This window comes from Paraburkholderia atlantica (genome assembly GCF_009362785.1).
Classification (GTDB): Bacteria; Pseudomonadota; Gammaproteobacteria; order Burkholderiales; family Burkholderiaceae; genus Paraburkholderia; species Paraburkholderia atlantica.
Genome location: NZ_WHNQ01000006.1, coordinates 111,788 through 227,130, shown reverse-complemented (window position 1 = coordinate 227,130; position 115,343 = coordinate 111,788). Strand labels below are relative to the sequence as shown.

100 protein-coding genes, 3 tRNA genes, 1 other RNA gene and 1 pseudogene (2 of these 105 running past the window's edge) are annotated in these 115,343 nt (G+C 64.8%); 40 read left to right on the top strand and 65 right to left on the bottom strand.

Annotation, left to right across the window (positions count from 1 at the left end; all coding sequences use genetic code 11):
* Positions 1–31 carry the start of an endolytic transglycosylase MltG gene (gene mltG, locus GCT19_RS11730; protein ID WP_152852022.1) on the bottom strand. It extends 980 nt beyond the left edge of the window, so the window shows 31 of its 1,011 coding nt (coding positions 1–31); the start codon lies at positions 29–31; the stop codon falls past the left edge of the window.
* A gap of 78 nt (positions 32–109) precedes the next feature.
* Here mltG and ygfZ point away from each other — a divergent pair, with 78 nt between their 5' ends.
* Both ygfZ and GCT19_RS11720 read left to right on the top strand, forming a co-directional pair.
* A complete protein-coding gene (gene ygfZ / locus GCT19_RS11725) occupies positions 110–1,177 on the top strand; it encodes a CAF17-like 4Fe-4S cluster assembly/insertion protein YgfZ (protein ID WP_152852021.1) in 1,068 nt (355 codons plus the stop codon).
* A gap of 144 nt (positions 1,178–1,321) precedes the next feature.
* Positions 1,322–2,188 (top strand): NRDE family protein, encoded by an 867-nt coding sequence (locus GCT19_RS11720; RefSeq protein WP_018431996.1) that lies wholly within the window; start codon positions 1,322–1,324, stop codon positions 2,186–2,188.
* Positions 2,189–2,253: 65 nt separating this feature from the next.
* On the opposite strand, the gene GCT19_RS11715 is transcribed toward GCT19_RS11720, so the two are convergent.
* The 5 genes from GCT19_RS11715 to GCT19_RS11695 form a co-directional block, all read right to left on the bottom strand.
* A complete protein-coding gene (locus GCT19_RS11715; RefSeq protein WP_152852020.1) occupies positions 2,254–3,213 on the bottom strand; it encodes an alpha/beta hydrolase in 960 nt (319 codons plus the stop codon).
* 78 nt (positions 3,214–3,291) lie between these two features.
* On the bottom strand, positions 3,292–4,173 hold the full coding sequence (locus GCT19_RS11710; protein ID WP_152852019.1) for an SDR family oxidoreductase: 882 nt from the start codon (positions 4,171–4,173) through the stop codon (positions 3,292–3,294).
* A gap of 52 nt (positions 4,174–4,225) precedes the next feature.
* Entirely contained in the window at positions 4,226–5,224 is a 999-nt protein-coding gene (locus tag GCT19_RS11705) for an NADP-dependent oxidoreductase (protein WP_152852018.1), read from the bottom strand.
* A gap of 76 nt (positions 5,225–5,300) precedes the next feature.
* Positions 5,301–5,786, bottom strand: coding sequence for a PaaI family thioesterase (locus GCT19_RS11700; protein ID WP_152852017.1), 486 nt, complete (start codon positions 5,784–5,786; stop codon positions 5,301–5,303).
* Positions 5,787–5,887: 101 nt separating this feature from the next.
* Positions 5,888–7,399 carry an aminotransferase-like domain-containing protein gene (locus GCT19_RS11695; protein WP_152852016.1) on the bottom strand — a complete coding sequence of 504 codons (1,512 nt, stop codon included), beginning with the start codon at positions 7,397–7,399 and terminating at the stop codon, positions 5,888–5,890.
* A gap of 178 nt (positions 7,400–7,577) precedes the next feature.
* On the opposite strand from GCT19_RS11695, the gene GCT19_RS11690 reads away from it, so the two are divergent.
* Both GCT19_RS11690 and GCT19_RS11685 read left to right on the top strand, forming a co-directional pair.
* Positions 7,578–7,955, top strand: a complete 378-nt coding sequence (locus GCT19_RS11690; RefSeq protein ID WP_152852015.1) for a hypothetical protein — start codon at positions 7,578–7,580, stop codon at positions 7,953–7,955.
* A gap of 83 nt (positions 7,956–8,038) precedes the next feature.
* On the top strand, positions 8,039–8,545 hold the full coding sequence (locus tag GCT19_RS11685; protein ID WP_018432003.1) for an LEA type 2 family protein: 507 nt from the start codon (positions 8,039–8,041) through the stop codon (positions 8,543–8,545).
* 97 nt (positions 8,546–8,642) lie between these two features.
* Here GCT19_RS11685 and GCT19_RS11680 read toward each other — a convergent pair whose 3' ends face one another.
* The 3 genes from GCT19_RS11680 to GCT19_RS11670 all read right to left on the bottom strand — a co-directional run bounded on the left by GCT19_RS11680 (position 8,643) and on the right by GCT19_RS11670 (position 13,901).
* Complete coding sequence (locus GCT19_RS11680) at positions 8,643–9,821, bottom strand: acetyl-CoA C-acyltransferase (protein WP_152852014.1); 1,179 nt, start codon at positions 9,819–9,821, stop codon at positions 8,643–8,645.
* 146 nt (positions 9,822–9,967) lie between these two features.
* Positions 9,968–12,058, bottom strand: coding sequence for a 3-hydroxyacyl-CoA dehydrogenase NAD-binding domain-containing protein (locus tag GCT19_RS11675; RefSeq protein ID WP_152852013.1), 2,091 nt, complete (start codon positions 12,056–12,058; stop codon positions 9,968–9,970).
* Between the two features lie 154 nt (positions 12,059–12,212).
* Complete coding sequence (locus GCT19_RS11670; protein ID WP_152852012.1) at positions 12,213–13,901, bottom strand: 3-(methylthio)propionyl-CoA ligase; 1,689 nt, start codon at positions 13,899–13,901, stop codon at positions 12,213–12,215.
* A 209-nt stretch (positions 13,902–14,110) separates the two neighbouring features.
* Between GCT19_RS11670 and GCT19_RS11665 the strand changes: the two genes are divergently transcribed.
* From GCT19_RS11665 to GCT19_RS11645, 5 genes are all read left to right on the top strand, one after another.
* A complete protein-coding gene (locus GCT19_RS11665; RefSeq protein ID WP_152852011.1) occupies positions 14,111–15,667 on the top strand; it encodes a protein adenylyltransferase SelO in 1,557 nt (518 codons plus the stop codon).
* Between the two features lie 75 nt (positions 15,668–15,742).
* The gene (gene msrB, locus GCT19_RS11660; RefSeq protein WP_013089415.1) at positions 15,743–16,165 is read left to right on the top strand and encodes a peptide-methionine (R)-S-oxide reductase MsrB; all 423 of its coding nucleotides are present in this window, start codon (positions 15,743–15,745) and stop codon (positions 16,163–16,165) included.
* A gap of 176 nt (positions 16,166–16,341) precedes the next feature.
* Positions 16,342–16,872 (top strand): septation protein A, encoded by a 531-nt coding sequence (locus GCT19_RS11655; protein ID WP_013089414.1) that lies wholly within the window; start codon positions 16,342–16,344, stop codon positions 16,870–16,872.
* A gap of 1 nt (position 16,873) precedes the next feature.
* Positions 16,874–17,185, top strand: a complete 312-nt coding sequence (locus GCT19_RS11650) for a BolA family protein (RefSeq protein ID WP_013089413.1) — start codon at positions 16,874–16,876, stop codon at positions 17,183–17,185.
* 10 nt (positions 17,186–17,195) lie between these two features.
* Entirely contained in the window at positions 17,196–17,975 is a 780-nt protein-coding gene (locus tag GCT19_RS11645; RefSeq protein ID WP_018432009.1) for a peptidylprolyl isomerase, read from the top strand.
* A gap of 173 nt (positions 17,976–18,148) precedes the next feature.
* Here GCT19_RS11645 and purL read toward each other — a convergent pair whose 3' ends face one another.
* Positions 18,149–22,231 (bottom strand): phosphoribosylformylglycinamidine synthase, encoded by a 4,083-nt coding sequence (purL, locus tag GCT19_RS11640; RefSeq protein WP_152852010.1) that lies wholly within the window; start codon positions 22,229–22,231, stop codon positions 18,149–18,151.
* A 313-nt stretch (positions 22,232–22,544) separates the two neighbouring features.
* On the opposite strand from purL, the gene GCT19_RS11635 reads away from it, so the two are divergent.
* The 3 genes from GCT19_RS11635 (at position 22,545) to pgi (ending at position 27,636) form a co-directional block, all read left to right on the top strand.
* Positions 22,545–23,840, top strand: a complete 1,296-nt coding sequence (locus tag GCT19_RS11635) for an FAD-dependent oxidoreductase (protein WP_152852009.1) — start codon at positions 22,545–22,547, stop codon at positions 23,838–23,840.
* A gap of 178 nt (positions 23,841–24,018) precedes the next feature.
* Positions 24,019–25,674, top strand: a complete 1,656-nt coding sequence (locus GCT19_RS11630; RefSeq protein ID WP_152852008.1) for an NAD(P)H-hydrate dehydratase — start codon at positions 24,019–24,021, stop codon at positions 25,672–25,674.
* A gap of 339 nt (positions 25,675–26,013) precedes the next feature.
* Entirely contained in the window at positions 26,014–27,636 is a 1,623-nt protein-coding gene (gene pgi, locus GCT19_RS11625; RefSeq protein ID WP_152852007.1) for a glucose-6-phosphate isomerase, read from the top strand.
* Between the two features lie 106 nt (positions 27,637–27,742).
* Here pgi and GCT19_RS11620 read toward each other — a convergent pair whose 3' ends face one another.
* Entirely contained in the window at positions 27,743–28,429 is a 687-nt protein-coding gene (locus GCT19_RS11620; RefSeq protein ID WP_026228015.1) for an ABC transporter ATP-binding protein, read from the bottom strand.
* Here GCT19_RS11620 and GCT19_RS11615 point away from each other — a divergent pair.
* Positions 28,428–29,132: an arylesterase gene (locus tag GCT19_RS11615; protein ID WP_018432015.1), complete on the top strand. Its 705-nt coding sequence runs from the start codon at positions 28,428–28,430 to the stop codon at positions 29,130–29,132. The genes GCT19_RS11620 and GCT19_RS11615 overlap by 2 nt on opposite strands.
* A gap of 118 nt (positions 29,133–29,250) precedes the next feature.
* A complete protein-coding gene (locus GCT19_RS11610; RefSeq protein ID WP_026228016.1) occupies positions 29,251–29,598 on the top strand; it encodes a hypothetical protein in 348 nt (115 codons plus the stop codon).
* Between the two features lie 82 nt (positions 29,599–29,680).
* Here the strand turns inward: GCT19_RS11610 and GCT19_RS11605 are convergent, their stop codons facing one another.
* From GCT19_RS11605 to tig, 8 genes are all read right to left on the bottom strand, one after another.
* Complete coding sequence (locus tag GCT19_RS11605) at positions 29,681–31,615, bottom strand: SurA N-terminal domain-containing protein (protein ID WP_152852006.1); 1,935 nt, start codon at positions 31,613–31,615, stop codon at positions 29,681–29,683.
* 86 nt (positions 31,616–31,701) lie between these two features.
* Positions 31,702–31,778: transfer RNA gene (locus tag GCT19_RS11600), tRNA-Asp, on the bottom strand.
* Positions 31,779–31,826: 48 nt separating this feature from the next.
* Positions 31,827–31,902: transfer RNA gene (locus GCT19_RS11595), tRNA-Val, on the bottom strand.
* A gap of 103 nt (positions 31,903–32,005) precedes the next feature.
* On the bottom strand, positions 32,006–32,278 hold the full coding sequence (locus GCT19_RS11590) for an HU family DNA-binding protein (protein ID WP_008923411.1): 273 nt from the start codon (positions 32,276–32,278) through the stop codon (positions 32,006–32,008).
* Between the two features lie 323 nt (positions 32,279–32,601).
* Entirely contained in the window at positions 32,602–35,022 is a 2,421-nt protein-coding gene (lon, locus tag GCT19_RS11585) for an endopeptidase La (RefSeq protein ID WP_018432018.1), read from the bottom strand.
* A gap of 200 nt (positions 35,023–35,222) precedes the next feature.
* On the bottom strand, positions 35,223–36,494 hold the full coding sequence (gene clpX / locus GCT19_RS11580) for an ATP-dependent Clp protease ATP-binding subunit ClpX (RefSeq protein WP_013089402.1): 1,272 nt from the start codon (positions 36,492–36,494) through the stop codon (positions 35,223–35,225).
* Positions 36,495–36,690: 196 nt separating this feature from the next.
* Positions 36,691–37,344 (bottom strand): ATP-dependent Clp endopeptidase proteolytic subunit ClpP, encoded by a 654-nt coding sequence (gene clpP, locus GCT19_RS11575; RefSeq protein ID WP_013089401.1) that lies wholly within the window; start codon positions 37,342–37,344, stop codon positions 36,691–36,693.
* A 194-nt stretch (positions 37,345–37,538) separates the two neighbouring features.
* Positions 37,539–38,885, bottom strand: coding sequence for a trigger factor (tig, locus tag GCT19_RS11570; RefSeq protein ID WP_018432019.1), 1,347 nt, complete (start codon positions 38,883–38,885; stop codon positions 37,539–37,541).
* A 457-nt stretch (positions 38,886–39,342) separates the two neighbouring features.
* Between tig and GCT19_RS11565 the strand changes: the two genes are divergently transcribed.
* The 3 genes from GCT19_RS11565 (at position 39,343) to GCT19_RS11555 (ending at position 41,408) form a co-directional block, all read left to right on the top strand.
* A complete protein-coding gene (locus tag GCT19_RS11565; protein ID WP_152852005.1) occupies positions 39,343–40,488 on the top strand; it encodes a glycerate kinase in 1,146 nt (381 codons plus the stop codon).
* A gap of 63 nt (positions 40,489–40,551) precedes the next feature.
* The gene (locus tag GCT19_RS11560) at positions 40,552–41,001 is read left to right on the top strand and encodes a MarR family winged helix-turn-helix transcriptional regulator (RefSeq protein WP_152852004.1); all 450 of its coding nucleotides are present in this window, start codon (positions 40,552–40,554) and stop codon (positions 40,999–41,001) included.
* A gap of 119 nt (positions 41,002–41,120) precedes the next feature.
* Positions 41,121–41,408 carry a hypothetical protein gene (locus tag GCT19_RS11555; RefSeq protein ID WP_018432022.1) on the top strand — a complete coding sequence of 96 codons (288 nt, stop codon included), beginning with the start codon at positions 41,121–41,123 and terminating at the stop codon, positions 41,406–41,408.
* A gap of 120 nt (positions 41,409–41,528) precedes the next feature.
* On the opposite strand, the gene GCT19_RS11550 is transcribed toward GCT19_RS11555, so the two are convergent.
* Positions 41,529–41,615, bottom strand: a tRNA-Leu gene (locus GCT19_RS11550).
* A gap of 218 nt (positions 41,616–41,833) precedes the next feature.
* Here GCT19_RS11550 and GCT19_RS11545 point away from each other — a divergent pair.
* Positions 41,834–42,670 (top strand): squalene/phytoene synthase family protein, encoded by an 837-nt coding sequence (locus tag GCT19_RS11545; protein ID WP_018432023.1) that lies wholly within the window; start codon positions 41,834–41,836, stop codon positions 42,668–42,670.
* 36 nt (positions 42,671–42,706) lie between these two features.
* On the opposite strand, the gene GCT19_RS11540 is transcribed toward GCT19_RS11545, so the two are convergent.
* From GCT19_RS11540 to GCT19_RS11530, 4 genes are all read right to left on the bottom strand, one after another.
* Positions 42,707–43,882, bottom strand: coding sequence for a DUF1501 domain-containing protein (locus tag GCT19_RS11540; RefSeq protein WP_152852002.1), 1,176 nt, complete (start codon positions 43,880–43,882; stop codon positions 42,707–42,709).
* 155 nt (positions 43,883–44,037) lie between these two features.
* Positions 44,038–44,214, bottom strand: a complete 177-nt coding sequence (locus GCT19_RS42695) for a hypothetical protein (protein ID WP_193727396.1) — start codon at positions 44,212–44,214, stop codon at positions 44,038–44,040.
* Between the two features lie 2 nt (positions 44,215–44,216).
* Positions 44,217–44,510, bottom strand: a complete 294-nt coding sequence (locus GCT19_RS11535) for a hypothetical protein (protein ID WP_152852001.1) — start codon at positions 44,508–44,510, stop codon at positions 44,217–44,219.
* A 254-nt stretch (positions 44,511–44,764) separates the two neighbouring features.
* Positions 44,765–45,091, bottom strand: a complete 327-nt coding sequence (locus GCT19_RS11530) for a hypothetical protein (protein WP_026228017.1) — start codon at positions 45,089–45,091, stop codon at positions 44,765–44,767.
* Positions 45,092–45,318: 227 nt separating this feature from the next.
* On the opposite strand from GCT19_RS11530, the gene ompR reads away from it, so the two are divergent.
* From ompR to GCT19_RS11515, 3 genes are all read left to right on the top strand, one after another.
* The gene (ompR, locus tag GCT19_RS11525) at positions 45,319–46,053 is read left to right on the top strand and encodes an osmolarity response regulator transcription factor OmpR (RefSeq protein WP_006048917.1); all 735 of its coding nucleotides are present in this window, start codon (positions 45,319–45,321) and stop codon (positions 46,051–46,053) included.
* A gap of 145 nt (positions 46,054–46,198) precedes the next feature.
* Positions 46,199–47,548 (top strand): ATP-binding protein, encoded by a 1,350-nt coding sequence (locus GCT19_RS11520; protein ID WP_013089393.1) that lies wholly within the window; start codon positions 46,199–46,201, stop codon positions 47,546–47,548.
* A gap of 64 nt (positions 47,549–47,612) precedes the next feature.
* The gene (locus GCT19_RS11515) at positions 47,613–48,161 is read left to right on the top strand and encodes a peroxiredoxin (protein ID WP_018432028.1); all 549 of its coding nucleotides are present in this window, start codon (positions 47,613–47,615) and stop codon (positions 48,159–48,161) included.
* 33 nt (positions 48,162–48,194) lie between these two features.
* On the opposite strand, the gene ispF is transcribed toward GCT19_RS11515, so the two are convergent.
* Positions 48,195–48,674: a 2-C-methyl-D-erythritol 2,4-cyclodiphosphate synthase gene (gene ispF, locus GCT19_RS11510; protein WP_018432029.1), complete on the bottom strand. Its 480-nt coding sequence runs from the start codon at positions 48,672–48,674 to the stop codon at positions 48,195–48,197.
* 82 nt (positions 48,675–48,756) lie between these two features.
* Positions 48,757–49,470, bottom strand: a complete 714-nt coding sequence (gene ispD / locus GCT19_RS11505; RefSeq protein WP_321576787.1) for a 2-C-methyl-D-erythritol 4-phosphate cytidylyltransferase — start codon at positions 49,468–49,470, stop codon at positions 48,757–48,759.
* Between the two features lie 119 nt (positions 49,471–49,589).
* Here ispD and mfd point away from each other — a divergent pair, with 119 nt between their 5' ends.
* The 4 genes from mfd (at position 49,590) to mscL (ending at position 56,123) form a co-directional block, all read left to right on the top strand.
* Positions 49,590–53,069 carry a transcription-repair coupling factor gene (mfd, locus tag GCT19_RS11500; RefSeq protein ID WP_152851999.1) on the top strand — a complete coding sequence of 1,160 codons (3,480 nt, stop codon included), beginning with the start codon at positions 49,590–49,592 and terminating at the stop codon, positions 53,067–53,069.
* 148 nt (positions 53,070–53,217) lie between these two features.
* Positions 53,218–54,453 carry an acetylornithine deacetylase gene (gene argE, locus GCT19_RS11495; protein ID WP_152851998.1) on the top strand — a complete coding sequence of 412 codons (1,236 nt, stop codon included), beginning with the start codon at positions 53,218–53,220 and terminating at the stop codon, positions 54,451–54,453.
* Between the two features lie 89 nt (positions 54,454–54,542).
* Positions 54,543–55,577 (top strand): threonine ammonia-lyase, encoded by a 1,035-nt coding sequence (locus GCT19_RS11490; protein WP_152851997.1) that lies wholly within the window; start codon positions 54,543–54,545, stop codon positions 55,575–55,577.
* 99 nt (positions 55,578–55,676) lie between these two features.
* Complete coding sequence (gene mscL, locus GCT19_RS11485; protein ID WP_152851996.1) at positions 55,677–56,123, top strand: large conductance mechanosensitive channel protein MscL; 447 nt, start codon at positions 55,677–55,679, stop codon at positions 56,121–56,123.
* Between the two features lie 124 nt (positions 56,124–56,247).
* On the opposite strand, the gene GCT19_RS11480 is transcribed toward mscL, so the two are convergent.
* From GCT19_RS11480 to GCT19_RS11470, 3 genes are all read right to left on the bottom strand, one after another.
* Positions 56,248–58,221: a hybrid sensor histidine kinase/response regulator gene (locus GCT19_RS11480; RefSeq protein WP_152851994.1), complete on the bottom strand. Its 1,974-nt coding sequence runs from the start codon at positions 58,219–58,221 to the stop codon at positions 56,248–56,250.
* Between the two features lie 61 nt (positions 58,222–58,282).
* Positions 58,283–58,774: a response regulator gene (locus tag GCT19_RS11475; RefSeq protein ID WP_152851992.1), complete on the bottom strand. Its 492-nt coding sequence runs from the start codon at positions 58,772–58,774 to the stop codon at positions 58,283–58,285.
* 54 nt (positions 58,775–58,828) lie between these two features.
* Positions 58,829–60,439, bottom strand: coding sequence for a sensor histidine kinase (locus GCT19_RS11470; RefSeq protein ID WP_152851990.1), 1,611 nt, complete (start codon positions 60,437–60,439; stop codon positions 58,829–58,831).
* A gap of 113 nt (positions 60,440–60,552) precedes the next feature.
* Between GCT19_RS11470 and GCT19_RS42690 the strand changes: the two genes are divergently transcribed.
* A complete protein-coding gene (locus tag GCT19_RS42690; protein WP_193727397.1) occupies positions 60,553–60,888 on the top strand; it encodes a hypothetical protein in 336 nt (111 codons plus the stop codon).
* Positions 60,821–61,312 carry a hypothetical protein gene (locus GCT19_RS11465; protein ID WP_013089382.1) on the top strand — a complete coding sequence of 164 codons (492 nt, stop codon included), beginning with the start codon at positions 60,821–60,823 and terminating at the stop codon, positions 61,310–61,312. The genes GCT19_RS42690 and GCT19_RS11465 overlap by 68 nt, the downstream gene beginning before the upstream one ends.
* 191 nt (positions 61,313–61,503) lie before the next feature.
* On the opposite strand, the gene GCT19_RS44380 is transcribed toward GCT19_RS11465, so the two are convergent.
* Both GCT19_RS44380 and GCT19_RS11460 read right to left on the bottom strand, forming a co-directional pair.
* Positions 61,504–61,629: a hypothetical protein gene (locus GCT19_RS44380; RefSeq protein WP_013089381.1), complete on the bottom strand. Its 126-nt coding sequence runs from the start codon at positions 61,627–61,629 to the stop codon at positions 61,504–61,506.
* Positions 61,629–64,109 (bottom strand): AsmA family protein, encoded by a 2,481-nt coding sequence (locus GCT19_RS11460; RefSeq protein ID WP_152851988.1) that lies wholly within the window; start codon positions 64,107–64,109, stop codon positions 61,629–61,631. The genes GCT19_RS44380 and GCT19_RS11460 overlap by 1 nt, the downstream gene beginning before the upstream one ends.
* 186 nt (positions 64,110–64,295) lie before the next feature.
* On the opposite strand from GCT19_RS11460, the gene GCT19_RS11455 reads away from it, so the two are divergent.
* Both GCT19_RS11455 and GCT19_RS11450 read left to right on the top strand, forming a co-directional pair.
* On the top strand, positions 64,296–65,036 hold the full coding sequence (locus tag GCT19_RS11455; protein WP_152851987.1) for an ABC transporter ATP-binding protein: 741 nt from the start codon (positions 64,296–64,298) through the stop codon (positions 65,034–65,036).
* Complete coding sequence (locus tag GCT19_RS11450) at positions 65,033–65,836, top strand: ABC transporter permease (RefSeq protein ID WP_018432042.1); 804 nt, start codon at positions 65,033–65,035, stop codon at positions 65,834–65,836. Before GCT19_RS11455 ends, GCT19_RS11450 begins: the two co-directional genes overlap by 4 nt.
* Positions 65,837–65,911: 75 nt before the next feature.
* On the opposite strand, the gene GCT19_RS11445 is transcribed toward GCT19_RS11450, so the two are convergent.
* Positions 65,912–66,460, bottom strand: coding sequence for a DUF6013 family protein (locus GCT19_RS11445; RefSeq protein WP_013089377.1), 549 nt, complete (start codon positions 66,458–66,460; stop codon positions 65,912–65,914).
* A gap of 233 nt (positions 66,461–66,693) precedes the next feature.
* Positions 66,694–67,710, bottom strand: coding sequence for a zinc-binding alcohol dehydrogenase family protein (locus GCT19_RS11440; RefSeq protein ID WP_152851985.1), 1,017 nt, complete (start codon positions 67,708–67,710; stop codon positions 66,694–66,696).
* Between the two features lie 112 nt (positions 67,711–67,822).
* Between GCT19_RS11440 and GCT19_RS11435 the strand changes: the two genes are divergently transcribed.
* Positions 67,823–68,791 (top strand): LysR family transcriptional regulator, encoded by a 969-nt coding sequence (locus tag GCT19_RS11435; protein WP_152851983.1) that lies wholly within the window; start codon positions 67,823–67,825, stop codon positions 68,789–68,791.
* Positions 68,792–68,813: 22 nt separating this feature from the next.
* On the opposite strand, the gene GCT19_RS11430 is transcribed toward GCT19_RS11435, so the two are convergent.
* From GCT19_RS11430 to GCT19_RS11415, 4 genes are all read right to left on the bottom strand, one after another.
* Positions 68,814–69,116 carry a hypothetical protein gene (locus tag GCT19_RS11430; protein ID WP_152851981.1) on the bottom strand — a complete coding sequence of 101 codons (303 nt, stop codon included), beginning with the start codon at positions 69,114–69,116 and terminating at the stop codon, positions 68,814–68,816.
* Positions 69,117–69,203: 87 nt separating this feature from the next.
* Complete coding sequence (gene ligD, locus GCT19_RS11425; protein ID WP_152851980.1) at positions 69,204–72,017, bottom strand: DNA ligase D; 2,814 nt, start codon at positions 72,015–72,017, stop codon at positions 69,204–69,206.
* Between the two features lie 48 nt (positions 72,018–72,065).
* Entirely contained in the window at positions 72,066–73,070 is a 1,005-nt protein-coding gene (gene ku, locus GCT19_RS11420) for a non-homologous end joining protein Ku (protein ID WP_152851978.1), read from the bottom strand.
* Between the two features lie 200 nt (positions 73,071–73,270).
* Positions 73,271–74,506 carry a cytochrome P450 gene (locus tag GCT19_RS11415; RefSeq protein ID WP_152851976.1) on the bottom strand — a complete coding sequence of 412 codons (1,236 nt, stop codon included), beginning with the start codon at positions 74,504–74,506 and terminating at the stop codon, positions 73,271–73,273.
* A 235-nt stretch (positions 74,507–74,741) separates the two neighbouring features.
* Between GCT19_RS11415 and serB the strand changes: the two genes are divergently transcribed.
* Positions 74,742–75,581 carry a phosphoserine phosphatase SerB gene (gene serB, locus GCT19_RS11410; protein WP_018432049.1) on the top strand — a complete coding sequence of 280 codons (840 nt, stop codon included), beginning with the start codon at positions 74,742–74,744 and terminating at the stop codon, positions 75,579–75,581.
* Between the two features lie 74 nt (positions 75,582–75,655).
* On the opposite strand, the gene GCT19_RS44375 is transcribed toward serB, so the two are convergent.
* The 14 genes from GCT19_RS44375 to GCT19_RS11345 form a co-directional block, all read right to left on the bottom strand.
* Positions 75,656–75,787 (bottom strand): hypothetical protein, encoded by a 132-nt coding sequence (locus GCT19_RS44375; RefSeq protein WP_018432050.1) that lies wholly within the window; start codon positions 75,785–75,787, stop codon positions 75,656–75,658.
* Between the two features lie 51 nt (positions 75,788–75,838).
* Positions 75,839–76,288: a hypothetical protein gene (locus tag GCT19_RS43300; protein WP_227749234.1), complete on the bottom strand. Its 450-nt coding sequence runs from the start codon at positions 76,286–76,288 to the stop codon at positions 75,839–75,841.
* A gap of 179 nt (positions 76,289–76,467) precedes the next feature.
* Positions 76,468–77,652 (bottom strand): cystathionine beta-lyase, encoded by a 1,185-nt coding sequence (locus GCT19_RS11400; RefSeq protein WP_152851975.1) that lies wholly within the window; start codon positions 77,650–77,652, stop codon positions 76,468–76,470.
* An 80-nt stretch (positions 77,653–77,732) separates the two neighbouring features.
* Positions 77,733–78,404, bottom strand: coding sequence for a hypothetical protein (locus GCT19_RS11395; RefSeq protein WP_152851973.1), 672 nt, complete (start codon positions 78,402–78,404; stop codon positions 77,733–77,735).
* A 63-nt stretch (positions 78,405–78,467) separates the two neighbouring features.
* Positions 78,468–79,652 (bottom strand): beta-ketothiolase BktB, encoded by a 1,185-nt coding sequence (bktB, locus tag GCT19_RS11390; RefSeq protein WP_152851971.1) that lies wholly within the window; start codon positions 79,650–79,652, stop codon positions 78,468–78,470.
* 85 nt (positions 79,653–79,737) lie between these two features.
* On the bottom strand, positions 79,738–80,673 hold the full coding sequence (locus GCT19_RS11385; RefSeq protein ID WP_152851969.1) for a sugar kinase: 936 nt from the start codon (positions 80,671–80,673) through the stop codon (positions 79,738–79,740).
* A gap of 3 nt (positions 80,674–80,676) precedes the next feature.
* Positions 80,677–82,071 (bottom strand): 30S ribosomal protein S12 methylthiotransferase RimO, encoded by a 1,395-nt coding sequence (gene rimO / locus GCT19_RS11380; RefSeq protein ID WP_152851968.1) that lies wholly within the window; start codon positions 82,069–82,071, stop codon positions 80,677–80,679.
* Positions 82,072–82,152: 81 nt separating this feature from the next.
* Positions 82,153–83,196, bottom strand: coding sequence for a tRNA dihydrouridine synthase (locus tag GCT19_RS11375; RefSeq protein ID WP_152851966.1), 1,044 nt, complete (start codon positions 83,194–83,196; stop codon positions 82,153–82,155).
* Positions 83,197–83,626: 430 nt separating this feature from the next.
* Complete coding sequence (phaR, locus tag GCT19_RS11370) at positions 83,627–84,244, bottom strand: polyhydroxyalkanoate synthesis repressor PhaR (RefSeq protein WP_018432058.1); 618 nt, start codon at positions 84,242–84,244, stop codon at positions 83,627–83,629.
* 137 nt (positions 84,245–84,381) lie between these two features.
* Positions 84,382–85,122, bottom strand: a complete 741-nt coding sequence (locus GCT19_RS11365) for a 3-ketoacyl-ACP reductase (RefSeq protein WP_013089362.1) — start codon at positions 85,120–85,122, stop codon at positions 84,382–84,384.
* A gap of 227 nt (positions 85,123–85,349) precedes the next feature.
* Positions 85,350–86,531, bottom strand: a complete 1,182-nt coding sequence (locus GCT19_RS11360; RefSeq protein ID WP_018432060.1) for an acetyl-CoA C-acetyltransferase — start codon at positions 86,529–86,531, stop codon at positions 85,350–85,352.
* Between the two features lie 180 nt (positions 86,532–86,711).
* Positions 86,712–88,517 carry a class I poly(R)-hydroxyalkanoic acid synthase gene (gene phaC / locus GCT19_RS11355; protein ID WP_152852073.1) on the bottom strand — a complete coding sequence of 602 codons (1,806 nt, stop codon included), beginning with the start codon at positions 88,515–88,517 and terminating at the stop codon, positions 86,712–86,714.
* A 545-nt stretch (positions 88,518–89,062) separates the two neighbouring features.
* Positions 89,063–89,926 carry a peptidoglycan editing factor PgeF gene (pgeF, locus tag GCT19_RS11350; RefSeq protein WP_018432062.1) on the bottom strand — a complete coding sequence of 288 codons (864 nt, stop codon included), beginning with the start codon at positions 89,924–89,926 and terminating at the stop codon, positions 89,063–89,065.
* The gene (locus tag GCT19_RS11345; RefSeq protein WP_026228023.1) at positions 89,923–91,173 is read right to left on the bottom strand and encodes an RluA family pseudouridine synthase; all 1,251 of its coding nucleotides are present in this window, start codon (positions 91,171–91,173) and stop codon (positions 89,923–89,925) included. Before GCT19_RS11345 ends, pgeF begins: the two co-directional genes overlap by 4 nt.
* 38 nt (positions 91,174–91,211) lie before the next feature.
* Between GCT19_RS11345 and GCT19_RS11340 the strand changes: the two genes are divergently transcribed.
* Positions 91,212–92,072, top strand: a complete 861-nt coding sequence (locus tag GCT19_RS11340) for an outer membrane protein assembly factor BamD (RefSeq protein ID WP_013089357.1) — start codon at positions 91,212–91,214, stop codon at positions 92,070–92,072.
* A gap of 93 nt (positions 92,073–92,165) precedes the next feature.
* On the opposite strand, the gene rlmD is transcribed toward GCT19_RS11340, so the two are convergent.
* The 6 genes from rlmD to surE all read right to left on the bottom strand — a co-directional run bounded on the left by rlmD (position 92,166) and on the right by surE (position 98,561).
* A complete protein-coding gene (gene rlmD / locus GCT19_RS11335; protein WP_321576786.1) occupies positions 92,166–93,596 on the bottom strand; it encodes a 23S rRNA (uracil(1939)-C(5))-methyltransferase RlmD in 1,431 nt (476 codons plus the stop codon).
* A 155-nt stretch (positions 93,597–93,751) separates the two neighbouring features.
* A complete protein-coding gene (locus GCT19_RS11330) occupies positions 93,752–94,528 on the bottom strand; it encodes a 3'-5' exonuclease (protein ID WP_018432066.1) in 777 nt (258 codons plus the stop codon).
* A 4-nt stretch (positions 94,529–94,532) separates the two neighbouring features.
* On the bottom strand, positions 94,533–95,621 hold the full coding sequence (gene rpoS, locus GCT19_RS11325) for an RNA polymerase sigma factor RpoS (RefSeq protein WP_013089354.1): 1,089 nt from the start codon (positions 95,619–95,621) through the stop codon (positions 94,533–94,535).
* An 11-nt stretch (positions 95,622–95,632) separates the two neighbouring features.
* Positions 95,633–96,583, bottom strand: coding sequence for a peptidoglycan DD-metalloendopeptidase family protein (locus tag GCT19_RS11320; RefSeq protein ID WP_026228026.1), 951 nt, complete (start codon positions 96,581–96,583; stop codon positions 95,633–95,635).
* Between the two features lie 5 nt (positions 96,584–96,588).
* Positions 96,589–97,806, bottom strand: a complete 1,218-nt coding sequence (locus tag GCT19_RS11315) for a protein-L-isoaspartate(D-aspartate) O-methyltransferase (RefSeq protein WP_018432068.1) — start codon at positions 97,804–97,806, stop codon at positions 96,589–96,591.
* Complete coding sequence (surE, locus tag GCT19_RS11310) at positions 97,803–98,561, bottom strand: 5'/3'-nucleotidase SurE (protein ID WP_026228027.1); 759 nt, start codon at positions 98,559–98,561, stop codon at positions 97,803–97,805. Before surE ends, GCT19_RS11315 begins: the two co-directional genes overlap by 4 nt.
* Before the next feature lie 325 nt (positions 98,562–98,886).
* Here surE and GCT19_RS11305 point away from each other — a divergent pair, with 325 nt between their 5' ends.
* Positions 98,887–99,861: an NADPH:quinone oxidoreductase family protein gene (locus tag GCT19_RS11305; RefSeq protein WP_152851962.1), complete on the top strand. Its 975-nt coding sequence runs from the start codon at positions 98,887–98,889 to the stop codon at positions 99,859–99,861.
* Positions 99,862–99,939: 78 nt separating this feature from the next.
* Here GCT19_RS11305 and GCT19_RS11300 read toward each other — a convergent pair whose 3' ends face one another.
* The 8 genes from GCT19_RS11300 to ffs all read right to left on the bottom strand — a co-directional run bounded on the left by GCT19_RS11300 (position 99,940) and on the right by ffs (position 108,258).
* On the bottom strand, positions 99,940–100,764 hold the full coding sequence (locus GCT19_RS11300; protein WP_018432071.1) for an ABC transporter permease: 825 nt from the start codon (positions 100,762–100,764) through the stop codon (positions 99,940–99,942).
* A gap of 73 nt (positions 100,765–100,837) precedes the next feature.
* Positions 100,838–101,650, bottom strand: a complete 813-nt coding sequence (locus GCT19_RS11295) for an ABC transporter ATP-binding protein (RefSeq protein ID WP_018432072.1) — start codon at positions 101,648–101,650, stop codon at positions 100,838–100,840.
* A gap of 75 nt (positions 101,651–101,725) precedes the next feature.
* Entirely contained in the window at positions 101,726–102,763 is a 1,038-nt protein-coding gene (locus GCT19_RS11290) for an ABC transporter substrate-binding protein (protein ID WP_152851960.1), read from the bottom strand.
* A 162-nt stretch (positions 102,764–102,925) separates the two neighbouring features.
* Positions 102,926–104,167 (bottom strand): CaiB/BaiF CoA transferase family protein, encoded by a 1,242-nt coding sequence (locus GCT19_RS11285; RefSeq protein WP_152851959.1) that lies wholly within the window; start codon positions 104,165–104,167, stop codon positions 102,926–102,928.
* Positions 104,168–104,320: 153 nt separating this feature from the next.
* Entirely contained in the window at positions 104,321–104,917 is a 597-nt protein-coding gene (recR, locus tag GCT19_RS11280) for a recombination mediator RecR (RefSeq protein ID WP_013089345.1), read from the bottom strand.
* 141 nt (positions 104,918–105,058) lie between these two features.
* Positions 105,059–105,385, bottom strand: coding sequence for a YbaB/EbfC family nucleoid-associated protein (locus GCT19_RS11275; RefSeq protein ID WP_008923976.1), 327 nt, complete (start codon positions 105,383–105,385; stop codon positions 105,059–105,061).
* A 73-nt stretch (positions 105,386–105,458) separates the two neighbouring features.
* Positions 105,459–107,975 (bottom strand): DNA polymerase III subunit gamma/tau, encoded by a 2,517-nt coding sequence (locus tag GCT19_RS11270; protein ID WP_152851957.1) that lies wholly within the window; start codon positions 107,973–107,975, stop codon positions 105,459–105,461.
* A gap of 184 nt (positions 107,976–108,159) precedes the next feature.
* An RNA gene (gene ffs, locus GCT19_RS11265) (signal recognition particle sRNA small type) lies at positions 108,160–108,258 on the bottom strand.
* 509 nt (positions 108,259–108,767) lie between these two features.
* Between ffs and trxA the strand changes: the two genes are divergently transcribed.
* From trxA to GCT19_RS11230, 7 genes and pseudogenes are all read left to right on the top strand, one after another.
* A complete protein-coding gene (gene trxA, locus GCT19_RS11260; protein WP_013089343.1) occupies positions 108,768–109,094 on the top strand; it encodes a thioredoxin TrxA in 327 nt (108 codons plus the stop codon).
* Positions 109,095–109,378: 284 nt separating this feature from the next.
* Positions 109,379–110,647, top strand: coding sequence for a transcription termination factor Rho (gene rho, locus GCT19_RS11255; protein WP_008921615.1), 1,269 nt, complete (start codon positions 109,379–109,381; stop codon positions 110,645–110,647).
* A gap of 162 nt (positions 110,648–110,809) precedes the next feature.
* Positions 110,810–111,119: pseudogene (locus GCT19_RS11250) on the top strand (MFS transporter); the annotation flags it as partial.
* Positions 111,120–111,132: 13 nt separating this feature from the next.
* Positions 111,133–111,966 carry a M90 family metallopeptidase gene (locus tag GCT19_RS11245; RefSeq protein ID WP_018432077.1) on the top strand — a complete coding sequence of 278 codons (834 nt, stop codon included), beginning with the start codon at positions 111,133–111,135 and terminating at the stop codon, positions 111,964–111,966.
* A 178-nt stretch (positions 111,967–112,144) separates the two neighbouring features.
* A complete protein-coding gene (locus tag GCT19_RS11240; protein ID WP_012400355.1) occupies positions 112,145–112,408 on the top strand; it encodes a type B 50S ribosomal protein L31 in 264 nt (87 codons plus the stop codon).
* A gap of 305 nt (positions 112,409–112,713) precedes the next feature.
* Positions 112,714–114,471, top strand: coding sequence for an ArnT family glycosyltransferase (locus GCT19_RS11235; protein WP_184129998.1), 1,758 nt, complete (start codon positions 112,714–112,716; stop codon positions 114,469–114,471).
* A gap of 2 nt (positions 114,472–114,473) precedes the next feature.
* Positions 114,474–115,343, top strand: the 5' portion of a protein-coding gene (locus GCT19_RS11230; protein WP_152851953.1) for an MATE family efflux transporter. The gene runs 510 nt beyond the window's last position; 870 of the gene's 1,380 nt are visible here — the first part of the coding sequence; it begins with the start codon at positions 114,474–114,476; its stop codon lies beyond the right edge, outside the window.

Genomic DNA, 115,343 nt, shown 5'->3' with positions numbered 1-115,343 from the left:
CGGCTGCGAAACATTTCTTGAAAAGGGTCATGCGAAACGTGACTGGGTTGGACTGAATATAATAACTGTTTGCCTTAGCCAAAGTCAGAATTGACTGTTCCCGGAATCCATGAACACACCGCTCGTGAACACCCCAGGTAACGCTTCCGGTCTCGCTCCCACCGCGGCGGCGCCCGCCGCCCTGCCCATCTTGCCGCGCCCGTCGGCCGAAGAATTCGCCGCCGTGCTCGAACATGGCGCCTATATGCCGCTGTCGCAGTTCGGCGTGATCGACACGACCGGCGACGACGCGGCAAGCTTCCTGCACGCCCAGTTGACCAACGACGTCCAGCATCTCGACGCCGCGAACGCGCGCCTCGCCGGCTACTGCTCGGCCAAGGGCCGACTGCTCGCGTCGTTCCTCAGCTGGCGCAGCGGCGACACGATCCGCCTGCTGGTATCGAAAGATGTGCAGGCCGCGGTGCAAAAGCGCCTGTCGATGTTCGTGCTGCGCGCAAAAGCCAAGCTCGTGGACGCGAGCGGCGAGCTCGCGGTGGTCGGCCTCGCGGGCGACGTGCGCGGCGCGCTGTCCGGTGTATTCGACGCGCTGCCCGACGGTGTGCACGTGCAGGTCGACGGCACCGCGGGCACGCTGATCCGCGTGCCGGACGCGTTGGAGCGGCTGCGCTATCTGTGGATCGGCCCGAAGGCGCAGGTCGAAGCGCTGCTGCCGTCGCTCGACGGCAGGTTGAAGCGCGTGTCGCCGGCCGTGTGGGACTGGCTCGACATCCGCGCGGGCGAGCCGCGCATCACGCAGCCGGTCGTCGAGCAGTTCGTGCCGCAAATGGTCAACTTCGACGTGCTCGGCGCGGTCAACTTCCGCAAGGGCTGCTATCCGGGTCAGGAAGTGGTCGCGCGCAGCCAGTACCGCGGCACGATCAAGCGGCGCACGTCGCTCGCCAACGTCGCCGGCGAGCTGGACACGGTGCGCCCCGGCGGCGAACTGTTCCACTCGGACGATCCCGGCCAGCCGTGCGGGATGATCGTCAACGCGGCATCGGCACAAGGCGGCGGCGTCGATCTGCTGGTCGAGATCAAGCTCACGGCGCTCGACAGCGGCAGCGTGCATGTCGGCGCGGCCGACGGCCCCGCGCTGCGCTTCCTGACGCTGCCCTACGGGCTGCCAGCCGAGGTCTGATCGTTGGACAGGTAAAAAGCGGCGCAATCGGGCGCCGTTTTTTATTGGCTGCTTTATTCTCGTCCGATTTTTGTCGCTTTCTTTGCCGCCAGCCTTTGCGGCGTCAGGCGGCCGCCCCATGCTCTGTACGGGAGATGCTCCCCGATGTGCCTGATCGTATTCGACTGGCGACCTGATGCGGTCGATGGTCCGCTGTTCACGCTCGCCGCGAATCGCGACGAGTTCTTCCGCCGCACGGCCGAGCCGATCGGCTGGTGGCGCGACGCGCCGGACGTGCTGGCGGGCCGCGACCTCGTGGGCGGCGGCACGTGGCTCGGGCTATCGCGCGACGGCCGCTTCGCCGCGCTGACCAATTACCGCGCGCCGGGCGAAATGCGCGCCGATGCGCCGACCCGTGGCACGCTGGTCAGCAACTGGCTCACGAGCGCCGCGCGCGACCCCGACGGCCATCCGCACGAGACGCCGCTCGCCTATCTGCAGCACGTCGCGCAAAGCGGCGACATCTACAACGGCTTCAACCTGCTGGTCGGCGACTGGACGCGCCGTGAGCTCGCGTGGTACTGCAATCGCGGCGCCGTCGACGCAAGCAGTGGCCCCGCGCTGCTCGCGCCGGGCACGCACGGCATCTCGAATGCGGTGCTCGACACCGCGTGGCCGAAGCTGGTCAGAAAGCGCGGCGAGCTCGCCACGTTGCTCGCGCGCGATGCGATGCCGCCGCTCGAACGCCTGATCGATCTGATGCGCGATCCGCGGCTCGCGCGCGACGACGAATTGCCGTCGACCGGGATTCCGCTCGAACGCGAGCGCGTGCTGTCGGCGGCGTTCATCGAATCGCCGGAATACGGCACGCGCAGCACCACCGCGCTGCGCGTCGCCGCCTATGGCGAGGTGATCGGTGTCGCGGTCGCCGAGCGCAGCGACGACAACGGCTCGCACCGCATCGTGCGGCCCGGCGATTTCGAGCGCAGCTTCGCGTTCAATGTCGAGCGTGACCGGATGAGCGTGGCTTGACCGTTTGATCACCGCCTGGCCGGCGCATTCGCCGCCGGCCGCTCATCGCTTCGCGACAACCACCCTCACCCGATGCCGAATGCCGCGCGCAATGCCGCCGCGGCATCCGCATGCGCCTGTCCGACTTCGGGCACGAAGCCGCCCATCTTGAAGAACTCGTGGATCATGCCGGCGTAGCGCTTGAGCGTGACCGGATTGCCGAGCGCGCGTAGTTTTTCCGCATACGCATGGCCCTCGTCGCTGAGCGGATCGTATTCGGCGGTCGCGATCCACGCGGGCGCGACGCCACGAAAATCCGGCGCGCCGCGCTCGCCGTCGAGCGGCGCGAAACGCCAGTCGTCGCGATCGCCGCTATCGCGCAGGTAGTGTTCGAAGAACCACTGGATCGTGTCGCCCGACAGCAGGAAGCCGTCGGCGAGGCGCGAATGCGAGTCGGTCTGCTGATGGCCGGTGGTGCCCGGATAGATCAGCAACTGCAGCGCGAGCGAAATGCCGGCGTCGCGCGCGAGCACCGCGCAGACCGTCGCGAGCGTGCCGCCCGCGCTATCGCCGCCGAGCGCGAGCCGGGTGTCGTCGATGCCGAATTCGGCTGCGTGCGCGTGCAGCCAGCTAAGGGCATCGAAGGCATCATCGACCGCGGTCGGAAACTTGTGCTCGGGCGCGAGCCGGTAATCGACCGACAGCACCGCGCACTGGCCGTCGCGCGCGAACATCCGGCACAGCGCATCGTGCGTGTCGACGCTGCCGACCGTGAAGCCGCCGCCGTGGTAGTACACGAACGCCGGCAGCGGCTCGGCCCAGTTCGGCTCGACCGGGAAATAGAGGCGCGCGCGGATCGTCGCGCCGTCGCGCGTCGGTACCCGCAGGTCTTCGACGGAGAACATCGGCGCGCTCGGGATCTCGAGGATCGGCGCACTTTTCTCGTACGACGCGCGCGCCGCTTGCGCGCTCATCTGGTGATACTGCGGGCGTTTGGCCCGCGCGATCATGTCGAGCACCTGCTCGATCGTTGGATTCAGCGGCATGGTTTCAGCAACGTGATGCGCACAGCGCAGGACGCCAATTGTTGTCAGGAGCCGGCGCACCGGCTACGCAGCCGGCCGCTACTCCGCGTTCTTCACTTCGGGCTTCAGCGACATCGGATCGGACGGCTCGCGCAACTGCTCGATATCCTCGTGACGCAGCTTGACGGTCGCCATGATGCCCGGATGCGTGATGATATAGAAACGCCGCGCGGCGATCGCCTCGAACGCGATGTCGGCGACATCGTCGGCATTGAGCTTGCCGGACTGCACCGCGCGCTGCAACTGCTTGGCCGCAGCGATCTGCGAGCGCGTCGGCCGGCTCGCGTTGCGCAGTTCGTCGGGACGCGCGCGCTCGGCGTCGGCGATGCCGGTCGGCACGAAGGCAGGACACAGCAGCGAACAGCCGACCTCGCCGCCGGTGCCGGCCTGCGCGAGCTTCAGGTCGTGATATAGCGTCTCGGTCAGCGCCACCACCGCATGCTTGGACGCGTTGTAGATGCCCATCGCCGGCGGCGCCAGCAGCCCCGCGACCGACGCCGTATTGACGATATGCGCGGGCTCGTTCTGCGCGAGCATGATCGGCGCGAACACGCGCACGCCGTGCGCGACGCCCATCACGTTGACGCCGAACACCCACGACCAGTCGTTCGCCGAGCTTTCCCACAGGAAGCCGCCGGTGCCGACGCCAGCGTTGTTGAACAACAGATGGACCTTGCCGAATGCGGCGAGCGCCGCCTGCGCGAGCGCCTCGACCTGCGCGGCGCTCGATACGTCGGTCGGCATGCCGATCGCTTCGGCGCCGGCTTCGCGCAATGCGTCGACGGTCTGCGTGAGCTGTTCGGCGTTGACGTCGGCGAGCACGAGCTTCATGCCGAGCGCCGCGCCCTTGTGCGCGAACGCGCGGCCGAAGCCGCTGCCCGCGCCGGTGATCACCGCCACCTTGCCTGCGAATTCGAACATCCTGTGACTCCGTGATTGAGTGGCAGCTGGCCGTTGCATGATGACGTCGCGCTCAGATCAGCTTGACCAGTTGCTTGCCGAAGTTGCGGCCCTTCAGCAAACCGATGAACGCCTCGGGCGCGGCCTCGAGCCCTTGCGCGATCGTCTCGCGATAGTGCAGCTTGTTCTGCGCGACGAGCGTGCCGAGCTGCTTGAGCGCCTCGGGCCAGACGTCCATATGTTCGCTGACGATGAAGCCCTGCACGAGCAGCCGCTGCGTCAGCATCATCGATGGATTCTTCAACGGCAGCGGCTGGCCGTCGTATCCGGCGATGAAGCCGCACAACGCGATGCGCCCGAACGCATTCATGCGCGCGAGCGTCGCGTCGAGCCCCTCGCCGCCGACGTTCTCGAAGCAGCCGTCGACACCGTCGGGCGTCACGGCCTTCAGGTCCTGGTACAGGTTGCCGGCCTTGTAGTCGACGCAGGCGTCGAAGCCGAGCGTATCGACCACATAGCGGCACTTGTCCGCGCCGCCCGCGATGCCGACCGCGCGCGCGCCGGCCGCCTTCGCGAGCTGGCCGACCACGCTGCCCACCGCGCCGCTCGCCGCACTGACGACCACCGTCTCCCCCGCCTTCGGCGCGATGATGCGGTTCAGTCCGTACCACGCGGTGACGCCCGGCATGCCGACCGGGCCGAGATACGCGGACAGCGGCACGTGCGTGTCGTCGACCTTCTGCATGCCCACGCCGTTCGAGGTGCCGTACTCCTGCCAGCCGAACATCGCGACGACCTTGTCGCCCACCGCGAACTTCGGATTCCTCGTTTCGACGACCTCGCCGACCGTGCCGCCGATCATCACTTCGTTCAGCGGCTGCGGCGGCGCATATGACTTGCTGTCGTTCATGCGTCCGCGCATGTACGGATCGAGCGACAGATAGTGGTTGCGCACGCGTACTTCGCCGTCGGCGAGCGGCGCCAGCGGCGTTTCGACGAGCTTGAAGTTATCGGGCGTGGCTTCGCCTTGCGGGCGCGAAACCAGCAGCACCTGGCGGTTGATCTGGGCCATGAAGTCGTCTCCTTGGGTTGTTGGGGATTGACCTGCATTCGTCGAACCCAGGTCTGAAGTTGACTGCGATGAGGGCTTAGTCGCTCGGACCGGGCTTCGCCGCCGGGTCGCTGCGCAGACGCTGACGCCTGACGTCGCGGCCGACCGCGAGGCGCCGCATGTACTTGAAGGTGCCGAGCGCTTTGGCGACGAAGTGACCTTCGCTGTCGCGGATCTCGCCTTCGCAATAGGCCATCGTGGTCGAGCGATGCAGCACGCGGCCGGTCGCGCGCAACTCGCCGCGCCCCGGCTGCATGAAGTTGACCTTCATCTCGACGGTGACGACGCCGACGCCGTCGCCCGCGAGACTGCGCGCGGCCATCGCGAGCGCGACGTCGGCGAGCGTCATCGTGACGCCGCCGTGCGCGACGTCCCAGGTGTTCATATGATCGGGCTGCAACGGCAGCACGACTTCGCTGACGCCATCGGCGGCGCGCAGCAGCTGCGCGCCGAGACGGTCGATGAAGGGGCTTTCCGGCAACGATGGGTTGCCTGTTGTGGCGGAAGTGATTGGGTCGGTCATGGCGGTGTCTGGAGTTCGGTCGGCAAGCTCGGAAATCGAATCGCCGCATCCCGGCACTCCGCAAGGGGCACGCGTGTGCGCTAAATGAGAAATTCTACCGGCTATCGCTTTGATCCATCCGCCTCATTCCGCTCGATCATTCGCGTCGCCAACCGCCCCAATCTGCGCACCGCTTCATCGACCAGGTCGAGGTGCGCGCTCGGGCAACTCAGGCGGACGAAACGATCGAAGCGCCCGGTGTTAGAAAACACCGTCCCAGGCATGATGCGGATGCCAACATCCAACGCCGCCTCGAAAAAAGCGGCCGACGACAACCGATGCGGCAACTCGACCCAAAAGAACATGCCGCCGCGCGGCGAGGTGAAGCGCGTGCCCTCAGGAAACGCCGTCGCGATCCCCGCCGCCATGCGCTCGCGCTGAAGCCGCAGGCTCTCGCGTAAGCGCCGCAAATGCCGCGCGTAGGCGCCCGTCCCCAAAAACCCGGCGAGCACGACCTGCGCAAGCTGATCGTTGTGTCGCGACTGCGCGAACTTCAGCATGCCCACGCGTGGGTGCCAGCGCCCGCCATTGATCCAGCCCACCCGCATGCCAGGCGCGAGCGTCTTGTTGAACGACGTGCAATGGATCACAGTGCCGTCGGTGTCCCAAGCCTTCAGTGAGCGGGGAGACGGTTCTCCATCGACGAGATCGCGATACGGGTCGTCCTCGATCAGCGCGACGCCGGCACGCGCGCACAGCTCGACGACACTGGCCTTGTTCGAGTCAGGCATCACGCTGCCGAGCGGATTCTGCAGGTTCGGCACCACGACGACGGCCTTGATATCGCGATGATTTTGCAAAGCGAAGTTCAGCGCTTCGACGGCAAGGCCCGTGCTTGGGCTCGCCGGAATTTCGAGCGCGCGCAGTCCGAGGCTCTCCAGCACCTGCAGCAGGCCGAAAAAACACGGCGATTCGACCGCGACGGTGTCCCCGGGCTGCGTCACCGCACGCAACGCGAGGTTCACGGCTTCGATGCCGCCGTGCGTCATGATGACCTCGTCCGCGCCGATCTCGATGCCGCCTTCGAGCGCACGCCGCGCGATGATCGCGCGCAAAGCCGGATCGCCGAAGTCGGGGCCAGCCGAGGTCAGCAGCGTGGGCTCGCGGCGCAACGCGCGCATGGCGGCCTGCTGCAGTGCATCGGTCGGATAGAGATCGGGCGCCGCGGTTGCGCCGCCGAGATTGAGCGCCTGCGGATAGCGCTGGTACTTCGACACGATCGCCGAAATCGTCGCATGGATGCCGACGAACTGCGCCTCGCCCGGCGGCATCGCCAGATCCGGTTCAGAGGCATTGGGCAGCACCGTGGCGGGCACGCGCACGAAATAGCCTGAGCGCGGCCGCGCATCGATCAACGCGTCGCGCTCGAGCAAACGGTAGCTCTCGGTCGCGGTCGCGAGGCTCACGCCGTGCCGCTGCATGAACGCACGCATCGACGGCATGCGGTCGCCGGGGCGCAGCACGCCGTTGCCGATCGCGCGGCGATATTGATCCGCCAGTCGCCGATAAAGAGGCTGGCGGTCCGCTGAAGGGTCCGCGAACGCGTCGCGCCGCTCGAAGGTCAGTTTGCTCATACGCTGATGGTGCGGATAGTCCACGCGGAGCAACAGATACACAACCGCACGATTCGGACCGATACAGCAGGCCGAAATCCTTCGCTGTATCGGTTCGGATTGTCCATGGTTGTTGCTGTTCTGAAGGCGGTGGACTCAATAAGCTGTACCGCATGAAAACGATTCTAAGGAAAGCGCGATGCCTCTCCCGACCTGCGCTGTGATTCCGTCTCGTCCTGCTGCATTACGCCTTGCACGCGCCCAGGCCGCCATGCTCGATCTGCGCGCCGGGGCCACGATCGTGGCCGTTGAAGGCGATCTGGAACTCGAATTTCGCGATCACGCGCTCGCGTGGCTCGGCAGCGCCGTACCGTGCACGTCGATCATCGTGCGCGAAGGTGAGCATTTCATTACCGGCCAACGCGGCGTCATGTCGATCCGCGCGTCGCGCGCGGGTGCCGCGGAGCTGATCGTACAAGCTTCGCCCGACGATGCGGCGGACCTTCGCGAACTCGTCCGTCGAGCCGTCCGGCGACTCGCTGGTGTCGTCGCGAGATCATGCCGGCGTACTACCTGATACGCAGACTCGATCACGAGAATCGACGCCTCGCCGCCAGTTAGAATGCGTGACCACCCGCTTCCTGCTTCGAGGTGCCGGTCATGTCCTTTCCACGCACGCGGCTTCTCGGCCGTCTCGCCACCTTCGTACGCTATTTCCATCTCATCTGCGCCGTTACGCTGACGCTTGGCGCATGCGCCGGGCTGCTCGGCGCCGATGCGTTGCGCGTCAACGTCGCCGGTATCGAACCGCTGCCGGGTGAAGGCCTCGAGATGCGCTTCAATCTGAAGCTGCGTGTGCAGAATCCGAACGATTCAGTAGTGAGTTTCAACGGCGTCGCGGTCGATCTCGAACTGAACGGCAAGCCGTTCGCGAGCGGTGTCAGCGATCAGAGCGGCACCGTGCCGCGCTTCGGCGAAACCGTCGTCAGCGTGCCGCTGACCGTGCCCGCGTTCGCCGCGGTGCGCCAGGCGCTCGGGCTTGCGGGCATCGCGCAGTCCGGGCAGGTCCCGTACCGGCTGCAAGGCAAGCTCGCGGGCGGCCTGACCGGCACGACACGCTTTACCGATCAGGGCATGTTGACGCTGCCGGGCATGGCGTCGCAGTAGACGGGAAGACGGCGGATAAAAACAAGGCGCCGCGGTCCGACATTGCCACTCGCCGAACCCACGGCGCCCGTCTTCCTGAGGCGCGTTCCCGCCCGACTTACGCGATCTCGAACAGCCCCGCCGCGCCCTGCCCGCCGCCGATGCACATCGTCACGACGACGAACTTCACGCCGCGCCGCTTGCCTTCGATCAGCGCATGCCCGACGAGCCGCGCACCCGACACGCCATACGGATGGCCCACCGCGATCGCGCCGCCGTTGACGTTCAGCCGGTCGTGCGGAATGCCGAGCTTGTCCGCGCAATAGAGGACCTGCACCGCGAACGCTTCGTTCAGCTCCCACAGACCGACGTCCTCGACCTTGAGGCCAGCCTTTTGCAACAGCTTCGGCACCGCGAACACCGGGCCGATGCCCATTTCGTCGGGCTCGCAGCCGGCCACCGCGAAACCGCGGAAAATGCCGAGCGGTTGCAGCCCTTCGCGTTCGGCCAGCGTCGCGTTCATCACGACGCAAGCCGATGCGCCGTCCGAGAACTGGCTCGCATTGCCCGCGGTGATCACGCCGCCCGGCAGCGCGGTGCGAATCTTCGACACGCCTTCGAGTGTCGTGTCGGCGCGAATGCCTTCGTCGCCGCTGACGGTCACTTCCTTCGTGTAGAGACGGCCGCTCGCCTTGTCGGCGACGCCGGCGAGCACCGTCAGCGGCACGATCTCGTCGTTGAACCTGCCGGCTTCGAGCGCGGCCGCCGCGCGCTGCTGCGAGCGCACGCCGTATTCGTCCTGACGCTCCTTCGAGATCGCGTAGCGCTTCGCGACGGTCTCGGCGGTTTGCAGCATCGACCAGTAGATCTCCGGCTTGTGCTCGGTGAGCCAGCCGTCGGTCATCATGTGTTGGTTCATCTCGTTCTGCACGCACGAGATCGACTCGACGCCGCCCGCGACGTATACATCGCCCTCACCGGCGATCACGCGTTGCGACGCGAGCGCGATCGTCTGCAATCCCGACGAGCAGAAACGGTTCACGGTCATGCCCGGCACGCTGACCGGCAGGCCCGCGCGCAACGCGATCTGACGCGCGATATTGCCGCCCGTCGCGCCTTCCGGATTCGCGCAACCCATGATCACGTCCTCGACGCGGGCCGGATCGAGCTTCGCGCGCTCGACCGCGGCCTGCGTCACGTGGCCGCCGAGCGTCGCGCCGTGCGTCATGTTGAAACCGCCGCGCCACGATTTGGCGAGGCCCGTGCGGGCGGTGGATACGATTACGGCGTCAGTCATGGGTGTCTCCAATTGCAATGTCGAAGTGGCGCGCCGGCTCACTGCCGTGCGTTCAAAAGCGCATCACCGCGCCGCCTCTGTCGTTTGATGCGAGCGCTGCGGGAGTAATCCGCAGCGCTCAATTCGTGTGCTGAAGTCAGCCGTGCTCAGCCGTTGAAGCCGCGACCTTCGGCCGCCAGCTTCGCGATGCTTGGCGCGAGCGTCCACGCGTCGCCGTTCGGCCGCGCGGCATAGCGGCGAATCGCTCGCTCGACGTTGTAGAGCCCGACCGTGTCCGCGTACAGCATCGGGCCGCCGCGATAGAGCGGGAAGCCGTAGCCGGTCAGATAGACCATGTCGATATCCGAGGCCTTCGACGCGATGCCTTCCTCGAGAATCTTCGCGCCTTCGTTGACGAGCGCGAACACGAGACGCTCGATGATTTCGTCGTCGCTGATCTTGCGGCGCTCGGAGTGGGTTTCCTTCGAGTACTCGACGATCATTTCGTTGACCGCGCCGGACGGATACGCGGTGCGATCGCCGGCCTTGTAGTCGTACCAGCCGCCGCCGGTCTTCTGGCCGAAGCGGCCCATCTCGCATAGACGGTCGGCGATCTTCGAGTAGTGCATGTCGGGATGCTCGACGTAGCGGCGCTTGCGGATCGCCCAGCCGATGTCGTTGCCGGCGAGGTCGCTCATGCGGAACGGACCCATCGCGAAACCGAATTTCTCGATGGCCTTGTCGACCTGTGCGGGCAATGCGCCCTCTTCGAGCATGAAGAGCGCCTGGCGCAGGTACTGCTCGATCATCCGGTTGCCGATAAAGCCGTCGCACACGCCCGACACCACCGCGGTCTTTTTGATCTTCTTCGCAAGCTTCATCACGGTGGCAAGCACGTCTTTCGCGGTCTCCTTGCCACGCACGACTTCGAGCAGCTTCATCACGTTGGCCGGGCTGAAGAAGTGCATGCCGACCACATCCTGCGGACGCTTCGTGAACGCGGCGATCCTGTCGACGTCGAGCGTCGACGTGTTCGACGCGAGGATCGCGCCAGGCTTCGCGACTTCATCGAGCCGGCCGAACACCTGCTCCTTCACACCGAGTTCTTCGAACACGGCTTCGATGATCATGTCGGCGTGCTTCAGGTCGTCGTAGGACAGCGTCGGGCTCAGCAGCGCGAGACGCTGCTCCATCACCTCGGGCTTCAGCTTGCCCTTCTTGACGGTGGCCTCGTAGTTCTTGCGGATCGTCGCGACACCGCGGTCGAGCGCTTCCTGCTTCGTTTCGAGCAGCGTGACCGGGATGCCCGCGTTGAGGAAGTTCATCGCGATGCCGCCGCCCATCGTGCCCGCGCCGATCACGGCCACCTGATTGATGTCACGCACGGGTGTATCGGACGGCACGTCGGGTATCTTGCTCGCGGCGCGCTCGCCGAAGAACGCGTGACGCAGCGCGTGGCTCTCCGGCGTCTGCACGAGTGCGATGAAGCATTCGCGCTCGAATGCGAGGCCCTTGTCGAAGCCGTCCTTCACACCGGCCTCGACCGCGTCGATGCATTTATGCGGCGCCGGGAAGTTCTTCGCGATGGCCGCGACACTATTGCGCGCGAACTGGATGAAACCGGCCGCGTTCGGATGTTCGATCTTGCGGTCGCGCACCTTCGGATGCGGGCCTGCTTGCGCGCCGACCTTGCGCGCAAACGCGAGCGCGGCTTCGGCCAGCTCGGCGGGATTCGCGACGACTTCGTCGAACAGCCCCGAATCGGCAAGCTGTTCCGACAGCACCGGCGCGCCCGACACGATCATGTTCAGCGACGCTTCGAGACCGATGGCGCGCGGCAGACGCTGCGTGCCGCCCGCGCCCGGCAGGATGCCGAGCTTCACTTCGGGCAGCGCGATCTGCGCGCCAGCCGCGGCGACGCGGTAATGCGCGCCCAGCGCAAGCTCGAGGCCGCCACCCATCGCAACGCTGTGAATCGCCGCGACGATCGGCTTCGCGCTGCCTTCGACGGCCTTAATGACGGTCGCGAGCGTCGGTTCCTGGGTCGCCTTCGGCGTATTGAATTCGGTGATGTCGGCGCCGCCCGAGAAGGCCTTGCCCGCGCCCGTCAGCACGATGGCCTCGATGGCCGGATCGTTCTGCGCGCGATCGAGCCCTTCGACGATCCCCACCCGCGTCGACAGACCGAGCCCATTGACGGGCGGATTGTTCAGCGTGAGAACGGCCACGCCGCCATGAGTTGTGTAGTCCACTGCCATCTGCGTGCCTCCGTGCGATCCATGCATTCATAGAGGCGGCGCATGATGCGCCGCCTGTCCGGTTCCTCGAGCCTGCTCATTGTCAGACTATTTCAAGCGACGGTTCCGGTGTCAGCACGCAGAATACACTGAAAAAGAACGAACGTTCAATTTATTATCGAACGGGTTTCCCCTGGGCCCCAGGGGTCAGCGCACAGTTGCGGCCGTCTTCGAGAGCGGACGGCAGCACGTGGTCGCGGAACAGGTCGCGCAGCTTCAGCTTCTGTAGCTTGCCGGTCGCCGTGTGCGGCAGTTCGTCGACGAACACGACATCGTCGGGAATCCACCACTTCGCGACCTTGCCGTCGTAGAACGCCAGCAGTTCTTCGCGTGTAACGTCGAACCCCGCGCGTTTGACGACGACGAGCAGCGGCCGCTCGGTCCACTTCGGGTGCGCGCACGCGATGCACGCGGCTTCCGCGACCGCCGGATGCGCGACCGCGACGTTCTCGACGTCGATCGAACTGATCCATTCGCCGCCCGACTTGATCACGTCCTTCGAGCGGTCGGTGATGTGCAGGAAGCTGTCGGGGTCGATCGTCGCGACGTCGCCGGTCGGGAACCAGCCGTCGATGAGCGGTGACTCTTCCTTGCGGAAATACCGGTCGATGACCCACGGTCCGCGCACATGCAGATCGCCGAATGCGACGCCGTCCCACGGCAGCTCGCGGCCATCCTCGCCGACGATCTTCATGTCGACGCCATAGATCACATGCCCCTGCTTTTCGAGCAGCTTGCGCTGCTCGGCGAGCGGCCGCTGGCTCTGCTCCCAGTTCAGCTTCGACAACGTCCCGAGCGGCGACATCTCCGTCATGCCCCATGCATGGATCACCTGCACGCCGTAGTCGTCCTCGAGTATCCGCAGCATCGCGGGCGGACAGGCGGAGCCGCCGATCACCGTGCGCTGCAATGATGAAAACTTCCCGCCCGTTTCGCGCAGGTAGTTCAGCAGACCGAGCCACACGGTCGGCACGCCGGCCGAACACGTGACGCGTTCGCTCTCCATCAGCTCGTAAAGCGACTTGCCGTCGAGATCCTTGCCGGGGAACACGAGCTTCGCGCCGGTCAGCGGCCCCGCATGCGCGAGGCCCCACGCGTTGACATGGAACATCGGCACGATCGGCAGCACCGAGTCGCTCGCGGACAGGCTCATCGAGTCGGGCAACGCCGCGCCGAACGCGTGCAGCACCGTCGAGCGATGCGTATACAGCGCGCCTTTCGGATTGCCGGTCGTGCCCGACGTGTAGCAGAGGTACGATGCCTGCTGCTCGTCGAGCGCGGGCCAGTCGAAGCCGCCGTCCTGCCCGTCCATCAGCGTTTCGTAGCACAGCACCGACGTTTGCATCGGCGGCCGATGCGCTTCATCGCACAGTGCGATCCAGCCGCGCACGTGAGGGCACTGCGGCGCGAGCGTGTCGACCAGCGCCGCGAACGTCGTGTCGAACAGCACGTAGGCGTCGTCGGCGTGATTGATGATGTAGGCGATCTGGTCGGGGAAAAGGCGCGGGTTGATCGTGTGACACACGGCGCCGAAGCCGGTGGTGCCGTAATACGCTTCGAGATGCCGGTAGCCGTTCCACGCGAGCGTCGCGACCCGGTCGCCCGGTTCGACGCCGAGCGCGATGAGCGCCTGCGCGAGTTGCTTTGCGCGTTTCTCGCAATCGCGGTACGTGTAGCGATGCAGGTCGCCTTCGATGCGCCGCGACACGATCTCGGTGCTGCCGAAATGCCGCGCGGCATGCGCGAGCAACGATGATACGGTGAGCGGCACGTCCATCATCTGGCCCAGCAGCGGCGTCGTCATAAGGCGGGGTCTCCTCGGCTTGTTAGTGTGTCGATGGGTTGCAGTCGGGTTTGGTGAACACGTGGTCGTGAAACGGATCACGCGCCGAACAGCGCGAGGCGGAAGATCGTGGCGGCGTCGTACGCAGCATGGTCCGAACGATGAAGGCGGCCGCCCAGCAGCGCCGCGGGCGCGGACTTACAATATCGGCTAATCCAGAGGCGCTCAACATGTCGTTTTCCCCAAGCATTGCAGGGTTATCCGCAGCTTTGACGGATCTTTCCAACACACTCGCCACTCCCCCAGCCAACGCGTTCGCGCGGCTCGGCGGCACCTTCTTCACACGGCTGCCCGCCGCGCCGCTCGACGCACCCTACCTCGTCGGCTTCTCGGCCGAGACCGCCGCACGGCTCGGGATGCCCGAGGGCATCGAGCGCGATCCGGGCTTCCTCGAGCTGTTCTGCGGCAATGCGACGCGCGACTGGCCGGCCGACGCACTGCCTTATGCGTCGGTGTACTCGGGGCATCAGTTCGGCGTGTGGGCCGGCCAGCTCGGCGACGGCCGCGCGCTCACGCTGGGCGAGCTCGAACACGACGGCGAGCGCAACGAGCTGCAGCTCAAAGGCGCGGGCCGCACACCCTATTCGCGCATGGGCGACGGCCGCGCGGTGCTGCGCTCGTCGATCCGCGAATATCTGTGCTCGGAGGCGATGCATCATCTCGGCATTCCGACCACGCGCGCGTTGTGCGTGATCGGCTCCGACCAGCCGGTGCGGCGCGAGACGATCGAAACCGCCGCGGTGGTCACGCGCGTCGCGCCTAGCTTCGTGCGCTTCGGTCACTTCGAGCACTTCTATGCGAACGATCGCGTCGACGCGTTGCGCGCGCTGGCCGATCATGTAATCGAGCGCTTCTATCCGCACTGCAAGGAGGCCGATGATCCGTATCTGGCGCTGCTCGCAGAAGCGGTCCGCTCTACCGCCGATCTGATGGTCGACTGGCAGGCGGTCGGTTTCTGTCACGGCGTGATGAATACCGACAACATGTCGATCCTGGGCCTGACGATCGACTACGGCCCGTTCGGTTTCATGGATGGCTTCGATGCCGGCCACATCTGCAATCATTCCGATACCCAGGGCCGCTACGCGTACCGGCTGCAGCCGCAAATCGCGTACTGGAACCTCTTTTGCCTCGCGCAAGGACTGCTGCCGTTGTTGGGCGAGAAGCACGACGAAAGCGTGCGCGCCGACAAGGCGGTCGAAGATGCGCAGCACGTGCTCGCCGGCTTCAAGGAGCGCTTCGCGCCGGCGCTCGAAAACCGCATGCGCGCAAAGCTCGGGCTGGAACAGACGCGCGACGGCGACGACGCGCTCGTCAACCGGCTGTTCGAAGCGATGCACGCGAACCGCGCCGATTTCACGCTGACGTTCCGCAACCTCGCGCGCCTGTCGAAACACGATGCGAGCGGCGATGCGCCGGTACGCGACCTGTTCCTCGATCGCGCCGCCTTCGACGCATGGGCGAACGACTATCGCGCGCGGCTGGCCGTTGAGTCACGCGACGACGCTGCGCGCGCCATTGCAATGAATCGTGTGAACCCCAAATTCGTACTTCGCAACCATCTGGCGGAAACGGCGATCCAGCGTGCGAGGGAGAAGGATTTCTCCGAGGTGGAACGGCTTGCAGCCGTGCTGCGTCGCCCGTTCGACGAGCAGCCCGAATACGCGTCGTATGCGGGCCTGCCGCCCGACTGGGCGAGCTCGCTGGAAGTGAGCTGTTCGTCATGACGCGCCGGCGCAGTTGAATCGCCACGGCCGTCCCGCCAGACAACACCGCTACAAACCCGAGACAGGAATCCGACCATGAGCAACCCCGACGATCTCAAGCATGACGCCCCAGCCGTACAGAAAAGCGACGCCGAGTGGCGCAAGGAGCTGTCCGACATCGAATACCAGGTGACCCGCCACGCGGCCACCGAGCGCCCGTTCACGGGGCGCTACAACGATCACTGGGAACGCGGCGTCTACGACTGCGTGTGCTGCGGCACGCCGCTGTTCGAATCGGACACCAAGTTCGACGCCGGCTGCGGCTGGCCGAGCTATTTCCGGCCGATCAACGGCGAGGTGATCGCCGAGAAGACCGACCGCTCGCACGGCATGCTGCGCATCGAGGTGCAGTGCAAGAACTGCGGCGCGCATCTGGGCCACGTGTTCGAGGACGGTCCGGCGCCGACAGGTCTGCGTTACTGCATCAATTCGGCTGCGTTACAATTCGAGCCCAAGTAACGCGGCGCGGCAGCAGCCTTGCCCGCTTCGGGCGCCGGGGCGCGAAACCGCGCGCGGCGCCCTTTCAATGCGGCACTCCCGCTCGGCAGCGGGCACCGCGCACCAGGCACGCCAGGCAGGCGCGCTTCAATCTTCGACGCACCGTTCGACTCACTCTCCGACTTCCCGACCAGATAATGAAATTCCTGTTCGATCTGTTCCCGATCATCCTGTTCTTCGTCGCCTTCAAGATCTGGGGCATTTTCACGGCGACGGCAGTGGCGATCGTCGCCACGCTGGTGCAGATCGCGTGGGTGGCGTTCCGCCACCGCAAGGTCGACCCGATGCTGTGGGTGAGCCTCGGCGTCGTCGTGGTATTCGGCGGTGCGACGCTCGTACTGCACAACGACACCTTCATCAAATGGAAGCCGACTGTGCTGTACTGGGCGTTTTCCGTCGGGCTGATCGTGTCGCAGCTCGGTTTCAACAAGAACCTCATCGAAGCGATGATGGGCAAGCAGATCACGCTGCCGCACGCGATCTGGGGCAAGCTGAACCTGATCTGGGCGGTGTTTTTCGTGCTGCTCGGTCTTCTGAACCTGTTCGTCGCGTATCACTACACGACCGATCAGTGGGTCAATTTCAAGCTGTTCGGCGCGACCGGGTGCCTGCTCGTGTTCATCGTCGGACAGAGCCTGTGGCTGTCGAAGTACATGAAGGAGGAATGACATGAGCGACCTGTTCATGCACGCCACCACCGCCGAGCGCGCCGCGCTGATCGAAGCGCGCCTCGCAGCCGCGCTCGCGCCCGTCGAATCGATCCGCATCACCGACGACAGCGCGCAGCACGCGGGCCACGCAGGGGCCGCCGCCGGCGGTCATTTCAGTGTCACGATCGTGGCTGTCGCGTTTGCCGGCAAGCCCCGCGTGGCGCGGCATCGCATGGTGTATGATGCGCTGGCCGATGCCATGCAGCGCGGCATTCATGCCCTTGCCATCACGGCGTACACGCCCGAAGAATTTGCTTTGTTGCCCCGCTAGGAACCTTTCGATGACCTTGAAGAAAACCCGCCTCTGGGTATTGCTGGCTGCGTTCGCGGCCGCACCTGCATTCGCACAGAACATCGCCGTCGTGAACGGTACGCCGATTCCTAAGTCGCGCGCCGATGCGTTGATCCAGCAACTGGTTCATCAGGGCCAGCAAGACACGCCGCAGTTGCAGCAGGCCGTGCGCGAAGAGCTCGTGAATCGCGAAATCCTGATGCAGGAAGCCCTGCGTCGCGGGCTGCCGAACCGTCCGGACATCAAGGCGCAAATCGCGGTCGCGCAGCAAACCGTCGTGCTGCGCGCGCTGATCGAAGACTTCGTGAAGAACAACCAGCCGACCGACGCCGAAGTCACCGCGCGCTACAACGCGCTCGTCAAGGATGCGGGCGGCAAGGAATTTCACCTGCACCATATCCTCGTCGACAACGAGCAGCAGGCGAAGGACCTGATCGCGAAGATCAAGGCCGGCGCAAGCTTCGAAGATCTGGCCAGGCAGTACTCGAAGGACCCGGGATCGGGCAAGAACGGCGGCGACCTCGACTGGTCGGACCCGAAGGCCTACGTGCCTGAGTTCGCGGACGCGGCCGCTCATCTGCAGAAAGGCCAGATGACCGACACGCCGGTGCGTACGCAATTCGGCTGGCACATCATCCGTGTCGACGACATCCGCGCCGTCACGCCGCCGCCGCTCGAGCAGGTGCGTGCGCAGATCGTGCAGCAGATCCAGCAGGAAAAGCTGCAGGCGTTCGAAGAGAATCTGCGCAAGAACGCGAAGATTCAGTAAGCATCAGCGGGCGGATCGTCGTCGGACAGTCCGCCGCCTGGCTCTAAAGAAGCCTGAACGCAAAAAAAGCCGCCCAACAGGCGGCTTTTTTGTTGCTGCGAGCTTCGCGGAGCGGCGACGTACTGCCGCTGCAAGCAGTGGCCGCCGCACACCGGCGGCGGCCTTCTGACTCATCAACCGAGCCAACGGCGCGCGTTCTGGAACACGCGCATCCACGGGCTCGCGTCCGTGCCGATCTCGCCCCAACCCTGCGGATGCCAGCTCATCTGCACCGCGCGATGCACGCGCTCCGTGTGCGGCATCAGCACCGTGAAGCGGCCGTCGGCCGTCGTGACCGACGTGATGCCCTCGGGCGAACCGTTCGGGTTGAACGGATACTGCTCGGTCGCCTGACCGCGGTGATCGACGTAGCGCATCGCGACCGCGACCTTCGACTTGTCACCTTGCTGCGAGAAGTCCGCAAAGCCTTCGCCGTGCGCGACGGCGACCGGAATGCGCGAGCCTTCCATGCCGGCGAAGAAGATCGACGGTGAGGCCTGCACCTCGACGAGCGAGAAGCGCGCCTCGAATTTCTCCGACTTGTTGCGCGTGAACTTCGGCCATGCTTCGGCGCCGGGGATCATCGACGCGAGGCTGCTCATCATCTGGCAGCCGTTGCAGATGCCGAGCGCGAACGTGTCGTCGCGACCGAAGAACGCGGCGAACATGTCGGCCAGTTGCGCGTTGAAGCGAATCGTCTTCGCCCAGCCTTCACCAGCACCCAGCGTATCGCCGTACGAGAAGCCGCCGCACGCAACCGCGCCCGCGAAATCGGCGAGGTTCGCGCGACCCGCCAGCAGGTCGCTCATGTGCACGTCGTGCGCGTCGAAGCCGGCGCGATCGAATGCATAGGCTGTCTCCAGATGCGAGTTCACGCCCTGCTCGCGCAGGATCGCGACGCGCGGACGCGCGCCCTTGCCGACGAACGGCGCGGCGACGTCTTCGGCCGGATCGAAGCTCAGCACCGGCGTGATGCCCGGGTCGGCCGCGTCGAGCAGCGCGTCGTGTTCGGCGTCGGCACAGGCGGGGTTGTCGCGCAGACGCGCGATACGCCAGCTCACTTCGCTCCACGTGCGATGCAGCTCCGCACGCGGCGCTTCGTAGACCTTCTTCGCGTCGCGATAGATCTCGATGACATCACGCTCGTTGGTCTTGCCGATCACGTGCGAGCACGCCGACAGACCATGTTCGCGCAGCGCGGCGAGCACCGCGTCGCGATCGGCCGCGCGCACCTGCACCACGGCACCGAGCTCTTCGTTGAACAGCGCGCGCAGCGTGCGGTCTTCGCGGCGGCCGCTGGTCTGCTTCGCCCAGTCCTTCGCGTCGCCGTAATCGGATTCGTGGTTGGCGTCGAGCACCAGCATGTCGACGTTCAGCGACACACCCGTATGACCCGCGAACGCCATTTCGCACACCGTCGCCCACAGGCCGCCGTCCGAGCGGTCGTGGTAGGCGAGCAGCTTGCCGTCGCTGTTGAGCGCCTGGATCGCGTTGAAGAAGCGCTTCAGATCTTCCGGGTCGTCGACGTCCGGCACCGTGTCGCCGACCTGCTGCGTGACCTGCGCAAGGATGCTGCCGCCCAGACGCTGCTTGCCGCGACCGAGGTCGATCGCGATCAGCACCGATTCGCCGACTTCGCTCGCGCGCTGCAGTTGCGGCGTCAGATGCTTGCGAACGTCTTCGACCGGCGCGAATGCGGAGATGATCAGCGACACCGGCGCGACCACTTCCTTCGCGACGCCGCTCTCTTCCCAGCGCGTGCGCATCGACAGCGAATCCTTGCCTACCGGAATGCCGATACCGAGCGCCGGGCACAGTTCCATGCCGATTGCCTTCACGGTGTCGTAAAGCGCCGCGTCTTCGCCCGGCGCACCGCACGCGGCCATCCAGTTGGCCGACAGCTTCAGCTTGTCGAGCGATGCGATCGGCGCCGCCGCGATGTTGGTAATCGCCTCGCCGACCGCCATGCGGCCCGAGGCCGGCGCATTGATGACGGCGAGCGGCGTGCGCTCGGACATCGTCATCGCTTCGCCGTTAAAGCCTGCGTAGTCCATCGTCGTGATCGCGACGTCGGCCACCGGCACCTGCCACGGACCGACCATCTGGTCGCGCGCGGTCGTGCCGCCGACCGAGCGGTCGCCGATCGTGATCAGGAACGACTTGCTCGCGACCGTCGGATGACGCAGCACGCTCTGCGCGACGTCTTGCAGCGCGAGGCCGGTCACGTCGACCGGTTCGAGCGTGCGCTCGACGCGCTTCACGTCGCGGTGCATGCGCGGCGGCTTGCCGAGCAGCACTTCCATCGGCATATCAACCGGCTGATGCGCGCCTTCCTGCAACTCGGCATCGATCAGCTTCAGCTGACGCTCGGCGGTGGCCGTGCCGATCACCGCGAACGGGCAGCGCTCGCGCTGGCACATCGCCTCGAACACCGGCAGATCGGCCGGCGCGATCGCGAGCACATAGCGCTCCTGCGCTTCGTTCGACCAGATTTCGCGCGGCGACAGGCCGCTTTCTTCGAGCTGGATCTTGCGCAGTTCGAACAGTGCCCCCTTGCCCGCACCGTCGACCACTTCGGGGAACGCGTTCGACAGACCGCCCGCGCCGACGTCGTGAATGCTGAGGATCGGGTTCTTGTCGCCGAGCTGCCAGCACGCGTTGATCACTTCCTGCGCGCGACGCTCGATTTCCGGGTTGCCGCGCTGCACCGAGTCGAAGTCGAGTTCAGCGGTGTTGGTGCCGGTCGCCATCGAGCTCGCGGCGCCGCCGCCCATGCCGATGCGCATACCCGGACCGCCGATCTGGATCAGCAGCGAGCCTTCCGGCAGATCGTGCTTGTGCGTGTGCTGGTCGGAGATATTGCCGATGCCGCCCGCGATCATGATCGGCTTGTGATAGCCGCGCACGAGGCCCGCGACGTTCTGCTCGTAGGTGCGGAAGTAGCCGCCGAGGTTCGGCCGGCCGAATTCGTTGTTGAACGCGGCGCCGCCGAGCGGGCCGTCGATCATGATCTGCAACGGCGACGCGATGCGGTCCGGGCGGCCGTACGCTTCGTGCTGGTCGGCGGGATTGCGCTGCGCGAGCGGCTGTGCGGAGTCGCGCGCGTTTTCCCACGCCTCGACGCCGTCCGGCAGTTCGAGGTTCGATACCGTGAAGCCCGTGAGACCCGCCTTCGGACGCGCGCCGCGGCCGGTCGCGCCTTCGTCGCGGATTTCGCCGCCCGCGCCGGTCGCGGCGCCCGGGAACGGCGAGATCGCGGTCGGGTGGTTGTGCGTTTCGACCTTCATCAGCGTGTGCGTGAGCTCGACGCTGCGGCCGTAGTGCTCCGGCAATTCGCTTGCGCCGAGTTCGGCCGGGGTGCGCGGGAACCAGCGCTCGGCCATGCCGCCGACCATGATCGCCGAGTTATCCGAATACGCGACGATCGTGCCCTGCGGGTTCAGCTTTTCGGTGTTGCGGATCATGTTGAACAGCGACATGTCCTGCTTCTCGCCGTCGATCGTCCAGTCCGCGTTGAAGATCTTGTGGCGGCAGTGCTCGCTGTTGGCCTGCGCGAACATCATCAGCTCGACGTCGGTCGGATTGCGCTCGAGTTTCGTGAATGCGTCGACCAGGTAGTCGATTTCGTCGTCGGCGAGTGCGAGGCCCAGTTCCACATTGGCGGTTTCGAGCGCGGCGCGGCCGCTCGCGAGCACGTCGACGGTTTGCAGCGGCTTGGCCGGCAGCTCGTCGAACAGATGCAGCGCATGGTCGCGCGACGGCGCGACGCTCTCGGTCATGCGGTCGTGCAGCGCGGCGGCGACGGCCGCGCGCGCTTCGTCGGACAGCGTCTTCTTGCCGCCGAGGAGGCCGCTTTTCAGCGTCACCGAGTATTCAACGCCGCGCTCGATGCGGCGCACCTGCGTGAGACCGCAATGATGCGCGATGTCGGTTGCCTTGCTGGCCCACGGCGACACGGTGCCGAAGCGCGGCACCACGAGGAAGGTCTCGATCGCGCCACGTTCCTTGCCTTCTTCGAACGGATCGCCGTAGTGCATCAGCGCCTCGATCTTCGCGCTGTCTTCAGCGGACAGTTCAGTCTGTGCATTGACGAAGTGCAGATACTGCCCGCGCACGCCGGTGATATTCGGATCGATGCGCGTGAGCGTGTCGAGCAGGCGGGTTTGACGGAAATCGGAAAGGGCCGAAGCGCCGGGGAAACACGAGAAGTGGGCCATGGGACTTGACGTTGCGTCGCTCATTGATGCCGGAGAGCCGCGCATGCAGGCGACGTGAGGCGGAAAGGAAGTCCGAGATTATACCCCGGGAACGGGCTTCCAGCGGGCTGCGGGGTGCGGCGTCGGCGGGCTGCGTCTGCCCGCGCGAGGCGTCGCTGGAGTGCCCGTCGCGTCGCCGCGCGGGTGTTTTGACTGCTATCATTCGCGTTTCACCAGATCGGCGCACGCAACCCGGCCTTTATCCGGCGCTGCGCCGCATGTCACAGCCAACGGGAACGCGCGCGAGCCGCCCGTCGGCACATCGAATCAGAGCATGGATGTCATCGTCATTGGCGGCGGGGTAGCGGGCGTCGCCACCGCTTATCAGCTGCGCGCGGCCGGCCACCGGGTATGCGTCGTCGAGCGTCACGCAACCGTCGCGCAAGGCGCCACGTATGGACAAGGCGGCACCGTGCTGCCGACGCCGCTCGACGTCTGGTTCGGGCCGACCTTCATGGCGAGCCGCTACAACGCGAAAAATGGCGTGATCAGCAAGACCGGCTTCAACGGCGCCGCGCGGCAGTTCATCAAGCAGCTCGCAGCATGGCAGGAACCCGCAGCGTTTGCGCGCCAGTACGCGCTGCTGCGGCCGCTGATCGAATCGTCGCGCGAGGCGATGGCCGACGTCGAAGCCCGCTTCGGCCTCGAATTCGAACAGGCGAGCGGTCTCTTGTACCTCGTGCGCAGCGCGCACGAATGGGAGTTGAGCGCGGCTGCGCTCGATCTGCTGGGCCAGTTCGAGGTGCCGCATCATGTAATGAGCCCGGCCGAATGCGCGGCGTTCGAGCATGCGGTGCCCACCGATCCTGAATTCGCCGGCGGCGTGCTGTTCGAGCACGAGCGCACCGCGAACTGTCCGCTTTTCACCAAGCTCGTCAAACAGGTGCTCGACACTCAGGGCGGCGTGCAGTTCATGCCTAATTGCGAGGTGACCGGCATCCGGCTCGAAAATCAGCGCGCGGCGGTCGAACTGGCGCCGCGCGACGGCGCGCCCCGCTCGCGCGAAATCGACGTGGTCCAAGCCGACGCGGTCGTGGTCGCGGCCGGTTATGGCAGCCTCGCGCTGCTCGAACGCGCGGGGCTCAAGCTGCCGCTGCATCCGCTGCGGCTGCATTCGCTGGTCGCGCCGATCGCGCACGAGGAATGTGCGCCGCATGTCGCGATCGTCGATGCGGTCAAGCGTATCGGCATCAGCCGCATGAACCATCGGCTGCGGATCGCGGGCGGCGCGGTGCTGCAAAGCGCCAGCCAGATCGACAAGCCGCTCGGCGAAGCACTGACCAAGGAGGCGCTCGCGATGCTCGGCCAGGCGACGCACGACTGGATTCCGGGCGCCGCGCGCATTTCGGCGGCGCTGCCGTGGGAAGGCGTGAAACTGCTGTCGCCGGACGGCTTGCCGGTGATCGGCAACGCGCTGCATCCGCGCCTCTTCGTCAACATCGGGCACGGCCCGGCCGGCTGGGGCCTCGCCAGCGGCGCGGGCAAGCTCGTTGCGGAGCTGATGTCGGGGCTGACACCGACGTTGCCGGAAGACACGCTCGCGGCGTTGCGGCCGGAGCGGTTCCGGTAAGGTTTCGCGCTCTTCCGGGCGGGTATGGCGGGCTGACAGCCCGCTGCCGATAACCCGCGTTCATCGTGCCAGTCCCACCGCCTGCACCGAAACAGCCGCACGCCGCTCGGCTATCGGCACTACCATAGCGATTCCCTAGTCTGCCCGCCGCGCCGCGGGCGCACCGCCAGGCTTCGCCATGACAGACGCCGAAAACTCGCTGCTCACCGTTTTCGATCCGCTAACCGTCCCGCTCAGCGACCCGCAGCCGCTTGCGCTGCCGCTGCTGACGCTGACCGACTTGCGAATCGCCGAATCCCAGGCCGCCGCTGCGCTGCCCGAGCACACGCTGATGGCGCGCGCCGGTCACGCCGCCGCGCGCTGGCTGCTCGAACGAATCGCCGCGGACACCTCGGTGACGAAAGCGCAGCAGCGGGCCTGGCTGGTCGCCGGCCCCGGCAACAATGGCGGCGACGCGCTGGTCGTCGCAACGGAATTGCACAAGGCCGGCATCGCCGTCGAAGTCTGCATGCCGGTTGAAGTGAAGCCCGCCGACGCGCGCTGGGCGCTCGACGCCGCACGCGCCGCCGGCGTGTCGATCGACGCGGCGCCGCCCGCCTCGCTCGACGGCTATGGCTGGCTCGTCGACGGCATGTTCGGCATCGGTCTCGCGCGGCCGCTCGACGGCGTGTTCGCGACGCTCGCGCGGCAGTTGTCGCAGCGCACGAAGACGCGCCCGACACAGGGCGCCGTGCTCGCGCTCGATGTGCCCAGCGGGCTCGACAGTGACACCGGCGCGGTGATCGGCGGCAATGGCGCGGCGGCGGTCCATGCGACCCACACGATCACTTTCATCGGCGCGAAGCCAGGGCTTTTCACCGCGCAGGGCCGCGACCTCTGCGGGCGGGTGACGGTCGCACCGATCGGGCTCACTGCAGGGATCAACGGCGGCGGCGCTGGCCAGGACGCTACCACAGCCGCCCCTCGCGCCGCGCTCCAGCTCAGCGCCCCTGACCTGTTCGGCCCCTTCATGCCCCCGCGCGACTTCGCGACCAACAAGGGCACCTTCGGCAGCCTCGCGGTGGTCGGTGGCGACACCGGCATGTGCGGCGCGCCGATTCTCGCGGCGCGCGCGGCGCTCTTCAGCGGCGCGGGCAAGGTCCACGTCGCGCTGCTCGGCGAAGGCGCCCCGCCCTACGATCCGCCGCACCCGGAACTGATGCTGCATCCGATCGACACGCTGCCGCTCGATTCGATGGACGCACTCGCGGTCGGCTGCGGCATGGGGCACGGCGAACGCGCGACGCGCGTACTGCATGACGTGCTGCCCCTCGACGTGCCGAAGCTGTTCGATGCCGACGCGCTGAATCTGATCGCCAAAGATCCCGCGCTCGCCGCCGAAGTCACCGCGCGCGGCGTGCAAGGCGATCCCTGCATCCTGACGCCGCATCCGCTCGAAGCCGCGCGCCTGCTCGGCAGCGCTGCGGCGAGCGTGCAGCGCGACCGTCTCGCGGCCGCCCGCGCGCTCGCGGCTCGGTTCGCGAGCGTCGTCGTGCTGAAGGGCGTCGGCACGATCATCGCCGCGCCCGACGGCCGCCTCGCGCTGAACCCAACCGGCAACGCCGCGCTCGCGACGGGCGGCACCGGCGACGTGCTCGGCGGCATCATCGGCGCGCTGCTCGCGCAGCACCTGCCACGCTTCGAGGCGGCGCTCGCGGGCGTCTATCTGCACGGCCTCGCCGCCGATACGCTGACCGCGCAGGGCCAAGGCCCCGCGGGTTTGACGGCCGGCGAGCTGGCACCGATGGTGCGTACCTTGTTGAACCGGATGTTCTACCCGGCGACGCCTGCGTGACGGACGTGTCGTGCGCGGCTTGTTCGCCGCGCCCGTTCACACCGGTGAAACATCGCCATCCCGCTATTGCGAGCGAGCGCAACGCACTGCTGCCCGCCACGCATCCCCGCTATACTGGGTGCCTGCGCCGCGCGTCGGATCGATCGCGGGTCGCGGCGATACTCCAGCAGGCGCCTGCGCCGCCTGGCGCTTTCGCGAAGCTCATCCGCTTCGCGAAGTATCGTCGGAACCCGCTCGCGAACCGGCCCGCGTGGCATTGCTCTGAGTGAATCGCCGCATCATTCTCGGCCGCGCTTCATGCGCGCGCCTTCCTTCGTGCCCCTTGGTTAGACGGACGCTATGACCCAGAACTCGCTCCCCTCCTGGTCCTCGCTGCAGACGCATTACGACACGATTCGCGATGCGCATCTGCGCGACTGGTTCGCCCCCGAGAACGATCCCGCTCCCACGCGCGCCGAGCGCTTCACGTTCGCGGGCGGCGGTCTCGCAGCCGATTTCTCGAAGCACCGCATCACCGATGAAACCCTGCAACTGCTCGTGCAACTCGCGCGCGAAGCCGGCGTCGAAAAGCGCCGCGACGCGATGTTCGCGGGCGAGGTCGTCAACCCGACCGAAGGCCGCGCCGCGCTTCACACCGCATTGCGCGCAACCGACCCGAAGGCGCCGTTCTTCGCCGACGTGCAGGCCGAGCGCAAGAAAATGGCCGCGTTCGCCGAGCAGGTTCGCAGCGGCGCATGGACCGGCTACACCGGCAAGCGGATTCGTTATGTCGTCAACATCGGCATCGGCGGCTCGGATCTCGGGCCGAAGATGGTCGTGCATGCGCTGCATCACCTGGCGACGCCCGAGATCTCGACGCACTTCGTGTCGAACGTCGACGGCGCCGATCTGTACAACGTGATGCAGCAGATCGATCCCGAGGAGACGCTCGCGATCATCGTGTCGAAGACCTTCACGACGCTGGAGACGATGACCAACGCGCGCTCGCTGCGCGACTTTTTCATCCAGAAGGGCTGCCCGGAAAGCGCGCTCGCGAAGCACTTCGTCGGCGTGTCGGCGAATACGGCCGAAGTCGTCAAGTTCGGCATCGCGAAAGAGAACGTGTTCTCGATGTGGGACTGGGTCGGCGGACGCTACTCGTTGTGGTCGGCCGTCGGTCTGTCGATCATGATCGCGATCGGCCCGCAACAGTTCGACGAACTGCTCGCCGGCGCCAACGAGATGGACCAGCACTTCCGTACCGCGCCGCTCGACAAGAACCTGCCGGTGCTGCTCGGCATGATCGGCATCTGGTATCGCAACTTCTTCGGCTCGCAAAGCTATCTGGTCGCGCCGTATTCGCAGGCGCTGCATTTCCTGCCGTCGTATCTGCAGCAGCTCGAAATGGAAAGCAACGGCAAGTCCGCGCGGCTCGACGGCGCGATGGTCGACTATGCGACTTCAGCGGTCACGTGGGGCGAGCCCGGCACCAACGGTCAGCATGCCTTTTTCCAGATGCTGCACCAGGGCCCGACGATCGTGCCGATCGATTTCATCGCCGTGCTGACGCCCGAGCATCCGCTCGCGAGCCATCATCCGAAGCTGCTCGCGAACTGCTTCGCGCAAAGCGAAGCGCTGATGCTGGGCCGCACGCTCGAGGAAGCAAAGACGGTGGCCGGCCCCGACAAGCCGGAGCTCGCGCCGCACCTGACGTTCCCCGGCAACCGCCCGACCGCGACGTTGCTGCTCGACGCGTTGACCGCGCGCACGCTCGGCGCGCTGATCGCGCTTTATGAGCACAAGGTTCTGGTGCAGGCGTCGGTGTGGAACATCAATCCGTTCGATCAGTGGGGCGTCGAACTCGGCAAGATCCTCGGCAAGGTGGTCGAGGCCGATCTGGGTGCGGCGAGTGCCGACGTGAAGAAGCATGATTCGTCGACGTCGGCGTTGATCGCGCGGGCGCGCGCTGCGTTAAAGCGCTGAGTGGAAGTTTGAAGCGCGCGATAGTGCGCCAGAGACAAAACAAAGCGGGCTACGGCCCGCTTTGTTTTTGTTTCGACGACGAGCATGCTCGCGAGCCGCACGATCATCAAGCGAGCCGCCCCGCTTCGATCGTCACCGTCGTATCGCAACGCCGCGCGAGTTCGATGTCATGCGTCACGAGCACGAGCGTCGCGCCGTGCGCGCGATTCATCTCGAACATCAGATCGATGACCGCGTGGCCAGTGGCCGCGTCGAGACTGCCGGTGGGTTCGTCGGCGAACAGGATCGCCGGGCGTGTGACGAACGCGCGCGCGAGAGCGACGCGCTGCTGCTCGCCGCCCGACAGCAGCTTCGGATAGTGACCGGTGCGCTGCCCGAGCCCCACCTGTTCGAGCAGTTCACGCGCACGTGCGGCGGCCTCGCGTGTGCCGATGCCGCCTTGCAATTCGAGCGGCAGCGTGACGTTTTCGAGCGCGGTCAGATGCGGCATCAACTGAAACGACTGGAACACGAAGCCAACCGCGCCGCTGCGCAATGCGGCGCGCCCGTCTTCGTCGAGTTCGCCGAGTTCGCGGCCGAGCAGCCGAACCGAGCCCGCGCTCGCGCTGTCCAATCCCGCGAGCAGGCCGAGCAGCGTAGACTTGCCCGATCCGGATGCACCGACGATCGCGACGCTGCTGCCGGCATCGATGGCTAGATCGATGTCATCGAGAATCGTCAGTTCGCCCGTCGCATCCTTAACCCTCTTGCACAAACCCCGCACTTCAATGACTGGATCAGTTCTGTTTGGCATGGTGAAGCGTAGGTTGAAAGTGCGCGCCATCGTCCCTCGCGCCGCGGCGCTGGCTGCGGCATTCGGCGCGACCATGATGGCCGCCGCGCTGGTTTCGTTACCGTTGCAGGCTCATGCGGCGAATGCGCCCGAACCCGCGAAGCCGGTGATCGTCGTGCTCGGCGACAGCATCTCCGCCGAGTACGGGCTGCCCCGCGATACGGGCTGGGTCGCGTTGATGCGTCAGCGTCTGGCCGAAGAGCGCATCGATTATAGCGTCGCCAATGCGAGCATCAGCGGCGACACGACGAGCGGCGGGCGCGCGCGTCTGCCCGCGCTGATGGAACGGCTCAAGCCGAGCATCGTGATCGTCGAGCTCGGCGCCAACGACGCATTGCGGGGCGTACCGCTGTCGACGACCGAGGCCAATCTGCGCACGATCATCGAACAGGCGCAGCAAGGCCACGCGAAGGTCGTGCTCGTCGGCATGTACGTGCCGCCCAATTACGGCCCGGACTATACGCAAAAGTTCCACGGCCTCTACGGCCAGCTGTCGAAGGAATTCCATGTGCCGCTCGTGCCTTTCTTGCTCGCCGGCATCGCGGATAAACCGGATATGTTCCAGGCCGATCAGATCCACCCGACGCAGCAGGCACAGCCGCTGCTACTCAACAACGTGTGGCCCACTGTCAAGCCACTCCTTCGCACAAGTTCGCCGCACTGAAACACCTGCTAACGACTTGTTTCCGGAACCTGGGGGAGCACGGATCGCCGAGCCGTTCGACACATGGGCCGTTCCGTGCCACCCGGCTCATTCTTGAGCGACCTCTGAGGAGATAACGTTGAAATACTTACCGTTAATCGCTTTGACTGTTGCCATCTCGGCCTGCGCGGCTCAACCGCCGGCCGGCGTTCAGTCGGTGGGTCAAAGCCAGCAGCCGCCTCGCGCCGTCGCAACCTGCATCGCGCAGAAATGGGCGGATAGCTCGCAGCAGCAGGTCGTTTCGCAAAGTATCCTCGCCAACGATCAGGCCATGGACGTCTACGTCCCGGGCCAGCAGCCGCCTAACGGCGCGGCCGCCGTGGTCCGTCCGTCGTATAGCGGCAAGGGCACGTGGGTCGGCTTCCGCGCCGGCGGCGCTGGCGCTGACGCAAGCAACGCTACCGGCGCGATCAGCGGCTGTCTGTGAAACTGTCGCCTTGGCTGTAGATAAAAAAAGCCCCGCATTTGCGGGGCTTTTCCTTTGACCGGCAGGTAATGCTAACGGCGGCTTACTGGTCGGCCGTCTGTGCGGCGCTGTCGAGCGTGCCGTAGAACTGCACCTTCGAGCGCTCGCGCAGCGCCTTCAGATAGGCTTCGGCCTGCGACTGCGCGTCCACCTGCGCGATCTGCTGCTGCGCGACGGCGAGATGCTGCGCGTCGGTGGCCGCGGGCGGCACGATCCGGTTCACGCGATAGATCGCATAGCCGTCGTCGCCGAGATCGACACCGACGTAAGCCGGCAACTTTTGCGCATCGACCTTGTAGATCGCGCTCAGAGCGGCAGGCGGCACGCCCTGCGCGTCATTGCGCGATACCTTCAGCGGCGACGAGAAACCGGCGGTCGCCTTCGATTTCTCGAACCCGGCCAGCTTCGCAGCGCCGTCCTTGTGCGCCGCTTCGTTCGCCTGGTCGGCGATCACCTTCTGACGCACCGTGTCCTTCACCGCGTCGAATGCGGGCACGGCAGCGGGCTTGTAGTCGGTCACGCGCGCGGCGATCAGCGTGTTGTTGCCGACGTCGATGGCCTGCGTATTGTTGTGCGCCGATACCGAGTCGTTTGCGAAAACGGCCGCGAGGAACTTGGGATTGTTCAGCGGGCTGTCGGGCGGCAGCTTGGCGTCCGGCTGCGGCGTGACCGTTGCGGTCTGGATCGGCAGCTTGAACTTGTCCGCAGCCGGCTGCAGGCTCTTCGCCTTTTCATAGACGAGCGACGTGAAGCCTTCGGAGTTGTCGGTGAACGCCTTGCTCGCCAGTTGCGTCTTCACCTCCCTGGCGATCTGGTCTTTCACCTCGTCGAACGACTTGGTGACCGCAGGCTTTACATCGGTGACCTTGACGATGTGGAAGCCGAAGTCGGTCTGCACGATGCCGCTGATTTCGTCCTTCTTCAGCGCAAACACCGCGTCGTCGAACGCCTGGCCGCCTGCGATCATGCCGCGGCCGAAGTAGCCGAGATCGCCGCCCTTCGATGCCGAACCCGGGTCCTGCGAGCTCTGCTGCGCGATCTGTGCGAACTGGTCCGGATGCGCCTTGAGCTGCGCGAGCAACTCCTCGGCTTTCTGCTTCGCCTTGGCCTTGTCGGCCGCGCTCGCGTCCTTCGGTGCCGCGATCAGGATGTGGCTCGCGCGCACTTCGCCTTCGGTGCGAAAGTGGGCGATGCTGTCGTCGTAGTACTTCTTCAGGTCCGCGTCGCTGGGCTGCACCGATGCGCCCAGCGTGGCCGGCGACATCACCAGGTACTGGATCGCCGCGGTAGCGGGCGTCGCGAAGTCGTTGCGATGCGCGTCGTAATACGCTTGCAATTGCGCGTCGGTCGGCTGGATCTTCGCCTCGTAATCGTGCGGATGGAACGCGATGCCCTGCACTTCACGCTGCTGCTGCGCGAGCTCGCTCAGATGCTGCGCAAGCGTCTTCGACGTGAACGCGCTCGCCGCGATGCTCGCGGGCAGCTGTTGCATCGCGAGGTTGTAGCGCATCCGCTCGTCGTATTGATCGGGCGTCATGCCCTGCATCGCGAGCAACTGCTTGTAGCGCTCGAGGTCGATCGAACCGTCGGGATTCTTCAGCGACGAAATTACCGGATCGGACAGCAGCGCACGGCGCACCGCGTCGTCCGACGCGGTCAGATGCAGACGCTGCGTTTCGTCGGCGAGCACGCGCTGCTCGATCATGCCGTCGAGCATCTGGCGGCGGCGCTCCGGTGTGTCGAACGCCTTCATGTCGAACTGCGCGCCGAGCATCTGACGCCCCCTGTCGATCTGCTGACGCATTGCGTCGTCGTATTCGACGCGGGTGATCTTGTGACCGTTGACGCTTGCGACGTTTGCACTTTCGTCAAAGAAGCCGCGGAAACCCTGAATACCCACGAAACCCAACCCCGGCAAAATGACGAGGATGAGCATGAACATCATCAGGCGTTGGTGATTGCGGAAAAAATCGAGCATGCGTGAGGGATGCCAAAAACAGAACGCCCGATCTTACCTCAGCGGGCAACAAAAAAGGCGAACCGGAGTTCGCCTTTCGTGGATACTGGCGGAGTGGACGGGACTCGAACCCGCGACCCCCGGCGTGACAGGCCGGTATTCTAACCGACTGAACTACCACTCCTTTTACTGCGCTCTTGCTACTGAAAAACACGGCCGCCGAATCTGAAACTGGTGGGTGCTGAGAGGCTCGAACTCCCGACCTACGCCTTGTAAGGGCGCCGCTCTACCAACTGAGCTAAGCACCCGTTTCGTGATTCAGGGCTTGATGTGTGTTTTCTGCCTTGCCGCCGCCCTCCCGATCAATCATTATGCAATCGGGTCAAGCAATTTCCTCAAGCAGCAAGCCCGTTAGTTTAGCGCATCCTTCAGCGCTTTGCCAGGCCTAAATTTAGGAACTTTTGCCGCCTTGATTTTGATCGCAGCGCCCGTGCGCGGATTGCGGCCGGTGCGCGCGGTGCGCTTGCCGACCGCGAACGTGCCAAAGCCGACCAGCGTGACCGATCCGCCCTTCTTCAACGTGCTTTTGACGCCGGCGATGACTGCATCGAGTGCACGGCCCGCCGCAGCCTTCGAAATGTCGGCTTGCTGTGCGATGTGATCGATCAATTCCGTCTTGTTCATTCAAAACCCCCGTGAATGTTTATTGGCAATCGTGACAGTGCTTTCCAGCACCTCCCGTCACGCGGCCGGCGTTATATAACGCCAGGCCGCCCCATTAGAAGCGGCCGAAACCCTTGTGTCAACCGGGGTTGAGCCTGATCGGGGTGATTTTAGAGCGGCACTTTCGACGCAGTATGTTGCAGCGGCAAAACTGGCGATGCGGCCAGCGACAAAGTCGTGCGGGCAATAAAAAACCCGCGGCCTTGACCGCGGGTTTTCTGTTTCAGCGAACAATCGTGCTGTAGAACGCTTTTGCGTCAGCGGATTCTGATGCGCTTCGGACCTCAGTGCTTGACGACGTCCGTCGCAGCATCCTTGCCCGGCTCGGCCCCAACCGGCGCCGAAGGCTTCGGCTCTTCTTCCGGCAACGCCTGCGGCACACGTTCGAGCGCAAGTTCGAGCACCTTGTCGATCCAGCGGACCGGCACGATTTCGATCGCGTTCTTCACGTTGTCCGGAATCTCCGTCAAGTCCTTGACGTTTTCTTCCGGAATCAGCACCAGCTTGATGCCACCGCGATGCGCCGCGAGCAGTTTCTCCTTCAGGCCGCCGATGGGCAGGACTTCGCCACGTAACGTGATTTCGCCCGTCATCGCGACATCGGCGCGCACCGGAATACCGGTCAACACCGACACCAGCGCGGTCGTCATCGCGATACCGGCCGAGGGACCATCTTTCGGCGTCGCGCCTTCCGGCACGTGAATGTGAATGTCCTGCTTGTCGAACGCTTCGTCCTTGATGCCAAGACGACGCGAACGCGAACGCACCACCGAGCGCGCCGCTTCGACGGATTCCTTCATCACGTCGCCGAGCGAACCCGTGCGGATCACATTACCCTTGCCCGGCATCACTGCGGCTTCGATAGTCAGCAGATCACCGCCCACTTCCGTCCACGCGAGACCCGTGACCTGGCCTACCTGATTTTCCTTCGCGGCCAGACCGAAGTCGTACTTGCGCACGCCGAGGAACGTGTCGAGGTTGCTACCGTCGACCTTCACTGCGCCCTCCGCCTTCTTCAGCAGAAGCATCTTCACGACTTTGCGGCAAATCTTCGACACTTCACGCTCGAGCGAACGCACGCCCGCTTCACGCGTGTAGTAGCGAATGATGTCGCGGATCGCGGATTCAGTCACATCGACCTCACCATCCTTGAGGCCGTTGTTCTTCTTCTGCTTCGGCAACAGATAACGCTGCGCGATGCTGACCTTCTCGTCCTCCGTATAGCCAGACAGACGGATCACTTCCATCCGGTCAAGCAGCGGCGGCGGAATGTTCAACGAGTTCGACGTCGCAACGAACATCACGTCCGACAGATCGAAATCGACTTCGACGTAGTGATCGGCAAACGTATGGTTCTGTTCTGGATCGAGCACTTCGAGCAGGGCCGACGACGGATCGCCGCGGAAATCCTGGCCCATCTTGTCGACTTCGTCGAGCAGGAAAAGCGGATTGCGCACGCCGACCTTGGTCAGGCTTTGCAGGATCTTGCCCGGCATCGAACCAATGTACGTACGGCGGTGGCCGCGAATCTCGGCTTCGTCGCGTACGCCGCCCAATGCCATGCGCACGAACTTGCGGTTCGTCGCGCGCGCGATTGACTGGCCGAGCGAAGTCTTACCGACACCCGGAGGCCCAACGAGGCACAGGATCGGTGCCTTGACCTTGTCGACACGTTGCTGGACCGCGAGATACTCGAGAATGCGTTCCTTCACCTTCTCGAGACCGAAGTGGTCTTCGTCGAGCACGCGCTCGGCATTCGACAGATCGTTGTTGACCTTGCTCTTCTTGCGCCACGGCAAGCCGATCAGCGTGTCGATGTAGTTGCGCACGACCGTCGCTTCCGCCGACATCGGCGACATCAGCTTGAGCTTCTTAAGCTCCGCGTCGGCCTTCTTTTTCGCTTCCTTCGGCATGCGGGCAGCGGTGATGCGCTTTTCGAGTTCCTCGAGGTCCGCACCCTCTTCACCTTCGCCGAGTTCCTTCTGGATCGCCTTGACCTGTTCGTTCAGGTAGTACTCGCGCTGGCTCTTCTCCATCTGACGCTTCACGCGCCCACGGATGCGCTTTTCAACCTGCAGGATGTCGATCTCGGCTTCGAGTTGCGCGAGCAGATGCTCGAGTCGCTCGATCACGGGGAACATCTCGAGGATGTGCTGCTTCTGATCGAGCTTGAGCGGCAGATGCGCCGCGATCGTGTCCGCGAGACGTCCGGCTTCGTCGATACCCGACAGGGAGGTCAGGATTTCCGGCGGGATCTTCTTGTTCAGCTTCACATACTGGTCGAACTGCGACACGATCGCGCGACGCAGCGCTTCGGTTTCAGCGCTGTCGGCGTGGTCGGGTTCGAGCGGCATGACTTCGCACGAGAACTGCGTTTCCTGTTCTTCGATGGAAAGCGTCTTCGCGCGCTGCAAGCCTTCGACGAGCACCTTCACGGTACCGTCAGGCAGCTTCAGCATCTGCAGGATGTTGGCGATACACCCTACTTCGTACATGTCCTTTTCGGTCGGCTCGTCTTTCGCAGCCGTTTTCTGGGCGACGAGCATGATGTGCTTGCCGCCTTCCATCGCTGCTTCGAGAGCCTTGATCGACTTCGGGCGGCCTACGAAGAGCGGAATCACCATGTGCGGGAATACGACTACGTCGCGCAGCGGGAGCAGCGGCAGCGTAATGCGTTCCGGCGGGAGGAGTTGGGTTCCTGACATTTCATTTCCCCATGAGTGGAATCAGTTCGTTCGATAGGTGAGGCCAGCAGAAAATATTGCAAGCCTCCGCGTGTGGGAAAAGTTCAGTGACTCCGAAGGTTCAGTGACTCCATAGTTGAGAACAACCAGCCTGACCACACGATAAACGAAAAAGCCGTTCACGTCGCCATGAACGGCTTTTTGCAGAACTCGAAAGCCGATCAGTTCGAACCCGCGACCTTCGGCGCGTCTTCGTAGATCAGCAGCGGTTTGCCGTCGCCGTCGATAACGTTGTCGTCGATGATGACCTTGCTGACACCTTTCATTTGCGGAAGGTCGTACATCACATCGAGCAACGCCTGTTCCAGAATCGAACGCAGGCCTCGCGCCCCGGTCTTGCGGCGGATCGCCTTGCGCGCCACGGCCTGCAGCGCGGCTGGACGAATTTCCAGTTCGACTCGCTCCATACTGAAGAGCTTGTGATACTGCTTGACCAGCGCATTCTTCGGTTCGACGAGAATCTTCATCAGCGCGGCTTCGTCGAGCTTGCCGAGCGTGGCGACTACCGGCAGACGGCCGATCAGTTCTGGAATCAGGCCGAACTTGATCAGATCTTCCGGCTCCACTTCACGCAACACTTCGCCCGCGTCGCGGTCCTGCTTGCTCTTCACGCTGGCGCCAAAACCGATGCCGGTCTTCTCGGTACGGTCGACGATGACTTTTTCCAGACCGTCGAAAGCGCCGCCGCAAATAAACAGGATGTTGGTCGTATCGACCTGGATGAAGTCCTGGTTCGGATGCTTACGGCCACCTTGCGGCGGCACCGACGCCATCGTGCCTTCGACCAGCTTCAGTAGAGCCTGCTGGACGCCCTCGCCCGACACGTCGCGCGTGATGGACGGGTTGTCGGACTTGCGGCTGATCTTGTCGATCTCGTCGATGTAGACAATGCCGCGCTGGGCCTTGTCCACCTCATAATTACAATTCTGCAGCAGCTTCTGAATGATGTTCTCGACGTCTTCACCGACATAGCCGGCTTCCGTCAACGTGGTCGCGTCGGCGATCACGAACGGCACGTTCAGAAGGCGTGCGAGCGTCTGCGCGAGCAGCGTCTTGCCAGAGCCGGTCGGACCGATCAGCAGGATGTTGCTCTTCGACAGCTCGATTTCATCCTTCTTGTCGAGATGCTTGAGACGCTTGTAGTGGTTGTAGACCGCGACAGCGAGGATTTTCTTCGCGCGTTCCTGACCGATCACGTACTGGTCGAGAATTTCGCGAATTTCCTGCGGAGTCGGCAGGTCGGACTTGGACAAGCCCGCCTCGATGCCCGCGCCTGCAGCCTCGTCACGAATGATTTCGTTGCATAGATCGATACATTCATCGCAGATGAATACCGACGGGCCAGCAATCAGTTTCTTGACCTCATGCTGGCTCTTGCCGCAAAACGAGCAATACAACAGCTTTTCGCTGTTAGAACCTTTCTTGTCCGCCATAGATGTGTGAGCCTCCGGACACCGGATTACATAATACGCCGTTTGCCCCCACCACGCAGTTTGGGCGCGGCAGGGCTAGTGAGCACGATAACGGCGCTTGCCGCAGACGCCCGGACGGAAGTTGAACATTCACCACCGGCCCGATGACGGTTTTGCCGCAACAATGGGCAAAACAGCGTGGCAAAACCGTACCAGATCAAGGACGCTTGTGCGCCACTTGATCGACAAGGCCGTACGCCTGCGCGTCATCGCCAGACATGAAATTGTCGCGGTCGGTGTCCCGCGCGATACGCTCGACGGGCTGACCGGTGTGATGCGCGAGCAGATGATTCAGCCGATCCTTCAGGTACAGGATTTCGCGCGCCTGAATTTCGATGTCCGATGCCTGACCGCGCGCGCCGCCCAGCGGCTGGTGGATCATCACGCGCGAATTCGGCAGCGCGAAACGCTTGCCCTTCGCGCCGGCCGCGAGCAGGAACGCGCCCATGCTCGCCGCGAGGCCCATGCAAAGGGTCGAGACGTCCGGCTTGATGAACTGCATGGTATCGTAGATCGCCATACCGGCAGACACGGAGCCGCCCGGGCTGTTGATGTAGAAGTAGATGTCCTTGTCCGGATTCTCGCTTTCGAGAAACAGCATCTGCGCAACCACCAGATTCGCTGTCTGGTCGTTCACTTCGCCCACGAGGAACACGATGCGTTCCTTCAGCAGACGCGAATAAATATCATACGAACGCTCGCCCCGGCCGCTCGTTTCCACGACGATCGGCACCAGACCGAGTGCCTGCGCTTCGAGATCCCGGGACGACTGGGAGGTCAACGTGTCCAGCATTTGGGCGCGAAAGGTCATGCAATGGATCCTTGTCTGGAAATATTCTGAATATTAGCTGCTGGACACAGGTTGGTGCGACGAGCCCGTATTCAAGTGCCGTCTTGATGTGCGACGTACGACCGGGTCCGATACGTCACACATTGTTGCGGCGCAAAAAAACGGCGTGCGGGCCGTCGGTCGCTCCGACAGCCGGCACGCCGTTGCAGCGACGCTTACGCTTGCGCCGTTGCGCTTGCCAGTTCCTCGAAGCTCACTTCCTTGTCCGTCACCTTGGCCTTGCTGAGGACGAATTCGACGACGTTAGCTTCAACGACATACGCTTCCATTTCAGCAAGACGTTGCTGGTTCGAATAATACCAGCGGACGACTTCCTTCGGGTCTTCGTAGCTTTTCGCGAATTCGTCGACTTCGGCACGGATCTGCTCCGGCTTCGCCTGCAGTTCATTCGCCTTCACGAGTTCGGCCAACACGAGGCCCAGCTTGACGCGGCGCTCAGCCTGCTCCTTGAACATCGCAGCCGGGATCGGCGCGTCCTTCGCGTTCGGCACGCCACGCTGCTCCAGATCCTGGCGAGCCATCGCGACGAGGCGTTCCTGATCTTGTTCGATCAGCGCGTTCGGCACGTCGAGTTCCGAAATCTTCAGCAGCGCGTCCATCACCTGGTTCTTGACGATGGCTTGCGTGCGGCGCTTCGCTTCGCGCTCGAGGTTGTCCTTGATTTCGGCGCGCATCTTGGTCAGATCGCCGTCCTGGATGCCCAGCGACTTCGCGAATTCGCCGTCGACTTCCGGCAGATGCGGCCATTCGATCTTCTTCATCGTGATCGTGAATTGCGCCGTCTTGCCCGCCACTTCCTTGCCGTGGTAGTCGTCCGGGAACTTCAGGTCGAATTCCTTCGCTTCGCCGACCTTCAGGCCAAGCGCCGCTTTTTCGAATTCCGGCAGCATGCGGCCTTCGCCGAGGACGAAGCTGAAGTCTTCGGCGCTACCGCCCTGGAATGCTTCACCGTCGATCTTGCCGACGAAGTCGACCGTCACGCGGTCGCCGTCTTTGGCGGCCGTGTCCGCGCCGCCGTCGCCGTGCTCGCCGGCTTCGCCGCGAGCGTGGAAGTGCACGCGCTGCTTGCGCAGGATGTCCAGCGTGCGGTCGATTTCCGCTTCGCTGATGCTGGTCGTGGTGCGCTCGATTTCCGCCGTGGCGACGTCGCCCAGCTTCACTTCCGGATACACCTCGAAGGTTGCGTCGAACGCGTAGCTGCCTTCAGCGGCGTCGGTCTTCGGCGCGAAGCTCGGCTGACCCGCGACACGCAGGTTTTCGGCGCGGCTGATGTCGAAGAATTCCTTGCCGACCTTGTCGCTCAGCACTTCGGCTTCCACCTGGCCCGAATACTGTTGCGTCACCATCTTGAGCGGCACCTTGCCCGGGCGGAAACCCGGCATGCGCACGTTCTTCGCGAGTTGACGGATACGCGAATCCACTTCCTTCTGCACGGCATCCTTCGGCAGGGAAATCGTCACGCGGCGTTCGAGCTTGCCGAGGTTTTCAACAACGTTAGCCATGGCTTCAATCGTCCTAAAATTATTCGAGCGAATCAGTTATCTTCTCCGTGCTGCCCGTCGATGTCGCTTCGCATCGATTTGCGCCGATTGCATCGATCACGCACCTGCGCCGCGGGCTTGCAGGCCGCCGGCAGCACGGTTGAGTCCAAAGAGCCGAATATTTTAGCAAACTATTTGCGCGCCTAGCCGGGATTCGATGAATGCATCGAGTTTTCCCTGCATTCTGCGCGTTTTGAGGGTCATTTTCGGGTAGTTTTGGCACAGCGAGCGCTGTTTGCCGCTGGCGTGGCTAGCCAGTTTGCAGCGATCCCGCCTATGCCTTTCGACATATTCAGCCGACGCCCCCATGCTGATAAGCTAACGCACTCGGTCGGGCCGCCACCGCCGGTCTTCCGCAGCCGGTCGCTTCGTCCGCTCCGGCAACCGCTTACAACGACTCAAACCTCTCAGAGATACCATGCCGAATTCGTCGCCCTCGCCTGTCGTCGTCATCGCTCCCGATTCATTCAAAGGCTCGCTCAGCGCGGAACAGGTCGCGCAGGCGATTGCATCCGGCATCCGGCGCGCGCGCGCCGACGCCAGCGTGCGCATTTGTCCGATGGCTGACGGCGGCGAAGGCACGCTCGACGCAATGCTCACGAGCGGCGGCGAGCGCCGCACGCTTAGCGTGCGCGGCGCGGCCGGTCCGACGCGCGCGGCGCTCACGGGCTTGCTCGCGGACGGCAGCGCAATCATCGAAACGGCGGAAATCGTCGGCATTACGGACCCCGTCGGCATGAGCGTGCCGGTCGAGGCGCGCAGCACGCGCGGCATGGGCGAAGCGATTCGCGCGCTGCTCGACGCCGGCGTGCGGCGATTTTTCGTCGCGCTCGGCGGCAGCAGCACGAACGACGGCGGCGCCGGCCTGCTGACCGGCCTCGGCCTGCAACTGTTCGACGCGCAAGGCAACGCCCTCGAAGGCACGCCCGAGCAGCTGGCGCGCGTGGCGCGGGTCGATGCGTCCCTGCTCGACGCGCGGCTTGCCGACACGCAGTTCGTCGGTATGTCGGACGTCGACAATCCGCTGACCGGCGAGCACGGCGCGACCGCCGTCTTCGGACCGCAAAAAGGCGTGAAGCCCGAACAGGTCGCTCCGATCGACGCCGCGCTCGCGCGCTTCGCCGATCTGCTCGAAGCCGCGCTCGGCCGCACCGCGCGCGAGCTGCCGGGCGCGGGCGCGGCGGGCGGTCTCGGCTTCGCGTTGCACATGCTCGGCGCGCAGTTCGAGCCGGGCGCGGAAACCGTCGCGCGGCAAATCGGCCTCGACGCAGCGCTCGCCGGCGCCGACTGGCTGATCACCGGCGAAGGCCGCTCCGACGTACAGACGCTGCACGGCAAGGCGCCCTTCATTGCGTGCGCGCATGCGCGAGCCGCGGGCGTGCCCGCCACGCTATTGTCCGGCGCGGTCGACCCCGCCGCGCTGCCGCGTCTCGCCGAACACTTCAGCGGCTGCTTTTCGCCGGCGCCCGGGCCGATCACGCTCGACGTCGCGATTCGCGACGCAGCGCGCCTGCTCGCCAACGAGGCCGAGCAGCTGACGCGCCTGAAATACGGCGTGCGTTGACCCGCGAAACGGTTGCCGCAACAATCACAGCGCCACGACCGTTCCACTCATCACGGGGTGACCATGAAGGACTCCGCCAAAGCCGGGCTCGAGCAGTTCCTCACGTATCGTCTGCATGTTTTGAACAAACTGGCCGAGCGCGGCATCAGCGCGCGCTACGCGGCGAAGCTCGGCGTAACGCTGCCTGAAGCGCGTGTGATTGCGTCGGTGGGATCGTTCGGACCATTCTCGATCATGGAGCTGGCACGCCATGCCAATCTGGACAAAAGCCAGGCGAGTCGCGCAGCCGAAGCGCTGATCCGGCAGGGACTCGTGCAGCGCGAGACGAGCGCCGCGGACGGCCGCGTCGTGCTGGTCTCGCTGACGCAGGAAGGTCGCGCGCTGTATCGCAAGGTGATGCCGATCGCGCGCAAGTGGAACGGCGATATGTTCGACTGTCTCGACGAAGAAGAAAGGGCCGCGTTCGGCGCGGCGCTCGACAAGGTGATCCGCGCGATGAACGCGCGGGAGTGATGGCGCGAGACGAACCGGCCATGTTTGAAGAGCGCCGCCTCACGGCATTGGGCGGCGCGTGTCAAAATTGAGCATTGGCCAACGCGCCTTCACCCTCTTTTTCATCCAGGGACGTTTCAGTGGACATCAACAAACAGGTCGCGGCACTCACCGCGTCGGAACTCCAGACCGCCGGCGCGAGCCAGGCAACCGCGATCGCGGTCAGCGTCGTGCTGCGTCATCTTCGTTCGCCGGAACTGGCAAAACTGCTGTCGTCGGCATTTGAAAATCATCAGGCCGTGATGCTGCAAACGCCGTGGCCGGACCAAATGCTGCAGGCGTTCGAGTCGACCCGCCGCTTCCTCGAAGGTGCCGCGCAAGCGGAGTTGCCGGGCTCGCAGCAAACGCCGGGAACACCGGGCGCCTGATTCGCGTTCTCGCAATGGCAGGCCGCGGGGCAACACTGCGGCCTTGCAGAGACCGTGCAACAAAGAAAAAACCCCGCCGGTCCGAAGACTCGACGGGGTTTTTTATTGACTACCAATAAATGGTGCGAGGGAGGGGACTCGAACCCCTACACCCTTGCGGGCGTCAGGACCTAAACCTGGTGCGTCTACCAATTTCGCCACCCTCGCAGCCGGGTACGCCGCGATGCGTCGTGCCCGATTGTCCTGTGCACTTCCACGCGCGCCAAACACGTGCCTGAAAGCGTAAGCGCGAGATTCTAACCGATTGATTCGCGCTTGTCTGCACCCGGCGGTATCTGCGCGCGCGGCGCCGATGCTACAATTTTCGGCTCGTCGAGACGGGCGCCAGCGCCCTTCTCGCCAGCCCTTTCCCACACTCTCATCCCGTGAATTTCGACGACTATTGCCAGCAGAAAGCGGCGCCCCCAGGATCGAGCACCTACTATGCGCTTCGCCAGGCGCGCGCAGCCAGTCAGCCGCTGTTGACGGCGCTCTTCGCATTGCGTCGCGAATTCGAGGAAACGGTCAAGGAGACGAGTGATCCGGCGGTCGGCCGCACGAAGCTCGCGTGGTGGCAGAAAGAAATCGCCGCGCTCGCCGCGGGGTCGCCGTCGCATCCGGTATCCAAGGCGCTCGCGGCCTATCTGCCCGACGCGCGGGCCGAGTATCCTGCTCTACAGGAATTACTGGCGGGCTTCGAGATGGATCTCGACCAGGCACGCTATCTCGACTATCCGAACCTGCATCGCTATGTGCGCGGGGTCGGCGGCAATTTCGCGTCGCTGGTGTCGCGCGCCGCGGCAGCCGGATCGGCCGACGATGCCGCGCAAGCGTCGACGTGGGCCGCTCCCCTCGGCGAGGCGCTGATGCTCGCGCAGTTCGTCGCCGAAACCGGTAACGATGCGCGGCACGGCCGCATCTACGTTCCGATCGACGAGATGCAGCGCTACAACGTCACCGCCGCCGATCTGATCAACCGCAAATACACCGACGCGTTCACCGAGCTGATGCGCTTCGAGACGCATCGCGCGCGCGACGCAGTGCAGACCGCGCTCGCCGCGGTGCCCGCCAGAGCCCGGCGCGCCCAGCGCACGCTGCTCGCGCTCGCGGCGCTCGCGTTGGCCTTGCTCGATGAAATCGAGCGCGACGGTTATCACGTGCTGCATCAACGTATCGCGCTGACGCCGATCCGTAAGCTTTGGATCGCGTGGCGCGCGAAGTAGCCTGACAGCGAGGCGCGCCGATTCGCGCCCATTCGCTCACGCCCGCAGCAGCGGCAGCGGCTCGAACCGCTGCTGCAGAATCGTCGATGCGTCCAACCCCCACCACGGCCCGAGCACCGTCGCATAAATGTGGCGAAAATCAACGCCAACAGGCAGGTTGCCATTTCCGTCGAGCCGCGCAAGCATCGGCGGCACGCCATACAAACCGCCCTTCACGCGACCACCCGTCACGAAGTGCGGCGCCACCGTGCCGTGATCGGTGCCGTTGCTCTCGTTCTCGCGCGGACTGCGCCCGAACTCCGCATACGTCATCACGAGCGTCTCGTGCCACCGGCCCAACTCGACGAGCGCGGCCTGCATCGCCACGATGCCTTCCGCCAACTGTTGAAGCAACGCGCCCTGCTGTCCAGGCTGGTTCTGGTGCGTATCGAAACCGTTCAGCGTTAGCCGGATCACGGCCACGCCTTTTCCGCTCAACGGCTGCTCCGGTGGCGCGCGTCCGGCAGCGATCACCCTCAGGGTGTCCGAAGCGGCCAGCACCTGCATCGCCGTTTTGATCGAACCGCCAAACGCGCCGCCCGGAATCGCGGTCTTCAACTGTGGCATCGGCGTCGCGACTCGCGAGGCCCTGACGAACTGCGTGCGATTGACCAGCGCAATCGCGCGGGCGCCATTTGCGAGCGGCCCCATCTCGGCGCTACCGATCACGACGCCGTCGGCCGCGAAACCGAAGGGCACCGGCCTCATCGCGAACGCGCGCGTGAGCCAGCCGTCGCGCAGATATTGATCGGAGCGTGACGCGGTATCCCAGATCTCGATCGAACGGAAATGCGATAGGTTTGGCTGCGCGTAGCTGACACCCTGCACGATTGCGAGTTGCCGGCTGCGCCACAACGGCATCAACGGCTGCAACGCGGGATGCAGCGCGGTGCGCTCGTCGATCTGGATCATCTGTTCGCGTTTGATGCCGATGTTTTTGCGCAGCGTGTAGTACGCGGGATCGGCGAACGGGATCACGGTGTTCAATCCGTCGTTGCCGCCTTTGAGTTCGATCAGGATCAGCAGATTGTCGTAACCGCGCCCCGGCACAACCGGCGCTTTCGATGCATCCCGCCGCTGCGCAGCCTTCGCATCCTCCGCGCCGATCGCGCGAGGCAACCACATCGATGCGCCGGCGGCTACGCTCATCGACAGAAAGCTGCGTCGTTTCATGCCGCACCTCGTTGTGATCATGCCGGCGCGTGGTGTGCCGCCGCCCGTTGCCTATGCGGGAGCCAAATCGCGATGTCAAAGCGTACGCCACTCTGGCTATTGCGCGCCATGACGCGCTGCAGCGGCGGGCTGCGCGAGCAGCTTCGAGCTGTTGATCAACGACGACGCGCCGCCAGCCATCCTTTGACGTTCCACGGATAGAACAGGTTCTCGCCAGGCGCGCGAATCGGCGCGGCGAACGGCGAGGTGCCGTCGTAGCCGACAGCGAATGCGGCCTGGTCCACCATGTCGTAGATGAACTCGCGCCAAAGCTTCGCTGTGACGAACGTCACGGTCACGGACCGAGCAGGATATCGAGTACGTGGCAGCCATCGAACGCGCTGGTTTGATCACGCACGGTCTTCTCGGCGTCGTCGCCCCTGATTCGCGCGCAGCACGTCGCTGCATATCGGGATCTCAACAGCAGATTCAGCCGCGCCATCAATTCCGGATGCGGGCTTGGTCCTGCCCTGACGCGAAGGGGTTGTGCCAGAAAAGCGTCATGGGTTCGGTGAGCGGCGAAGGTGTGTTCAACACTTTCGCGCACCCGCCCTGCAGGTAATAGTTCGTAACGCTGTCCGATCAGCATTTGTTGCTCGCGACGCTGATGCGGCCTCCATGTGATGCGCTCGGGCTACAACACCCGGTCGGAAGGCGGCGATATCGCTTTGCTGCTGGCACTCAACGCGCGACGCTCATCCCATACGTTGAAAAGGTTCGCCGACGCTGATCCGTTTCGCGTGAAATCTCGAGCGGATGCTAGCGACTCCACGGAGCAGCGGATCAGGAAGTTGACGCTGAAGATGCAACAGGATGGTTCACGCGACGATGCGCGCGCTGGGATTAACGTTTGTACAACTCGCGCACGGCGTCTTCGATGTGCTGCCGCAACAGCCGACGCTCTTCGGGCGTCATATGCCCGTCACGGCGACGTTGATCGAGATCAGGGGGAACCGCGGTGCGCAACATCACGTCTGAAGCAGGACGATCGATGTTCGGGTTGCGGTGGGTGGCTTTGCCATTGCCGGAGCGGGGCGCATGCTCGCTCGCCGCTCTATCCGCGGACGGCTGCGCATGGGCGAGCGTCGGGCTCAGTGTGCCTGCGAGCGTACCGGCAACCGCCAGTGCAATCACGCTCAGGCGCACATTTGGCCAAACCCCTCCCTTCATGTTGTTCCCTTCGTGGCGCGGCAACCGGCTACCTCAGATGCGTATACAAACCCCGGTAACAGCCGGGTACGAGAGTTTTGTCGAGTGAAGTATCCACCGAACAGCCGCATTCAGTAAAGGAGTCTAAACGCGCATACTTTACGTCGCGCCACGCCGCGGGTAAATTTTGTAACCGACTGTAACCCCAGAAATGGTGTAACCGCGCACCACTTTCTAATCGCGCTAAGATGCCGACCATGGAAACCAAAAACCCTTCGAAAATCCTCGTCGTCGACGACGATCCACGCCTGCGCGATCTTCTGCGCCGCTACCTCGGCGAGCAGGGCTTCAACGTCTACGTCGCCGAAAATGCGCCGTCAATGAACAAGCTCTGGGTGCGCGAGCGCTTCGATCTGCTGGTGCTCGATCTGATGCTGCCCGGTGAGGACGGCCTGTCGATCTGCCGGCGTCTGCGCGGCAGCAACGACCGCACGCCGATCATCATGCTGACGGCCAAGGGAGAGGATGTCGACCGTATCGTCGGCCTCGAGATGGGTGCCGACGACTACCTGCCCAAGCCGTTCAATCCGCGCGAACTGGTCGCGCGCATTCACGCGGTGCTGCGTCGTCAGTCGCCGTCCGAGTTGCCGGGCGCGCCGTCCGAAACCACCGAGGTGTTCGAGTTCGGCGAGTTCGCGCTGAATCTCGCCACCCGCACGCTGACCAAGGCCGGCCAGGAAATTCCGCTTACCACCGGTGAATTCTCGGTGCTGAAGGTGTTCGCCCGTCATCCGCGCCAGCCGCTGTCGCGCGAAAAGCTGATGGAGCTCGCACGCGGTCGCGAATACGAAGTCTTCGACCGCAGCCTCGACGTGCAGATCTCGCGTCTGCGCAAGCTGATCGAGCCGGACCCGGGCAGCCCGCGCTTCATTCAGACCGTGTGGGGCCTCGGCTACGTGTTCATTCCCGACGGCGCAGCCTGAGTTTGTGCTCCGTTTTCATGTCGACCCGAGTAGGCGCTTTAGCTGTCGACCAGAGTTCGCGCTTCGGTGCGTCACCTGGTCCCATGCAAAGCACCTGCTTCGGTCCCATATAGTTTCTGTCTTTGACTCCAGATAAGAAGGGCCCATGCGGATCGACCGGCGCCTCCTGACGCTCGCGTTCGGCGGCCTTTTCTGGCGGACCTTCCTGCTGATCGCGCTGTTGATCGCAGTCAGTCTCGCCGCGTGGTTCCAGAGCTTTCGCGTGATCGAGCGGGAGCCGCGCGCGCAGCGTGTGGCTCTGCAACTCGTCGCGATCGTCAAACTCACGCGCACCGCACTCCTCTATTCCGATCCCGACCTGCGGCGCGCGCTGCTGCAGGATCTGGAGAGCAATGAAGGGGTGCGCGTGTACCCGCGCGAAGCCACCGACAAATACAAACTCCAGCCCGACGAATCGCTGAATCGCCTGATCGAGCACGACATCCGCGGCCGTCTCGGCGACGACACCGTGATCGCGCAGAGCGTCAACGATATCAACGGCGTATGGATCAGCTTCAAGATCGACGACGACGATTACTGGGTCGCGCTCGACCGCGATCAGCTCGACAACGCGACCGGCCTGCAGTGGGCCGGCTGGGGCGTGTTCGCGCTCGCGTTGTCGCTGTTCGGCGCGGCGTTCATCACGAGTCTGGTGAACCGGCCTTTTGCGCGTCTCGCGATGGCCGCGCGCAGGGTCGGCTCCGGGCAATCGCCCGAGCCGCTGCCCGAGCGCGGCATGGGCGTCGCCGCCGAAACCAATCGAAGCTTCAACCAGATGGTGCGCGACCTCGAACAGCTCGAGGCCGATCGCGCGCTGATGCTCGCGGGCATCTCCCACGATCTGCGCACGCCGCTCGCGCGGCTGCGACTCGAAACCGAAATGAGCCCGTCCGATCAGGCCACCAAGGACGCGATGGTCGACGACATCGAGCAGATGGACATGATCATCGGCCGCTTCCTCGACTATGCGCGTCCGGTGCAGCGCGTGCCGGAACCGGTAGACCTGTCGGTGATCGCGAGCGAGCTGGCCGCACGCATGCAAAGCGAGGACAGCATGCGGCTGATCACACGGCTCGCTCCGTCGGCGGTGATCGAGGCCGATGAAACCGACATGCGTCGCGTGGTCGGCAATCTGCTCGAGAACGCGCGCAAATATGGTCTCAGCGACGGCGACGGTGTGCCACACGTGATTCTCGAAACGCGCGTGTCGCATTCGCGCGTCGAACTGTCGGTGGTCGACGAAGGCCCCGGCATTCCCGAAGACCAGCTCGCGCTCGTCACGCGGCCGTTCTATCGCGTGAATTCGGCGCGCACCCAGGCCAACGGCACGGGCCTCGGCATGGCGATCGTGCAGCGGCTCGTCGCCCGTTATCGCGGCGCGCTGCGTCTGCGCAACCGCTCGCCCGGACCCGGGCTTGAAGTGACGATCGAGTTTCCGCTCGCGAAGAGCGCGTGAGCCGACGGCGCGCCGTCGTTATTCGAAGCACGCCGCTTTTTGCGACTTTCGAAGGAGCCTTTGAATGAAAACCGTTGGCGATAAACTCGAAGCGTTCACCGTCATTGCCGCCAAGCCAGGCTTCAACCATCACGAAGAACACGGCGTCTCGGCGTTCGAATACATCACCGATCAGTCGTTTCCAGGCAAGTGGAAAATCATCTACTTTTATCCGAAGGATTTTTCGCTGGTCTGCCCGACGGAAATCGTCGATTTCAGCAGGCTCGTCAAGGAGTTCGAGGACCGCGAGGCGGTGCTGCTCGGCGGCAGCGTCGACAATGAATATGTGAAGCTCGCGTGGCGCCGCGAGTACAAGGCGCTCGACAGGCTCAACCACTACTCGTTCGGCGACGTGAAAGGCGAGCTGATCGACCAGCTCGGCGTGCGCGACAAGGAAGCGGGTGTCGCGCTGCGCGCGACTTATATCATCGATCCGGACAACACGATCCAGCACGTGTCGGTCAACAACCTTTACGTGGGCCGAAATCCCACAGAAGTGCTGCGCATCCTCGACGGCCTGCAAACGGAAGAGCTATGTCCGAGCAATCGGACGATCGGCGGCGCGACGCTGTAAGCGGCACCGCCAGTCACCGAAACAAAGGTCCGTTCAGCTCCTGACCAACAACACCGCGGCCTGCGCCTCGATGCCCTCGCCGCGGCCGAGATACCCGAGCTTCTCGTTCGTCTTCGCCTTGACGTTCACGCGCTCGATCGGCAAGCCGAGGTCCGCCGCGATATTCGCGCGCATCCCTTCGATATGCGGCGCGAGCTTCGGCGCCTGCGCGATCACGCTGCTGTCGACGTTGCCGATCGCAAAACCCGCCGCCTTCACGCGCGCCACGCATTCGCGCAGCAGCACGCGGCTGTCGGCGCCCGCGAACTTCGCGTCGGTATCGGAGAAGTGTCGGCCGATATCGCCCAACGCGGCCGCGCCGAACAGCGCGTCGGTGATCGCGTGCAACAACACGTCCGCGTCCGAGTGACCGAGCAGCCCGCGTTCGTACGGAATCGTCACGCCGCCGATGATCAACGCGCGTCCCGGCACCAGCGCATGCACGTCGTAGCCTTGCCCAATTCTGAAATCCATATGCGTCACATCCTCAAGTGCTGAAGCTTTTAATGCTTCTTTAAAGCCTTTCTAAATCTTTCCATGGTGCAAACACGAGGTATCACGAACCGGCGGCGCGGCTCAGAATCGCCTCGGCCAGATCGAAATCTTCGGGATACGTGACCTTGAAGTTGCGCAGGCTGCCTTGCACGAGCTTCGGCGCATGGCCCGACCATTCGATCGCGCTCGCCTCGTCGGTCAGATCGTGGCCGTCGGCCTGCGCTCGCACGATCGCCTCGCGCAGCATGCCGATGCGGAACATCTGCGGGGTCTGCGCCTGCCACAAGCCGTCGCGTGCCTCGGTGCGGGCGATGCGGCCATCGGCCGACGCACGGTCGATACGTTTCAACGTATCGGCGACCGGCAACGCCATGATGCCGCCGACCGGGTCGTCCTTTAGCGAACCGATCAGCGTACGGATCAGCGCCGGCGTGATGCCGGGCCGGGCCGCGTCGTGCACGAGCACCCAGTCGTCGTCATGAGCGCCGAACTCGGCGAGCGCGTGCAGACCGTTGAGCACCGACGCCTGGCGCGATGCGCCGCCCACGCGCCGCACCGCGAAGCGCAGATTGCCGAAGCGGCGCGCGTCGAAGTGCTGGTCGTCGGGCGCGATGACGACTAGCGTCTGCGTGAATTCGCTGCACGCGTCGAACGCGGCGAGCGAGTAATGCAGCATGTCGCGGCCAGCGACAGTACGGTATTGCTTGGGCATCGCGGCGCCGGAACGGCTGCCGGTGCCCGCGCACGGGATCAGGGCGAAGAGACGGGAAGTCACGAGTGCGGATGCCGCCAGGTCAAAGTAAAGGACGGATTTTATAATACGTCCTTCGCATTCACGCCCGTGGACGCGTAAACTTGGCCGTCGTGTGAGCCCCGAGCCGCTTTCTTTCCTTTATGCCAGACATCGCCGCAACCTCGCAGTCCTCCTCGCCCGTCGCGCTCGTCAAGGCCGGCCAGCGTTTCGCCTTCGACGGCACGCGCGGTTCGTCCGACGCGCTGCTGATCGCCCGCTACCATCTCACCTACCGCGAGAAGATGCCGCTGCTGGCGGTGGTCTGCGAAAGCGCGGTCGACGCGCAGCGGCTGTCGCAGGAAATCGGCTTCTTCGCCCCCGACGCGCGCGTGCGCCTGCTGCCCGACTGGGAAACGCTGCCTTACGACACGTTTTCGCCGCACCAGGACCTCGTCTCCGAGCGTCTCGCGACGCTGCACGATCTCGGCGAAGGCCGCTGCGACATCCTGCTCGTGCCGGCCACGACGGCCCTGTACCGGATGCCGCCCGCGTCGTTCCTCGCCGCCTACACGTTCTCGTTCTCGCAAGGCGAGCGGCTCGACGAAGCGAAGCTGAAGGCGCAGCTGACGCTCGCCGGCTACGAGCACGTGAGCCAGGTCGTGCGTCCCGGCGAATACTGCGTGCGCGGCTCGCTGCTCGATCTGTTCCCGATGGGCTCGCCGCTGCCCTACCGGATCGACCTGTTCGACGATCAGGTCGACTCGATCCGCGCGTTCGACCCCGACACGCAGCGCAGCCTCTATCCGGTCAAGGACGTGCGTCTGCTGCCGGGCCGCGAATTCCCGTTCGACGAAGCCGCGCGCACCGCATTCCGCAGCCGCTGGCGCGAGACCTTCGAGGGCGATCCGAGCCGCGCGTCGATCTATAAAGACATCGGCAACGGCGTGCCGTCGGCGGGCATCGAATACTATCTGCCGCTGTTCTTCGACGAAACGGCCACCCTCTTCCATTACCTGCCCGACGGTTCGCAGCTCGCGTTCGTCGGCGACCTGGACGCGGCGATCCGGCGCTTCACCAACGACACGAAACAGCGCTTCAACTTCCTGTCGCACGACCGCGACCGGCCGATTCTCGAACCGCAGAAGCTGTTCCTGTCGGACGAGGATTTCTTTACGTTCGCGAAGCCGTTCGCACGGCTCGTGCTGCCCAGCAACGGCGGCGGCGCCTGGTCGATCGCCTTGCCGAACCTCGCGATCGACCGTCATGCCGACGACCCTGTGTCGGCACTGCGCGCGTATCTGAGCACGACGCCGAACCGCGTGCTGTTCGCCGCCGAATCGGCGGGCCGCCGCGAGACGCTGCTGCAACTGCTCGCCGACAACCAGCTGAAGCCCGCCTCGGCCGACAGCTTCGCCGACTGGCTCAAGAGCGATGCGCCCTTCTCGCTCGGCGTCGCGCCGCTCGCGAACGGCTTCGCGGTGCCGGGCGACGGCATCGCGATCATCACCGAAACCGAACTGTACGGACCGCTCGCGCGCCGCGCGGGACGCCGCCGCCAGGAACAGGCGAGCAACGTCGATTCGATGGTGCGCGATCTGTCCGAGTTGAAAGTGGGCGATCCGGTCGTCCATTCGCAGCACGGTATCGGCCGCTACATGGGTCTCGTGACGATGGACCTCGGCGAAGGCGAAACCGAGTTCCTGCACCTCGAATACGCTGGCGACAGCAAGCTCTACGTGCCGGTCGCGCAATTGCACGTGATCTCGCGCTATAGCGGCGCCGATCCGGAAAGCGCGCCGCTGCATTCGCTGGGTTCGGGCCAGTGGGAAAAGGCCAAACGCAAGGCCGCGCAGCAGATCCGCGATACGGCCGCCGAACTGCTGAACCTGTACGCGCGCCGTGCCGCCCGCGAAGGCCACGCGTTCGCGCTCGAACCGAAGGACTATGTGAAGTTCGCCGAGAGCTTCGGTTTCGAGGAGACGCCGGACCAGGCCGCGGCGATCGCGGCCGTGATCGGCGACATGACGGGCGGCAAGCCGATGGACCGGCTCGTGTGCGGCGACGTCGGCTTCGGCAAGACCGAGGTCGCGTTGCGCGCGGCGTTCATCGCGGTGATGGGCGGCAAGCAGGTCGCGCTGCTGTCGCCGACCACGCTGCTCGCCGAACAGCACACGCAAACCTTCAGTGACCGCTTCTCCGACTGGCCGGTGCGCATCGCCGAGCTGTCGCGCTTCAAGTCGACCAAGGAAGTGAACGCGGCGATCCAGCAGATCAACGAAGGTTCGGTCGACATCGTGATCGGCACGCACAAGCTGCTGTCGTCCGATGTGCAGTTCAAGCGGCTCGGGCTCGTGATCATCGACGAGGAGCATCGCTTCGGCGTGCGTCAGAAGGAAGCGCTGAAGGCGCTGCGCGCGGAAGTCGACGTGCTGACGCTGACCGCGACGCCGATTCCGCGTACGCTCGGCATGGCGCTCGAAGGCCTGCGCGATTTCTCGGTGATCGCCACGGCGCCGCAAAAGCGCCTCGCGATCAAGACCTTCGTGCGGCGCGAGGAAGACAGTGTGATTCGCGAAGCGATGCTGCGCGAGTTGAAGCGCGGCGGCCAGGTCTACTTCCTGCACAACGAAGTCGAAACGATCGAGAATCGCCGGCAGATGCTCGAGGCGCTCGTGCCCGAAGCGCGCATCGCGGTCGCGCACGGCCAGATGCACGAGCGCGAACTGGAACGGGTGATGCGCGACTTCGTCGCGCAACGCGCGAACGTGCTGCTGTGCACGACGATCATCGAAACCGGCATCGACGTGCCGAGCGCGAACACGATCCTGATCCATCGTTCCGACAAGTTCGGTCTCGCGCAATTGCATCAGCTGCGTGGCCGCGTCGGCCGCTCCCATCACCAGGCGTATTCATATCTGCTCGTGCATGATCCGCAGGGGCTCACCAAGCAGGCGCAGCGACGGCTCGAAGCGATCCAGCAGATGGAGGAACTCGGCTCGGGCTTCTATCTCGCGATGCACGACCTCGAAATTCGCGGCACCGGCGAGGTGCTCGGCGACAAGCAGTCGGGCGAGATTCACGAGATCGGCTTCCAGCTTTATACCGACATGCTCAATGACGCGGTGAAAGCGCTCAAGAACGGCAAGGAACCGGACCTCACCGCGCCGCTCGCGGCGACCACCGAAATCAACCTGCATTCGCCGGCGATCCTGCCATCGGACTATTGCGGCGACGTGCAGGAACGTCTGTCGCTGTACAAGCGCCTCGCGAACTGCGAAAACAGCGATTCGATCGACGGCATCCAGGAGGAGCTGATCGACCGCTTCGGCAAGCTGCCGCCGCAGGCGCATGCGCTGGTGGAAACGCATCGTCTGCGGCTCGCCGCCAAGCCGCTCGGCATTTCGAAGATCGATGCCGGCGAAGCGGTGATCGGCCTGCAGTTCATCCCCAATCCGCCCATCGACGCAATGAGGATCATCGAGATGGTGCAGAAGCACAAGCACATCAAGCTCGCAGGTCAGGACAAGCTGCGCATCGAAACGCGCAGCCCGGATCTCGCGGTGCGCGTCGCGACCGTCAAGGAGACCTTGCGCGCGCTCGGTTCGCCGAGCCGCGGCACGGCGGCGGCGCCCGCGCGCTGAGGGTCGTGAAACAGCAAAAAACGGGGGGATGTCCCCCGTTTTTTGCATCGATGCTGCGCTGCGCCAACGCGCGCCCGGCATTTTGGCTACCCTTGCCAAAATGCAATATGGGATATGATCGATAGATACAAAATGATGGAGTCATGTCATGTCCCACGTCGCTGAAACAGCGCAATCGTCGCAGTCGTCCGCCTCCTCCGCTTCTCCCGCTTCTTCTCCGGTATCTCTGCCCTGGGTCACACGTCTCGTGTCGATGGACACGGTGAGCCGCAATCCGAATCTCGGCCTGATCGAAACCGTGCGCGACGAACTGCGCGCGGTCGGTATCGACGCGACGCTGACACACGGCAAGGGCGGCAAATGGGCGAACCTGTTCGCGACGATTCCCGCACACGATGGCGAAACGAACGGCGGCGTCGTACTGTCGGGCCACACGGACGTCGTGCCGGTGGATGGCCAGCAATGGGACAGCGATCCGTTCAAGCCCGAGATTCGCGGTGACAAGCTCTACGGCCGCGGCAGTTGCGACATGAAGGGCTTCATCGGCGCGGCGCTCGCGCTCGTGCCCGACATGCAACGCGCGAAGCTCGCGAAGCCGATCCACCTCGCGCTGTCGTTCGACGAGGAAGTCGGCTGCGTCGGCGCGCCGCTGATGATCGCCGATCTGATGAAGCGCGGCGTGAAGCCGGAAGGCTGCATCGTCGGCGAGCCGACCAGCATGCGCCCGATCATCGCGCACAAGGGCATCAACGCGTATCAATGCTGCGTGCGCGGCCAGGCCGCGCATTCGTCGCTGACGCCGAAGGGCTTGAACGCGATCGAGTACGCGGCGCGCCTGATCTGCTACATCCGCGACATGGCCGACCAGTTCCGCGAGCAAGGCCCGTTCGACGAACTGTACGACGTGCCGTTCAGCACCGCGCAGACCAGCACGATCACGGGCGGCAACGCGATCAACACGGTGCCGGCCGAGTGCCAGTTCCAGTTCGAATTCCGCAATCTGCCGACGCTCGATCCCGAGCAGATCTTCGCGCGCATCGACAGCTACGCGCGCGACACGCTGCTGCCGAAAATGCTGCGCGAGCATCCGTCGGCGGCGATCGAGATCACGAAGATCGCCGCGGCGCCCGGACTCGATTCGTCTGAACAGGCCGCGATCACGCAACTCGTGCGCGCGCTGACGGCTGACCAGGACAAGCGCAAAGTCGCGTACGGCACCGAGGCCGGCCTCTTTTCGAACGCGGGCATTCCGAGCATCGTCTGCGGCCCCGGCGACATCCAGCAGGCGCACAAGGCGAACGAATTCGTCGAGCTCGCGCAGCTCGTCGCGTGCGAGCGCTTCCTGCGCAAGTTCATCCACAGCATGTCGGTCGAGGCCGCTTAGCCCGTCTCGTTGCAGCGGCGCGCAGCCGCGGTGAACCTGCGCGCCGCGCCACGGGTCTGAGCGACATCGACGACTCCGGAGCGACCGCCATGTCCAGCGCCATGCAGCAGCACACGGATCACACGATCGACGGCGAGCCGATCCCCACGCTCGACGACATCGCCGCGCAGCACTTCGCATTGACGCCGTGGGTCGCGCGCACGCCGGTGTTCGACCGGCTCGACTTCTCGTCGCTGCGCGGCACCGTCGTCAATTTCAAGTTCGAGCTATTGCAGGCGGGCGGCAGCTTCAAGGCGCGCGGCGCCTTCACGAACCTGCTCGCGCTCGACGACGCGCAGAAGAGCGCGGGCGTCACCTGCGTGTCGGGCGGCAATCACGCGGTGGCCGTCGCGTATGCGGCGATGCGGCTCGGCGTCAGCGCGAAGGTCGTGCTGTTCAGCGCGGCGAATCCGGCGCGCGTCGCGTTGTGCCGTGAATATGGCGCCGACATCGTCTACGCGGAAGACCTCGCCGACGCGTTCGAACTGGTGCGCCGCATCGAGGCCGAGGAAGGCCGTTATTTCGTGCACCCGTTCAACGGTTATCGCACGGTGCTCGGCTCGGCGACGCTCGGCTACGAATGGGCGACGCAAACACCCGACCTCGAAGCGGTGATCGTGCCGATCGGCGGCGGCGGGCTCGCGGCCGGCGTCTCCACCGCGCTGCGGCTCGCGAATCCGAACATGCACGTGTACGGTGTCGAACCCGAAGGCTCTGATGTGATGTGCAAGAGTTTTGCCGCCAACCATACGGTCAGAATGGGCCATATGCACAGCATCGCCGATTCGCTGATGTCGCCGCATACCGAGCAATACAGCTACGAGTTGTGCCGCCGCCATATCGATCGGCTCGTCACGGTGTCCGACGATCAGTTGCGCGAAGCGATGCTGATCCTGTTCAATCAGCTGAAGCTCGCGGTCGAGCCGGCTTGCGCGGCCGCCACCGCCGCACTGCTCGGACCGTTGCGCGAACCGTTGCAAGGCAAACGCGTGGGCGTGCTGCTGTGCGGAGCCAATATCGACCCGGTCAGTTTTGCCGCGCATCTGGAGCGCGCGCGTCATGGCAAGTCACAGTTTCCTCATTAACGACGCACGGCGAATGCGCTTGTTGCATCGCGGCTAAAGCACTAGCCTATCCGCTTCAGGTTGGTATGATTCGGCTATTCATATCAGGGAGGTGTATGTATGAGCATGATCCAGGAATTTAAAGAATTCGCGCTCAAAGGCAATGTGATGGATCTGGCCGTCGGTGTGATTATCGGCGGCGCATTTTCCACCATTGTCAATTCCGTGGTTAAAGACCTGATCATGCCGGTCGTCGGACTCGCTACCGGCGGCTTCGATTTCTCCAATCTGTTCGTTCGACTCGGCCATATTCCGGCAACCTACAAAGGCAACCCCGAATCGTATAAAGACCTGCAAACGGCCGGCGTGGCGGTATTCGGCTACGGTTCGTTCATTACCGCGACGATCAACTTCATCATTCTCGCGTTCATCATCTTTCTGATGGTCAAGTTCATCAACAAACTGCGCAAGGAGCCGCAAGCCGCGCCGGCGGAACCGCCGCCGACGCCGGAAGACGTGCTGCTGCTGCGCGAGATTCGCGATTCGCTGAAAACCCAGCAACGTTAATTGTTAAATAAGCTCGGCTTCAAACTCCTGAGCGCGTGAAATAAAAAAAGGCCTGTTGCGATCGACTTCGCAACAGGCCTTTATGTTTTCACTCTGCTTTCAGCACACTGCCCTTTATCGAGCCTTACGCATCCTTTTGTGCCTTCAATTGCGCCGCGCTTTCGATCATCGCTTCGAGTTGGCCGAAATTGACAGGCTTCGTCAGATGCGATGTAAAGCCCGCGCTCAAACAACGGCGCACGTCCTCGTCGGTGCCGAAGCCGGTCAACGCGACGGCTGGCGCGTCGGAATGTTCGCGAAACGCCTCGATGAAATCGAGGCCGGTGCCATCGGGCAACCCGACATCGCTGACGACAAGATCGAACTTCTGCAACTGCGTCGCCGCAAGCGCATCGTCGATGCGCCCGACCACTGTTACCTGATGCCCCAAGCCGCGCATCAACTGGGCCATCACGTCCGCGGTATCGGCATGATCCTCGATCAGCAGCACCGTCAGCGAGCTCGCCGGCTGCACGGTGCTCGGCACGATGACCGGCGGCGCCGCGGCGGGCGCGGCTGCGGTCGGCAGCGTGATGGTGAAGGTCGCGCCGCAATGCGGACCGGGGCTCTGCGCGGTCACTGTGCCGCCGTGCACGTCGGTCAAAGCCTTCGTGATCGCAAGACCGAGACCGAGCCCGCCGAACTGCCGCGTCATGCTCTGGTCGCCCTGCTCGAACGCGTTGAACAGCTTGCCAATCTGCTCCGGCTCGATGCCGATGCCGGTGTCTTCGACCGAGATCTGCACCTGCATGCGTTCGTCGCGCGTGCGCACGTAGATATGGCCGCCGTCCGGCGTGAACTTCGCGGCATTGCGAATCAGGTTCCACAGCATCTGTTGCAAACGCGCGCGATCGGCGAGCACGTAGTGATGCGTCGCGCGCTTGTCGACGTGCACGTCCTGCTGCTTGACCTGGATTTCGCTGCGAAAGAGTTCGAGCACGCTGTCGATCACGTCGTGCACGTCGACGGTTTCCAGCGACAGCCGCAGCTTGCCGTTCGCGACGCGCGTCAGATCGAGCAGATCGTCGATCAGCCGTGCCTCCAGTTCGACGTTGCGGCGGATCATCCGCACGCTCGCACGCGCCTGCTCGGGTAGCTCGGGGATCATCTCTAGCACGCTCGCGCCCGCGAGCACTGGCGTGAGCGGCGTGCGCAATTCGTGCGACAGCATCGCGAGAAAACGGTCCTTCGCGCGATTCGCTTCTTCGGCGGCCTGGCGCGCGGCCTGCTCGGACTGGAGCAGCCGCTCGCGCTCCTCGATCGCCTCGCGTTGCGGGTGAATGTCGGTACAACTTCCGAACCATTTGCTGACCTTGCCTTCGGCATCGCGCACCGCGACCACGCGCATATCGAACCAGCGGTACTCGCCATCGTGACGGCGAATCCGCATCTCGTGCCGATAGTCGCCGTTGCGGCTCGCCACGGCTTTGAGCCAGCTTTGCCGGATCTGCTCGCGATCGTCGGGATGCACGGCGTCGAGCCACGCGAGACCGTGCGAGCCATGTTCGGGCAAGCCCGTGTAGTCGTACCATTGCTTCGACAGGAAGTCGCAATCGCCGGCCGCGTCGCAGGTCAGTACCAGATGCGGCAACGTCTCCGACAGCGTGCGGTAATGCAGTTCGCGATCGCGCAGCAGCAGCGCTTCGTCGGACGCGCGTTGCAGCCGCACCTGCGACAACACGCGCTCCACGGCCTCCGGCAGATAGTCGAGATAGTCACCGGACTTCGGTACCACATCGGACACGCCCGCGCGCAGCGCTTCGATCACGCGCGACTCGTCGGTGAAGCCGGTCACGAGGATCGCCGGAATGCGCACGCCCTCGGCGCGCAGACGCCGGAAGAAATCGAGCCCGGTCTCGGGCCCGTTCAACTGATAGTCGAGCACCAGCAGGTCGAGGCCGCCGCTCGCGAGGCGCTCGCGGGCCGCCTCGACACCGGCGCAAATCGCCACCCGGCAGCCGGCGCGTTCCAGCGACTTGCGCGCGAGCCGCAAGATGCCCTCGTCGTCATCGACGACGAGCACATAAGCGGCGTGCGGCGCGGACACTTCTTCGGTCATGCAGATGCTCTCTTTGGCTCAGTACGGTGTTCATCTTGTCACGAACGGCTTTCGGACTGCTTCAGCGCGGCCCGAGGCGATGCCCCGGCGGCAGCTTGACCACTTGCAGGAACAGGCCGAGCCTGCGCACGGCCTCGATAAACGCATCGTATTCGACCGGCTTGCAGACATAGACGTTGCAACCGAGTTCGTAGCAGCGCGCGATTTCGCGCGGATCGTCGGTCGTGGTCAGCACGATCACGGGCACCGCGGCGGTCTCAGGGGCTTCCTTCAGACGCCGTAACACCTCGAAGCCGTCGACGCGCGGCATCTTCAGATCGAGCAGCACGACGAAATTCGCCAGGTTCTCGCGCGGCGGATACCGGTGACCGTCGGCGTCGGTCAGTGGCTGCGCGCGCGCCGGGTCGAAGAAGTAATCGAGCGCCTGCTGGCCGTCGCGAAAGCGCACGAAGCCGTTCGATATGCCGGCGCGGCGCAGATTGCGCTCGACGAGCGTCGCGTGGCCGTCGTCGTCTTCGATCAGAACGATGCTGACCGTTTGCGCGTGATTCATAGGCTCTCCGTGCCAACGATTCGTCATTCATGCCCGCGCTGGCATGCGCGGCGTTCAGAAGCGCACCGGCTGTTCGGGCAGCACCACGAAAAAAGTCGAGCCGGCGCCTTCGGCCGATTCGACCCAGACCCGCCCGCCGTGCCGCTCGACCGTGCGCCGCACCACCGCGAGGCCGATTCCGTCGCCGCTCGCGACGTCAGCATGCAGGCGCTGGAACGCGCGAAACACCTTCGATAGATACGCGGCCGGAATGCCGAGCCCGTTATCGCGGACGTAATAGGTGCGCATACGGACCGCGCGCGGCTCGCTGTCGTCGACGGGTTCGGGCGCCAGCGCGCCGACCTCGATGCGCCCGCTGCGTGTCGGATCGAGAAAAGTCAGCGCATTGCCGATCAGGTTGCTGAAGATCTGCTCGACCGCCGCCGGATCGCCCCATGCGGGCGGCAGCTCGCGCACCGTGACGCTCGCGGCGCGCTGGTCGATCGTGCCTTGCAGCCCATCGACGACCCGCGCTACCGCGCGCCCGACGCTGACCCGCTGCCACTGGTATTCGAGCCGTCCCGCGCGCGAGATGCGCAACAGCGCGTCGATGATCGTCGCCGCGCGCGCGACCGCGGTGCGCAAATAGTGCAACGACTCGCGCACGTCGCCATCGAGAATCTGCGTCATGCGCCGCGCCTCGTTCTGCGGCAATCGAGCCTGCCCGACAAGGCCGTCGAGCTCGTCGCACGACACATGCAGCTCCCTCGAAAATCCTTGCAGATTGACGAGCGGCGAGCGCAGATCATGCGACACGCTGTAGATGAACATCTCGTTGTCCTGCGTTTCCTGGCGCAATTCCTCATTGACGGCCGCCAGTTCGCGCGCGCGTGTTTCGAGTTCCGTCTTCAGGGCCTGCTGCCCGGCTTCCGCCTCGCGCAGACGCGCATCGGTCTGATGCAGCACCGCGTCGAGCGCGGCGATTTCGTCGCTGCCCGACAACGGCGCCGCGAGCGGCCGGCCGCTGCCAAGCCGCTCGGCGTTATCGGTCAGCACTTCGAGGCGCCGGCCGATGCCGCGCGCGAACACGAAGGCGGTGACCGCCCAGACCAGCATCGATCCGAACGCCGCGGCGATCAGCGCGCGCTGCTGAAGCTCGCGACGCTCGCCGAGCGCGCTCGAGCGCTCGACATCGAGTACCGACGCGGCCGCGTCGAACTGGGCCAACTCCTCGCGGAACACGGCGATCTGCTCCGGCAACTCGCGGGTTTCGAGCGCGATATAGGAGCGTAGACTGCGGCCCTCATGCAAGGCCCGCGAGATCGCGACACGCTGGTCCCGATACGCGTTGATCGCGCGCCGCATGCTGTGTACGCGCTCGGCCTGGGCCGGCGTTTCGGCGACGAGCGCATCGAGCTTCGCGAGCCGGTCGTTCAGGTCGACCCACACCGCGTGGCGGTCGATCAGCGACGCGTCGCCCGTCACCATCGCGGTGCGTACGCGCGCGGCCTGACGCAGCAGCGGATCGACGATGGCCGACGACTGGTAGAGGATCTGCTTGCTGTTGTCGACCCATCGCGCGGCCTGCGCGGTGCGCTCCTGGGTATCGAAGACGACCCCGAGCAGCGCGAGTTCGACCACGCTCGGTATCGCGATCAGCAGCAGGCCTTTGGTGAATAGTTTCATGGTTCCGTCAGGGCGTTCAGGCTGTGGTTCAGGCTGTCACTCGAACGGCGGGGCTCGCGCACCCTTGGCGCCCGTAAGGCGGGCGCCGCGCGGCCGGACGGGCCATTATCGACGTGAACCGGAGATATTTCAACGGCGCGCCTGCAAGCGCTCGACCACACAAAAATGACTTTTTTATTGGGATGGGATGTTTTTTCCGCGCCGCCTGCGTCTATGATGGAGACAAGGTGTGCTGGGATGCGAATGCGCGCGGCGAGGCGGTTCGGCATGATTCGTGCGGGAGCGGTGGAGCGATGCAGCAGCGTCGAATCATCGTGAATCCGGCCTTGTCGTATGCTATAAAAGATCGACGTGCGGCGCGCGAAAGCCGGGAGTGGTCGCATGAGGACGCAGCGTTTCTTGCAATTCTTTTTCAGGCGAATTTTTATGTCCTTCCCGAAAAAGCGTAGACGCGCGAAGGTGGACGGCGACGAGTCGTTCCTCGCGGTTCTGCGGCATTTCAAGCCGTTCGGTCAACTCGACACCAAGATTGCGCGGGCTCGCGCGCAGGACGAACCGGTGCTCTATGCACACGTGCTGCCCGGACTCGACGTGCTTCTATGCAGTGTGCGCGGCGCGCAGCCGCCCTACCCCGCACCAGCCGAATTGCGGCGGCGCTGCATCGAATCCATTACCAACGCACTGGAGCAACCGCTCGATGGCCTCGAGAACGGCGGCTACTGGTACGAAGCCGACGGCTTCGGCTTCCTCGTGTTCGCGAGTCGTGCGCGCGGCAAGATTCTGACGGAGTTCGGCGCGACGCGGATCGGTACTCGCCGCGGCGTGCGTCGCCAGGATGCGTCGGGCGATGCAACACCGCGCTCGCTCAGATAGCGCCAATCAGATACCCTGAAGTTCAGGGTTACTGACAGGTCGTTTCGTCGTCATTCATCCGCGCTTTCGACAGCCGATGTCGTCACGCATCGCTGGCGTCTTCGTCGGCGCGGCGCTGCTTTCTGAGTGCTTGATAGAAACGCTGGCCTTGACGGCGAGCGCGCGCAGTTGCGCGCGCGGCACTCTGCCATTCATTCGGCCATCGCATCATCGACGCGCTCGCGCGCGGGCGGCACGCTGATCAGCCACAGAAAGATCACGCACAGGCCGCCGCCGAGGCCCCAGTTCAACCAGTCCACTGGCAAGCCCGACAACATCAGCTGCCCTTGTATTCGGCGGCGCTCGCCGGCGACTGTGTCGCGGGCTTGCGATTGCGATCCGTCGCCGCCGGCGCCGACGCACCGCCCGAGGACTGGTTGACCGGCGCGCCCTCCAGCGACATCGGCGCCTTCGGCTGTTGCTTCACGCCCGGCGGCGGCGCCTTCGGCATCTGCCGCACCTGCGCGAGCAATTGGGTGCACGGCAGCGGCTTGTTGTTGCTCGGCGCAAGCAGCGGAATCAGCGCCGCGAACGGATTGATCAGCCCGAGCCCGACCGCCGCGCCGCCACGCAATGCAAGCGCGGCCGCATTGACGCCGACGTGCGGGTCCTTGAAGGTGCCCTTCACGTACAGCGGCGAGCGCAGCGAAAAGACCCGGAAGCCCTTCGTATGCGGATGCACGCCGAGGTCCATCGTCTCGTCGCGCAGATTGATGTGACCGTCGATGTTGATCACCGCGTCGTCGGTATCGAGCGCGAACACGCGCGCTTCGAGCACGCCGTCGGTCGCGACGAAATTGGCGGCCGCGCAGTTGATCTTCACGTCGCGATTACCGAACAGCTTTTCATAGACGACGTTCGCGACGTTCAGGCCGGCCGCCTCCATCAGCAGACGGCTCACGGTGCCCTCGGTCACCAGCGCCTTCAGCTCGCCGTTCGAGGTCGCGGCAAGCGCGGCCGGTGAATTGCCGGTCGCGGACAGCGACGCGTCGCCGTTGATCTCGCCGAGCGCGCTCTGCATCGTCTTGAAGTTCGGGAACAGTTGCTTGAGCTTCAGATGCCGCGCCGACATTCCGAAGCGCCCCTTCAACGGCGCCCCGCTGCCATCGAGATGAATGTCCGACGCGAGCGAGCCGCCCGCCACGCCGAACTTCAGCGGCACGAGCGACAGCACGCCGTCGGTCATCACGACGTGCGTGTACAGATCCGTGATCGGCAGGTTCGCGTTTTTGATGATGCGCCGGCCGGTGAACTTGACGTCGGCGTCGATCGCCTTCCAGCGGTCGGTGCGGAATTCCTCGACCGGTAGCGCGCGGTTGCTCGGCTGCGCGGCCGCGTCGCCGCGCTTCGCCTTGCTCGCCTTCGAATCGGCGCCGATCACCGGCGCAAGATCCGAGAACTGCAACAGATGCGACTCGAGTTCGCCTTGCAGCAGCGGACGCGGCTTGCGCCCGGTATAGGTCAACGAACCGTTCAGATCGCTGCCGCCGACCCGGCCTGTAAAGTTTTCATACGTGAACACGTTGCCGCTCGATTTGAAGTTACCGATCAGATGACCCTCGGTCGCGTATGGCGGGGTCTCGGGCAGGGTCACGCCGGTCAGCGAATAAAGCCGCGCCATGCTATTGCCCTGCAACCAGAGACGCAGATCGAGCGCCGCGAGATGCGCCGGATCGGTAACCGTGCCGACGAAGGCGATATGCAGGTCGCCGGCCTTGACGTCGGCCTGCACCGGGAACGGCCGGTTCGCGTCCTGCAGCGCGAGCACGCCGCCAAGCTTGCCGCTGCCCGACACCGGCGTGCGGTTGTACGTGCCCTTGACGGTCCAGGCGATCGCATAGAGCGGCGTAGCACGCGGCGCGCCGGGCGCTACGCCGCTTGCGGCCGAGACGGCCGCGGCCGTGCTGGCGCTCTCGCTGGCGGCTGCACCCGGTGCGGCGGCGCCGCTGGTCGCTAGTGCGCCGGAAGTCGCGGACGGGCCTGCCGTTGCAGCCGGGCCGGAGGCTGCCGGCGCCTGTGCCCGGGTCGCCGCTCCGGAAGCCCCCTGCGCTTCCGAGGCCGCCTGCGCCTCGGCCTGGGCGGTGAGCTTGCTCGCGCCCGTACGGCCGACCGCCTGCGCCGACGCGCTGCGCGAGGCCGCCTCCTGCTGCTTCAACGCGTCGCCGAGCGGGATCGGCTGCCCGAGCGTATCGACGACCATCTGCACCTCGACCTTCTTTTGCTGATCCGACAGCGCGATATTGCCCTTCGCGAACGCGATATCGTGCAGATCGAGCTTCCACTCGGATGGCCCGCTCGACGACGGCAATTTGAAGGTCCAGTTATTGCGTCCATCGACAAGACGTTCGAGATCCACCGACGGGTTCACGAGATTGATGGCCGGAATCACGATGTCGTGCGTGAGCAGCGGCAGCACCTCGACCTCGAAGTCGATTTCGTCGAGCGTCGCGAATTGCGGCTGTTTGGCCCAGTCGGGATTGCCGATCGTAATGTTGGCCGCCGAAAAGCGCGGCCACGGCACCCAGCCGCGCCAGCCCGTTTCGCCGACCGCATGCCGCCAGCCCACCTTCAGGTCGCCGTTGATCGCGAAGGGCCGGCCGATCGCCTGGCTGACCTTGTCGTCGATGTAAGGCCGCGCGCGGTTCCAGTCGAAGGTCAGCACGAAGATGACGAGCGCGACGATCAGGACGACGAGCACCGCTAGCAGCCATGCAAAGATTTTCCCGACCCGTCGTCCGATGCTGCTCGACACTGCCATTGAAAGGCTCCGCGTGTTGTTCTACGTTGTGCACCGTGCAGCAGTTATCGTGCCTGGCGCGCGGCAGTGTGCGCTGTCGTGCCTCGTCGTTTTATCATGGCGCACGCTTTGCCGACAGACCGACCGATGCATTATCGCCGTCGCGCCGGCATCCGTAGCCACACTCTCCCCCACGACGTTCCAACCATGACCGATGTTCCCCTCGTCCTTGCCGACGGCATCGTGCGGCGTGATGCGCAGCGCGGCCAGACGCTGTTGCAGCCGACCACCTTCGCACTGCGCGCCGGCGAGCGCGTCGCGATTACCGGACCGTCCGGCTCCGGCAAGAGCGTGTTTCTGCGCGCGCTCGCGCTGCTCGATCCGATCGATGCAGGGCGCATCGCGTGGCATGGTGCCCCGCTCGTGCGAGCGGCGATTCCGCGCTATCGGCGCGGCGTCGCGTATATCCGGCAGCGGCCCGCGCTGATCGACGGCAGCGTCGAAGACAATCTGCGCTATCCGTTCGAGCTCCGCGCGTATCGCGACACGCGCTTCGATCGCGCGCGGGCGGCCAGGCTCACGATGCAGGCCGGCCGCGGCGAGGACTTTCTCGGCAAGCGCGCAAGCGAATTGTCGGGCGGCGAAGCGCAGATCGCCGCGCTGATCCGGGTGCTGCAACTCGCGCCCGAAGTGCTGTTGCTCGACGAGCCGACCGCGTCGCTCGACCCGGCGTCGTCGCGCGCGATCGAAGCGCTCGTGCAGGCATGGTTCGATGCCGCGCCGGGCGCGCACGCATCGATATGGGTATCACACGATCTCGACCAGGCAGCACGCATGAGCGAACGGCATCTGACGATGCGCGCCGGCGTACTGGCCGAACCCACCACGTTGCGGCACGACGCGGACCAACGCGATGCCGCGGACCTGCGTCGGGAGTCCCGCCCATGAGCCTGCAGAATCTGAGCTTGTGGGACGTCGCGATCGCGACGCTGCTGATCGTCGTGAATGGCGCGGTGTCGGTCGCGCTGAAACTCGATCTCGAACGCAAGCTCGCATGGGCGGCGGTGCGCACCGTGGTCCAGTTGCTCGCGATCGGCTATGTGCTCGGCTGGGTGTTCAGCTTCGCTCGCTGGTACGTCGTGCTGCCGCTGATGATCGTGATGACGCTGATCGCGGGTTTCGCCGGCGCGCAGCGCGGCAGCCACACCTATGCCGGCCAACGCGCCGACAGCGTGCTGTCGATCTGGGTCAGCTCGTGGCTCGTGGCCGCGGTGGGATTGTTCGTCGTGATCCGCATCCATCCGTGGTACGAGCCGCAATATGCGATTCCGATTCTCGGCATGATCCTCGGCAACACGCTGACCGGCGTCTCGCTCGGCATCGAGCGGATGACCGAGGAGCTGACCGCGCGGCGCGACCGCGTCGACATGGCGCTCGCGCTCGGCGCGACGCGCTGGGAGGCTGCGCAGGCGCCGGCGCGTCAGGCGGTGCGCGCGGGCATGATGCCGACGTTGAACCAGATGGCGGTGGTCGGCGTGGTCAGTTTGCCGGGCATGATGACCGGCCAGGTGCTGGCCGGGCAGTCGCCATTGCAGGCGGTGCGCTATCAGATCGTCATCATGTTTCTGATCGCGGCGGCGTCGGCGCTGGGGACCGTGGGTGCGGTGCTGCTGACATACCGGCGGCTGTTTTCGGCCGAGCATCAGTTCTTGCCGTCGCGCCTTGTCGAGCGTGACGCACGCAAATGATGACTCACCGGAATGACGCGCTAACGCGTGCTACGGATCGCGCACGCGGCCATCACGCCGCGCGCGCTCGACCGTTCAACGCTTCGCGGTGATGGCGACCTCGGTGCCATCGTTCAGTGTCAGCGTTTTCGTCGTGCCGTTGACCGGCATCGTGAAACGCACGATCTGACTCACGCGTACATCGTTCGGACACTTGAGCGTCTTGCCGCCGTTCGTCACGGTTTTGACACCATGCGGCGTCTGCGCCTGGAAGCTCAACTGTACGGTCGCGGTACCGTCGCTCGCGACCACCGGCGCGAGGCGGATCTGCGTCTGGCGAATCATCGCGCCATTCTCGTCGACCGGCAGCGACGCATAGTCCGGGCAGGCGTCGGTAGCGGGCACCGGACCGCCGGGCGGCACGGTCTTCCACGTGAAGTCGTCCGTTTCGCCCGAGCGGATCGTGCGGGTCTCCTGGGAATTGCCGAACTGTTTCGACGTGACGCGAACGGTGTAGCGGATCGGACCGTCGAGCGCGGCTTTGTTGGTCACCGTGATCGGCGTGGCTGCGTGAGCAGCCGGCACGAACGCGCAAGCGAGAGAAGCGACAACGGAAACGGCGGAGAGTTTGAAGCTGAAGCTCATACTGTCACCTCGTTGTTGTGCCGCTGCGCGCTCGCGTCGACGCGACTGCCCGTGCACTGTTCGCGCACTGCCGAGGTCCGGCCGGTTCACACCGGCTGGCCTCGCCGCAAGACACGCAACCGTTTTGGCATGCTGCGTCGTCAGTCTAACGCCAAGCGCGCTGCCGCGCGTGTCGTGTCGGCTCGGGTGTTAACCCGCTTGCGGCGACGCGCTTTCTGCGCGTCGATTTCATCTCAGAAGCCGGTCAGCACCAGCTTGCCGATCGCGCGTCCTGCTTCGAGCAAGCCATGCGCGCGGCGCAGATTCTCCGCGTTGATGCGGCCCAGGTCCTGGCCGAGCGTCGTGCGCAGCGTGCCCGCGTCGACGAGGCGCGCGACCTCGGTCAGCAGCTTGTGCTGCTCGATCATGTCGGGCGTGCCGAACATCGAACGCGTGAACATGAATTCCCAGTGGAACGCGGCGCTCTTCGCCTTCAGCAATTCGACCGGCACCGCGGCGCTGTTCTCGACGATCGTGCAGATACCGCCTTGCGGTTTGATCAGTTCGGCCGCGGCCGGGAAATTGCGATCGGTGTCGTTGAAGATCAGCACGTAGTCGACCTCTTCGATGCCGATCTCTTTCATCTGCGCGGGCAGATCGCCGAAGTGATCGACGACGTGATCCGCGCCGAGCTCCCGCGCCCATTTCGCCGATTCGGGCCGTGACGCGGTCGCGATCACCTTCAGCTTGCCGAGCTGCTTCGCGAGCTGGATGCCGATCGAGCCGACCCCGCCCGCGCCGCCGAAAATCAGCACCGTGCGGCCTGCGTCCGCGCCCTGCGGCGATACGCCGAGTCGATCGAACAATGCTTCCCACGCGGTGATCGCGGTCAGCGGCAAGGCGGCCGCGTGCGTGAAATCGAGCGACGCCGGCTTGTGTCCGACGATCCGTTCGTCGACCAGATGAAACTCGCTGTTCGCGCCAGGCCGCGTAATGCTGCCCGCATAGAACACCGGATCGCCGACCTTGAACAGCGTAACCTCGGGCCCGGCCGCGACGACGGTGCCGGCCGCATCCCAGCCGAGCACGCGCGGCGTCTTCTCGACGCTGTCTTTCGGCGCGCGCACCTTGGTGTCGACCGGGTTCACGGAAATCGCTTCGACCTTGACCAGCAGATCGCGGCCGCTCGCTTCGGGTTTGGGGATCTCGACGTCGACGAGCGATTCGGCGTGATCGATTGGCAGATAACGGTAGAGTCCGACGGCTTTCATGGCTGCTCCTTGTTGGTTCGGTTGATGTGCACGCATGACTCGAATCGTAAGACGGTTCTTATTCTTTTAAAACAGTCATAATCACTGAAACATCTTTTGGTTTCTCAGAATAATGAACGCTTCAAATCCGGCCGGCCGGCCTCTGCCCAGCGAGCGCGAACGGCTCGATCTGCTCGATGTCGCGCTGTTCGTGCGCGCCGCTCTGCTTGCCAACGTGTCGGCGGCCGGGCGCGAGTTCGGTTTGTCGGCGGCGGTCGCGAGCGCCCGGATCGCGCAACTCGAAAAGCTGCTCGGCGCGCGTTTGTTGCATCGGACCACGCGCCGCATCAGCCTCACCCAGGACGGTGAAGTGTTCATGACGCGCGCCGAGGCGCTGCTCGACGCGGCCGCCGCCGCGCGCGCATCGGTCGGGCGCGCGCAGGCCGAGCCGCAGGGACGGCTGCGCGTGTCGATGCCGTCGTCGTTCGGGCGCCAGCATGTGTCGCCGGTGATCAGCGAGTTTTTGCGCCGCTATCCGGGCGTCAGCGTCGATCTGCGACTGACGGATCAGGTGGTCGATCTGGTCGATGCGGGCATCGATGTCGCGATTCGCGTCGGCGTGCTGAAGGATTCGTCGCTGGTCGCGCGACGGCTCGCGGTCAACCGCCGCGTGCTGTGCGCAGCCCCCGCCTATCTGGCCGCGCACGGCACGCCGCATCATCCGTCGGATCTCGCGCGGCACGAATGCGTGATCCTTTCGGCGCAGCGCGACTGGCGCTTCGTGACGCCCGCCGGCCCGCTCGACGTGCGGGTGAGCGGCCGCCTCGTCACCGATAACGGCGAGGTGATTCGCGACGCGCTGCTCGCGGGCTTCGGCATCGCGCTGAAATCGACATGGGACGTGGCGCCCTATCTGCGCAGCGGCGAACTCGTCAGCGTGCTCGACAGCTATCCGCTCGCGGACGACGTCGCGATCTGGGCCGTGTATCCGAGCCGCGCGTTCATGCCGCCGAAGACGCTCGCATTCATCGATTTCGTCGCCGCGCACTTCGGCGATCCGCCGTATTGGGATCGGCAGCCGGTTGGACTGGCGGGCGCGTAGACGTCCCGGCTGGTACGCGGCGTCAGCGCTTGCCGCTCTTCGCGCCGCCCTGCTTGCGATCCGAGTTCACATCGGCATGCGAGTCGTTCTGCGTGCGCTGCTGATACTCGCCGCCGCCGCGGCGGTCGGTATCCTGCAGGCCATGCTCGATATCCTCATGCGCCTGCTTGCCGACATGGCGCGGATGGTCCTCGTGCTGCGACTCCGGCTGCTGGTCGGTTTCATGCGGCAGCGGCGCCGCGGCTTCCTGCAACGACTTCGGGTCCTTGTTCGCGTGCGGGTCGGCTTGCGGGTCGCCATCTGTCGATTGCGGCAGGGTCTTCATTGCATTGCTCCTTCGCGAAACCGGTTCGCGCGCTGAGTGCGCACACCGAATTCGCGGGTTGGATTCAGCCACCCGGACGAGCGCTGATCACGCCACGCCCAGCCGTTTTTTCATCGCCGCGGTGATGCGCTGACGTGTCTTCGCATAGTCGGCCCATGGGTCGCTTGCGAGGCCGTCCACGCGCTCGTGGACGTTGCGGATACCCCATTGATCGCCGCTCGTCGTGCTCTCCAGTTCGTCCCACGCGAGCGGCACCGACACGCCGAGCCCCGGCCGTGCGCGCGCCGAGAATGCGGCCACCGTGCTAGAGCCGCGGTTGTTGCGCAGATAGTCGATGAAGATCTTCTTCTTGCGATTTTGCGCACCCATCTTCGCGCTGAAGTACTGCGGCAGCGTCGTCGCCATATGCTGCGCAACCGCCTGCGAAAAATCCTTTACTTCATCCCAACCAGCCTGCTTCGCGAGCGGCACGACCACGTGAAAGCCCTTGCCGCCGCTCGTCTTGACGAACGACTTCAGGCCCAGTTCGTCGAGCAGCGAGCGGGTCAGTTGCGCGGCCTCGACCATGCGTTCCCAGCCGAGCGACGGGTCCGGGTCGAGGTCGAACACCATCCGGTCGGGCTTTTCGATATTCGACGCGACCGCATTCCACGTGTGAAATTCGACGGTGCCCATCTGCGCGGCACCGACCAGCGCGGCCAGCGTGTCGATCGTGATCAGCGCCGGATGGCCCGGGTCGAGTCCCTCGTGCTGCGTGACGTGCGGAATCGACAGCTTCTGGCTGTGCTTCTGGAAGAACAGCTCGCCGCCGATATCCTCGGGTGCGCGCACCAGCGCGACGGGCCGCTCACGCAGATGCGGCAGCATCCATTCGGCGATCGATTCGTAGTACTGCACCAGTTCGAGCTTGCTTGCACCGCTGCTCTTGTCGATCACGCGATCGGGATGCGAGATGCGCACGCCGGCGATTTCGCTTTGTGCGCGCGAGCGTGTTGCCGTGGTTCGGGCGGGCGCGCTTGCCGCCGCGGCGGGCGTGGCGTTCTTTGCGCTCTTCGTGGCTGCGCGCTTTTTCGGCGTGCCTGGTTGCCGCGTCTCGTCGGTGGCGGTTTCGGTTTGCTGTTGCACGTCGGCTCCTTGTCGGGCAGTTTCCCTGACGATCTGGCGCGCCGGTTTGTCGTCGCGCAGGCTGACGAACGACGCCTGGCGTACGATGCCGTCGCTCGTCCATTCGGCGAAGTTGCATTCGGCGACGAGCACCGGCTCGACCCAATGCACAGGCGTGCGGCTGCGCTCGCGCGGCGCGCTCGCGAACGGCATGCGCTTGCTCGCGTGCGCGTCGAGCGCCTGCTTGACCGAGCGCAGCAGCGCGGCGTCGAAGCCGGTGCCGACGCGTCCCGCGTACTGCAACTGGCCATCGGCGTCATAGACTCCGAGCAGCAGCGCGCCGAATGCCTCACGGCTGCCGGCCGGCTCCGAATAGCCGCCGATCACGAACTCCTGGCGCCGCCGGCACTTCAGCTTGATCCACGACGGCGCGCGGCCCGACACATAGCGGCTGTCACGCCGCTTGCCGATGATGCCTTCGAGCCCCATGGCGCATGCGCTGTTGAGCAGCTCGCCGGCGCTGAACGCGAAGTCATTCGAAAAGCGCAGCACGCGATCGTCGACGCCTTCGAGCAGCGCGCGCAGAATCGCGCGGCGCTGTTCGAGCGGTACGCCGCGCAGGTCGTAGCCATTCAGGAACGGTAGATCGAACAGATAGATGACGATGTCCTGCGGGCGATGCGCATCGAACGCGTTTTGCAGCAACTGGAAGCTCGGCACGTCGCGTTCGTCGAGCACGACCGCTTCGCCGTCGAACCACGCGCTTTGCAGGTCGAGCCCAGCGATGGCCTCGATCTGCTTGCTGAACTTTGTGGTCCAGTCGTTCCCGTTGCGCGTGAAAACGCTGACGGCACCACCCTTCTTTTTTGACGCGTGGTCGATGCGCGCGAGCACGCGGTAGCCGTCGAACTTGATTTCGTACAGCCAGTCGCCGCCTGGCGGCGCGGTGTCGACGAGTGTCGCCAGCTCCGGGGTCAGGCTCGCGGGCAACGCGGCTTTGACCGCGCCTTCAATCGATGGCGATGCAGCGAGTTCGCGTAACGACTGCGCGGTACGCGTCGCGACGATGTCGGGGCGTTTGGGATCGGCTGTGGGGCGCGGGGATGCGGATCTCGCCGGCTTGCCCGCGCCCGTGGCTTTGCCGTCGCGCGACGTTTTCGCTTGCTTCGTTTTCCTGCCCTTCGAAGCGCCGTCGGTCAGCACGCTGCCCGGCAGCTCTTTCAGCACGTCGTAGTCGCTCTCGTTGCGCGCTTCCTCGTCGCGCTCCTTGATCAGCAGCCATTGCTCCTTGTCGCCGCTGCCGCGCATATGGCTGCGTACCAGCGTCCAGCCGCCGTGCAACTTCTCGCCGTGCAAATGAAACTTGAGCTTGCCGGCCGCATACGACCGCGCGGCTTCGGCCGCGCCGCCCGCTGGCTCCCACGTGCCGCGGTCCCACACGATCACAGAGCCCGCGCCGTAGTTGCCGGGCGGAATCTCGCCCTCGAACGTACCGTATTCGACCGGATGATCTTCGACGTGCACTGCGAGCCGCTTGACCGACGGGTCCAGGCTCGGCCCCTTCGGAACCGCCCACGATAGCAGCGCGCCGTTCAGTTCGAGCCGGAAGTCGTAGTGCAGACGCCGCGCGTCGTGCTCCTGGATCACGTAGGACAGCGTGTCGGGCGCGGCACCCGCGGCGCTCTTGCGGGTCTTGCCGGTCTTGCTTGCCGCGCGCTTGCGGGTCGTCGCGCCGGCCGGCTCAGGCGTATCCTCGAACCGGCGCTTGCGGTGATAGAGCTCGAGTCGGTCGTTCATGGCGATGACTCCGGTGCGTTGGGTGCGACAGGCGGGTGGGCCGCGCGCTCAGGCCGCCGCGCGCCGTTTGCGCGAGGTGGCCGTGGTTTTCGACGTGGCGCGGGCACTGCTGCCGCTACCGCTGCGACTGCGCGCCGTGCTTGTCGCGCGAGCCTTTTTGCGCGCGGGTGCGGCTGGCTCTTCATCGGCCTCGCTATCGGTCTGATCTTCGTCCTCATCGGCGGCGCGCTTGCGGCTCGCGGCCGCCTGCTTGCCCTTGCCGCGGCCGAGGCTGCGCTTGAGCAGATCGGACAGGTCCAGAATGTCGGCGGATTTGCGCGACTCGTGCGGCGTTTCGACTTCGGTGACCTCCTCGGTCTTGCCCGCCTGGATCTTGCGCTCGACGAGCGCCATGATGTCGTCGCGAAACGTGTCGTGATACTGCATCGGGTCCCACGTCTCGCTCATATCGTCGATCAGCTTTTTCGCCATGTCGAGTTCTTTCGCCGATACGCCGGCGGCCTTCATGCCTTCGGGCGGCACCTTGAATTCGTCGAGGCCGCGCACCTCGTCGGCCCAGCGCAGCGTGTTCAGCGCGAGCATCGGGCCGAGCGGAATCAGCGCGGCCAGATGCTGCTTGTTGTGCAACACGACACTCGCGACGCCGATCTTGCCCGACGCCGTCATCGCCTCGCGCAACAACGCATAGACTTTTTCGCCCTTGCGGTCGGGCGTCAGGAAATATGGCGTGTCGAGATAAAGAAACGAGATATCGGTCGCGTCGACGAACGCGAGGATGTCGACCGTCTGCGTCGACTCGGGATTCGCCGAGCGGATTTCGTCGTCCGACAGTACGACGTAGTGATCCTTCTCGTATTCGAAGCCGCGCACGATGTTCTCGCGGGTCACGTCCTTGCCGGTGCGCTTGTTGATCTGCTTGTAGCCGATCGGGTCGATCGTGCGCTTGTCCAGCAGATTGAAGCCGACCTTCTCCGACTTCGTCGCCGGATAGAGCTGCACCGGTACGTGGACCAGCCCGAAACTGATTGCGCCCTTCCAGATCATGTGTGCCATCGCGCGCTCCCCTGTCCCAAGGCCCTGAGATATCAGGCGAAGCAGCAAGCGTGCCCGCGTTTTAGCGCGCCTTACGCTGCTGCCACGCTTAGAGCATCAGCTGGTCCGCTCGGCTGCGTGCTGTCATGAGGCTGTAAGTCTTGCGACGAAGCGGCAAAACCTACGGCTATCTTGTTGCGCGCGCTCTCCCGGAGGTCGCATCATGGCTCGAGCAGGAGCGGCACCGACGCAAACCCGCGGAACCGTACGCGCCCGCCCCGCGTCGGCTCGCCATCGACGCGATACGCCGGGAAGCGCTGTACGAAGCGCCCGATTGCAATCCGCGCCTCCAGTCGCGCCAGCGACAGGCCCGCGCATTGATGAATGCCGAACCCGAACGCGAGATGCCGGTTCGGGTCGCGGCGGATATCGAAGCGGTCCGGCTCGGCAAACTGCTCGGGATCGCGATTGGCCGCGCCGATGCACAGCGTGACCGGCGTGCCGCACGCGACCGCGACGCCGCCGATCTCGGTATCGACGGTGGTCATGCGATTGCCGAGCTGGTTCGAACTCTCGAAGCGCAAACACTCCTCGACCGCGGTGCCGATCAACTCCGGCTCGCGCAGCAGCGCGGCACGCTCGTCGGGCCATTGGCTCAGCGTGACGAGCCCGTTGCCGATCAGGTTGGTGGTCGTTTCGTGCCCCGCGTTCAAGATGAAAATGCAGTTCTGCAGCAGCTCGGCTTCCGATAGCTGCTCGTCTGGGCCCTCCCCTTGAATGAGGCGCGTCAGCACGTCGTGCTGCGGATCGCCCGGCTCGCGGCGACGTCGTGCGACGAGGCCGCGCAGATAGTCGACGAATTCGCTGACCGCGCGATTGCCGCGTTCGAACTGCGCGTCGGTCAGCGACGGTTCGAGCGCACCGAGTATCGCGAGCGACCAGTCGCGCAGTGGTGCTCGTTCATCGTGCGGTACGTCGAGCAGATTGCCGATGACCTCAACCGGAATCGCCGACGCGAACTCGCCGATCAGATCGATCCGCCCGCGCTGCGCGGCCGCATCGAGCAAGCCGTCGACGAGCCGGATCAACGCGGGCTCCATCGCCGCGATCGCACGCGCGGTCAACGCGCCCGCGATCAGCTTGCGCACCCGCGTGTGGCGCGGTGGATCGTTGAACACGAGGCTCGTGGTGTGATGCGCGTAGAGCGGCGAGTCGCCGTATTTCGGGCGGAATTCGACGGTCTTGTCGGAACTGAAAGTCTTCGGGTCGCGGTAGACCGCCTGCACGTCGCGAAAGCGCGTCAGGAACAGCGAGCCGTCGGGCATGCGCCGGATCGGCTCATAGGTGCGCAGTGCGCGATAGATCGGATAGGGATCGGCGTAGAACGCGGGGCTCAGATGACGCAGATCGAAGTCGCGGGCAAGGGAGGAAGCGTCGCTGGCGGTTGCCGGGGTCATGCGTTGTCTCCGTGGGCCGTCTTGTTGCGCCTATGGGTGGTGGGTGTTCGACCGTATTTGTTCGAGGACGACTGCACCACACGATTTGATGCGTCAGTATGAACCGCGCACTGCCAGAGCGCACGGCAAACCCGTCCGCTACAGCCGAGCGAGACGGCGCGACGCACGGAACCGATACAATAGCGGGATTTTCCGCGCGCCACGCGCCTCTTTCTTCCCGCGTCACTGGTCGTCCATGAACCTCGTCATTCAAAGCGTCGCCCCTCTTTCCGCCGACCACCACAAAACGCTCGTCGCGCTCGCGCGCGGCTCGCACGCCGCCGTCATCGACGAGAACGCGATTCGCATCGACGACGCAAACCTCACGCAACGCGCTGACATCGAAGCGTATTGCTACACGCATCAACTCGACTACGCGTTTGTCGAAGCCGGCCGCCAGTTGCGCGACTTCGGGCTCGTCGCGATGGACATGGATTCGACGCTGATCACGATCGAGTGCATCGACGAAATCGCCGATTTCTGCGGGCTCAAAGCCGAAGTCGCGGCGATCACCGAGGCTGCGATGCGCGGCGAGATCAAGGATTTCAACGAAAGCCTGACGCGCCGCGTCGCGTTGCTGAAGGGGCTCGACGCCAGCGCGCTCGAGCGCGTGTACGAAGAGCGGCTGCAGTTGTCGCCGGGCGCCGAACGCATGCTGGCCGGCGCGAAACAGGCGGGACTGAAAACGCTGCTCGTGTCGGGCGGCTTCACGTTCTTCACCGCCAAGCTGAAGGCGCGCCTCGGCCTCGATTTCACGCGGGCGAACACGCTTGAAATTATCGACGGCAAGCTGACTGGCAATGTGATTGGCGAGATCGTCAATGCCGACGTGAAAGCGCGCACGCTGCGCGAAACCTGCGCGGCGCTCGGCATCGAGCCGTCGCGCGCAATTGCGATGGGTGACGGCTCGAACGACCTGAAAATGATGGCCGAAGCGGGACTTTCCGTTGCATTCCGCGCGAAGCCGGTGGTGCGCGAAGCAGCCAGCGTGTCGTTCAATTTCGTTGGACTGGACGGATTGCTGCGATTGTTTTGAGGCTGGTGCTTCAGGGGTTCATTATCGCGTCGGCAAAACGACCGACGCGTTAGCGAGCCGCGCGAACCATGTTGTTATCTGTTGAAAATGGCCGGCAGGAACAGGGCGCACATGCCGATGGAAATCAGTATGTTGAAGATCAACACGCCCTTCATGATGCGATCGTGATTCTTGCCTATTTCCAACGACAGGATAAATTGTTTCATAAGCCCCTCCACAAGACAGAGGAAGTATAAGCGCTGCACTATCCTATAAAACTAATTGAGGTGAATGTGTAGGGTAGCGAATAGAAACGCCGCCAGGCAGATCGTGAAAATCGACGCGCCTATCGCCCCACGTGATGGCGCGCCAACTATGGACTTGGTGTGCCTGTCATCGAGCGCGGTGTCAAAGCTGTCCTGCCGCACCTTGAGCAAGCCCGCCATCACGGCTATCGAACAGGCGAACGCCAGCCCGCAAAACCCGACAATCCCCAGCGCAAGCATCGACGTCTCCCCAGTGCCCTGCTCCAATGCCATGACCGCTTCATAAATCGCGGCGGCACATAGTCCGATCGCACACCAGAACAGTTGCCCGTCTTTCACTGAAGCCGCAATCATCGTCCGGGCAACGCGCCAGCCATACGCGGGCGCCACGAGCGCAAGCGTAAAGATCGGCCCGACAATCGGCACCGCGAAATTCAGCAACAGCCAGAAGAAAAGATTCATCGAAGCCCCCTCCCGAGCGCGGCAACGTCATTCGGCAAGCACACGATCCTAGCGTCGCGAAGCGGTATCGAATATTCGGCCAAACGGTCAGGTCTGCTGGATACTCAGGGCAAAAAAAGCCCGCCGGGAACATATCCCGGCGGGTTTCTCGAACAACCTATCGAATAGGGCCTAGCGTATCAAGCCAGCTTAGCCAGGCTCTGCTCGATATCCGCGCGCAGATCGGCCTCGTCTTCGAGACCGATATAGAAACGCACCAGCGTGCCGCGGTGCGGCCACTGCGCCGCCGTGCGCATCGACGCGATGTCGTACGGCATCGCGAGGCTGTGCGCGCCGCCCCAGCTCCAGCCGAGCGAAAACAGTTCGAGCGACTCGCAGAATATGTCGATCTGCGCCGCGCTGTACCGCTCGTCGAACACGACCGAGAACAGGCCGCCCGCGCCGGTGAAATCGCGCTCGTACACCTCGTGCCCAGGACAGTCGGCGAGCGCCGGATGCAGCACCGCGACGATTTCCGGCCGGCTCTTCAACCACTCTGCGAGCGACAGCGCCGCGCGATCGTGCTGCGCAAACCGCAGTTGCATGCTCGGCAGGCTGCGCAGGATCAGCGAGCAGTCGTCCGAGGATACGCCGATGCCCATGCGCATACGCGCCGCCTTCAGCTTCACATGCACGTCGCGGTCGACCGTGATCGTCGCGCCCATCAGCACGTCGCCGCCGCCCGACTGATACTTGGTCAGCGCCTGCACCGAGATATCGACGCCGTGATCGAACGGCCGGAACGCGAGGCCCGCGGACCACGTGTTGTCGATCGCGGTGAAGACGTTGCGCGCGCGCGCCGCCGCCGTGATGGCCGGCACGTCGGGCACTTCCATCGTTACCGAGCCGGGTGCCTCGATCCAGATCAGGCGCGTGTTCGGCTGGATCAGATCGGCGATGCCCGCACCGATCAGCGGATCGTAGTAGCGCGCGGTGATGCCGAAATCGCGCGCGAGCCAGTCGCCGTGGTCGCGGTTCGGCGAATAGACGTTATCAGGGATCAGTACGTCGTCGCCGGCCTTCACGAGCCCGAAGTACACGTTCGAAATCGACGACAGCCCCGACGGCTGCAGCAGCGCATGATTGCCGCCTTCGATCGCGGCGAGGCGCTGCGCGAGCGCGATCTGCGTCGGCGTCGCATGCAGGCCGTAGCGCCATTGCGCGTCGTTTTTCCAATCGAGCGCGCGCATCGCTGCGAGATCGGGGAACACCACCGTCGACGCCCGCGTGACCGGCGTCGAGAACGATTCGAAGCCCGGCGTGATGTCGTCCTCGGCACGCACGATGCGGGTTTGCAGGCGGTGTTTGAGTTTGGATTCAGTCATGTAGAGCTCGATGAAAAACACAGGGAAGCGGGACTGAAGCAACGGCCGCCCCGCGCGATTCAGGGTGCCCGGCGCGCGCGTCAGTCGCCAGTTTGCAGGTTGCTGACGCCGCCCACCGGGTGCCCGCCGGCAGCGGGCGCCGGCGCGGGAGCCGCCGCTGCGCCGTCGCCCGCAGCCGGCTGCGGTGCCGGGGCGGCAGCAGCCTTGCCCGCCGCCGCGCCGGCCGAACTTGCCGCAGGTACCGCCTGCCCCGCCGCCAGCGGCTTCAGGTTGAATTCCTGCGGGTTCGAATCGTCGACGTTCATGCGGTCGCCTTCGAGCGAGCCATCCGCCGCGAACTTGCCGACCCAGTTGCCGGTGATATGCGTGCCGTCGTTCGACTCCTCGACTTCGAGGGTATCGCCGACGCGATCGCCGGCGATCAGGATCACCTCGCCGTTATCGGCGTATTGATATTCGCCGTGCACGCCGGAAGGATCGTCGGTCTTGGGCCCGAGCCGCAGCACGATCGGCCGCGCGCCGAGCGTGCCCACGTAGCGCGGAAACTTCGCGAACTCGGGGCTCGGTTTCAGCGGCAGCTGGATCGGCGGCGGCGCGGCCAGCTCCTTGACCGCATCGCTTTCCGCCCACGCCTGCGACGGCATCCACAGCACCGTGCCGGCACACAGCAGCGCGGCGGCGCTCGCCACCACGCCGGCGCGCTGACGCAACGTGCGCGTTGCCGAACCCTTCGTCACTTTCGCTTCCCGCATCCTGTCGATCCTTGTTGCTGGTTCCTGCTTGCTACCTGTGCCGGGCCGGCCTGCCCTACGCGATCACAGACGCTCGAAAACCGCCGCGATCCCCTGGCCGCCGCCGATGCACATCGTGACGAGCGCATAGCGCCCGCCGATGCGCTGCAGCTCGTACAGCGCCTTCACGGTGATCAACGCGCCGGTCGCACCGATCGGATGGCCGAGCGAAATGCCCGAGCCATTCGGATTAACCTTGGCCGGATCGAGACCGAGCTCCTTGCTGACCGCGCAGGCCTGCGCGGCGAATGCCTCGTTGGCCTCGATCACGTCGAGATCGGCGACCGTCAGACCCGCCCGCTCGAGCGCCTTGCGGCTCGCCGGCACCGGCCCAATTCCCATGTACGCCGGATCGACGCCCGCGTGCGCGTACGACACGAGCCGGGCCAACGGCTTCACGCCGCGCCGCTCGGCGACGCTACGCTCCATCAGCACGACGGCCGCGGCAGCGTCGTTGATGCCCGACGCGTTGCCCGCCGTCACCGTGCCGTTATCCTTCAGGAACACCGGCTTCAGCTTCGAGAAGTCTTCCGCTGTTGCGTTCAGCCGCGCGTGCTCGTCGGTGTCGAATACGACGTCGCCCTTCTTCGACGCGAGCGTGATCGGCAGAATCTGTTCCTTGAAGTAGCCGCTCGTGATCGCGTGGGCTGCGCGACGGTGCGATTCGAGCGCGAGCGAGTCCTGCGCGTCGCGCGAGATGTCGTACTTGCGCGCGACGTTCTCGGCGGTCACGCCCATGTGGATCGACTGGAACGGATCGTTGAGCGCGCCCACCATCATGTCGACCAGACGCGCATCGCCCATGCGCTGACCGAAGCGCGCGGCCGGCATCGAGTACGGCGCGCGACTCATGTTTTCAGCACCGCCGCCGATCGCGATATCGGCGTCGCCGAGCAGCACGCTTTGCGCAGCCGACACGATGGCCTGCAAGCCCGAGCCGCACAGCCGGTTCACGGTCAGCGCGGGGGTATGCTGCGCGACCCCGCCGTTGATCGCCGCGACGCGCGCGAGGTACATGTCTTTCGGCTCGGTGTGCACGACGTTGCCGAACACGACGTGCCCGACTTCATCGCCCGACACGCTCGCGCGTGCGAGCACTTCGCGCACGACGCGCGCGCCGAGATCGGTCGGGGCGAAGTCCTTCAGACTGCCGCCGAACGTGCCGATTGCCGTGCGCACACCGCTTACCACCACTACGTCCCGTTGCATCGCTTGCCCCTCCTGTTGTCTCCAGTTCGCCTGGATGATTGCGCCAACGCGGGCCATGCTGCGCCGCGCGCGGCTTGCGTAATGTCTAGCCTGCCAGCAACCTCTCGACGGTCTCGCGCGACGGAATCGGCGCGACCGCGCCATAACCTTGCGTCGACAGCGCGGCGGCGACGTTTGCGTAGCGCGCGGCGGCAAAGGGATCGTCGCCCGCGACGATGCGCGCGATGAATGCGCCGCCGAAGCAGTCGCCGGCGCCGGTCGCATCGACCGCGTTGACGACGTGGCCCGGCACGACGCACCGTTCGTTAGGCGTCGCGATATACGAGCCGTCCTTGCCGAGCTTCAGCGCGACCACGCTCGGCCCGTGCGACAGCAGAAAATCGACGATCTCGTCGCGACCGGTCAGCCCCGTCAGTTCGGTAACGTCGTCCCAGCTCGGCAGGCAGATGTCGGTCTGGCGGATCGCCTCGAGCATTACCGCGCGCGCCCGCGCGAGCGGCCACAGCTTCAGACGCAGATTGGTGTCGAAGCTCACGCGCACGCCATTCGCACGCGCATGCGCAATCGCTTCGAGCGCGGCGTCGCAGGCGCTGACGCTGATGGCGAGACTGATGCCGGACAGATGGACGACCTTCGCCGCCGCGAGCGCGTCGCGTGGCAGATCGGCGGGCGCATAGCGGCTCGCCGCCGAGCCCGCGCGCAGATAGTCGAACGCGTGGCCGTTGGGACCGTGAGACACGAAATAGACGCCGGTCGACGCTTGCGCATCGATGCGCACGAACGACGTGTCGACCTGCTCGCGCTCCCACAGATCGACCAGCAGACGTCCGAAATGATCGGCGCCGACCGCGGACACGAAGCCGGTTCTCGCACCCTGGCGCGCGGCCGCGATGCAGAAGTTCGACGTGTCGCCGCCGAAGCCTTGCAGGTAGTTCGGCTGATCCTTCGCCGACTGGTTGAATTCGATCATCGCCTCGCCGAGCGCGAGGATGTCCGGTGTTTGAGCCGCGCCGAGCGTCATCGCTTAGACCTCGCCCCACAGATCGTGACCGTCCGCGCCGGTGATCTTCACCGACACGAAATCGCCGACCTTGTAGCGCTTCGACGCTTTGGTGGACGGCGCGATGTAGACGACGCCGTCGATCTCCGGCGCATCCGCCGCCGTGCGACCGATGCCGCCGTCCGCGTTGATGTCGTCGACCAGCACTTTCAGCGTCTTGCCGACCTTCTTTGCGATGCGCTTCGCCGACACCTGCTCGGCCACTTCCATGAAGCGCGCGCGACGTTCCTCACGCACTTCGTCGGGCAGCGCGCCGTCGAGCTCATTCGCGCTCGCGCCTTCCACCGGCGAGTACGCGAAGCAGCCCACGCGATCGAGCTCCGCCTCGCGGATGAAGTCGAGCAGCGTCTCGAACTGCTCTTCGGTCTCGCCCGGGAAGCCGGCGATGAACGTGCTGCGGATCGTCAGATCCGGGCAGATCTCGCGCCATGCCTTCACGCGCTCCATCACCCTCTCGGCGTTGGCCGGGCGCTTCATGCGCTTGAGCACTTCCGGATGCGCGTGCTGGAACGGCACGTCGAGATACGGCAGCACGTGGCCCTTGTACGGACCCGCGGCCATCATCGGAATCACTTCGTCGACGCTCGGGTACGGATACACGTAATGCAGACGCACCCACGCGCCATATTGCGCGGCGAGTTCGCCGAGCGCGGCGACCAGATCCGTCATGCGCGTCTTGATCGGCTTGCCGTTCCAGAAACCGGTGCGGTATTTGACGTCGACGCCGTATGCGCTCGTGTCCTGCGAAATGACGAGCAGTTCTTTCACGCCGGACTTGAACAGGTTCTCCGCTTCGAGCATCACTTCTGCGACCGGGCGCGACACCAGATCGCCGCGCATCGACGGGATGATGCAGAACGTGCAGCGATGATTGCAGCCTTCGGAAATTTTCAGGTACGCGTAGTGGCGCGGCGTGAGCTTGACGCCCGCGGCGGGCACCAGATCGACGAACGGGTCGTGCGGCTTCGGCAGATGGCTGTGCACCGCCTGCATCACCTCCCCGACCGCGTGCGGGCCGGTCACCGCGAGCACCTTCGGATGCACTTCCTCGATCAGCCCCGACCCGCTCGCGCTCTTCTTCGCGCCGAGGCAACCGGTGACGATCACCTTGCCGTTTTCGTTCAGCGCTTCGCCGATCGCGTCGAGGCTTTCCTGCACGGCTTCGTCGATGAAGCCGCAGGTGTTGACGACCACGAGATCCGCGCCGTCATAGGTGCCGGAGATTTCGTAGCCTTCGGCGCGCAGCTGGGTGATGATCTGCTCGGAATCGACGAGGGCCTTGGGGCAGCCGAGGGAAACGAAGCCGACTTTCGGCGTGGCGCCCGGCGCGGCCGGAGCGTTCGAGGGGGTGGAAGACATGGGGAACCGCTTGAAGACGTTAAACCGTGAATTGTAGCGGTTCGCCACCGCCACCGCTCGTAAGTCTTTGAATTCTAGTCTTCAAACGGGGATCAGTTCGGCCGGATCGGGTTGATTCAGCTCGCTGTTTTCGGCGCCGGAAACGTGCTCACGCGTCGGGGCCGTCGCGCCTGCGGCCGCCAGCGTCTGGCCGATCACCGTAAGAATTTCGTCAGAGTCCTGCACTCGACGGATCGCCGCATGCAGCTCGGCCGCTTGCGGCCACGTCCGCTGCAGGTAGCTGAGCCACTGCTTGACGCGGCCGTGCTCATGAGTCAGCGAGCCGTGCGCCCGCAGCTTGTTCAGGTAGCCGACGATCGAACCCAGCACCTGCGGCCATTCGTCGGCCGACGGACACGGGTCCATGAGCCCGCGGATTCGCTGCGCGAGGAACGGGTCCGACACGGCGCCGCGCCCGATCATCACGTCCGCGCAGCCACTGACCGAGCGGCAGCGCTGCCAGTCCGCCACCGTCCAGACCTCGCCGTTCGCGATGACGGGCACATCGACGGCGTCGTCGATGCGCGCGACCCACTCCCAGTGCGCCGGCGGCCGGTAGCGGTCGTCGCGCGTGCGCGCATGCACGACGAGCGAGGCCGCGCCGCCGTCCACGAGCGCCTGCGCGCATTCGATCGCCCGCGACGTGTCGGACACGCCGAGGCGCATTTTTGCCGTGACCGCGATATCGGCCGGCACCGCGGCGCGCACGGCCGAGACGATCTGGTTCAGCAGCTCAGGGTTCGCGAGCAGCATCGCGCCGCCGCCATGCTGATTGACGACTTTGGCGGGACAGCCGAAGTTCAGGTCGATACCGTAGGGCGACAGCGTGGCCGCGTACGCAGCATTGCGCGCGATCCACTGTGGATCGCTGCCGAGCAGTTGAATCACCATCGGCGTGCCGCTGGCGGTCACGCTCGCGTGCAGGATCTCGGGCGCCTCGCGCTCATAGACGCGCGTGGGCAGCATCGAGCCCGTGATGCGGATGAACTCGGACACGCAGCCGTCGAAAGCGCCCGCGCTCGTCAGCACCTCGCGCAGCACGTAGTCCGCAAGCCCTTCCATTGGGGCGAGAAACAGCCGGTTCATGAGAATGGGGGTGAAACAGCGGATCAGCGAAGACTGATTCGTGCAGCCTTCGCAACGGAAGACGCTGACGCGATCAGGGAGACGGTCTCAAACATAGGAAGGGTCCAGCGGAAGGAAAACGGTAACGGCGCTAGCAGCGATGTGGCGGCAGTGGGACTGCTACGGACCTTGAACCGCGGCCGGAATCCGGTTCCGACGGAAAAGCGTCCCCACGCGCGGGCCGATATTGTAGCGCGTCGGAGGCTGGGCACTCCTGCAAGCCAGGAAGGGGATTGGCAACGGAGCAGCTGGATGCCAACGGTGCGCCGACGCCAATAACTGGCTCAGCCAAGTCGGGTGATCCCGTTGCTGCCATGAAGGTCGGCTTCGCGTCCGCGGGCCACCCCAAAGCCCTGGTCGAGCCGAGCGGACCTCGCCGCCATTCATCCCTTCACTTCTTCTCCGGCTCCGGATTGCCCTGCGGCGTAGCCGGCGCATTGCTCGCGTTGCTCGCATTGACCGCACCGCCCGGCGTGAACGGGAACGTGGCGAACATGGTCTTCGCCTGGTTCTGCATCTGCTCCTGCATTTGCACGAACATGTTCTTCGATTGCTCGATATAGCTGGTCATCATGCCCTGCATCATCGGCGCCTGCATGTTCATGAACTGCGACCAGACCTCGGGGTTCATCGCCTTGCCTTCATACAGATTCTTCGACTGGTCGGCGAGCTTCGCCTGAATGTCGATGAAGGCCTGGATGTTCTTTTCCAGATACGTGCCCATCATGCCCTGCATCGCATGACCGTAGAACCGGATGATCTGCGACAGCATCGACGACGAGAACATCGGCAGGCCGCCGCTCTCCTCTTCGAGAATGATCTGCAGCAGGATCGAACGCGTCAGGTCCTCGTTGCTTTTGGCATCGATCACCTTGAAATCTTCCTGATCGAGCACGAGCTGCTTCACGTCAGTCAGCGTGATGTAGGTGCTCGTCTCGGTGTCGTAGAGCCGACGATTTGGATATTTCTTGATCAGTCGTTCGGCCGTTTTCTTTGTAGTAGTAGTCATGTAACGCCTTTAAGCTCGAGTTAAGCAAACGCGGAAACGGCGTCCGGGCTGTGCAATAGCGTACATTGCGCAGCCGGGACGCCGGCGAAACCATCTGAGCCGAAGCACGCCGCCTTCCGGTCCGGCGCGCCGATGGCTCAGCCCATATGCAAGCCGCCATTCAGCGAAAAATCTGCGCCGGTGGCGAAGCCTGATTCTTCCGACGCGAGCCACGCGACGATCGAGCCGATTTCGTCCGGCTGACCGAGACGGCGCACCGGAATCGTCGCAACGATTTTTTCCAGCACGTCCGGGCGGATCGCCTTGACCATGTCGGTGCCGATGTAGCCCGGCGACACGGTGTTGACCGTCACACCCTTGGTCGCGACTTCCTGCGCGAGCGACATCGTAAAGCCGTGAATGCCGGCCTTCGCGGTCGAATAATTGGTTTGGCCGAACTGGCCCTTCTGGCCGTTCACCGAGGAAATGTTGATCACGCGGCCAAAGCCACGCTCGACCATGCCGTCGATCACCTGCTTGGTGACGTTGAACAGGCTGGTCAGGTTGGTGTCGATCACCGCGGTCCAGTCTTCGTGCGTCATCTTGCGGAACACGACGTCGCGCGTGATGCCGGCATTGTTGACCAGCACGTCGATCTCGCCGACTTCGGCCTTGACCTTGTCGAACGCGGCCTTGGTCGATTCCCAGTCGCCGACGTTACCCTCGGAGGCGACGAAGTCGTAGCCCAGTGCCTTCTGCTCGTCGAGCCACTTCGCACGGCGCGGCGAATTCGGGCCGCAGCCCGCGATCACCTTGAAGCCTTCCTTGTGCAGACGCTGGCAGATGCTGGTGCCGATGCCGCCCATGCCGCCCGTTACGTACGCAATTCGCTGTGTCATAAACCACACTCCGTTATCGTTGTCGAGGCGCCTGCCGGCGGCCTCGTGCCTCGCCTGATGCTGGTTCACGTTGCCGCCGGGCGACCGTCTGGCAACGCGCACTGCCGGCACGAGTCACCTGTTGCAGCGCGCTGCACCGCCAGTTGGCGTGCGGCGCGGCCAGACGCCTGTGCCGGCGAAGGCCGCGCGCGAACGGTCGCGATCGCGCGCGGCGTACCCAACGTACTTTAAACTCGCTCGACCGCGAGCGCGACACCCATGCCGCCGCCGATACACAACGACGCCAGACCCTTCTTCGCATCGCGCTTCTGCATTTCGTGCAGCAGCGTAACGAGAATCCGGCAGCCGGACGCGCCGATCGGGTGGCCGATCGCAATGGCGCCGCCGTTCACGTTGATCTTCGACGTGTCCCAGCCCATCTGCTTGTGCACGGCGAGCGCCTGTGCGGCAAATGCCTCGTTGATTTCCATCAGGTCGAGGTCGGCCGGTGTCCAGCCCGCGCGCTCGAGGCAGCGGCGTGAAGCCGGCACCGGGCCCATGCCCATCACCTTCGGATCGACACCCGCGTTCGCGTACGCCTTGATGCGCGCGAGCGGCGTGAGGCCGAGCGCTTCCGCTTTTTTCAGCGACATCACGAGCACCGCGGCCGCGCCGTCGTTCAGGCCCGACGCATTCGCCGCCGTGACCGTGCCTTCCTTCGAGAACGCCGGCTTCAGGCCCGCGAGCGATTCGGCCGTCACGCCATGACGCACGAATTCGTCGGTGGCGAAGCGCAGCGGCTCGCCCTTGCGTTGCGGAATCTCGACCGGCACGATTTCGTCGTTGAAGCGCCCTGACTTCTGCGCGGCTTCCGCCTTGTTCTGCGACAGCGCCGCGAACGCGTCCTGCTGTTCGCGCGTGATGCCGTGTTCCTTCGCGACGTTCTCAGCCGTCACGCCCATGTGGTACTGGTTGTACACATCCCACAGGCCGTCGACGATCATCGAGTCGATCAGCTTCGCGTCGCCCATGCGGAAACCATCGCGCGAACCCGGCAGCACGTGCGGCGCGGCGCTCATGTTTTCCTGGCCGCCTGCGACGACGATGTCCGCATCACCGGCGATGATCGCGTTGGCCGCGAGCATCACGGCCTTCAGACCCGAGCCGCAAACCTTGTTGATCGTCATGCCCGGCACGGCCGACGGCAAACCCGCCTTGATCAGCGCCTGACGCGCGGGGTTCTGACCGGAGCCCGCCGTCAGCACCTGGCCCAGAATAACTTCGCTCACCTGTTCCGGCTTCACGCCTGCCCGTTCGAGTACGGCGCGCACCGCGATCGCTCCGAGTTCAGGTGCGGCAACCTTCGCCAGCGACCCACCAAACTTGCCCACTGCAGTACGAGCGGCCGATACGATCACAACATCAGTCATTTCCATATCCTCAGGGCACCCCGGCAAACTGCGCCGCAGCCCGTTACGTTAAAAATTGCGTTGCAACTTGCGTTGCTCTCACGCCTTCATCAACCAGACGCTCATTCACCTGCCAAACACCTATGCACCGGCCGACCGCGCAGCAACTTCGGACGCGCGCGTCGAGCCCGTGCGTGAAACCTACTCCCGTTGCCGCACGTAGCGGCCCGGCGCCGGCTCGATGACCGGGAATTCGTCGGAGCCCAGCGTGGCGCGCGGCTTCACCTTCTTGCCGCCGTACTGATCGAGCCACTCAGTCCATTCGGGCCACCAGCTGCCGGGCACTTCCGTCGCCGCGTCGAACCATTCGTCCGCGCTTTCGGGGAGCGTCTTCGCGTCGCTCTCGAGCTTCCAGAAACTACGCTTTTTCTTCGCGGGCGGATTGATCACGCCAGCGATATGACCCGACGCGCCGAGCACGAACTTCAGCGGTCCAGTAAGCAGCGGCGCCGACGCGTACGCGGTTTGCCACGGCACGATATGGTCTTCGCGCGAACCGTAGATGAAGGTCGGCACGTCGATCTTCGACAGATCGATCGGCTCGCCGCAAGTGGTCAGCGCACCCGGCTCGCGCAGCTTGTTCTCGAGATACGTGTTGCGCAGATACCAGACGTACATCGGACCCGGCACACTGGTCGAGTCGCTGTTCCAGTACAGCAGGTCGAACGGCACCGGCGTGCGGCCCTTCAGGTAGTTGTCGACGACGTAGTTCCACACGAGGTCGTTCGGACGCAGGAACGAGAACGTGTTCGCGAATTCGATGCCGCGCATCAGTCCCGGCGGCGCACCGTTCTTGCCACCGATGGTCTGCTCGCGCATCTGCACGTGCGCCTCGTCGACGAACACGTCGAGCACGCCCGTGTCGGAGAAGTCGAGCATCGCGGTGAGCAGCGTCATCGACGCTGCCGGATGTTCGCCGCGCGCCGCGGCCACCGCCAGAGCGGTGGCGAGCAATGTGCCGCCGATGCAGAAGCCGAGCGTATTGATCTGTTCGCGGCCGCTGATCTGGCGCACGGTGTCGATCGAAGTGAGCACGCCTTCGCCGATGTAGTCGTCCCAGGTCTTGTGCGCAATCGACTGATCGGCGTTGCGCCACGAAATCAGGAACACCTGGTGGCCCGAATCAAGCGCGTGCGCGACCAGCGAATTCTCGGGCTGCAGGTCGAGGATGTAGTACTTGTTGATGCACGGCGGCACGATCAGGAGCGGCCGCTCGCGCACGGTCGCCGTACGCGGCTTGTACTGAATCAGCTGCAGCAGATCGTTCTCGAACACGACCGAGCCTTCGGTGTTCGCGAGGTTCTCGCCGACTGTGAAACGCGATTCGTCGGTTTGGGAAATCTTGCCGCGCTGCATGTCGCCGAGCAGGTTCATCACGCCCTGGCGCAGGCTCTCGCCCTTGCTGTCGAGCAGCGTTTTCTGCGCTTCGGGATTCAGTGCGAAGAAGTTGCTCGGCGAGGCCGCCGCGGTCCACTGCTGGACTGCGAAGCGAATGCGCTCACGTGTTTTCGGCTGGGTGTCGAGCGCGTCGACCATCTGCTGCAAATAGCGCGCATTCAGCAGATACCACGCGGCGGTGAACGCGTAGGCCGGCGCCTGGCTCCAGGCCTCCGCGCTAAAGCGCCGGTCCTTGAGTTCGGGCGCCTTGATCGCCGACGTGGTGGCCTGCTGGATCAGTTCCATCGCCTCGCGCGAATAGTCGGTCTGCAGCTTCTGCAAACGCTCGGGCGGAATTGCGGCGGTGGGAATGCTCAGCCCCGGAAGCGCGCCAGCGGCCAGCTTGCTGAAGTCGGGCATGCCGGGAAATCCCGGGATTTGCGGAAAGCCCGCCGTGATCTGCGCGAGGTCCGGCATCTGCGGCATTGAAGGTATCTGGAATGCCGCGCCGTTGGGCTGAGCGCCGAACGAACGCCAGGCGTTCATCCAGGCGTCGAGAAATTGCTGCATGCCTGCGGCTGACGATGCACCGCTGGTACCGGCCTGCTGCGTCTGCTCCTTCGAGGAGTCCGTGCTGGGGGAAGCTGAGGAATGAGATGCTGCCATGCCTGCTTTTGACCGGTAAGTCCTTGCGGACGGGTTGAGAGGCAGGTTCGTGCGCACGGAGCGATTGCTCGCGACTTCGTCACACCCTGTCCCATGAACGAGGAGGAGCTTAGAAGGAACATTCTTGCTCCCCATCACAAGGCATGTCAATGCTTGCTCCCGATTTTGCCGCAGTGCGATATTTTTTTAATTATCGTTTTCCCTGTATGGCAAATCGCGCTTTTGCGAATCAAATGTTCCAGGCCGCACGCAAATCGAAAAAGTCCTACGGCGCATGGTACTTAAGCATATTTATTCGTTCGGTCGGGCACAGAGCAGGCGGGCGATTCGAGCTATTAGACCGTCTTCCGGCAGCGCAACAAAAAAGGTGTTGAACCGGTGCGCATTCGCGCGAAATAAAACCGCCGCTCGATTTTAAAAGTATGACGAGATGCGCGCGCTACCCCGAATTAATCGGCAATGGATTGCGCCTGTTCGTCGATCCAGATCAACGCAGCCATCCGGCCGGTTTCGCGGTCACGGCGATACGAATAAAAACGTTCGCGCAGCGTGACCGTGCACAGATCGCCGCCGCTGATACGCGTAAGGCCGAGCCGCTGCAGGCGCAAACGCGCGAGCGCTGGCAGATCGGCGAGATATTTGCCGGCATTCCCGGGATGTGCGACGAACGCCTTCGCGGTCGCATCGCGTTGTGCGCCGTCGACATCAGTCATGAAAGCGTCACGCACGTCTGCGCCGACTTCGAATGCGTCGGGTCCGATCGACGGTCCGAGGTACGCATGCAACTCGCTCGCCGGCACGCCCGCCAACGCCGCGACGCGCGCGGCGGTCTGCTCGACGATGCCCGCCGCGAGTCCGCGCCAGCCGGCATGCGCGGCGCCGACCGCGCGCCCCGCTTCGTCGCACAACAGCACCGGCATGCAATCGGCCACCATCACGACGCACGCGATGCCGGCGCGATCGGTCACGCTCGCGTCGGCGCGCGCCGGCGCGCCATGCTCGCGCGCGTGCGCGAGCGCATCCTCGGCGCGCACGATGCCGGCGCCGTGGATCTGTTCGAGCCACGCGGCCTCGCGAACGCCGGTAAGCGCGACGAGCCGTGCGCGGTTGCTCGCGACCGCAGCAGGATCGTCGCCGGTCTTCATGCCCAGATTCAGCCCGCCGGGCTGGTCAGCGCCGTCGCGCCAGCGGCCGAACGGCGCGTCGCTGACGCCGCCGTCGCGCGTGGTGACGAGCGCGCGCACGCGCGGCGATACGTTCCATGCGGGTTGCACGACATCGGCAAAACCCAGCTCCGGCAGATTGGCGCTCATGCGTGATCGTCCTCGTCGTGGTCGCTGTCTTCATCGTACGCGCCGTCGTCGAACGATGCATCGTAGTCCTCGTCCTCGTCATACGCGTCGTCGAACTCGCCCGCGTCGTCGCGACCCAGACCGAGCGCGGCAGACAACGCCTCGATGTCGGCCGGCACGTCGGCGCGCCATTGCATCGAGCGGCCGGTCTTCGGATGGATCAGGCCGAGCCGCCACGCGTGCAGCGCCTGGCGCGCGAAGCCGTCCGGCAGCGGCGTGACCGAGCGCTTGCCGCGCGCGCGTCCGTAGACGGGGTCGCCGAGCAGCGGATGACCGATATGCGCGCAATGCACGCGAATCTGATGCGTGCGCCCGGTCTCCAGATCGCAGTGGATCGCCGTGACCGGCTGACGCTGCCAGATCGCCGAGGCCACGCGCCGGAAATGCGTGCGCGCCGGCTTGCCGGCCGCGCCCGTCACCACGGCCATGCGCGTGCGCTCGCGCGGGTCGCGGCCGATCGGCGCGTCGATCGTGCCTTCGTCGGGCATGTTGCCCCACACCAGCGCGAGGTAGCGGCGCTTGACCGTGCGCGCCTGCAACTGACGCACGAGGTCGGTCTGCGCCTCGAGCGTGCGCGCGACCACCATCAATCCCGAAGTCTCCTTGTCGAGCCGATGCACGATGCCCGCGCGCGGCAGACCCGCCGCTGCCTCGCCATAGCGGTGCAGCAGTCCGTTCAGCACGGTGCCGCTCCAATTGCCGGCAGCCGGATGCACGACCATGCCGGCCGGCTTGTTGATGACGACCAGCGTGTCGTCCTCGTAGACGATTTCGAGCGGCACCGGTTCTGGCGTGAACGCGAGCTGCTCGGGCAGCAGATCGGGCACGAGTTCGATCGTGGCGCCGAGCGGCACCGGCTGGCGGATCTTCGCCGGCTTGCCGTCGACGCGCACCCGCTGCGCCTCGATCCAGCTTTGCAGACGGCTGCGCGAGAACTCGGGGAATACTTTGGCGAGCACCTTGTCTAGGCGCTCGCCGGCCAGTTCGTCGGGTACCACGACGCTGCGCGGCGCTTCGTCGGCCGCGCGCACGGGCACGGGCGCCGCCTTGGCCGCGGAGCCTTGCGGACCGCTCGCGGCGAGCGCGTCGCCGGCGAAATCGTCATCGAGGGAATCGACGCCCAACGCGTCGGCCGGATCGGCGCTTACGCTATAATCTTTGTTGCCATTCCCGGCGCCTGCGGTGCCTGGAGTATTTGAGCGGGTCATTGAATCTGGGTCACCTGGACGTAAAGCTAGACTGGAAAATGCGAGCCTTGAACACCATCACTGAAGCGGCGATCAATTTGGCGGCCATCAAGAAGGCGGCCCGGAAAGTGGCCGGATACATTGCGTGCGCCGCGGCCGTCGTCGCTGTTGCGGCTTGCCACGGCCTGCCGGAGAAGACCGATGAAACGGCAACGTGGAACAACAACAAATTATATACGGAGGCGAACGACGCCCTGACCGGTGGTGACTGGGGCAAGTGCGCGAAGTATTTCGAGCTGCTCGAGGGCCGTGACCCGTTCGGCCACTTTGCCCAGCAGGCGCAGATCAACGTCGCGTACTGCAACTGGAAAGACAACGAAAACGCCGCTGCCGACCAGGCCATCGACCGCTTCATCCAGCTGCACCCGGATCACCCGGACATCGCCTACGCGTATTACCTGAAGGGCATGATCCACTTCAACGACGACCTCGGTCTGTTCGGCCGCTTCTCGGGCCAGGATATGAGCGAGCGCGATCCGAAGTCGCTGCGCGAGTCGTATGACGCGTTCAAGGTCGTGGTGGACCGCTTCCCGAACAGCAAGTACGCGCCGGACGCCGCGCAGCGCATGCGCTACATCGTGAATGCGCTGGCATCGCATGAAGTCCACGCGGCGGACTACTACTATCGCCGCGGCGCCTATGTCGCCGCGATCAACCGCGCGCAGCTCGCCTTGCGGGAGTACAAGAACGCGCCGGCCATCGAAGACGCGCTGCACATCATGATTCTGTCGTACGAGAAGCTGAACAACCAGCAACTCGCTGACGACACGCGTCGCGTGCTGGCCGGCACTTTCCCCGACAGCCCGTACGTGACCGGCCACGCACGGCCCGGCACGGCGAAGTCGTGGTGGCAGTTCTGACGCCTCACGCGCCGACGGCACACTGAGCGTCGTCTGAAAACGAAAACGCCACGACCGAGGTCGTGGCGTTTTCGTTTCTGCTCGCCGCGCGACTCAATCGCGCTCGAACAGCGCAATCGATTCCACGTGCGACGTATGCGGGAACATATTGACGACGCCCGCGCCCACCAGCCGATAGCCGGCCTCATGCACGAGCAGCCCGGCATCGCGCGCGAGCGTGCCCGGCGCGCACGACACGTAGACAATGCGCTTCGGCAGCGGCCCGTTGCCGCTCTGCGCGATCTCCGCGAGCGCCTTCGCGATCGCGAGCGCGCCTTCGCGCGGCGGGTCGACCAGGAACTTGTCGAAGTGGCCGAGCGCGCGCAGGTCGTCGGCGCTCACTTCGAACAGGTTGCGGCACGCGAACGACGTATGCCCGGCGACGCCATTCAGTTCCGCGTTCGCGAGCGCGCGCTGGGTCAGCACTTCGCTGCCCTCGATGCCGACCACTTCCCGCGAAATTCGCGCGAGTGGCAGCGTGAAATTGCCGATCCCGCAGAACAGGTCGAGCACGCGGTCGGTGCGTGCCGGCGCCAGCAGGCGCAACGCGCGGCTCACCAGCACACGATTGATCGCGTGATTGACCTGGGTGAAATCAGTGGGCTTGAACGGCATGCGGATGCCGTATTCCGGCAGCGTGTAGTCGAGCTGCACGTCGAGCGGATAAAGCGGCGTGACCGTGTCGGGACCGCCAGGCTGGATCCAGAACTGCACGTTGTGCTCGTCCGCGAACTCGCGCAGCACCTGCTCGTCCTCAGCCGTCAGCGGTTCGAGGTTGCGCACGACGAGCGCCGTGACCGACGAGCCGACGGCGAGCTCGAGCTGCGGCATACGGTCGTAGATCGACAGCTTGCGGACCATGAAGCGCAGCGGCATCAGCATCGCCGACACATGCGGCGGCAGCACCTCGCAGGTCTTCATGTCGGCGATATAGCTGCTCTTCTTCTCGTGAAAGCCGATGCGCATGCCGCCGCGTTCCGGCAGATAGCGCACCGCGAGCCGCGCGCGATAGCGATAACCCCAGGACGGCCCGTGAATCGGCCGGAACACCGTCTCGGGGCGCAGCTTCGCCAGATGCTGCAGGTTGTCCTCGAGCACACGCTGCTTGACCGCCACCTGCGCGCGCATGTCGAGATGCTGCATCGAGCAGCCGCCGCAGATGTTGAAGTACGTGCATTTCGGCGTCGTGCGGATCACGCTTTCGCGGAACACCTGCACGACTTCGGCCTGCTCGTATTTCGGCTTGCTGCGATGCGTCGAATAACTGACGAGTTCACCCGGCAGTGCGCCTTCGACGAACACGACCTTGCCTGGCGTGCCGTCTTTACTCGCGGTGCGGCCCACGCCGCGCGCTTCCATATCGAGCGAAACGATTTCGATGACCGGTTCGTTGCCGGTAATGACGGGCGCCGGCGCCGGGGCGTGCGCCTTCGCATGCTTCGATGAGCGCCGCGGCGAGCGACGTTGGGGGGCAGTTCGGGACACCTGCGGACTTCCTGACAAACTATGGGGTAAAGGCGAGATTGTAGACGAAGCGCCGGGCTTGCCTGTCGCGCGGTGTGCTCGACGTAGGGAGCGTGTGCGGATCGCGCGCCCGAGTCGCCGCGCGGCGCCCCGGCGGACGCCCTACTCGCGCGCCCTTACTGCTCGAACGCCGCCAGATACTCGGCCCACTGCGGCGCGGTTTCGAGCGCGAGCGCGTTCTTCACGAGGTTGATCTCATCAGCATACTCCGACGGCGAAAAGCCGCCGCGCATCAGCTGGAAGCGGCAATACAGCAGGTACGTGTTGACGACGTCGGTTTCGCAGTAGTTGCGGATTTCCTCGATGCGCCCTTGCTGGAACGCCTGCCACACCTGACTGCCGTCCATGCCCATCTTGCCCGGAAAGCCGCACAACTTCGCGAGCGCGTCGAGCGGCGCGTTCGCGCGCGCCTGGTACATCGCGAGCACGTCCATCAGGTCGGTGTGGCGCGCGTGGTAGCGGCTGATGTAGTTGTTCCACTTGAAGTCGCGGTCGTCCTCGCCGAGATCCCAGAACCGGTAGGCGGGGATGCCGTTGACGAGCGCGCGATAGTTAAGCACCGGCAGGTCGAATCCGCCGCCGTTCCACGACACGAGCTGCGGCGTGTATTTTTCGATCACGCGATAGAACGACTGCACGAGCGTCGCCTCGCCGTCCTCGGGCGTGCCGAGCGAGCGCACACGAAAACCGTTGTTGTCGCGAAACACGCAGGAAATCGCCGCGATCCGTTGCAGGTGATGCGGCAGAAAATCGCTGCCGGTTTTTTCGCGGCGGGCGGCGAACGCGTGCTCGGCGACGTCGGCGTCGCTCATCGACGCCGGCAAATCTTCAAGACGGCGGATGCCGGCGACATCGGGAATCGTCTCGATGTCGAAAACAAGAATCGGTGTCATCAGGTCAGAGAACGGCGTCTTTGCGGACACCGTTTGAGGCGAAGAAGCGCTTGAGCCGCACCAGCGCTTCCTGTTGGATCTGGCGCACACGCTCGCGCGTGAGGCCCATTTCGTCAGCCAGCTCCTCGAGCGTGGCGGGCTCGATATGATTCAGACCGAAGCGCCGCTCGATCACGTGGCGGTGCTTGTCCGACAAACGCGCGAGCCATGCGCGCGTCAGCGTTTCGAGCTCGCGATGCTGCACCTCGGCGTCTGGCGACTGGCTCTGGTCGTCCGACAGCAGATCCAGCAGACTGCTCGCCGGATCGAGGTCGAGCGGCGCGTCGAGCGACGCGGTGTGCTCGTTCAGCGCGAGGATGTCGGTGACTTCGTCGGTGGTCTTGCCGGTCAGATAGGCGATGTCGTCGATGCTTGCGTCGCGGCGCTCAGCCGCTTCGCCCGAATTCATCGAGTTCTTTTCCAGATGGCGCTTCGCGCGCAACACCTGGTTCAGCTCACGAATCACATGCACCGGCAAGCGCACGGTGCGCGCCTGGTTCATGATCGCGCGCTCGATGCTCTGGCGGATCCACCAGGTCGCGTAAGTCGAAAAACGGAAGCCGCGCGTCGGATCGAATTTTTCGATTGCGTGCATCAGGCCGAGATTGCCCTCCTCGATCAGATCGAGCAGCGGCACGCCGCGATTCAGATATCCCTTGGCAATGCTGACGACCAGCCGCAGATTGCGCTCGATCATCACCTGCCGCGCTTCGAACTCGCCGGCCTTGGCAAGCCGCGAATATTTCTGCTCTTCCTCGACGGTGAGCAGCGGCTTCACGCTGATGCGGTTTAGATAATGCTGGATCGTGTCGGCCGTGAGTTCGGCCTGCAGCAGTGCGCGGAAGTCGTCGGCGTCGGGCAGCGCATCGCCAGTGCTTTCGCGCGCGTCGGCGCCCTCGCTGTCGTCGAGGCCGCCCTGGCGTTCGTCGAGATCGCGCTCCTCGGCGATCTCCTCTTCCACTTCCGAAGCGCCGCTTTCGTCCACTGCGGCGGACGTGACTTCGCTGATCGTCTCAGACTCGGCTTGCGGCGGGCGGCGCTTCGATTTCGGCATGGTCGTATCGCTTATTGCGGCGGCAAATACTTCAGTGGGTCGACTGGTTTACCCTGTCGGCGAACTTCGAAATGCAACATCACGCGGTCGGAATCGCTATTGCCCATCTCAGCGATCTTCTGCCCTTTCGTTACCGCGTCCCCCTCTTTTACCATCAAAGCGCGGTTGTGTGCATACGCGGTGAGATAAGTTGCATCATGCTTGATGATAATGAGATTGCCGTAACCACGCAGCCCATTTCCGGCATAAACGACGCGACCATCGGCCGACGCTTTAACCGGCTCGCCCGCGGAACCGCCGATATTGACGCCCTTGTTGGTCGAGTCGTTGAAGGTGTTGAGCAACGGACCGCGCACCGGCCATGCAAATGCTACGTTGCCAGCCGCCGCGCTGCCGAGCTCGGCGTTCGCCGCAGAGGAATTGGCCGGAGGCGCAGCTACCGCACCATTCGCGGGCGTTCCGTTCGTCGCGCCGCCGTAGAGCGGCGGCATCGCGGCGCCGACCGCAGCCGGCGCGTTGTTGTTCAGCGGTGCACTTTGCGCCGCGCCCGTGTTGCCGATCGGCGCGGTCGACACGCCCGGCGTCATGGCCGCGGTATTCGCGCCCGGCGGCACGACGCGCAGCAGCTGGTCGACTTCGATCTGATTCGGATTGGTCAGGTTGTTCCACGTCGAGATGTCGCGGTAATTCTGGCCGTTTTCGAGCGCAATGCGGTACAGCGTATCGCCCGGCTTCACGCGATAGTAACCGGGCGGCGGCGGGCCGAGCGGCACCGCCGGTTGGGCCGCGCCCTGCGCGGTGGAGAGCACGCCGCCGCCGGAGCGGTCGACGACGGGCGCCTGGTCGAGCCGGGATGCACAGGCCGTCATCAACAGGGACAAGGCGAGCACGCACACGCTGCGCTGGGTTACGGTCAAGGGGGTATTCGGGGTGGTTCTCTGCATCGCGCGCAACATACTCATCGGTGTCAAATCACTCCGGATTTTAAGGGTACAAAGAAAACGCGATCAAGCCGCGACTCGCGCCATTGCGCGGGGCCGAGGCGCTCGACCAGCGTCAGCACCTGGCTCTGTCCTTCCTGCGAGCCGACCGGCGCAACCAGACGTCCGCCGATCGCAAGCTGCTCGAGCAACGCCTGGGGAACGTCGAGCCCGGCCGCCGCGATCACGATCGCGTCGAACGGCGCCGCCGACGGCAAACCGAGCCGCCCGTCGCCGTAATGTAGCCGGATATTCGGAATGCGCAGCGGACGCAGATTGGTCTTCGCGCGCTCGGACAGCGGCTTGATGCGTTCAATCGAATAAACCTCGCGCGCGACCTGGCTCAGCACCGCCGCCTGATAGCCGCAACCGGTGCCGATTTCGAGCACCGTGTTCAGCGCGCGCCCGGCCGCCGCGAGTTCGATCATTCGCGCGACCACCGACGGCTTCGAGATGGTCTGGTGATGACCGATCGGCAACGCGGCATCTTCGTACGCCTGGGCCGCAAGACCCGGATCGACGAACATGTGGCGCGGCACCGCCGCCATCGCGTTCAACACACGCTGGTCGCTGACGCCATTGGCTCGCAGGCGTTCGACCATGCGTTCGCGAACCCGTTCCGAGGTCAGCGCGAGAGCGTTGTTCATCGCGCCGCTGCTTGCGCCGCCGAAGGCGCCGCTCATCGCACCGGCTAGCACGGCGTTCGACGCGGGTTTCGCGCTTTGCTGCGGTTGCGACTGAAGTGGCGATGGCGTCGGACGTGCGCCGTGTGCAGACGCGTGCGTCGAGGTTTTGCCTGGCTTGACCGACGACTTCGGTGTTTGCTTGACAGGCTGCCCCGCCAATGCTCCAGCCAGCGAGTTGACCGTTGTCTTTGGGACGGGCGCCGCCTGCGGCTTCGGCGGCAGCACACCGGTGGTTCCCGTTGGCGTGCCCAACGTTGCGCTTTGCGTCTTCGCCTGGGGAATTACCTGGGGTCGCGCCGCAGACGTTGACGTTGCTTGAGCAGCAGCGGAAGTCCTCGCTTGCGCTCGTGCGGCCGCGCCGCCCTGCGTCGGTTTCGCCGACTGCTGCCGCGCATTCAACGCCGCGCTCGCCGCGAGCGCCGCCGCGCGCATCTGCCCCGGACGTCCCTCGGGCCGGCGCGGCTCGCGCACCAGGTCCTCGAGACCAAGCGGAAAGCGCTTCGCGCGCTCGCCGGTCATGAACTGCCGCTCCCGGCGCGTAGCCAGTCGCGCGCCGCGGGCAGCATTTGCGTGTAGGTCAGATCGAGCTGCAGCGGCGTGATCGACACGGCGCCGTTCGCGACCGCGTGGAAGTCCGTGCCTTCGCTCGCGTCGCGCGCCTGGCCCGAGGCGCCGATCCAGTAGATCGGTTCGCCGCGCGGATTGGTTTGGCGGATCACCGGCTGCGACGGATGACGTTTGCCGAGTCGCGTGATCTCCCAGCCGCGCAGTTGGTCATACGGCAGGTTAGGAATATTGACGTTCAGCAGCGGATGTCCCGGCAACGGCCGCGCGAGATAATGCGCGACGATTTCGGCGGCAACCCGCGCCGCGTCTTCGAGATGCACCCAGTCTTTGTCGACCAGCGAAAACGCGATGGCCGGCACGCCGAACATGATGCCTTCGGTGGCGGCCGCGACAGTGCCGGAATACAGCGTGTCGTCGCCCATGTTCTGGCCGTTGTTGATACCCGACACGACGAGGTCCGGTGTATGGTCGAGCATGCCGGTCAGTGCGATGTGCACCGAGTCGGTCGGCGTGCCGTTCACGTAGTAGAAACCGTTCGCCGAACGCAGGACCGAGAGCGGCCGCCACAGCGTCAGGGAATTCGACGCGGCGCTGCAGTTCTGTTCGGGAGCCATCACGGTGACGTCGGCGATCGGCTTCAGCGCTTCGTAAAGCGCGGCGAGGCCCGGCGCCAGATAACCGTCGTCGTTGCTGAGTAGGATTCGCATGCGCCGATTGTAACCGAGGAAAGATGGCACGCGAACGACATGGTCGGCGTGTCGGTGTGACGTGCACGAGCTTCGTGCGAGCTGGTGTTTTTCAGGTACGCGGATGCTCGTGTCGAACGCCAGGATGCTGCTTTGCATTGATCGCGCGACCGTGCGCGCTCGTCGATGAATCGGCATCCTGTGCATGCTTCGCACTGTGCAATGCAATACGGCTCGCGCGACGAAGCGCGCTGCGCGCCCTAAGCTGCAACGCAATAAATCGTACGGTCGTACGCATTGCTTTACACTCGAAACCCTTGCGAACCCTGAACGATATGGAGACACGATGCGCGCGATTCGCTGCAAGCAATACGGGCCGCCCGAGAGCCTGGTCGTCGAAGACCTGCCGGATCTCGAGCCGCCGCCAGGCCACGTCGTGATCGACGTGAAGTCCGCAGCCGTCAATTTTCCGGATGTGCTGATCATCGAGAACAAATACCAGTTCAAGCCGCCGCTGCCGTTCACGCCGGGCTCGGAAGCCGCGGGCATCGTGCGCGCGGTGGGCGAAGGCGTCACGCGGTTCAAGCCCGGTGCGCGCGTGGCCGCGTTCACCGGCTCCGGCGGTTTCGCCGAGCAGGCGCTCGCACCCGCCGCGGCCTGCGTGCCACTCGACGACGATGTGTCGTTCGAACTCGCGGCCGCCTTCACGCTCGCGTATGGCACCTCGCATCACGCGGTGGTCGATCGCGGCGCGCTGCAGCCTGGCGAGACGATGCTCGTGCTCGGCGCGGCCGGCGGCGTCGGGCTGGCTGCGGTCGAAATCGGCAAGGCGCTCGGCGCGCGCGTGATCGCGGCGGCGTCGAGCGACGAAAAGCTCGTGACCTGCGTCAAGCACGGTGCCGACGCGACGATCAACTACAGCAGCGAGGATCTGCGCGAGCGCATCAAGGCGCTCACCGACGGCAAAGGCCCGGACGTGATCTACGACCCGGTCGGCGGCGTCTATGCGGAGCCGGCGTTTCGCAGCATCGGCTGGCGGGGGCGTTATCTGGTGGTCGGCTTTGCCAACGGCGAGATTCCGAAGCTGCCGCTGAACCTGATGTTGCTCAAGGGTGCGAGCGTGGTCGGCGTGTTCTGGGGCGATTTCGCCAAGCGTGAGCCGCAGCGCAACCGCGCGGCATTCGAGCAGATGACCGGGTGGATTCGCGAAGGCAAGCTCAAGCCTTACGTATCGGCCCGCTATTCGCTCGAGGACACCGGCCGCGCGTTGCGCGATATGGCCGAGCGTCGCGTGATCGGCAAGGTGGTGATCACGCCGTAGTGCAACCAATCAGACAGCATGAAAAACGGCGCGGCGCCCGAGGGCGATTTCGGGCGCCGCGCCGCTTGCGATCCACGTTCACAGCTTCTCGGTATCTCCGCTGCGCGGCTGCCACTTCATCAACCGCCGCTCCGCGATGCCGACGATCGCGTCGAGAATCAGCGCGAACGCGGTCAGCACCAGAATCCCCGCGAACACGGTGTTGATATCGAAAGTGCCTTCGGCCTGCAGGATCAGATAGCCGACGCCGCGCGCCGAGCCCAGATACTCGCCCACCACCGAGCCGACGAACGCCAGCCCAACCGACGTATGCAGGCTCGAAAACACCCAGCTCATCGCGCTCGGCAGATACACGAAACGCAGCAGCTGTTTGCGGTTCGCACCGAGCATGCGCGCGTTCGCGAGCACGACCGGGCTCACTTCCTTCACGCCCTGGTAGACGTTGAAGAACACGATGAAGAACACCAGCGTGACGCCGAGCGCGACCTTCGACCAGATGCCGAGGCCGAACCACACGCCGAAAATCGGCGCGAGAATCACGCGCGGCATCGAGTTCGCGGCCTTCACGTACGGATCGAACAGCGCGCTGGCGGTCGGCGCGAGCGCGAGCCACAGGCCGACGCCGAGCCCGATCGCGGTACCGAACACGAACGCGAGCACGGTCTCGACGAGCGTGATCCACAGGTGCAGATAGATCTCGCCGCCGGTGAACCACTCCCAGATCCGCTGCAGCACTTTCTGCGGCTCGCCGAAGAAAAACGCCGCCTTGTTCGGATCGTCGAAATAGAACGGCGGCACCAGCGTCGGACTCGTCAGCACGTACCACAGCACGAAGCACAGCACGAGCAGCAGCCACTGCCAGATCACCAGATTCGCCCGATTCGGGCGCAACGTCTTCCACATGACTCGGTTTGCCTTGGACGATTGTTGAACGCGTCTTCTCTTTTAATGCGCATGCAGCGATGCTGCGACACGCTTAAACAGCGGTCAGTTGCTGCTGATACCCTTTGAGCACTTCATCGCGCAGCACGCCCCAGATCTGCGCGTGCAATTCGACGAAGCGCGGATGCGAGCGGATTTCTGCGACATCGCGCGGCCGCGGCAGATCGATCCGGAACTCGCCGATCGGATGCGTGGCAGGCCCGGCCGACAGCACGACCACGCGATCCGACATCGCGATCGCTTCGTCCAGATCGTGCGTGATGAACAGCACCGCCTTGCGCTTCGCGGCCCAGAGGTCGAGCAGCTCGTTTTCCATCAGCTGCCGCGTTTGAATATCCAGCGCCGAAAACGGCTCGTCCATCAGGATGATGTCGGGATCGAGGATCAGCGTTTGCGCCATCGCGACGCGCTTGCGCATGCCGCCCGACAGCTGATGCGGATAGCGGTCGCCGAAGCCGCCGAGTCCGACGCGCTTTAACCACTCTTCGGCCTTCGCGCGGGCGTCCGAGGCCGACATACCGCGAAACGACAGGCCGGCCATCACGTTGTCGAGCGCCGAGCGCCACGGCATCAGCGCATCGGCCTGGAACATGTAGCCCGCGCGGCGATTCAGGCCATCGAGCTTCTCGCCGAACACGCTGACCGCGCCCGTCGACGGCTGCAGCAGCCCCGCGCCGATGTTCAGCAGCGTGGACTTGCCGCAGCCAGTCGGCCCGACCACCGACACGAACTCGCCTGGCTCGATACGCAGCGTCGTGTCTTTGACCGCTGTGTAGCGCTGCGCGCGGTTGTCGCGCGCGGCGAACGTGCAGGTGATGTTTTCGAGCGCCAGGGCAGCAACGGTCATCGTACGGCTCGCTTCAGGGATCGGGTTTGCGGGGAGTTGTCGCGGCGACGCTGGAGACCGCGCGCGCCGCGTCGTTTATGCCTTGACGGTCGTCAGCGCCTTCTTCACGAAGTCGTTGGTCCACGTCTTCGACAGATCGATCTGCGCGTTCTGGATCATTGGATCGAACGCTTTCAGCGTCTTCAGCGACGTCGCGGGACCGTCGGCGGGCATCAGGCCGTCGGGCGACATCGCTTCGCGCACGTGCTGCCACGCGTCGAGATAGAGTGCGCGGTCGCCGAGCAGATAGCTCTCCGGCACCGTGTTGATCAGTTCGCTGCCGCTGGCGTTCTGCAGCCACTTGAGCGCGCGCACCATCGCATTGGTCAGCGCCTGCGTGGTGTTCGGGTTCTTCGTGATGAACGATTGCGACGCGTACAGGCAGCCCGCCGGCATGTCGCCGCCGAACACCGTGTGCGTGTCGGCGAGCGTGCGCGTATCCGACACGACGCGCACCTCGCCGGCGCGCTCGAGGCGCGTGACGACCGGATCGAGATTGGCGATCGCGTCGATCTGGCCGGACTGGAGCGCGGCGATCGCACCGGCACCCGCGCCCACACCGATGAACGCGACGTCCTTCGGACTGAGCCCCGCTTTCGCGAGCACGAAGCTCGCCATGATCGACGTCGACGAACCCGGCGCCGTCACGCCGATCTTCTTGCCCTTCAGATCGGATATCGACTTGAAGTTCGGCATCGTCTTCTTCGATACCGCGAGCACGATCTGCGGCGCGCGGCCCTGCAGCACGAATTCGCGGAACATCTGCTTTTGCGCCTGCAACAGCAGCGTGTGTTCGAACGCGCCGGAGACCACGTCGGCGCTACCGCCGACGGCCGCCTTCAGCGCCTGCGAGCCACCCGCGAAGTCGGAAATCTCGACTTCGAGCCCTTCGTCCTTGAAGTAGTTGCGGCGCTCGGCGATCGTGAGCGGCAGGTAGTAGAACAGGTTCTTGCCGCCGACCGCGATGGCGACCTTCGTGGTCTCGGGTTTGGCCTGCGCGAAAGCGAACGGTGTGGCCGCGAGCGAGGCGCCCGCGAGCGCCGCACCGCCGGCGAGGAAGGTTCTGCGTTGCATGGTCCGTTGTCTCCAGATTTTTTGTAGTCCGGCTTTTGACCGCCCGTGTGCGCGTTGCGCACGCGCTCGGGGCACGGTTTCGTGGCTTGCCGGTCGCGCGGCGCCGATCGTGCGTCAGCGCCGCGCGTTAAGCGCTCTTCTCAATGCGTTGCACTGCGCGCATCAGACGATCTGTTGCGCCCGCAACCGCGCGATGCCGTCAGCATCATAACCTAGTGATTGAAGGACTTCATCGGTATGTTCACCCAGTTCCGGCCCTAGCCAGCGCGTCTCGCCGGGCGTCGCCGACAGCTTCGGCGTAACCGTGGGCAGCGTGATTTCCTTGCCGTCCTGCCACTTGAACCGCTGGATCATCTGCCGCGCGATGAACTGCGGATCGGTGAACATATCAGCGACGCTGTAGATGCGGCCTACCGGTACATCGGCCGCGTTCAGCACTGCGAGCGCTTCGTCGATCGTGCGCGTGGACAGCCACGCGGCGATCGCGGCGTCGATTTCCTGGGTGCGCGGCACGCGGCCGTCGTTATGCGCGAGCGCTGGATCGTTCGCGAGATCGTCGCGTTCGATCGCGATCATCAGGCGCTTGAAGATCGGATCGCTATTACCGCCGATCACGATGCTGCCGTCGCGGCACGGATACGTATTGGACGGCACGATGCCCGGCAGCGACGCGCCGGTACGCTCGCGCACCATGCCGTAGACGCCGTATTCGGGCACCACGCTTTCCATCATGTTGAAGACGGCCTCGTACAGCGCGACGTCGACGACCTGCCCCTTGCCGCCGTTCACCTGTTTGTGATGCAGCGCCATCAGCGCGCCGATCACGCCGTGCAGCGCGGCAATCGAATCGCCAATCGAAATGCCGATGCGCGGCGGCGGCAGATCCGGATAGCCGGTGATATGGCGCAGACCGCCCATCGATTCGGCGATCGCGCCGAAACCGGGCCGGTCGCGATACGGCCCGGTCTGGCCGTAGCCGGACAGACGCACCATCACCAGACCGGGGTTCTCGGCGGACAGCACGTCGTAGCCGAGCCCGAGCTTTTCGAGCAGACCGGGCCGGAAATTTTCGACGACGATATCGGCCTCTTTCGCGAGCCGCCGCACGATCTCTTTGCCCTCTTCGGCTTTCAGGTTGATCGTGACGGACTTCTTGTTGCGCGCCTGCACGGCCCACCACAGTGACGTACCGCCGACCTCCGGGTACAGCTTGCGCCATTTGCGCAGCGGGTCGCCGCCTTTGGGGTCTTCGATCTTGATGACCTCGGCGCCGAATTCGCCGAGAAAACGCGCAGCGAACGGCCCGGCGATCAGCGTGCCGAGTTCCAGCACCTTGACGCCGGCGAGCGGACCGCGCGCGTCATGCGGTGTGGCGCTCGCGCCTGAATCGGGGGTGGCGCTCATGAGTCTCCTTTGTCGGCCAGAGTGGGTGCACAGCACTTACTCTGGTCCCTGCAAGTTGGTTGCATTGTTTTGTATCGCCGTGCGCGCGGTCTGCACGGCTGGCGACGACGCGTGGCTTCACGGGTACCGCGGCGGCCAACGGAAGCAGCGCGGCTACATCGAACGACGGTCGAGCATCGCGCGCGCGATCGTACCCGCGTCGACATATTCGAGCTCGCCCCCCACCGGGACGCCGCGCGCGAGACGCGTGACGGCAAGGCCGCGCGCCTTCAGCGTCTGTCCGAGGTAATGCGCGGTAGCTTCGCCCTCGTTGGTGAAATTGGTGGCCAGCACGACTTCCTTGACGACGCCATCCGACGCGCGCTTCACGAGCCGATCGAAATGGATCTCCTTCGGGCCGATGCCGTCGAGCGGACTCAACCGCCCCATCAGCACGAAGTAGAGGCCGCGATAGGTCATCGTCTGTTCGAGCATGATCTGGTCGGCCGGCGTTTCGACGACGCACAGCAGCGACGGATCGCGCTCTTCATCGAGACAGACCTCGCAGATCTGCGCTTCGGTAAACGTGTTGCACTTTTCGCAGTGACGCAGATGCTCGGTCGCGAACAACAGGGAGCGGCCGAGCTTTTCGGCGCCTTCGCGATCGTGCTGCATCAGGTGATACGCCATGCGTTGCGCGGACTTCGGCCCGACACCGGGCAGCACGCGCAGCGCTTCGACGAGCGCCGACAGGGCGGAAGGTTGTTTCATGCGGATCGGCGTCGACGTGGTGGTGCTCGGGTGGGCGAATCGGGATGCGGGAGGGTGCTCGGACCAAGGCACGCTTTCGCACCGCGGCAATGAACCGCCGCGGCGCTCACCCGCTTCAGCCCGCTGTCAATCAGAGCAGGTTTAGAACGGCAGCTTGAAGCCCGGCGGCAGCGGCAGGCCGGCGGTCATGCCGCCCATCTTTTCCTGCGCGGTTGCCTCGGCCTTGCGTACGGCGTCGTTGAACGCGGCGGCGACGAGATCTTCCAGCATGTCCTTGTCGTCGGCGAGCAGGCTCGGGTCGATCGATACGCGGCGCACGTCGTTCTTGCAGGTCATCGTCACCTTCACGAGACCGGCACCCGACTGCCCCTCGACCTCGATCTGCGCGAGTTGCTCCTGCATCTTCTTCATGTTTTCCTGCATCTGCTGGGCTTGCTTCATCAGCCCGGCGAGTTGACCTTTCATCATGGACGTGCTCCTTCTAGATAGCGTGAAATCTGGCATTCCGGCGCCGCGCTGCGACGGCACCGCGAACGATGGATCAGTGGGCCGGCGCCGCGCCGTTCGGGGCGGCGTCCGGGGTAATCGGGCGGATCGAGCCCGGCACGATGCTCGCGCCGAATTCGCGAATCAGCGACTGCACGAACGGATCGGCGCTGATTTCCCGCTCGGCCTCCTGCTGGCGCTGCGCGCGCAGCTTCGCGTCGTGCGCGGCAGCGGTACGGCGCGCCGGGCCGACTTCGACCTGCACGTCGACGTTCTGGCCGAGCCGCTCGACGAGCGCTGCCTTCAGTTTAGCGACCTGCGACGCTTCCGCGTATTGCGGCACCGGCACGTTGAGCTTCAGCGTATTGCCTTCGAGCGCCATCAGTTCGCTGTTGAACGCGAGCTGATACGAGATACCCTTCAGCGGCAGATCGACCGCGAGCGCGGGCCAGTCGCCGGTGAAACCGAGCGGATCGAGCGGCACGGCTGGCGGCAGCGGGCGTGTATCGACGACCGGCGCCGGTGCGGCGGCTTGCGCGGCGGGGCCGTCCATGCGGACGTCATCGGGGCCGCTGTCGAACACCGGCACGAAGTTATCGTCTGGCGGCATGAAGTACGCATCGTCCGCGGCCGACAGCGGCATGTAGTCGTCGGGCGGCATGTCGTCCCAAGGTGGGATCGACGAGCTGTTCTGTTGCGCGTTGTTGCTTGCGCCGCTGTTGGCGTCGCGGGCGGGCGCAGCCTGCGCGCCGGTGTCTTGCGACACGCGGCGTGGCGCACCGGGCGTCGGCACCGGCACGACCACGCGCGGTGCGGCGGGTTTCGGGGCGACCGGCGCGGCCGGCTTCGCAGCGCCGGGCGGGTTGGCGCGGCCACGGTCGGCCGATACTTTCATGCCGGCGTTGCGCAGCACGTCGAGCGCGGCGCTGGCGCCACCCGCGCGACGCGGCGCGGAGTCGGCCGAGGCCGCCGGTGCCGCCGTTGAAGCGACTGCAGTCGATTCCTGCCGCGCTTCCGGTTCCGGTGACTTCCCCTCTTCCGCGCGAGCCAGCGCGCTCGGCGCGGACGCAGGTGCGAGGTCGGAAGCTTCGTTCGAGACCGGCGCAGTCGAATTGGCGGCGCCGTCATTCGCGGGCGCGTCTTCCCACGGTGCCAGCGGACGTGCCGCCATAGCCGGTGCGTCTGTCACGCGCGCGGGTTCGGCATCGAGCGATTGCGGCGCTGCTTCAGTTTGCGCGGTGTCGGCTGCGGGCTTCGCGAGCGGCTTTGCAACCGTCGCGGTCGATTTCATCGCATCGACCTGCTCCTCGCCGGCAACGCCCAACTGAGGTCCGCGAGTCGGCGCGGCGGCTGCCATGGCCGTCGCGGACGAAGGCGACAGCGCGCGCAGCGCGGCAACCGTCGGTGCACCGGAACGCTTCGCACCAGCGCCGAGCGCACCGGTCTGCGTGCCAGCGGCTCCCGCCGCGCCACCACCGCCGCCTGTCGGCGCCGGCTCGAACGCGAGCATGCGCAGCAGCGTCATCGTGAAGCCCGCGTATTCATCCGGCGCGAGGCCCAGCTCGCTTCGGCCGATCGTCGCGATCTGATAGAACAGTTGCACCTGCTCGGCTCTCAACGCGTCGGCAAAGCGGCGCAGATCGGACGCCTCAGGCCATTCGTCCAGCACCGACGAAGGCGCGAACTGCGCCCAGGCGATCCGATGCAACAGGCTCGCCAGATCCTGCAACGCCGTCGAAAACGACAGGCTGCGCAAGGCCATCTCGTCGGCGACCGCAAGCACAGCCGCGCCGTCGCTCTGCGCGAGCGCGTCGAGCAGGCGGATCAGATAGCTTTGGTCGAGCGCGCCGAGCATGCCGCGCACCGCGTCTTCGCTGACCTGGTTCGCCGAATAGGCGATCGCCTGATCGGTCAGCGATAGCGCGTCGCGCATCGAACCGTCGGCCGCGCGCGCGAGCAGGCGCAACGCCTGCGCCTCGTGAGGCACGTTCTCTTCGCCGAGAATGCGTTCGAGATGCGACACGATGTGGCCGGCCGGCATCTGCTTCAGATTGAACTGCAGACAGCGCGACAGAACGGTGACCGGAATCTTCTGCGGGTCGGTGGTCGCGAGGATGAACTTGACGTGCGGCGGCGGCTCCTCGAGCGTCTTCAGCATCGCGTTGAACGCGTGGTTCGTCAGCATGTGCACTTCGTCGATCATGTAGACCTTGAAGCGCGCATCGACGGGCGCGTACACCGCGCGCTCGAGCAGCGCGGCCATTTCATCGACGCCGCGATTGCTCGCCGCATCCATCTCGACGTAATCGACGAAGCGCCCTTCGTCGATCTCGCGACACGCACGGCATACGCCGCACGGCGTCGATGTCACGCCGGTCTCGCAATTGAGCGCCTTCGCGAAGATGCGCGACAGCGTGGTCTTGCCGACGCCGCGCGTACCTGTAAACAAATAGGCATGGTGCAGACGGCCGCCGTCGAGCGCATGGGTGAGCGCGCGCACCACGTGCTCCTGTCCGACGAGCGAAGCGAAATCCTTCGGCCGCCATTTGCGTGCGAGAACTTGATAGGTCATCCGGAAATTGTATCAGTAACAATGGCGCGCAAAACCGATTCGACAAGGCGCGCGAACGCGCGCTACGGCCGCGACGATGCTCCGCCCGAACACGGCGAACGATCAATATGAAAGCGGGGAATACTGTGGAGGAAAGACCGCGGAGAATCCGTGAAAAACGGCGGCGGAGAAAACAGCAAAGGAAGGTGACGAGCCCGACCCTCGGCACTGGTGGAAAACGGCTGTGGCTGCTTCGTTCCCGACCTGACCAGGTTGACCATCCCTCCATGCGAGGAGGCCCGTCACGAAGAATTCTATCATTGCCGCGCACATTGTGCGACTGTTGAGAAGCGCAAAACGCGAACGACGCTCCGCTTCGAACGCTCCGCACTGTTTACGTCCGCTTCCTGCACGCCGCCCGACCGCCTTCTAGCCGCCGCGTCGGCACCCGCCACGAAGGGGACTTGAGTTCGCCGCGCCCGCCACCATTTAGATCACAACGCGGTGTTCGTGAGCCGCAGAACCCGGCCGACGCCGCGGCGGCGACCTATTAGCCCCACTGCCCTAACGAGTACTATCGCCATCGGCAACGCATAGCGAATTAAGCTACACTGCCAGTTGAAAGACCCGCATACGCGACTCTTTCCGCGTGCTCCGTAAAAAATCCGGCGTTTTTTCAGACGGTTTTTCTGATTTTCACGGGCATGCGCGACAAGTCGCCGGATGCGGCAAAGCGAACGGAAATTTTCCCGGTTTTTGACGTATCGTGGCGAGCAATTCAGGCGGGCCTCGAACCGACAGAGGTATTCATAAATGAGCGAACAAATTAAGCATATTAGCGACGCATCGTTCGAACAGGACGTCGTGAAATCCGATAAACCCGTGCTGCTCGATTTCTGGGCCGAATGGTGCGGTCCCTGCAAGATGATCGCGCCGATCCTCGACGAAGTCGCGAAGGACTACGCCGATCGTCTGCAAGTCGCGAAGATCAATGTCGACGAGCATCAGTCCACGCCGGTCAAGTTCGGCGTGCGCGGCATCCCCACGCTGATCCTGTTCAAGAATGGCGCCGTCGCCGCTCAGAAGGTCGGCGCTCTGTCGAAGTCGCAACTCACCGCATTCCTCGACGGCAACCTTTAATACATACAGAGGCGCGTCGCGGCGCTCGAGGATTCATCGCGCACCGCGAGCAGTATAGAATCGGGCGCATCGGTGGATGCAAACCGCCGCGCCCGCCGGTCGAGCGTGTTGTCAGCCGGCAACACGCTTTCCGACAAAGATGCCACTCCGCCGCACTGGCGGAAACTGGCGTGTGCTATGCTAGAATCCAGAAAACGTCGAAAAGACGTGTAAGTCTTTGAGCGGTTCCGCTCACCCTCCTCCCAGATTTCATTTCGTCGCACCTTCTCCTGCGGGTTCTCCGTATGCATTTATCCGAGCTTAAGACTCTGCACGTGTCCCAATTGATCGAGATGGCCAATGGCCTCGAGATCGAAAGCGCGAACCGCCTGCGCAAGCAGGAATTGATGTTCGCCATTCTAAAAAAACGAGCCAAAGCGGGCGACACGATCTTCGGCGACGGCACCCTCGAAGTGCTGCCGGACGGTTTCGGCTTCTTGCGTTCGCCGGAAACCTCCTACCTCGCGAGCACGGATGATATTTACATCAGCCCGTCGCAAATCCGCCGCTTCAATCTGCATACGGGCGACACGATCGAAGGCGAAGTGCGCACGCCGAAAGACGGCGAGCGCTATTTCGCGCTGGTGAAGGTGGACAAGGTCAACGGCCAGCCGCCGGAGGCCTCGAAGCACAAGATCATGTTCGAAAACCTGACGCCGCTGCACCCGAATAAGGTGCTGCTGCTCGAACGTGAAATGCGCGGCGAAGAGAACGTGACGGGCCGCATCATCGACATGATCGCACCGATCGGCAAGGGCCAGCGCGGCCTGCTCGTCGCCTCGCCGAAGTCGGGCAAGACCGTGATGCTTCAGCACATCGCGCACGCGATCAAGCAGAACCATCCCGACGTCGTGCTGTTCGTGCTGCTGATCGACGAGCGCCCGGAAGAAGTGACGGAAATGCAACGCTCGGTGGCGGGCGAAGTGATCGCCTCCACGTTCGACGAACCCGCCGCGCGTCACGTGCAAGTCGCCGAAATGGTGATCGAGAAGGCCAAGCGCCTCGTCGAAATGAAGAACGACGTCGTGATTCTGCTCGATTCGATCACGCGTCTCGCGCGCGCTTACAACACGGTAGTGCCGGCGTCCGGCAAGGTGCTCACGGGTGGTGTCGACGCAAACGCGCTGCAGCGTCCCAAGCGCTTCTTCGGCGCGGCGCGCAACATCGAGGAAGGCGGATCGCTGACCATCATCGGCACGGCGCTGATCGAAACCGGCAGCCGCATGGACGACGTCATCTACGAAGAGTTCAAGGGCACCGGCAACATGGAAGTGCACCTCGAGCGTCGTCTCGCCGAGAAGCGCGTCTACCCGTCGATCAACCTGAACAAGTCGGGCACGCGCCGCGAAGAGCTGCTGATCAAGCCCGAAGTGCTGCAGAAGATCTGGGTGCTGCGCAAGTTCATTCACGACATGGACGAAGTCGAGTCGATGGAATTCCTGCTCGATAAGATCCGCCAGACGAAGAGCAACTCCGAGTTCTTCGACATGATGCGTCGTGGTGGCGGCAGCTAACGCGCGACGTTCGTACCGGCCGTAGTGGCCGGCAACTGCACCGCATGAAAAACCGCTCGCAGATTGCGAGCGGTTTTTTTTCGCCCCTCGTCCACCTGGACAATGCGGAGTCACCGGTCTCGACTATTTCGCGCAACGCGACGTTCTCGCTTTTCGCCAGCTATCTTCGCGATCGGAGAGTTCATGCATGGCTACCGGTTGAAGAGCATCGTGCGGCAGTTGATCATCTCCTTCGCGACCGCCTCGGTGATCATCATCGACCAGCACCGGCTCGCGCCGCATCAAAGTCGCCTCGCGGAGTCCGTGAATCCGTACAATCCGGTCTACCACAACACGCTCGCGTATCGCGTCGATTAGCCGATTGGTCGCGCAGCAGGCCAATTCCCTCGCGTCGCTCGACGGCTTCTATTTTCTGATCGGCGTCGCGATATGCTGCGGCGTGTTCGCCGCGTGGCAAAAACAGATCGACTGAAGGTGGGCCAAGCATGCTGTCGAAACTCACGAACTGGCTGGGCACGCGGCGTCGCGAGCGCGCGCTGCGCGATTACGCGATCGACGATTCCTTGTGGCAGGCAACACTCGCCGGCCTGCCCTTTCTCACACATCTGGAAGCCCCCGATCTCGCGCGGCTACGCGAGCTGACGAGTCTCTTCCTCGCGCAGAAGGAATTCTCGACCGCGCACGAGCTGGAACTGACCGATGCGATGACGGTCGCCATCGCCGCGCAGGCGTGCCTGCCGGTGCTGAACCTGAGCCTCGATCTGTATCGCGGCTGGGTTGGCGTCATCGTCTATCCGGGCGAGTTCGTGATCCGCAAAACCGTCGAGGACGAAGACGGCGTCGTGCATGAGGTCGAACACGACGCCAGCGGCGAGGCGTGGGAAGGCGGCCCGGTGGTGCTGTCGTGGGAAGACGCGCAGATGACCGATGGCAGCGACGCATACAACGTCGTGATCCACGAGTTCGCGCACAAGATCGACATGCTGAACGGCGAAGCGGACGGCCACCCGCCGCTGATGCGCCGCTGGCACGCGCCGCTCGATGCGCAAGCATGGGCCGACGTATTCGACCACGCATACGATCACTTCTGTGCGAAAGTCGACGCTGTGCCCCAGCGACGCTGGACGCGTTTCGAACGCGAGTCGCTGATCGACCCCTATGCGGCGGACCATCCGTCGGAATTCTTTGCAGTGTGCAGCGAGGCGCTGTTTGTGAAGCCGAAAGCGTTCGAGGCGGAGTATCCGGAACTGTACCGGCTGCTCGCGCGCTATTACCGGCAAGATCCTGCGCGCATCGGATTGACGTTCACGCCGGTTTGAGATGCCGCGAACGGGCGCCGCTTGCGCCGCAATAGAATCTGGTGGCAGAAAAATCGCCAAGCGACTGATTTTCTGGCATAATCGCGGTTTTTCGACCGTAGGCAAGTGGCTCGCGCCAGAAGGCAGTCTAATTTAAGGCTGCACGCGGGTTGGCTACCGCCAGATTAAAGGAAAGACCATGAAAGAAGGCATTCACCCGGATTACCGCGAAGTCCTGTTCATCGATATGTCGAACGACTTCAAGTTTGTGACGCGCTCGACCATCCAGACGCGCGAAACCGCGGAATTCAACGGCAAGACCTACCCGCTCGCAAAGATCGAAGTGTCGTCGGAATCGCACCCGTTCTACACCGGCCAGCAAAAGATCATGGACACGGCCGGCCGCGTCGAGAAGTTCAACAAGAAGTTCGGCGCACGCGCTTCGGGCAAGGCAGCAAAGTAATACCGCAACGGTGCCGGCTTCCGGCCGGCAACGGAGCAAACAGAAAGGGCAGCGTGAGCTGCCCTTTTTTGTCGCCTATGCTTGTGCGGCCGCTGGGTCGCGCCGCGGGAAGCCTTGACCCGTCGGAACCAGCGCCGCGCTTTCGCGACACTTGTTACAGCTTGTCCATCGACGTTGCCGGGCGTTACCGGCCGTGACGTGCATCGCACCGCACGACTACAATGCCGGATGCTCGAAACGGGCCCTCCCGCCCTGACTTGCCGGGCCGCTCCGGCCGCATCGTTTATCCACACTCCACACACCGCATGAGACCTGTCGTCCGCCTCACCGCCTCTGCGACCAGTGCGTTGCCGCGCTGGCTGCTGCTGGCCATCTGTATCGTCTACGCCTCGTTCGGCCTGTTCGGCCGCGACCCGTGGAAGAACGAGGACGCAGCCGGCTTCGGTGTCATGTGGACGATGGCGAACGGCGGCGCGCACGACTGGCTGCTGCCGAATCTGGTCGGCAAATATTTGACCGAGGACGGCCCGCTGGGCTACTGGCTCGGCGCGAGTGCGATCCGCGTCCTCGCACCGTGGGTCGACGCGAGCAACGCGTCGCGCGTATTCACGGGCCTGCTGTTTTGCGCGGGCTGTGCGTTCGTCTGGTACGCGGCGTATCTGCTCGGCCGGCGCGCCGAAGTGCAGCCGTTCAAATATGCTTTCGGCGGCGAACCGGAACCGCGCGACTACGGCCGCACGCTGGCCGATGGCGCACTGCTGATCCTGCTCGCGTGCTTCGGCCTCGCCGAGCGCGGCCACGAAACCACGCCGCAGCTCGTGCAGTTCGTCTGCATCGCGATGCTCGTGTACGGCCTCGTACGCATGATCGACAAGCCGATCCAGGGCGCGCTGATCTGGGGTCTCGCGATCGGCCTCGTCACACTCGCGAGCAGTCCGGTGCTGGTCGGCGCGCTGCTGCTCGGCACGCTCGCGATGACGCTGATCGTACGCGAAACGCGTTCACGCTGGCTGCTGCTCGCGGGTCTGCCCGTCGCGCTCGTGCTCGCCGTGTCGTGGCCGATCATCGCGCTTGCCGCGTTCCCCGACGACGCCGTCTGGTATCTCAATCAGTGGCTGCACGTTAGCCTGAGCTCGTTCGCGGGCCCCCCCGGCTCGGTCGCCGCGTATGCACTGAAAAATCTGCCGCTCTTCACATGGCCCGCGTGGCCGCTCGCGCTGTGGTCGTGGTTCAGCTGGAAGGGGCTGCGGCGCGCGCCGCACGTGGCGATTCCGCTGTCGGTGATCGGGCCGCTGTTCGTGCTCGTGGTGCTGCAAAGCCATCAGTCGAATCGACTCTACATGCTGCTGCTGCCGCCGCTCGCAGTGCTCGCCACTTTCGCGCTGCCGACGCTCAAGCGCGGCGCGATCAATGCGATCGACTGGTTCGCGCTGCTGAGCTTCACGATCCTCGGCAGCTTCGTGTGGGCCGTGTATGCGGCGAGCCTGACCGGTTTTCCGCATCCGCTCGCGCGCAATCTCGCGCGGCTCGCGCCCGGCTTCGTGCCGCAGTTCAAGATTCTCTCGTTCATCTGCGCGATCGCGGTGACCGTGTGCTGGTTCCTGCTGGTGCGCTGGCGCCTCGCGCGTCATCCGAAGGTGTTGTGGCGCAGCGTGGTGCTGTCGAGCGCCGGCACGACGCTGATGTGGGTGCTGCTGATGACGCTGTGGCTGCCGGTCGTCAACTACAGCCGTACCTATCGCGACGTCGCGCAGCAGATCGCCAACCACTTGCCCGATGACTACACCTGCATTTCGCCGGTGCGCCTCGGCAATGCGCAGATCGCGACGTTCGCGTATTTCGGCGACATGCACTTCGCGTTCGACCAGGACTGCGACGTGATCTTGCGTCAGGACTCGCAGGACTACGGCGACCCGAGCGCACTGCCCGACTACATCTGGAAGCTCGTATGGGAAGGCCGCCGCGCCGCCGACCGCGACGAGCGCTTCCGCCTGTACGTGCGCATCGACCGTCCGAAGCCGCCGCCCGGCAAGCACCGCAACTGGCACAAGAAGCCCAACTGACCATGTTCGCCGACGTACGGAAAATCGCCGCGCTCGCGTGGCCCGTATTGATCGGCCAACTGGCCATCATCGCGTTCGGCGTAATCGATACGGCGATGGTCGGGCGCTACTCGGCCGTCGATCTGGCCGCCCTCGGTCTCGGCTCGTCGATCTACATCTCGGTCTATATCGGCCTGACCGGCATCCTGACCGCGCTGCAGCCGATCACTGCACAGCTGTACGGCGCGCGCCGCTATGGCGAGATCGGCGAAGAGGTGCGCCAGTCATGGTGGCTCGCCGCCGCGCTGACGGTAATCGGCTTTCTGATCCTATTCTTCCCCGGGCCGCTGCTGGCGTTGTCGCACGTGCCCGACGCGCTGCACGAGCGCACGCTCGCGTATCTGCGCATTCTCGCGTTCGGGCTGCCCGCCGGCCTCGCGTTCCGGGTCTACAGCTCGGTTGCCAACGCGCTCGGCAAACCACGGCTCGTGATGTTCCTGCAGATCGCCGCGCTGATGCTGAAAATTCCGCTCAATACCTGGTTCATCTTCGGCGGCCTCGGCGTGCCGGGGCTGGGCGGTCCGGGCTGCGCGCTCGCGAGCACGCTGCTGAACTGGGCGCTCGCGTTGCTCGGCATGCTGCTGCTCGCGCGCGTCGACGATTTCAAGGCGCTCGGTATCTTCACGCGGTTCTGCTGGCCGGTCTGGAAGCGCCAGGCCGCGCAACTGCGGCTCGGCATTCCTATGGGGTTGTCGTATCTGATCGAGGTCACGTCGTATACGTTCATGGCGCTCTTCATCGCGCGCTTCGGCACGACGACGCTCGCCGGGCATCAGATCGCCGGCAACATCGGCGCGGTGCTGTATATGACGCCGCTGTCGATCGGCATCGCC

Coding starts and splice junctions, on each gene's coding strand:
- ygfZ (WP_152852021.1), top strand. CDS start 110: ATGAACACACCGCTCGTGAACACCCCAGGTAACGCTTCCGGTCTCGCT.
- GCT19_RS11720 (WP_018431996.1), top strand. CDS start 1,322: ATGTGCCTGATCGTATTCGACTGGCGACCTGATGCGGTCGATGGTCCG.
- GCT19_RS11715 (WP_152852020.1), bottom strand. CDS start 3,213: ATGCCGCTGAATCCAACGATCGAGCAGGTGCTCGACATGATCGCGCGG.
- GCT19_RS11710 (WP_152852019.1), bottom strand. CDS start 4,173: ATGTTCGAATTCGCAGGCAAGGTGGCGGTGATCACCGGCGCGGGCAGC.
- GCT19_RS11705 (WP_152852018.1), bottom strand. CDS start 5,224: ATGGCCCAGATCAACCGCCAGGTGCTGCTGGTTTCGCGCCCGCAAGGC.
- GCT19_RS11700 (WP_152852017.1), bottom strand. CDS start 5,786: ATGACCGACCCAATCACTTCCGCCACAACAGGCAACCCATCGTTGCCG.
- GCT19_RS11695 (WP_152852016.1), bottom strand. CDS start 7,399: ATGAGCAAACTGACCTTCGAGCGGCGCGACGCGTTCGCGGACCCTTCA.
- GCT19_RS11690 (WP_152852015.1), top strand. CDS start 7,578: ATGCCTCTCCCGACCTGCGCTGTGATTCCGTCTCGTCCTGCTGCATTA.
- GCT19_RS11685 (WP_018432003.1), top strand. CDS start 8,039: ATGTCCTTTCCACGCACGCGGCTTCTCGGCCGTCTCGCCACCTTCGTA.
- GCT19_RS11680 (WP_152852014.1), bottom strand. CDS start 9,821: ATGACTGACGCCGTAATCGTATCCACCGCCCGCACGGGCCTCGCCAAA.
- GCT19_RS11675 (WP_152852013.1), bottom strand. CDS start 12,058: ATGGCAGTGGACTACACAACTCATGGCGGCGTGGCCGTTCTCACGCTG.
- GCT19_RS11670 (WP_152852012.1), bottom strand. CDS start 13,901: ATGACGACGCCGCTGCTGGGCCAGATGATGGACGTGCCGCTCACCGTA.
- GCT19_RS11665 (WP_152852011.1), top strand. CDS start 14,111: ATGTCGTTTTCCCCAAGCATTGCAGGGTTATCCGCAGCTTTGACGGAT.
- msrB (WP_013089415.1), top strand. CDS start 15,743: ATGAGCAACCCCGACGATCTCAAGCATGACGCCCCAGCCGTACAGAAA.
- GCT19_RS11655 (WP_013089414.1), top strand. CDS start 16,342: ATGAAATTCCTGTTCGATCTGTTCCCGATCATCCTGTTCTTCGTCGCC.
- GCT19_RS11650 (WP_013089413.1), top strand. CDS start 16,874: ATGAGCGACCTGTTCATGCACGCCACCACCGCCGAGCGCGCCGCGCTG.
- GCT19_RS11645 (WP_018432009.1), top strand. CDS start 17,196: ATGACCTTGAAGAAAACCCGCCTCTGGGTATTGCTGGCTGCGTTCGCG.
- purL (WP_152852010.1), bottom strand. CDS start 22,231: ATGGCCCACTTCTCGTGTTTCCCCGGCGCTTCGGCCCTTTCCGATTTC.
- GCT19_RS11635 (WP_152852009.1), top strand. CDS start 22,545: ATGGATGTCATCGTCATTGGCGGCGGGGTAGCGGGCGTCGCCACCGCT.
- GCT19_RS11630 (WP_152852008.1), top strand. CDS start 24,019: ATGACAGACGCCGAAAACTCGCTGCTCACCGTTTTCGATCCGCTAACC.
- pgi (WP_152852007.1), top strand. CDS start 26,014: ATGACCCAGAACTCGCTCCCCTCCTGGTCCTCGCTGCAGACGCATTAC.
- GCT19_RS11615 (WP_018432015.1), top strand. CDS start 28,428: ATGGTGAAGCGTAGGTTGAAAGTGCGCGCCATCGTCCCTCGCGCCGCG.
- GCT19_RS11620 (WP_026228015.1), bottom strand. CDS start 28,429: ATGCCAAACAGAACTGATCCAGTCATTGAAGTGCGGGGTTTGTGCAAG.
- GCT19_RS11605 (WP_152852006.1), bottom strand. CDS start 31,615: ATGCTCGATTTTTTCCGCAATCACCAACGCCTGATGATGTTCATGCTC.
- GCT19_RS11590 (WP_008923411.1), bottom strand. CDS start 32,278: ATGAACAAGACGGAATTGATCGATCACATCGCACAGCAAGCCGACATT.
- lon (WP_018432018.1), bottom strand. CDS start 35,022: ATGTCAGGAACCCAACTCCTCCCGCCGGAACGCATTACGCTGCCGCTG.
- clpX (WP_013089402.1), bottom strand. CDS start 36,494: ATGGCGGACAAGAAAGGTTCTAACAGCGAAAAGCTGTTGTATTGCTCG.
- clpP (WP_013089401.1), bottom strand. CDS start 37,344: ATGACCTTTCGCGCCCAAATGCTGGACACGTTGACCTCCCAGTCGTCC.
- tig (WP_018432019.1), bottom strand. CDS start 38,885: ATGGCTAACGTTGTTGAAAACCTCGGCAAGCTCGAACGCCGCGTGACG.
- GCT19_RS11565 (WP_152852005.1), top strand. CDS start 39,343: ATGCCGAATTCGTCGCCCTCGCCTGTCGTCGTCATCGCTCCCGATTCA.
- GCT19_RS11560 (WP_152852004.1), top strand. CDS start 40,552: ATGAAGGACTCCGCCAAAGCCGGGCTCGAGCAGTTCCTCACGTATCGT.
- GCT19_RS11540 (WP_152852002.1), bottom strand. CDS start 43,882: ATGAAACGACGCAGCTTTCTGTCGATGAGCGTAGCCGCCGGCGCATCG.
- GCT19_RS11535 (WP_152852001.1), bottom strand. CDS start 44,510: ATGCTGATCGGACAGCGTTACGAACTATTACCTGCAGGGCGGGTGCGC.
- GCT19_RS11530 (WP_026228017.1), bottom strand. CDS start 45,091: ATGAAGGGAGGGGTTTGGCCAAATGTGCGCCTGAGCGTGATTGCACTG.
- ompR (WP_006048917.1), top strand. CDS start 45,319: ATGCCGACCATGGAAACCAAAAACCCTTCGAAAATCCTCGTCGTCGAC.
- GCT19_RS11520 (WP_013089393.1), top strand. CDS start 46,199: ATGCGGATCGACCGGCGCCTCCTGACGCTCGCGTTCGGCGGCCTTTTC.
- GCT19_RS11515 (WP_018432028.1), top strand. CDS start 47,613: ATGAAAACCGTTGGCGATAAACTCGAAGCGTTCACCGTCATTGCCGCC.
- ispF (WP_018432029.1), bottom strand. CDS start 48,674: ATGGATTTCAGAATTGGGCAAGGCTACGACGTGCATGCGCTGGTGCCG.
- mfd (WP_152851999.1), top strand. CDS start 49,590: ATGCCAGACATCGCCGCAACCTCGCAGTCCTCCTCGCCCGTCGCGCTC.
- argE (WP_152851998.1), top strand. CDS start 53,218: ATGTCCCACGTCGCTGAAACAGCGCAATCGTCGCAGTCGTCCGCCTCC.
- GCT19_RS11490 (WP_152851997.1), top strand. CDS start 54,543: ATGTCCAGCGCCATGCAGCAGCACACGGATCACACGATCGACGGCGAG.
- mscL (WP_152851996.1), top strand. CDS start 55,677: ATGAGCATGATCCAGGAATTTAAAGAATTCGCGCTCAAAGGCAATGTG.
- GCT19_RS11480 (WP_152851994.1), bottom strand. CDS start 58,221: ATGACCGAAGAAGTGTCCGCGCCGCACGCCGCTTATGTGCTCGTCGTC.
- GCT19_RS11475 (WP_152851992.1), bottom strand. CDS start 58,774: ATGAATCACGCGCAAACGGTCAGCATCGTTCTGATCGAAGACGACGAC.
- GCT19_RS11470 (WP_152851990.1), bottom strand. CDS start 60,439: ATGAAACTATTCACCAAAGGCCTGCTGCTGATCGCGATACCGAGCGTG.
- GCT19_RS11465 (WP_013089382.1), top strand. CDS start 60,821: ATGAGGACGCAGCGTTTCTTGCAATTCTTTTTCAGGCGAATTTTTATG.
- GCT19_RS44380 (WP_013089381.1), bottom strand. CDS start 61,629: ATGTTGTCGGGCTTGCCAGTGGACTGGTTGAACTGGGGCCTCGGCGGC.
- GCT19_RS11460 (WP_152851988.1), bottom strand. CDS start 64,109: ATGGCAGTGTCGAGCAGCATCGGACGACGGGTCGGGAAAATCTTTGCA.
- GCT19_RS11455 (WP_152851987.1), top strand. CDS start 64,296: ATGACCGATGTTCCCCTCGTCCTTGCCGACGGCATCGTGCGGCGTGAT.
- GCT19_RS11450 (WP_018432042.1), top strand. CDS start 65,033: ATGAGCCTGCAGAATCTGAGCTTGTGGGACGTCGCGATCGCGACGCTG.
- GCT19_RS11445 (WP_013089377.1), bottom strand. CDS start 66,460: ATGAGCTTCAGCTTCAAACTCTCCGCCGTTTCCGTTGTCGCTTCTCTC.
- GCT19_RS11440 (WP_152851985.1), bottom strand. CDS start 67,710: ATGAAAGCCGTCGGACTCTACCGTTATCTGCCAATCGATCACGCCGAA.
- GCT19_RS11435 (WP_152851983.1), top strand. CDS start 67,823: ATGAACGCTTCAAATCCGGCCGGCCGGCCTCTGCCCAGCGAGCGCGAA.
- GCT19_RS11430 (WP_152851981.1), bottom strand. CDS start 69,116: ATGAAGACCCTGCCGCAATCGACAGATGGCGACCCGCAAGCCGACCCG.
- ligD (WP_152851980.1), bottom strand. CDS start 72,017: ATGAACGACCGACTCGAGCTCTATCACCGCAAGCGCCGGTTCGAGGAT.
- ku (WP_152851978.1), bottom strand. CDS start 73,070: ATGGCACACATGATCTGGAAGGGCGCAATCAGTTTCGGGCTGGTCCAC.
- GCT19_RS11415 (WP_152851976.1), bottom strand. CDS start 74,506: ATGACCCCGGCAACCGCCAGCGACGCTTCCTCCCTTGCCCGCGACTTC.
- serB (WP_018432049.1), top strand. CDS start 74,742: ATGAACCTCGTCATTCAAAGCGTCGCCCCTCTTTCCGCCGACCACCAC.
- GCT19_RS44375 (WP_018432050.1), bottom strand. CDS start 75,787: ATGAAACAATTTATCCTGTCGTTGGAAATAGGCAAGAATCACGATCGC.
- GCT19_RS43300 (WP_227749234.1), bottom strand. CDS start 76,288: ATGAATCTTTTCTTCTGGCTGTTGCTGAATTTCGCGGTGCCGATTGTC.
- GCT19_RS11400 (WP_152851975.1), bottom strand. CDS start 77,652: ATGACTGAATCCAAACTCAAACACCGCCTGCAAACCCGCATCGTGCGT.
- GCT19_RS11395 (WP_152851973.1), bottom strand. CDS start 78,404: ATGCGGGAAGCGAAAGTGACGAAGGGTTCGGCAACGCGCACGTTGCGT.
- bktB (WP_152851971.1), bottom strand. CDS start 79,652: ATGCAACGGGACGTAGTGGTGGTAAGCGGTGTGCGCACGGCAATCGGC.
- GCT19_RS11385 (WP_152851969.1), bottom strand. CDS start 80,673: ATGACGCTCGGCGCGGCTCAAACACCGGACATCCTCGCGCTCGGCGAG.
- rimO (WP_152851968.1), bottom strand. CDS start 82,071: ATGTCTTCCACCCCCTCGAACGCTCCGGCCGCGCCGGGCGCCACGCCG.
- GCT19_RS11375 (WP_152851966.1), bottom strand. CDS start 83,196: ATGAACCGGCTGTTTCTCGCCCCAATGGAAGGGCTTGCGGACTACGTG.
- phaR (WP_018432058.1), bottom strand. CDS start 84,244: ATGACTACTACTACAAAGAAAACGGCCGAACGACTGATCAAGAAATAT.
- GCT19_RS11365 (WP_013089362.1), bottom strand. CDS start 85,122: ATGACACAGCGAATTGCGTACGTAACGGGCGGCATGGGCGGCATCGGC.
- GCT19_RS11360 (WP_018432060.1), bottom strand. CDS start 86,531: ATGACTGATGTTGTGATCGTATCGGCCGCTCGTACTGCAGTGGGCAAG.
- phaC (WP_152852073.1), bottom strand. CDS start 88,517: ATGCAGCAATTTCTCGACGCCTGGATGAACGCCTGGCGTTCGTTCGGC.
- pgeF (WP_018432062.1), bottom strand. CDS start 89,926: ATGAGCGCCAATCTGCCGGAGCTGGGTTTTGCCGATGTCGTGCAACCC.
- GCT19_RS11345 (WP_026228023.1), bottom strand. CDS start 91,173: ATGACCCGCTCAAATACTCCAGGCACCGCAGGCGCCGGGAATGGCAAC.
- GCT19_RS11340 (WP_013089357.1), top strand. CDS start 91,212: ATGCGAGCCTTGAACACCATCACTGAAGCGGCGATCAATTTGGCGGCC.
- GCT19_RS11330 (WP_018432066.1), bottom strand. CDS start 94,528: ATGACACCGATTCTTGTTTTCGACATCGAGACGATTCCCGATGTCGCC.
- rpoS (WP_013089354.1), bottom strand. CDS start 95,621: ATGCCGAAATCGAAGCGCCGCCCGCCGCAAGCCGAGTCTGAGACGATC.
- GCT19_RS11320 (WP_026228026.1), bottom strand. CDS start 96,583: ATGAGTATGTTGCGCGCGATGCAGAGAACCACCCCGAATACCCCCTTG.
- GCT19_RS11315 (WP_018432068.1), bottom strand. CDS start 97,806: ATGACCGGCGAGCGCGCGAAGCGCTTTCCGCTTGGTCTCGAGGACCTG.
- surE (WP_026228027.1), bottom strand. CDS start 98,561: ATGCGAATCCTACTCAGCAACGACGACGGTTATCTGGCGCCGGGCCTC.
- GCT19_RS11305 (WP_152851962.1), top strand. CDS start 98,887: ATGCGCGCGATTCGCTGCAAGCAATACGGGCCGCCCGAGAGCCTGGTC.
- GCT19_RS11300 (WP_018432071.1), bottom strand. CDS start 100,764: ATGTGGAAGACGTTGCGCCCGAATCGGGCGAATCTGGTGATCTGGCAG.
- GCT19_RS11295 (WP_018432072.1), bottom strand. CDS start 101,650: ATGACCGTTGCTGCCCTGGCGCTCGAAAACATCACCTGCACGTTCGCC.
- GCT19_RS11290 (WP_152851960.1), bottom strand. CDS start 102,763: ATGCAACGCAGAACCTTCCTCGCCGGCGGTGCGGCGCTCGCGGGCGCC.
- GCT19_RS11285 (WP_152851959.1), bottom strand. CDS start 104,167: ATGAGCGCCACCCCCGATTCAGGCGCGAGCGCCACACCGCATGACGCG.
- recR (WP_013089345.1), bottom strand. CDS start 104,917: ATGAAACAACCTTCCGCCCTGTCGGCGCTCGTCGAAGCGCTGCGCGTG.
- GCT19_RS11275 (WP_008923976.1), bottom strand. CDS start 105,385: ATGATGAAAGGTCAACTCGCCGGGCTGATGAAGCAAGCCCAGCAGATG.
- GCT19_RS11270 (WP_152851957.1), bottom strand. CDS start 107,975: ATGACCTATCAAGTTCTCGCACGCAAATGGCGGCCGAAGGATTTCGCT.
- trxA (WP_013089343.1), top strand. CDS start 108,768: ATGAGCGAACAAATTAAGCATATTAGCGACGCATCGTTCGAACAGGAC.
- rho (WP_008921615.1), top strand. CDS start 109,379: ATGCATTTATCCGAGCTTAAGACTCTGCACGTGTCCCAATTGATCGAG.
- GCT19_RS11245 (WP_018432077.1), top strand. CDS start 111,133: ATGCTGTCGAAACTCACGAACTGGCTGGGCACGCGGCGTCGCGAGCGC.
- GCT19_RS11240 (WP_012400355.1), top strand. CDS start 112,145: ATGAAAGAAGGCATTCACCCGGATTACCGCGAAGTCCTGTTCATCGAT.
- GCT19_RS11235 (WP_184129998.1), top strand. CDS start 112,714: ATGAGACCTGTCGTCCGCCTCACCGCCTCTGCGACCAGTGCGTTGCCG.